Origin of the sequence: Marinobacter sp. CHS3-4 (genome assembly GCF_030053415.1) — a bacterium.
Taxonomy (GTDB): domain Bacteria; phylum Pseudomonadota; class Gammaproteobacteria; order Pseudomonadales; family Oleiphilaceae; genus Marinobacter.
On record NZ_JASGBJ010000005.1, the window covers coordinates 56950 to 165937 of the forward strand.

Annotated in this window: 102 protein-coding genes and 5 tRNA genes (1 of these 107 cut by a window edge); 73 read left to right on the forward strand and 34 right to left on the reverse strand. The window is 54.6% G+C overall.

The window, feature by feature from the left end; genetic code table 11:
- The 3 genes from hda to QLQ17_RS16580 form a co-directional block, all read left to right on the forward strand.
- Positions 1-315, forward strand: partial view of a DnaA regulatory inactivator Hda gene (gene hda, locus QLQ17_RS16570; RefSeq protein ID WP_283210724.1) — the final stretch only. It extends 384 nt beyond the left edge of the window; only the last 315 of its 699 coding nucleotides appear in the window; its start codon lies off the left edge, out of view; the stop codon is at positions 313-315.
- A 62-nt stretch (positions 316-377) separates the two neighbouring features.
- The gene (locus QLQ17_RS16575) at positions 378-1175 is read left to right on the forward strand and encodes a ParA family protein (RefSeq protein ID WP_283210725.1); all 798 of its coding nucleotides are present in this window, start codon (positions 378-380) and stop codon (positions 1173-1175) included.
- A 26-nt stretch (positions 1176-1201) separates the two neighbouring features.
- On the forward strand, positions 1202-1540 hold the full coding sequence (locus QLQ17_RS16580) for a YqcC family protein (protein ID WP_283210726.1): 339 nt from the start codon (positions 1202-1204) through the stop codon (positions 1538-1540).
- A 4-nt stretch (positions 1541-1544) separates the two neighbouring features.
- On the opposite strand, the gene nadC is transcribed toward QLQ17_RS16580, so the two are convergent.
- Complete coding sequence (nadC, locus tag QLQ17_RS16585; protein ID WP_283210727.1) at positions 1545-2387, reverse strand: carboxylating nicotinate-nucleotide diphosphorylase; 843 nt, start codon at positions 2385-2387, stop codon at positions 1545-1547.
- A gap of 216 nt (positions 2388-2603) precedes the next feature.
- Between nadC and QLQ17_RS16590 the strand changes: the two genes are divergently transcribed.
- From QLQ17_RS16590 to QLQ17_RS16605, 4 genes are all read left to right on the forward strand, one after another.
- Positions 2604-5009 (forward strand): DUF1631 domain-containing protein, encoded by a 2406-nt coding sequence (locus QLQ17_RS16590; RefSeq protein ID WP_283210728.1) that lies wholly within the window; start codon positions 2604-2606, stop codon positions 5007-5009.
- Between the two features lie 133 nt (positions 5010-5142).
- On the forward strand, positions 5143-5709 hold the full coding sequence (ampD, locus tag QLQ17_RS16595; protein WP_502867399.1) for a 1,6-anhydro-N-acetylmuramyl-L-alanine amidase AmpD: 567 nt from the start codon (positions 5143-5145) through the stop codon (positions 5707-5709).
- Positions 5709-6596 carry a regulatory signaling modulator protein AmpE gene (gene ampE / locus QLQ17_RS16600; RefSeq protein WP_283210730.1) on the forward strand — a complete coding sequence of 296 codons (888 nt, stop codon included), beginning with the start codon at positions 5709-5711 and terminating at the stop codon, positions 6594-6596. Before ampD ends, ampE begins: the two co-directional genes overlap by 1 nt.
- A gap of 107 nt (positions 6597-6703) precedes the next feature.
- Complete coding sequence (locus QLQ17_RS16605; protein WP_283210731.1) at positions 6704-8734, forward strand: methyl-accepting chemotaxis protein; 2031 nt, start codon at positions 6704-6706, stop codon at positions 8732-8734.
- Between the two features lie 43 nt (positions 8735-8777).
- On the opposite strand, the gene QLQ17_RS16610 is transcribed toward QLQ17_RS16605, so the two are convergent.
- The 3 genes from QLQ17_RS16610 to QLQ17_RS16620 are packed head-to-tail and all read right to left on the reverse strand — an operon-like array spanning position 8778 to position 13126.
- Positions 8778-9335, reverse strand: coding sequence for a cob(I)yrinic acid a,c-diamide adenosyltransferase (locus tag QLQ17_RS16610; RefSeq protein WP_283210732.1), 558 nt, complete (start codon positions 9333-9335; stop codon positions 8778-8780).
- Positions 9336-9349: 14 nt separating this feature from the next.
- Entirely contained in the window at positions 9350-10270 is a 921-nt protein-coding gene (locus QLQ17_RS16615) for a ketopantoate reductase family protein (protein WP_283210733.1), read from the reverse strand.
- A 3-nt stretch (positions 10271-10273) separates the two neighbouring features.
- Positions 10274-13126 (reverse strand): valine--tRNA ligase, encoded by a 2853-nt coding sequence (locus tag QLQ17_RS16620; RefSeq protein ID WP_283210734.1) that lies wholly within the window; start codon positions 13124-13126, stop codon positions 10274-10276.
- 117 nt (positions 13127-13243) lie between these two features.
- Between QLQ17_RS16620 and QLQ17_RS16625 the strand changes: the two genes are divergently transcribed.
- Complete coding sequence (locus QLQ17_RS16625) at positions 13244-13888, forward strand: DNA-3-methyladenine glycosylase family protein (RefSeq protein WP_283210735.1); 645 nt, start codon at positions 13244-13246, stop codon at positions 13886-13888.
- Positions 13889-13894: 6 nt separating this feature from the next.
- Here QLQ17_RS16625 and QLQ17_RS16630 read toward each other — a convergent pair whose 3' ends face one another.
- Together QLQ17_RS16630 and QLQ17_RS16635 are read right to left on the reverse strand one after the other, a co-directional pair.
- Positions 13895-14365 (reverse strand): DNA polymerase III subunit chi, encoded by a 471-nt coding sequence (locus QLQ17_RS16630; RefSeq protein ID WP_283210736.1) that lies wholly within the window; start codon positions 14363-14365, stop codon positions 13895-13897.
- Positions 14352-15845, reverse strand: a complete 1494-nt coding sequence (locus QLQ17_RS16635) for a leucyl aminopeptidase (protein ID WP_283210737.1) — start codon at positions 15843-15845, stop codon at positions 14352-14354. Before QLQ17_RS16635 ends, QLQ17_RS16630 begins: the two co-directional genes overlap by 14 nt.
- 190 nt (positions 15846-16035) lie before the next feature.
- Between QLQ17_RS16635 and lptF the strand changes: the two genes are divergently transcribed.
- The gene (gene lptF, locus QLQ17_RS16640; protein ID WP_283210738.1) at positions 16036-17139 is read left to right on the forward strand and encodes an LPS export ABC transporter permease LptF; all 1104 of its coding nucleotides are present in this window, start codon (positions 16036-16038) and stop codon (positions 17137-17139) included.
- Positions 17132-18193 carry an LPS export ABC transporter permease LptG gene (gene lptG / locus QLQ17_RS16645; RefSeq protein WP_283210739.1) on the forward strand — a complete coding sequence of 354 codons (1062 nt, stop codon included), beginning with the start codon at positions 17132-17134 and terminating at the stop codon, positions 18191-18193. The genes lptF and lptG overlap by 8 nt, the downstream gene beginning before the upstream one ends.
- 10 nt (positions 18194-18203) lie before the next feature.
- Here lptG and QLQ17_RS16650 read toward each other — a convergent pair whose 3' ends face one another.
- Entirely contained in the window at positions 18204-18746 is a 543-nt protein-coding gene (locus QLQ17_RS16650) for an RDD family protein (protein WP_283210740.1), read from the reverse strand.
- A 97-nt stretch (positions 18747-18843) separates the two neighbouring features.
- Between QLQ17_RS16650 and alaS the strand changes: the two genes are divergently transcribed.
- The 6 genes from alaS to QLQ17_RS16680 all read left to right on the forward strand — a co-directional run bounded on the left by alaS (position 18844) and on the right by QLQ17_RS16680 (position 23593).
- Entirely contained in the window at positions 18844-21474 is a 2631-nt protein-coding gene (gene alaS, locus QLQ17_RS16655) for an alanine--tRNA ligase (RefSeq protein WP_283210741.1), read from the forward strand.
- 83 nt (positions 21475-21557) lie between these two features.
- Positions 21558-22793 (forward strand): aspartate kinase, encoded by a 1236-nt coding sequence (locus QLQ17_RS16660; RefSeq protein WP_283210742.1) that lies wholly within the window; start codon positions 21558-21560, stop codon positions 22791-22793.
- 181 nt (positions 22794-22974) lie between these two features.
- Positions 22975-23172 (forward strand): carbon storage regulator CsrA, encoded by a 198-nt coding sequence (gene csrA, locus QLQ17_RS16665; RefSeq protein ID WP_283210743.1) that lies wholly within the window; start codon positions 22975-22977, stop codon positions 23170-23172.
- A gap of 61 nt (positions 23173-23233) precedes the next feature.
- Positions 23234-23324, forward strand: a tRNA-Ser gene (locus tag QLQ17_RS16670).
- Between the two features lie 85 nt (positions 23325-23409).
- Positions 23410-23486, forward strand: a tRNA-Arg gene (locus QLQ17_RS16675).
- Between the two features lie 30 nt (positions 23487-23516).
- Positions 23517-23593 (forward strand) — tRNA-Arg (locus QLQ17_RS16680).
- Positions 23594-23652: 59 nt separating this feature from the next.
- On the opposite strand, the gene QLQ17_RS16685 is transcribed toward QLQ17_RS16680, so the two are convergent.
- Positions 23653-24189: a DUF2058 domain-containing protein gene (locus tag QLQ17_RS16685; RefSeq protein WP_283210744.1), complete on the reverse strand. Its 537-nt coding sequence runs from the start codon at positions 24187-24189 to the stop codon at positions 23653-23655.
- Positions 24190-24290: 101 nt separating this feature from the next.
- On the opposite strand from QLQ17_RS16685, the gene dbpA reads away from it, so the two are divergent.
- From dbpA to QLQ17_RS16705, 4 genes are all read left to right on the forward strand, one after another.
- The gene (gene dbpA, locus QLQ17_RS16690) at positions 24291-25664 is read left to right on the forward strand and encodes an ATP-dependent RNA helicase DbpA (protein ID WP_283210745.1); all 1374 of its coding nucleotides are present in this window, start codon (positions 24291-24293) and stop codon (positions 25662-25664) included.
- A gap of 224 nt (positions 25665-25888) precedes the next feature.
- Positions 25889-26140, forward strand: coding sequence for an OadG family protein (locus QLQ17_RS16695; protein ID WP_283210746.1), 252 nt, complete (start codon positions 25889-25891; stop codon positions 26138-26140).
- Positions 26141-26182: 42 nt separating this feature from the next.
- On the forward strand, positions 26183-27982 hold the full coding sequence (oadA, locus tag QLQ17_RS16700) for a sodium-extruding oxaloacetate decarboxylase subunit alpha (protein ID WP_283210747.1): 1800 nt from the start codon (positions 26183-26185) through the stop codon (positions 27980-27982).
- A 13-nt stretch (positions 27983-27995) separates the two neighbouring features.
- The gene (locus QLQ17_RS16705) at positions 27996-29330 is read left to right on the forward strand and encodes a sodium ion-translocating decarboxylase subunit beta (protein ID WP_283210748.1); all 1335 of its coding nucleotides are present in this window, start codon (positions 27996-27998) and stop codon (positions 29328-29330) included.
- Positions 29331-29384: 54 nt separating this feature from the next.
- On the opposite strand, the gene QLQ17_RS16710 is transcribed toward QLQ17_RS16705, so the two are convergent.
- The 3 genes from QLQ17_RS16710 to imuA are packed head-to-tail and all read right to left on the reverse strand — an operon-like array spanning position 29385 to position 34636.
- On the reverse strand, positions 29385-32504 hold the full coding sequence (locus tag QLQ17_RS16710; protein WP_502867400.1) for an error-prone DNA polymerase: 3120 nt from the start codon (positions 32502-32504) through the stop codon (positions 29385-29387).
- A 15-nt stretch (positions 32505-32519) separates the two neighbouring features.
- The gene (locus tag QLQ17_RS16715) at positions 32520-33941 is read right to left on the reverse strand and encodes a Y-family DNA polymerase (protein ID WP_283210750.1); all 1422 of its coding nucleotides are present in this window, start codon (positions 33939-33941) and stop codon (positions 32520-32522) included.
- 5 nt (positions 33942-33946) lie between these two features.
- Positions 33947-34636 (reverse strand): translesion DNA synthesis-associated protein ImuA, encoded by a 690-nt coding sequence (gene imuA, locus QLQ17_RS16720; protein ID WP_283210751.1) that lies wholly within the window; start codon positions 34634-34636, stop codon positions 33947-33949.
- 121 nt (positions 34637-34757) lie between these two features.
- Between imuA and QLQ17_RS16725 the strand changes: the two genes are divergently transcribed.
- Entirely contained in the window at positions 34758-35108 is a 351-nt protein-coding gene (locus QLQ17_RS16725) for a 4a-hydroxytetrahydrobiopterin dehydratase (RefSeq protein WP_283210752.1), read from the forward strand.
- A 123-nt stretch (positions 35109-35231) separates the two neighbouring features.
- Here the strand turns inward: QLQ17_RS16725 and QLQ17_RS16730 are convergent, their stop codons facing one another.
- Positions 35232-35789, reverse strand: coding sequence for a PEP-CTERM sorting domain-containing protein (locus QLQ17_RS16730; RefSeq protein ID WP_283210753.1), 558 nt, complete (start codon positions 35787-35789; stop codon positions 35232-35234).
- Between the two features lie 525 nt (positions 35790-36314).
- On the opposite strand from QLQ17_RS16730, the gene yghU reads away from it, so the two are divergent.
- Entirely contained in the window at positions 36315-37196 is an 882-nt protein-coding gene (gene yghU / locus QLQ17_RS16735; protein WP_283210754.1) for a glutathione-dependent disulfide-bond oxidoreductase, read from the forward strand.
- A gap of 7 nt (positions 37197-37203) precedes the next feature.
- Positions 37204-38787, forward strand: coding sequence for a PQQ-dependent sugar dehydrogenase (locus tag QLQ17_RS16740; RefSeq protein WP_283210755.1), 1584 nt, complete (start codon positions 37204-37206; stop codon positions 38785-38787).
- Between the two features lie 19 nt (positions 38788-38806).
- Here the strand turns inward: QLQ17_RS16740 and QLQ17_RS16745 are convergent, their stop codons facing one another.
- Positions 38807-39055 carry a hypothetical protein gene (locus QLQ17_RS16745; protein WP_283210756.1) on the reverse strand — a complete coding sequence of 83 codons (249 nt, stop codon included), beginning with the start codon at positions 39053-39055 and terminating at the stop codon, positions 38807-38809.
- 29 nt (positions 39056-39084) lie between these two features.
- Positions 39085-40836, reverse strand: a complete 1752-nt coding sequence (gene ggt / locus QLQ17_RS16750) for a gamma-glutamyltransferase (protein WP_502867401.1) — start codon at positions 40834-40836, stop codon at positions 39085-39087.
- A gap of 141 nt (positions 40837-40977) precedes the next feature.
- Here ggt and purU point away from each other — a divergent pair, with 141 nt between their 5' ends.
- From purU to pyrF, 12 genes are all read left to right on the forward strand, one after another.
- Complete coding sequence (gene purU / locus QLQ17_RS16755; protein ID WP_283210758.1) at positions 40978-41832, forward strand: formyltetrahydrofolate deformylase; 855 nt, start codon at positions 40978-40980, stop codon at positions 41830-41832.
- Between the two features lie 141 nt (positions 41833-41973).
- Positions 41974-44628 carry a DNA gyrase subunit A gene (gene gyrA, locus QLQ17_RS16760; RefSeq protein WP_283210759.1) on the forward strand — a complete coding sequence of 885 codons (2655 nt, stop codon included), beginning with the start codon at positions 41974-41976 and terminating at the stop codon, positions 44626-44628.
- Positions 44612-45694 (forward strand): 3-phosphoserine/phosphohydroxythreonine transaminase, encoded by a 1083-nt coding sequence (serC, locus tag QLQ17_RS16765; RefSeq protein ID WP_283210760.1) that lies wholly within the window; start codon positions 44612-44614, stop codon positions 45692-45694. The genes gyrA and serC overlap by 17 nt, the downstream gene beginning before the upstream one ends.
- A gap of 2 nt (positions 45695-45696) precedes the next feature.
- On the forward strand, positions 45697-46794 hold the full coding sequence (gene pheA / locus QLQ17_RS16770; RefSeq protein ID WP_283210761.1) for a prephenate dehydratase: 1098 nt from the start codon (positions 45697-45699) through the stop codon (positions 46792-46794).
- Positions 46795-46796: 2 nt separating this feature from the next.
- Complete coding sequence (gene hisC / locus QLQ17_RS16775) at positions 46797-47930, forward strand: histidinol-phosphate transaminase (RefSeq protein WP_283210762.1); 1134 nt, start codon at positions 46797-46799, stop codon at positions 47928-47930.
- On the forward strand, positions 47931-50171 hold the full coding sequence (locus QLQ17_RS16780; RefSeq protein ID WP_283210763.1) for a bifunctional prephenate dehydrogenase/3-phosphoshikimate 1-carboxyvinyltransferase: 2241 nt from the start codon (positions 47931-47933) through the stop codon (positions 50169-50171).
- Complete coding sequence (gene cmk / locus QLQ17_RS16785) at positions 50168-50848, forward strand: (d)CMP kinase (protein ID WP_283210764.1); 681 nt, start codon at positions 50168-50170, stop codon at positions 50846-50848. Before QLQ17_RS16780 ends, cmk begins: the two co-directional genes overlap by 4 nt.
- 131 nt (positions 50849-50979) lie before the next feature.
- The gene (gene rpsA / locus QLQ17_RS16790) at positions 50980-52674 is read left to right on the forward strand and encodes a 30S ribosomal protein S1 (RefSeq protein WP_283210765.1); all 1695 of its coding nucleotides are present in this window, start codon (positions 50980-50982) and stop codon (positions 52672-52674) included.
- Between the two features lie 131 nt (positions 52675-52805).
- Positions 52806-53102, forward strand: coding sequence for an integration host factor subunit beta (locus QLQ17_RS16795; protein WP_150913974.1), 297 nt, complete (start codon positions 52806-52808; stop codon positions 53100-53102).
- A gap of 72 nt (positions 53103-53174) precedes the next feature.
- A complete protein-coding gene (locus tag QLQ17_RS16800) occupies positions 53175-53477 on the forward strand; it encodes a LapA family protein (protein WP_283210766.1) in 303 nt (100 codons plus the stop codon).
- Positions 53477-54646 (forward strand): lipopolysaccharide assembly protein LapB, encoded by a 1170-nt coding sequence (gene lapB / locus QLQ17_RS16805; protein ID WP_283210767.1) that lies wholly within the window; start codon positions 53477-53479, stop codon positions 54644-54646. Before QLQ17_RS16800 ends, lapB begins: the two co-directional genes overlap by 1 nt.
- Before the next feature lie 28 nt (positions 54647-54674).
- Positions 54675-55388 carry an orotidine-5'-phosphate decarboxylase gene (gene pyrF, locus QLQ17_RS16810; protein ID WP_283210768.1) on the forward strand — a complete coding sequence of 238 codons (714 nt, stop codon included), beginning with the start codon at positions 54675-54677 and terminating at the stop codon, positions 55386-55388.
- A gap of 146 nt (positions 55389-55534) precedes the next feature.
- On the opposite strand, the gene QLQ17_RS16815 is transcribed toward pyrF, so the two are convergent.
- Together QLQ17_RS16815 and QLQ17_RS16820 are read right to left on the reverse strand one after the other, a co-directional pair.
- A tRNA-Asn gene (locus QLQ17_RS16815) sits at positions 55535-55610 on the reverse strand.
- Positions 55611-55679: 69 nt separating this feature from the next.
- Positions 55680-56861 (reverse strand): pyridoxal phosphate-dependent aminotransferase, encoded by a 1182-nt coding sequence (locus tag QLQ17_RS16820; RefSeq protein ID WP_283210769.1) that lies wholly within the window; start codon positions 56859-56861, stop codon positions 55680-55682.
- A gap of 107 nt (positions 56862-56968) precedes the next feature.
- On the opposite strand from QLQ17_RS16820, the gene uvrB reads away from it, so the two are divergent.
- Positions 56969-59032: an excinuclease ABC subunit UvrB gene (gene uvrB / locus QLQ17_RS16825; RefSeq protein ID WP_283210770.1), complete on the forward strand. Its 2064-nt coding sequence runs from the start codon at positions 56969-56971 to the stop codon at positions 59030-59032.
- Here uvrB and rimI read toward each other — a convergent pair.
- Positions 59029-60147 (reverse strand): ribosomal protein S18-alanine N-acetyltransferase, encoded by a 1119-nt coding sequence (gene rimI, locus QLQ17_RS16830; RefSeq protein ID WP_283210771.1) that lies wholly within the window; start codon positions 60145-60147, stop codon positions 59029-59031. The two genes, uvrB and rimI, sit on opposite strands and share 4 nt — an antisense overlap.
- Positions 60148-60316: 169 nt before the next feature.
- Between rimI and QLQ17_RS16835 the strand changes: the two genes are divergently transcribed.
- Complete coding sequence (locus QLQ17_RS16835; RefSeq protein ID WP_283210772.1) at positions 60317-61816, forward strand: RimK family ATP-grasp domain-containing protein; 1500 nt, start codon at positions 60317-60319, stop codon at positions 61814-61816.
- 6 nt (positions 61817-61822) lie between these two features.
- Here QLQ17_RS16835 and QLQ17_RS16840 read toward each other — a convergent pair whose 3' ends face one another.
- Positions 61823-62980: a cation diffusion facilitator family transporter gene (locus tag QLQ17_RS16840; protein ID WP_283210773.1), complete on the reverse strand. Its 1158-nt coding sequence runs from the start codon at positions 62978-62980 to the stop codon at positions 61823-61825.
- 407 nt (positions 62981-63387) lie between these two features.
- Here QLQ17_RS16840 and QLQ17_RS16845 point away from each other — a divergent pair, with 407 nt between their 5' ends.
- On the forward strand, positions 63388-64413 hold the full coding sequence (locus QLQ17_RS16845) for a quinone-dependent dihydroorotate dehydrogenase (RefSeq protein ID WP_283210774.1): 1026 nt from the start codon (positions 63388-63390) through the stop codon (positions 64411-64413).
- A 172-nt stretch (positions 64414-64585) separates the two neighbouring features.
- Here QLQ17_RS16845 and rmf read toward each other — a convergent pair whose 3' ends face one another.
- Entirely contained in the window at positions 64586-64795 is a 210-nt protein-coding gene (gene rmf / locus QLQ17_RS16850) for a ribosome modulation factor (RefSeq protein ID WP_283210775.1), read from the reverse strand.
- A 314-nt stretch (positions 64796-65109) separates the two neighbouring features.
- Here rmf and rlmKL point away from each other — a divergent pair, with 314 nt between their 5' ends.
- Positions 65110-67293 (forward strand): bifunctional 23S rRNA (guanine(2069)-N(7))-methyltransferase RlmK/23S rRNA (guanine(2445)-N(2))-methyltransferase RlmL, encoded by a 2184-nt coding sequence (rlmKL, locus tag QLQ17_RS16855; protein WP_283210776.1) that lies wholly within the window; start codon positions 65110-65112, stop codon positions 67291-67293.
- Positions 67294-67306: 13 nt separating this feature from the next.
- On the opposite strand, the gene QLQ17_RS16860 is transcribed toward rlmKL, so the two are convergent.
- Positions 67307-67960, reverse strand: coding sequence for an outer membrane beta-barrel protein (locus tag QLQ17_RS16860; RefSeq protein ID WP_283210777.1), 654 nt, complete (start codon positions 67958-67960; stop codon positions 67307-67309).
- A 101-nt stretch (positions 67961-68061) separates the two neighbouring features.
- Positions 68062-68541, reverse strand: coding sequence for a hypothetical protein (locus tag QLQ17_RS16865; RefSeq protein ID WP_283210778.1), 480 nt, complete (start codon positions 68539-68541; stop codon positions 68062-68064).
- A gap of 89 nt (positions 68542-68630) precedes the next feature.
- On the opposite strand from QLQ17_RS16865, the gene QLQ17_RS16870 reads away from it, so the two are divergent.
- Positions 68631-69923 carry a M18 family aminopeptidase gene (locus QLQ17_RS16870; protein WP_283210779.1) on the forward strand — a complete coding sequence of 431 codons (1293 nt, stop codon included), beginning with the start codon at positions 68631-68633 and terminating at the stop codon, positions 69921-69923.
- Between the two features lie 30 nt (positions 69924-69953).
- On the opposite strand, the gene QLQ17_RS16875 is transcribed toward QLQ17_RS16870, so the two are convergent.
- A tRNA-Asn gene (locus QLQ17_RS16875) sits at positions 69954-70029 on the reverse strand.
- A 73-nt stretch (positions 70030-70102) separates the two neighbouring features.
- On the opposite strand from QLQ17_RS16875, the gene QLQ17_RS16880 reads away from it, so the two are divergent.
- The gene (locus QLQ17_RS16880) at positions 70103-71074 is read left to right on the forward strand and encodes a YheT family hydrolase (protein WP_283210780.1); all 972 of its coding nucleotides are present in this window, start codon (positions 70103-70105) and stop codon (positions 71072-71074) included.
- Here the strand turns inward: QLQ17_RS16880 and QLQ17_RS16885 are convergent, their stop codons facing one another.
- On the reverse strand, positions 71075-71707 hold the full coding sequence (locus QLQ17_RS16885) for an arylesterase (RefSeq protein ID WP_502867398.1): 633 nt from the start codon (positions 71705-71707) through the stop codon (positions 71075-71077).
- Between the two features lie 86 nt (positions 71708-71793).
- Between QLQ17_RS16885 and QLQ17_RS16890 the strand changes: the two genes are divergently transcribed.
- Positions 71794-72486: an ABC transporter ATP-binding protein gene (locus QLQ17_RS16890; RefSeq protein ID WP_283210825.1), complete on the forward strand. Its 693-nt coding sequence runs from the start codon at positions 71794-71796 to the stop codon at positions 72484-72486.
- On the forward strand, positions 72486-74972 hold the full coding sequence (locus tag QLQ17_RS16895) for an ABC transporter permease (protein WP_283210782.1): 2487 nt from the start codon (positions 72486-72488) through the stop codon (positions 74970-74972). Before QLQ17_RS16890 ends, QLQ17_RS16895 begins: the two co-directional genes overlap by 1 nt.
- A 20-nt stretch (positions 74973-74992) precedes the next feature.
- On the opposite strand, the gene QLQ17_RS16900 is transcribed toward QLQ17_RS16895, so the two are convergent.
- From QLQ17_RS16900 to QLQ17_RS16915, 4 genes are all read right to left on the reverse strand, one after another.
- On the reverse strand, positions 74993-75784 hold the full coding sequence (locus QLQ17_RS16900; protein WP_283210783.1) for a substrate-binding periplasmic protein: 792 nt from the start codon (positions 75782-75784) through the stop codon (positions 74993-74995).
- Positions 75785-75902: 118 nt separating this feature from the next.
- A complete protein-coding gene (locus QLQ17_RS16905; RefSeq protein ID WP_283210784.1) occupies positions 75903-77090 on the reverse strand; it encodes an iron-containing alcohol dehydrogenase in 1188 nt (395 codons plus the stop codon).
- Positions 77087-77635, reverse strand: coding sequence for a hypothetical protein (locus QLQ17_RS16910; RefSeq protein ID WP_283210785.1), 549 nt, complete (start codon positions 77633-77635; stop codon positions 77087-77089). Before QLQ17_RS16910 ends, QLQ17_RS16905 begins: the two co-directional genes overlap by 4 nt.
- A gap of 74 nt (positions 77636-77709) precedes the next feature.
- On the reverse strand, positions 77710-78990 hold the full coding sequence (locus QLQ17_RS16915; RefSeq protein ID WP_283210786.1) for a M48 family metalloprotease: 1281 nt from the start codon (positions 78988-78990) through the stop codon (positions 77710-77712).
- Positions 78991-79150: 160 nt separating this feature from the next.
- On the opposite strand from QLQ17_RS16915, the gene QLQ17_RS16920 reads away from it, so the two are divergent.
- The 6 genes from QLQ17_RS16920 to QLQ17_RS16945 all read left to right on the forward strand — a co-directional run bounded on the left by QLQ17_RS16920 (position 79151) and on the right by QLQ17_RS16945 (position 84005).
- The gene (locus tag QLQ17_RS16920; protein WP_283210787.1) at positions 79151-79876 is read left to right on the forward strand and encodes a DUF599 domain-containing protein; all 726 of its coding nucleotides are present in this window, start codon (positions 79151-79153) and stop codon (positions 79874-79876) included.
- Positions 79869-80348 (forward strand): PaaI family thioesterase, encoded by a 480-nt coding sequence (locus QLQ17_RS16925; protein ID WP_283210788.1) that lies wholly within the window; start codon positions 79869-79871, stop codon positions 80346-80348. The genes QLQ17_RS16920 and QLQ17_RS16925 overlap by 8 nt, the downstream gene beginning before the upstream one ends.
- Positions 80335-80769 carry a PaaI family thioesterase gene (locus QLQ17_RS16930; RefSeq protein ID WP_283210789.1) on the forward strand — a complete coding sequence of 145 codons (435 nt, stop codon included), beginning with the start codon at positions 80335-80337 and terminating at the stop codon, positions 80767-80769. Before QLQ17_RS16925 ends, QLQ17_RS16930 begins: the two co-directional genes overlap by 14 nt.
- Before the next feature lie 87 nt (positions 80770-80856).
- Positions 80857-82749, forward strand: a complete 1893-nt coding sequence (gene htpG / locus QLQ17_RS16935; RefSeq protein WP_283210790.1) for a molecular chaperone HtpG — start codon at positions 80857-80859, stop codon at positions 82747-82749.
- 11 nt (positions 82750-82760) lie between these two features.
- Positions 82761-82982 carry a DUF2835 domain-containing protein gene (locus QLQ17_RS16940; RefSeq protein WP_283210791.1) on the forward strand — a complete coding sequence of 74 codons (222 nt, stop codon included), beginning with the start codon at positions 82761-82763 and terminating at the stop codon, positions 82980-82982.
- A 60-nt stretch (positions 82983-83042) separates the two neighbouring features.
- On the forward strand, positions 83043-84005 hold the full coding sequence (locus QLQ17_RS16945) for a tRNA dihydrouridine synthase (RefSeq protein ID WP_283210792.1): 963 nt from the start codon (positions 83043-83045) through the stop codon (positions 84003-84005).
- Between the two features lie 15 nt (positions 84006-84020).
- Here the strand turns inward: QLQ17_RS16945 and QLQ17_RS16950 are convergent, their stop codons facing one another.
- Positions 84021-85040, reverse strand: coding sequence for a class I fructose-bisphosphate aldolase (locus tag QLQ17_RS16950; protein ID WP_283210793.1), 1020 nt, complete (start codon positions 85038-85040; stop codon positions 84021-84023).
- Positions 85041-85222: 182 nt separating this feature from the next.
- Between QLQ17_RS16950 and QLQ17_RS16955 the strand changes: the two genes are divergently transcribed.
- The 5 genes from QLQ17_RS16955 (at position 85223) to QLQ17_RS16975 (ending at position 92536) form a co-directional block, all read left to right on the forward strand.
- Positions 85223-85984 (forward strand): SDR family oxidoreductase, encoded by a 762-nt coding sequence (locus QLQ17_RS16955; protein ID WP_283210794.1) that lies wholly within the window; start codon positions 85223-85225, stop codon positions 85982-85984.
- An 84-nt stretch (positions 85985-86068) separates the two neighbouring features.
- On the forward strand, positions 86069-87121 hold the full coding sequence (locus QLQ17_RS16960) for a lipase family protein (RefSeq protein ID WP_283210795.1): 1053 nt from the start codon (positions 86069-86071) through the stop codon (positions 87119-87121).
- 212 nt (positions 87122-87333) lie between these two features.
- Positions 87334-88110, forward strand: a complete 777-nt coding sequence (locus QLQ17_RS16965; RefSeq protein ID WP_283210796.1) for a substrate-binding periplasmic protein — start codon at positions 87334-87336, stop codon at positions 88108-88110.
- A 179-nt stretch (positions 88111-88289) separates the two neighbouring features.
- A complete protein-coding gene (locus QLQ17_RS16970) occupies positions 88290-91988 on the forward strand; it encodes a 7TM diverse intracellular signaling domain-containing protein (RefSeq protein ID WP_283210797.1) in 3699 nt (1232 codons plus the stop codon).
- Positions 91989-91990: 2 nt separating this feature from the next.
- Complete coding sequence (locus QLQ17_RS16975) at positions 91991-92536, forward strand: hypothetical protein (protein ID WP_283210798.1); 546 nt, start codon at positions 91991-91993, stop codon at positions 92534-92536.
- On the opposite strand, the gene QLQ17_RS16980 is transcribed toward QLQ17_RS16975, so the two are convergent.
- From QLQ17_RS16980 to QLQ17_RS16990, 3 genes are read right to left on the reverse strand one after another with little or no spacing between them, the layout of a single operon-like run.
- Positions 92512-92808 carry a DUF1330 domain-containing protein gene (locus tag QLQ17_RS16980; protein WP_283210799.1) on the reverse strand — a complete coding sequence of 99 codons (297 nt, stop codon included), beginning with the start codon at positions 92806-92808 and terminating at the stop codon, positions 92512-92514. The two genes, QLQ17_RS16975 and QLQ17_RS16980, sit on opposite strands and share 25 nt — an antisense overlap.
- Before the next feature lie 56 nt (positions 92809-92864).
- Positions 92865-94058 carry a CaiB/BaiF CoA transferase family protein gene (locus tag QLQ17_RS16985; RefSeq protein ID WP_283210800.1) on the reverse strand — a complete coding sequence of 398 codons (1194 nt, stop codon included), beginning with the start codon at positions 94056-94058 and terminating at the stop codon, positions 92865-92867.
- The gene (locus QLQ17_RS16990) at positions 94055-94516 is read right to left on the reverse strand and encodes a DUF1499 domain-containing protein (protein ID WP_283210801.1); all 462 of its coding nucleotides are present in this window, start codon (positions 94514-94516) and stop codon (positions 94055-94057) included. The genes QLQ17_RS16985 and QLQ17_RS16990 overlap by 4 nt, the downstream gene beginning before the upstream one ends.
- 98 nt (positions 94517-94614) lie before the next feature.
- Here QLQ17_RS16990 and QLQ17_RS16995 point away from each other — a divergent pair, with 98 nt between their 5' ends.
- On the forward strand, positions 94615-94941 hold the full coding sequence (locus tag QLQ17_RS16995; RefSeq protein WP_283210802.1) for a thioredoxin family protein: 327 nt from the start codon (positions 94615-94617) through the stop codon (positions 94939-94941).
- Between the two features lie 118 nt (positions 94942-95059).
- On the forward strand, positions 95060-95821 hold the full coding sequence (locus QLQ17_RS17000) for a hypothetical protein (RefSeq protein WP_283210803.1): 762 nt from the start codon (positions 95060-95062) through the stop codon (positions 95819-95821).
- 199 nt (positions 95822-96020) lie between these two features.
- Here QLQ17_RS17000 and QLQ17_RS17145 read toward each other — a convergent pair whose 3' ends face one another.
- On the reverse strand, positions 96021-96161 hold the full coding sequence (locus tag QLQ17_RS17145) for a tyrosine-type recombinase/integrase (protein WP_349306803.1): 141 nt from the start codon (positions 96159-96161) through the stop codon (positions 96021-96023).
- On the reverse strand, positions 96158-96781 hold the full coding sequence (locus tag QLQ17_RS17005) for a phage integrase N-terminal SAM-like domain-containing protein (RefSeq protein ID WP_283210804.1): 624 nt from the start codon (positions 96779-96781) through the stop codon (positions 96158-96160). Before QLQ17_RS17005 ends, QLQ17_RS17145 begins: the two co-directional genes overlap by 4 nt.
- Positions 96782-97144: 363 nt before the next feature.
- On the opposite strand from QLQ17_RS17005, the gene QLQ17_RS17010 reads away from it, so the two are divergent.
- Positions 97145-97792 carry a hypothetical protein gene (locus QLQ17_RS17010; RefSeq protein WP_283210805.1) on the forward strand — a complete coding sequence of 216 codons (648 nt, stop codon included), beginning with the start codon at positions 97145-97147 and terminating at the stop codon, positions 97790-97792.
- Between the two features lie 3 nt (positions 97793-97795).
- Here QLQ17_RS17010 and QLQ17_RS17015 read toward each other — a convergent pair whose 3' ends face one another.
- Positions 97796-98005, reverse strand: coding sequence for a hypothetical protein (locus QLQ17_RS17015; protein ID WP_283210806.1), 210 nt, complete (start codon positions 98003-98005; stop codon positions 97796-97798).
- Between the two features lie 883 nt (positions 98006-98888).
- Here QLQ17_RS17015 and QLQ17_RS17020 point away from each other — a divergent pair.
- The 16 genes from QLQ17_RS17020 to QLQ17_RS17095 all read left to right on the forward strand — a co-directional run bounded on the left by QLQ17_RS17020 (position 98889) and on the right by QLQ17_RS17095 (position 108779).
- Entirely contained in the window at positions 98889-99440 is a 552-nt protein-coding gene (locus tag QLQ17_RS17020; RefSeq protein WP_283210807.1) for a hypothetical protein, read from the forward strand.
- 439 nt (positions 99441-99879) lie between these two features.
- Positions 99880-100260 carry a phosphopantetheine adenylyltransferase gene (locus tag QLQ17_RS17025; protein WP_283210808.1) on the forward strand — a complete coding sequence of 127 codons (381 nt, stop codon included), beginning with the start codon at positions 99880-99882 and terminating at the stop codon, positions 100258-100260.
- 182 nt (positions 100261-100442) lie between these two features.
- The gene (locus QLQ17_RS17030) at positions 100443-100724 is read left to right on the forward strand and encodes a hypothetical protein (RefSeq protein ID WP_283210809.1); all 282 of its coding nucleotides are present in this window, start codon (positions 100443-100445) and stop codon (positions 100722-100724) included.
- 129 nt (positions 100725-100853) lie between these two features.
- Positions 100854-101111 (forward strand): hypothetical protein, encoded by a 258-nt coding sequence (locus tag QLQ17_RS17035; RefSeq protein ID WP_283210810.1) that lies wholly within the window; start codon positions 100854-100856, stop codon positions 101109-101111.
- 94 nt (positions 101112-101205) lie between these two features.
- On the forward strand, positions 101206-101610 hold the full coding sequence (locus tag QLQ17_RS17040; RefSeq protein ID WP_283210811.1) for a hypothetical protein: 405 nt from the start codon (positions 101206-101208) through the stop codon (positions 101608-101610).
- 103 nt (positions 101611-101713) lie between these two features.
- Positions 101714-102049: a hypothetical protein gene (locus QLQ17_RS17045; RefSeq protein ID WP_283210812.1), complete on the forward strand. Its 336-nt coding sequence runs from the start codon at positions 101714-101716 to the stop codon at positions 102047-102049.
- Between the two features lie 442 nt (positions 102050-102491).
- Positions 102492-102842, forward strand: a complete 351-nt coding sequence (locus QLQ17_RS17050) for a hypothetical protein (protein WP_283210813.1) — start codon at positions 102492-102494, stop codon at positions 102840-102842.
- A gap of 109 nt (positions 102843-102951) precedes the next feature.
- On the forward strand, positions 102952-103485 hold the full coding sequence (locus QLQ17_RS17055) for an ankyrin repeat domain-containing protein (RefSeq protein WP_283210814.1): 534 nt from the start codon (positions 102952-102954) through the stop codon (positions 103483-103485).
- An 84-nt stretch (positions 103486-103569) separates the two neighbouring features.
- On the forward strand, positions 103570-104124 hold the full coding sequence (locus QLQ17_RS17060) for a hypothetical protein (RefSeq protein ID WP_283210815.1): 555 nt from the start codon (positions 103570-103572) through the stop codon (positions 104122-104124).
- 225 nt (positions 104125-104349) lie between these two features.
- On the forward strand, positions 104350-104697 hold the full coding sequence (locus QLQ17_RS17065) for a hypothetical protein (protein ID WP_283210816.1): 348 nt from the start codon (positions 104350-104352) through the stop codon (positions 104695-104697).
- Between the two features lie 91 nt (positions 104698-104788).
- A complete protein-coding gene (locus QLQ17_RS17070) occupies positions 104789-105211 on the forward strand; it encodes a hypothetical protein (protein ID WP_283210817.1) in 423 nt (140 codons plus the stop codon).
- A gap of 552 nt (positions 105212-105763) precedes the next feature.
- Complete coding sequence (locus QLQ17_RS17075; RefSeq protein ID WP_283210818.1) at positions 105764-106060, forward strand: hypothetical protein; 297 nt, start codon at positions 105764-105766, stop codon at positions 106058-106060.
- Between the two features lie 106 nt (positions 106061-106166).
- Complete coding sequence (locus tag QLQ17_RS17080) at positions 106167-106697, forward strand: DUF2314 domain-containing protein (protein ID WP_283210819.1); 531 nt, start codon at positions 106167-106169, stop codon at positions 106695-106697.
- Positions 106698-106822: 125 nt separating this feature from the next.
- Positions 106823-107491, forward strand: a complete 669-nt coding sequence (locus QLQ17_RS17085; RefSeq protein ID WP_283210820.1) for a hypothetical protein — start codon at positions 106823-106825, stop codon at positions 107489-107491.
- Positions 107492-107511: 20 nt separating this feature from the next.
- Positions 107512-108081, forward strand: a complete 570-nt coding sequence (locus QLQ17_RS17090) for a hypothetical protein (RefSeq protein WP_283210821.1) — start codon at positions 107512-107514, stop codon at positions 108079-108081.
- A gap of 404 nt (positions 108082-108485) precedes the next feature.
- Positions 108486-108779 (forward strand): hypothetical protein, encoded by a 294-nt coding sequence (locus QLQ17_RS17095; RefSeq protein ID WP_283210822.1) that lies wholly within the window; start codon positions 108486-108488, stop codon positions 108777-108779.
- Positions 108780-108988 lie beyond the last annotated feature (209 nt).

The following is a 108988-nucleotide window of genomic DNA, read 5'->3' on the forward strand; positions in this document are numbered from 1 at the left end:
GGGCAATTGGTGATCAGCCTGAGTGACCTGCCTTCGGAACTTCCATTTCTGTTACCCGACCTGCGTTCCAGATTGGGTCATGGGTTAGTGATACAGCTGGGAGTGAACCGCGATGATGATCGAGCGCGGATTTTGATAGCCCGGGCAGAACAGCGAGGGCTGGGGATGAGTGATGAGGTGGCGGCCTTTATACTGAAGCGCGCACCCCGGAAACTCGTTGAACTTCTGTCAGTGCTGGATAAGCTGGATGATAATTCGCTGAAGGCTCAGCGACGTTTGACCATTCCGTTTGTGAAGTCAGTGATGGATTGGTAAGCCGCCCGCCGATCGGGGAATTGGAGAGTCGGGAAATAAGAATCAACTGGAGGGAACAGACAATGAGGCGAGTGGTATTCAATCAAAAAGGTGGCGTAGGTAAGTCCAGCATCACCTGTAACCTCGCGGCCATCAGTGCGGCTCGCGGCAAGCGAACTCTGGTTGTCGATCTGGATCCCCAGGGCAACTCCACTCAGTACCTGCTTGGCAAACCCGCTTCGGAGCTAAGAGACACTCTGGCTGATTATCTCGAACAGACCGTCGCTTTTACCGTCTTTAATCGCAGAGCGGACGAATTTGTTCATGCGACGCCTTTTGACAATCTGTTTGTCATGCCTTCCAGCCCGGAACTGGACTTTCTTGAGCGCAAGCTGGAAGCGAAGCACAAGATCTATAAGTTACGGGAGGCCCTTAAAAAACTCAGTGAATCTTTTGATGCGATATACATCGACACTGCTCCGGCGCTGAACTTCTATACGCGGTCGGCGTTGATTGCAGCGCAACGGTGCCTGATTCCGTTTGATTGCGACGATTTTTCCCGTCAGGCCCTTTACAACATCCTGCACGAGATTCAGGAGTTACAGGAAGATCACAATGAGGAGCTGGTGGTTGAGGGTATCGTGGCAAACCAGTTCCAGCCACGTGCTAGCCTGCCGAAGCAGTTGGTTCGCGAATTGACTGACGAAGGTTTGCCAGTGTTGCCGGTTCGGTTGTCCAGTTCCGTCAAGATGAAGGAGTCCCACCAGAGCAAGAAACCGCTGATTCACATGGCTCCCCGACACCCGCTGACACAGCAATACGAGAATCTGTTTGGCATCTTGCACGGCGAGAAAGTTGAACTGGAACCATTGGCGGATTGAATTCAACGGATCAAAAGGGGAGGGTCATGGCCGGTTCATCCGACCACGTGTCCCGGGTAGCTGACCGACTGATTCAGATTGAGATTGAGCTCCGTCAGTTGGGGGCCTGGGAGAGTGAGGCGCCACCAGAGGAAGCGCTACAGAGCACACAGCCGTTTGGTGTTGATAAGCTGGAGTTCACTCAGTGGCTTCAGTTCGTTTTCATTCATCGCATGAAGGTTCTGATTGAACAGGGGCACCCCTTGCCTGAGGTTTCTGGCATGGCGCCCATGGCTGAAGAGCATTTCAGGACGCGTGAAGAGTCCGGGCAGAACCTGATTGACGAGCTTGCTGAAATGGACCGCCTGCTGTCGGGCGGCCCCTGATGCCTCAGGGATCCAGTCTCATGGACAGGTCGATGGCCCGAATGTCTTTGGTCAGGGCGCCCAGTGAGATGTAATCCACGCCGGTTTCAGCAACGGCCACCAGTGTGTTGGCGTTAATGCCGCCGGACGCTTCCAGCTTTGCGGTGCCTGCGGTTCGGTCAACGGCGTTCTTCATGTCCTGAAGAGAAAATTCATCGAGCATAATGATATCGGCACCTGCGGCCAGGGCCTGATCCAGTTCATCGGGATTTTCCGTCTCCACTTCAACCGGCTTCCCTGGCGCTATGCGCCTCGCTTCTGCGACGGCTGCGGCAATCGAACCGCAAGCTGCAATGTGGTTTTCTTTGATCAGAAATGCATCCCAAAGCCCGACCCTGTGGTTGTGACATCCGCCGCAGGTAACGGCGTATTTCTGCGCCAATCTCAAGCCGGGTATGGTTTTTCGGGTGTCGAGCAACTTTACCTGCGTATGGGCCACTCTGGCGGCATAGCTGTCACAAACGGTAGCAGTGCCAGACAGCGCCTGTAACCAGTTCAGTGCCGCACGCTCGCCTGTTAGCAGGCTGCGGGCATTGCCTTTGACGGTGAACAGAGTCTGATTCGCGTCCACACGATCACCATCTTTAACGTGCCAATGAACGGTGATGCCCGGGTCAACCTGTCGAAACACTTCATCCACCCATTCACTGCCGGCAATCACTGCTGGTTCGCGAGTGATGACTCTGCCGCCACTTACCCGCTCTGAGGGTATAAGCATCGCTGTGATGTCACCACTGCCCACGTCTTCTTGAAGGCTCTGTTTTACGGACTGTATGCGGCTTTCTTTGAGTAGTTCTTGATCAATCATCGGGGTTCCAAAGACGCTGACATTGTTGAAAGGGGGCTTTGCTGGCCGGAGATTCTAATCTGCCAATCCGGTTTCACCAAACACGTCACCTTGAGGGTGCTAAACTGTGACGGCGATCACTTAAACACAAAAGGTGACAAACTCTGACACAACCTGACGCGTTAGGGGCATAAGATTGTTGTAACACAATCTCCAGTCCGAAATCGGAGAAGCCGAATGGCTCAAGACCGCAAAGTAGTAAACCTGAAAAATCAGAGCATTCCGCAGCGATTCAGCCTGCCATCTGCTCTGGTGCGTTTGCGTGACGTATCGGGTCAGTCGCTCAAGGCGGTCATGTCTGAATTCTTTGATCAGGCAGACGATGCGCTGTTCGAACTCGCGGATAAGGCAGGGACCAACCAGGATCAGACGGCCTACTTTGATGCCATGCGCGAGTTGCGCCTGCGTCGCAAGAGCATGACGGTTTCCGTGCTTCAATACGTCAGCAGCGCCTTCAACGAGATCGGCCAGTTCAAGCCGAAGGGAGGTTCCGGTTCGCTGGACGAAGTAGATCAGGATTCCTTGAGCCTGGTGGATCACTCACAACTTGAACAGCAGGTTGCTATCGACAACCTCGTGAACAAGCTACGCAATCAGAATCTTGAAGCCATTCGTCTGCTGAATGTTCGGGTTGCCCACCTGGTGCCGTCAATCACTCTGCAGGATAGTCAGATGCCTCTGAGTCCAGAGGTGATCTGTGGTGGCTTGTCCGAAGCGTGTGCGGATCTGGATATTGATATCCGGGCGAAACTGGTTGTATTGAAACTGTTTGACCGTCTGCTGGGCGGTATCCTTGGAGATTTTTACAAGAACGCCAACAAAACGCTTATTGCTGAAGGCGTTATGCCCGATATGAAGCGCCCGCCAGTAGAGGGGCGAAACGCCAAGCCCTCATCAGGCGCAGGCGCCTCAGGGCCGAGCAATCAAGGCCAGAGTGCCGGGCCGACGGCAAGTCAGCAGCCGCACTCAGGAACTCAATCCGGCTCGCATCAGGCAGGTGGCGCGTCAGAAGTGCAGTCGACGTTCTCCGAGCTTAGCGCGCTTCTACACGGCGGACAGGGCGATAGCTATGCTGCGCCTGGTGCGAGTGGCGGCGGCAGTGCTGGCACTCTGGACACCGGTACACTAATGTCGCGTCTAAATGGCATCCAGACCCAGGCGGCCCAGCAGAGCGAGGGCACTATCGCCACGTTGTCCTCCCAGTTGGCGCCGCTGTTTGTGAATGAGCAGGGCCAGCGAGTTACGGCGGGCCAGGTAGACAGCGATGTGATCAATCTGGTGTCGATGCTTTTTGATTTCATTCTTGAAGACCGTCAGCTGCACCCGACGATGAAAGCCATCATCAGCCGATTGCAAATTCCGGTCCTGAAAGTTGCACTTAGTGACAAGAATTTCTTTAACCGGGGTGGGCATCCGGTCCGCAAACTGCTGAACGAACTGGCGATGGCGGCCATGGGCTGGACTGAGAAAAAGCCGGGCCAACGCGACCCTCTGCGTGACAAAATTGAGTCGGTTGTCGAGCGCGTTCTGTATGAATATGACAACAATGTTGAGTTATTCACCGAACTGCTGAATGACTTCGGCCATTTCATGGATCTGGATCGTCGTCGTCGCGAGTTGGTGGAACAACGCCTGAAAGATGCAGAAGAGGGTCGGGCAAAACAGGAGCGAGCCACCGACGCTGCCAAGTCATTGATTGAGCAGGTTCGGAAAGGAAAAGACCTGCCCCAACCGATCGTCAAATTGCTCGACGAAGCTGTGATCAAATACCTGCAGTGGGTTGTGTTGCGTGAAGGCGAAGACAGCGATCGGTGGCACCGTGCAAGACAGCTCACTGAGAGCCTGGTTTGGAGTGTTGATCCGCAGCCTGTCACTGAAGACACGCGCAGTGAGCTTCTCAAGGCGATTCCGGGCATTGTCGATGGGTTACGTTCAGCACTGCATGAAATTTCCTGGGATCCGTTCGCCACGGATGCCGCGATTCGAGACCTGGAACTCGCCCACGTTGACGTATTCCAGCGTCTGGTCACCGCGCGGAAAGCACAGCCGGAAAGCGTCCCGGAGCCTGCGAAAGGTGAAGAATCAGAGCAGGCTGAACCGGCGGAAAAGGCAGAAGTTCAGGGTCCGACACCCTCGGTTCCAGAAAAATCCCAGCCTTCTGACGTCTCGGAAAAGGCGGATGAGAAGGTAAACGCGGAGTTTGAAACAGACAGAGCAGCGGAAGATGTCGCCAAGTCTGAACCAGTCAGTGCGACCGAGACGGGAACCGCCGTTTCGCAATCCGCAGAAGACGAAGCAAGTGCGAAACTCTGGCTCGATAAAGCCGACAGTCTGCGGGTTGGATCCTGGATTGAGCTCAATCGTGAGGACTTAAAGTCCCGATGCAAGCTGGCGGCATTTATCAAGGCAACCGGCAAATACATTTTTGTGAACCGAAGTGGCGCCAAGGTTGCTGAATACCAGCGCGAAGATCTTGCCAGGGCACTTGAGCGGGACGAAATTTCGATGCTGGACGACGGCCTGATTTTTGACCGCGCTCTGGAGTCCATCATCGACAACCTGCGCACCAGTCGAAAAGACTAACTCCGCGTCGTTACTCGCGCCAGGCGGGACTTTATGCTTCAATCAGGTTCAAAACAGCCCTGATGGAATAACTTTGTCTGACCACAACATCCCAGCATCAATACCTGAATCCCAATCAGCTGGCGCCAGCGAATTGAGATCCACTGGCCGCGTGCCATTCGCACGCTGGTGCGCGTCCCCCAACTTCAATCAGCGACCAGAGGGCCAGACACCCAGTTTATTGGTGGTCCACAACATCAGCCTGCCGCCTGGCGATTTCACCGGTGATTCGATAGAGCGCTTTTTTTGCAATGAGCTGGACGTATCCGCCGACCCTTTTTTTGCAGAGATCGCCGACCTGAAGGTGTCCTCCCATTTGCTGATCCGCAGAGACGGGTCTGTTATCCAGTTCGTCAATTTATGGGATCGGGCTTGGCATGCAGGCAGGTCAAGCTTCGAGGGCGAAGTGGAGTGCAATGACTTTTCCATTGGTATCGAACTTGAAGGCACTGACAATATTCCCTATACCGATGAACAGTACGACCAACTATCGGTGCTTACGCTGTTGATCAGGGCTGCGTGGCCAGAAATAACGTCGCGACGAATTACGGGCCACAGCGATATAGCGCCAGGGCGGAAGACCGATCCCGGACCCGCCTTTAAGTGGGCAAGATACCGGGCAACCATGAACAGATTGGATTCCCAGCGGAGCATCACCTGATGGAATTTCTGGTGTTTCTGGCGGCTTACATCCTGCGTCGAAAGTGTGATCAGGCCGGGTTGTTGCAGGGGGATGCGCTCTGGAGAAGCAGTTTCGCAAATGCCCACACGGTTCAGCCAGGCAAAGAGTCCCATCTGTTACGCGGTCTTCTGACAATTGCCATTCCGGCCGTTTTACTGGCTGCTGGCGAGTATCTTCTAAGAGAGGCAGGCTGGTCTCTGCTGGTGCATCCGCTGGGCTTCGTCCTGCTATTGGTACTGATGGGCGCGCCAGGACTTACTCCGATGCTCGAGAGCTACACCGAGGCCTGGCGTCGGGGAGATATGCAGGCTGCCTGGATCAGGGTGAGGGATTTTCTGCCGGTCGATGAACGAGGCGCGGCATCGTCCCCGGAACAGATGCACCGAAGCCTGTCGAAACGACTGATCGCGCAGATATTCGAGCGCTATTTTGTCATAGCGTTCTGGTATGTCATCGGTGGTCTTGCCGGAGCTTTCGTTTCGAGGGCTCTGATTGCGCTTCGGGATCATTGGCCACACGCCGCTGCCAGGCCGGGTTTTGGTCGCCTGGCCAATGCCCTGAATTTTCTTCCCGCCAGGCTGCTGGGGCTGACGTTCGGTATCGCAGGAGATCTTTCCGGGTGGCTAAAACAGGGTCAGTCGTCTTTACTGAATGCCAGCAGGCCCAACAGTGATGCTCTCTTGGCGTCGGCCAGCAGCGCCCTGAGTGGTTATGAGCTGGAACCTGAGCGTTTTTCACAACTGCATCCGGATAATTGGCCGGACTTTGCCCACAGCAGCGTTGCAGCTATTCGAGGGTTGCTCAATCGCAGTATGCTGGTCTGGATATGTTTGCTGGCCTTATTGGTGATTGCGGGGGTAATCTAGCCCACATAACAACAAAATTTACATTTTAAAGCGAAAAAAATCTCAACTTTGTAGTAAGTTAGCCGACAAAGTTATTAACGAGAATAAAAAGATCTTTGGGGGTGTACGTGAAGCTGTTGATCAAGCCTGCCGTCGCGCTGATGAACCGGCTACCGATGTTTTACAAGTTCAGCCTCATCAGCATTCTTTTTCTGCTTCCGATTGTGATGCTGGCCTGGCTCGTGATCAGCGAAGTGAATCGGTCTGTCGACACCATGACCCGTGGTGTTGAAGGTCTTGAGCAGCTTGAAAAGGTTGATCTGCTTCTGCGCGAGTCGATGGCCTATCGTGATTTTCGTGCGCCTGGCAAGATTAAAGACGACGAGAAACTGTTGGCCCAATCCAATGAAATCGGCGACCGAATTGATACCTTGCTTGAAGAGCTCGGCAATGCGGATGTTTTGTTTGACGCCTCTGGAAACTGGTCAGAACAGGTTGCCCAGGTGACTGACGACTGGAACACCCTGGTGTCTGAAGACAGTTATCAGAGCAACATAGATCCTCAGTTCAAGTACTATCAGGAATTCGTTCAAAAAGTCCGAGCCTTGCTGTCGGCCACCATACAGATTTCTGGCCTGGGGCAGGATGAGTCTCGCAAAAATTTGTTGTTACTTGGCCTTGTTCGGGATTCTTTCCCGGATGCCCGAAGCGTCCTGGGTCGCGCCCGATCGTTTGGTGGCTATGCGCTGCTTGAGGGACAGGTTGGTTATGCCATGAGTGACTCGCTCAATGGGATTTACGACCAGCTGACCAATAATTCTTCGTTATTGGCCCCGTCGCTTGCCGTTGCTCTGGAGGCTTCACCGACGCTCGAGCAAATCAGCGGTGGTGCATTTGAGAAGATTGATGGCAGCCTGATTCGGGTTCGCGATCAACTCGATACGAACATCATTACACCCATGCGCCTCGAAATGTCCTGGCAGAATTTTAGTGCGTTGGTAGAAGACGAGATCGGTCATTTGAACGAAGCGACCGCGGCGATCTTTGAGGTGGTTCGCAACGATCTGACTTCTCGATTATCTGCAGAGCAGGGGCAGCGGCAGCTGATCATTGCCGCACTGATTATCATCCTGTTGATCGTTGTGTACCTGTATATCGGATTTTTCATGTCGGTTCGCAATGCCATCACCAAGTTCAGCCAGGCGGCACGTTCGGTGGCAGCAGGTGACATGACCACTCACATTGCGCTCGAAAACCGCGATGAACTGGGTGCATTGACCACCGAGTTCAATAACATGACAGACAAGATGGCGGAACTGATTCGCTCTGTCAGCCGCACGACCTCGGACGTGGATCAGCAGGCAACTCGCGTCAATGACACGGCAGCCGCGAACAGCGAAGCCGTGTCCCGGCAGATGGAAGAGTCTGGCCAGATCAATGAAGCCATGAATCAGATGGTAGAAGCGGTAAACGAAGTGACCGAGAGTGCACACCGGGTCGCAGACAGTGCGGGAAGTGCCGAAGAGGATACGGAGAAAGGCCGCCAGGTGGTGGCCGATACCGTTGGCACGATCAACAAACTGGCGACGGAAATTTCCGGTGCCGTTGAAGTGATCAATCGGGTCAACAAAGATAGTGACAACATCAGTCAGGTGCTGGTTGAAATCAAGGCAATTGCCGAGCAGACCAACCTGCTGGCACTGAACGCGGCTATCGAGGCTGCGCGAGCCGGTGAGCAGGGGCGTGGTTTTGCAGTGGTTGCGGATGAAGTACGGTCGCTGTCGCAGCGCACCCACAAATCCACGGAAGAGATTGAAGGGATGATTTCCCGTCTGCAGAGCGGCGTGAAAGACGCTGTAAGCGCCATGACCAACAGCCACGATGTCACTGAAACAACGGTTCAAAAGTCCACGGAAGTGACGGAAGCGCTCGACCGAATTGCGCAAGGTATTTCGATGATCGTGGACATGAGCCATCAAATCGCTCAGGCAGCGGAAGAGCAGTCTGCAGTGGCGAAGAACGTGAATACCAACGTTGAGCAGATCAGTGTGCTGGGTCAGACCACGGCAGATAATGCCGAAGAGACGCTGGCATCGTCCCGCGAGATGTCTGATCTCACGGCGTCGCTTCAGCGTCTGGTTGAAGCTTTCAAAGTTTAGTAAACCGATGCTCCGGCCGCGGCCGGAGCATCAGCTATCCCCATCAGATTCCTGATTTTTTCTGTTCCCAGAGTATTTCCTCACCGCCGTTGCGGCGCGCCAGATTTCTGGCGATTACGAATAGCAGATCCGAGAGCCGGTTCAGGTAGTGACGGGATTCGTTATTAATCGAATCTTCATGGCTTAAGGCCACCACCACACGTTCTGCACGGCGGCATACGGCCCTCGCCATATGGCACTGAGCTGCGGCAGGGGAACCGCCCGGGAGTACGAAGTTCTTGAGTGGCGGCAGAGCTTCATTCTGTGTGTCGAGCGTATTTTCCAACCATTGGATGTGTTCGTCGCCAATGACATTGCTGTTGGGAATGGCAAATTCACCACCCAGGTCGAACAGGTGGTGCTGAACACGGCGAAGGGTTTCAATCAGTTCGTCGCCATCGTCCAGGGTCTCAATCAGCAGCCCAATGTGGCAGTTGAGCTCGTCGGCTGTGCCCATCGCCTCAACGCGCTGAGCGCTTTTGGCTATGCGGTTGCCGTCCGCCAGGCCTGTGGAACCATCGTCCCCTGTACGTGTATAAATCTTGGAAAGGCGATTGCCCATGGTATGGCTCCCGGTCATTCGGTTTCGGTAAGTTCTTGTACCTTGTGGATCAGCATTTGGTTCACTGGTGTCGCAAGGCCCGCTTTATTTCCGAGTTTGACGATGTACCCGTTGATGAAGTCTATTTCGGTTTTTCGTCCCCTCAGGATATCGCCGCGCATGGAAGACGTATTGTTTGCGGTGCTGCGCGCGACTTCCTCAATTCTTGATTTGATGGCGTTGGCAGACATGGGCTCCGCAGCGTCGATGGCCATGATACTGGCAATCTCATGGCTCAGGGCGTCAATGCGTTCAAGGTAGAAGGGATCTGAAAGTATATCGCCATTTGGGCAGTTCAGCAGGGCCGTAAAAGCGTTGATGCCGGCATTGACCACCAGTTTGTTCCAGAGACGCTGGTGGATGTTCGGCTCTGCCGTCAGAGCCAGGCCGCTGCTGGAAAGCCCTTGGATTACAAAATCGACAGCGGTTTGCCCGGCGGCATTCAGGCCGCCAATCCAGGTTTGACCGCGACCCGCATGCACTAGCAGGTCGGTATCAGGCCGGTTGGCACCTTCGGTGGTACTGGCGGCCAGAATAGGCCGCTCTGGCCAGCGATTCGCGACAATGTCCTGCAAGCCCATGCCATTCTGGAACAGGACCACCGGCACTGCAGTGGGGATGTAGGGAAGCGCGGATTCAAGGGCCTGCAAAGTGTCACCGGCCTTGGTGGTGACGACAAGCAGGCTGGGTTCGCATTGCTGGGCGGAACACACAGTCACATTGCATTCACTGCAACCTCCCTCGGGGGATTGCAGTTGATAGCGCGCCAACGTATCCGAAGCTTTGCGAGGCAGGAAAAAGGCGTGTCGGGGTGGCAGGTAGCCTGCCCACAGGCGCCCGAGTGAGCCGGCGCCAAGAATGGCTACCGGCCTTGTGTCGTGCGCTGAAGAGGGCAAGGCTTACATGGCCTCGATGGCAGACCGTTGGTCCGTCAGGCGGCTGGCGCTGCTTTGGGCTTCCGCCAGTTTCTGTTTTTCTTTCTCGACAACGTCTGCAGGCGCCTTGGCCGTGAATTTCTCATTACCAAGCTTGCCTTCCAATCGCGCCACCTCTTTCTGAAGCCGCTCCAGCTCTTTGTCCAGGCGCTTCAATTCGGCGTCTTTGTCGATCAGACCGGCCATGGGAACCATGACTTCCATGTCGCCAACCAACTGAGTGGCGCACATGGGCGCTTCGCCTTCGTCAAACCAGGTAAGGGTTTCCAGCTTGGCTAGAGAAATCAGGAACTGGCGGTTGTCGTCCATCCGACGCTTGTCCTCGGCGCTTTGACCGCGAAGCAGCACGGGAATCTGTTTTGCCGGGGAAATATTCATTTCGCCGCGTATATTCCGAACCGCGACAATCACGCCTTTCAACCATTCAATGTCGGCGGCAACGGCGTCGTCCTGCTTACGGCTGTCTGGCTGAGGATAAGGCTGCAGCATAATGCTGTCGCCCTGCTTGCCGGCCAGGGGACCAATCTTCTGCCAGATCTCTTCGGTGATGTAAGGCATGATCGGGTGGGCCAGTCGCAGCACCGCCTCCAGCACGCGAACCAGGGTCCGTCGGGTGCCGCGTTTAGCCTCGGCACTGGCACTGTCGTCGCTGAGAACCGGTTTGGACAGCTCCAGATACCAGTCGCAGTACTCGTTCCAGATGAACTCGTACAGTGCATAGGACGCCAGATCAAACCGGTATTGATCCAGATGGCGGATCACGTCCTGCTCGCAACGCTGCAGTTCGCTGATGATCCAGCGGTCCGCCAGGGACAGAGTGACTGGCTCGTCGTTCACGCCGCAGTCTTCGCCTTCGGTGTTCATCAGCACGTAGCGCGCAGCGTTCCACAGCTTGTTGCAGAAGTTCCGATAGCCTTCCAGGCGCTTCATGTCCCAGTTGATGTCGCGTCCCGTGGTGGCCATGGACGCCAGGGTGAAACGCAGGGCATCGGTGCCATGAGCCGTGATGCCTTCCGGGAATTCTTTCTTGGTGCGCTTGGCAATTTTCTCGGCCAGTTTTGGCTGCATCAGGTTGCCAGTGCGCTTTTCCAGCAGATCGTCCAGCTGTATGCCGTCCACCATGTCCAGTGGATCGATCACATTGCCCTTGGACTTGGACATCTTGTCACCGTGCTCGTCACGGATCAGGCCGGTCACATACACTGTGTGGAAAGGAACCTGTGGCGTACCGTCTTCGTTCTTCATGAAGTGCATGGTCATCATGATCATCCGGGCGACCCAGAAGAAAATGATGTCGAAGCCGGTCACCAGAACGTCCGTCGGATGGAACGCTTTCAGACGCTCGGTGATTTCTGGCCAACCGAGGGTTCCGAAGGTCCAAAGCGCCGAGCTAAACCAGGTGTCCAGCACGTCTTCGTCCTGGCTCAGGGTAATGTCGGTGTCGAGGCCGTGCTTTTCACGAACTTCCTGTTCGCTGCGCCCCACGTAAATATTACCGTTGGCGTCGTACCAGGCCGGAATACGGTGACCCCACCACAGCTGTCTTGAAATACACCAGTCCTGAATGTCTCGCATCCAGGAGAAATACATGTTCTCGTATTGCTTTGGCACGAACTGGATGCGCCCATCCTCGACGGCCTCAATGGCTGGCTTGGCGAGAGTTTTAGCGTCTGCAAACCACTGATCGGTCAACATGGGTTCGATGATCAGGCCAGAGCGGTCTCCACGGGGAACGCTGAGTACGTGGTCTTCCACTTCCTCGACCAGACCTTTTGCATCCAGATCTGCAACGATCTGTTTCCGGGCGTCTTCGCGTGTCAGGCCGGCATATTGTTCGGGCAGGCTGCCGTCCACGTCGGTATTTTCAGTACCGTCAGGATTAACAACTTCCGCAACGGACCGAATCGACGCATCCGGAGTCATCACGTTGATCATCACCAGATTGTTACGCTTGCCGACGGCGTAGTCGTTGAAGTCGTGAGCAGGGGTGATCTTGACGCAGCCGCTGCCTTTTTCCGGGTCGGCATGGGTATCGGCAACGATCGGGATACGACGCCCCACAAGCGGTAAGTTAACGTGTTTGCCGATGAGATGCTGGTAACGCTCGTCGTCCGGATGTACCGCTACCGCCGTGTCGCCCAGCATGGTTTCCGGCCGGGTAGTGGCGACGACCAGATGGTCTTTGCCATCCTGGGTTTTCTCGCCGTCGGCCAGCGGGTAGCGCAGATGCCAGAAGAATCCCTTTTCTTCCTTGTTTTCCACTTCCAGATCGGAAATGGCGGTATGGAGTTTCGGGTCCCAGTTCACCAGGCGCTTGCCGCGATACACCAGCCCCTCATCGTAGAGGCGAATGAACACTTCCTGAACGGCTTTGTAGAAACCGTCATCCATGGTGAACCGCTCATGATCCCAGTCGACGGAGTTACCCATGCGGCGAATCTGGCGGGTGATGGTGCCACCCGATTCGGCTTTCCAGTCCCAGATGCGGCGGATGAATTCCTCGCGGCCCAGATCGTGGCGGGACTTGTCTTCCTCTGCCGCCAGTTTCCGTTCGACGACCATCTGGGTTGCGATGCCCGCATGGTCGGTGCCGACTTGCCAGAGTGTGTTCCGCCCCTGCATACGCTTGAAACGGGTGAGCGTATCCATGATGGTGTGCTGGAACGCGTGGCCCATATGCAGGCTGCCGGTCACATTGGGCGGGGGAATGGCGATGCTGTAGGACTGGCCTTCACCCGACGGGCGAAAATAGCCTTTGGATTCCCAGTTTTCATACCACTGGCGCTCAATGTTTTCGGGCTGGTAGGTTTTTTCCATGGGTTTTTCTGGTGACCGTTTGATGGGTTGCTTCGGAACAATTCAAAGACCGGGATTATACATGCTCGCTGTCACTCCGGCGAACCCGAACAATCGGCTTAAACGAGGGAGATTTTCTTGTCCAGTAAACGACATCAGGCGTTGAATACCGAGACTCTGGAAACTGCGATTGATGAGCTTGTCAGTTTGGATCCCGATCTGGAACCGGTGGTTCGGCAATACGGCACGCCGCCGCTTTGGGGGCGGGAGCCCGGTTTCACCACCTTGGTTCAGATCATCCTGGAACAGCAGATATCGCTCAAAGCAGCTCAAACTGTGTTTCAGCGTTTGAGTGATCATCTGGGTGGTATCACGCCTGCCAACGTCCTGGCCGTAGGCGAAGTTGGTTTAAAAGCGCGGGGGCTGACACGTCAGAAATCACGGTACTGTCATGAATTGGCGTTGCATGTCACTGACGGTCGGTTAGCGCTCGACTCATTGGCGGACGAACCCTATGTCGATGGCAAGAAAGCCTTGCTGGCGGTGCCGGGGCTGGGTGAGTGGAGTGTGGATGTGTACTACATGATGGCGCTTAAGCACCCGGATGTGTGGCCCCACGGTGACCTGGCGCTTGCGTCGGCCATGCAGGGCATCAAAGGCCTTGATCAGCCGCCGAAGCGAGATCAACAGACCGTCATTGCTGAAGTCTGGAAGCCCTGGCGGGCGGTGGCCGCAAGGCTCCTATGGGTGCATTACCTGGCCGAGCGTGGGCAATACCCCTGAGTGTTATTAACGCTTGCGTTGGTCGTGCACTTGAGGGGTGATACCCAGCGCTTTCAGTTGACGGAATTGGGAGCGCGCCTGATCAAGAACCTGCTCATCATTATGGGCAATCAGTGCCAATCGTCGGAATCGATCGGCATCAGCTGGCAGGGTTGCCGACAGTAAGATGACGGTATCCCACTCATCCGCCGCCGGAGGGCAAAGCAGGATGGCAACCGGGTCGGTGGTGGTGCTGGCTGAATCCGGCACCACGCTGTGTGGCACAAACGCTTCGGGCCGGAAATTCCAGAGCAACTCATCCAGTTCCTGCGCCTGCTGCATGGTATCGCAGACAATGCAGGCCCGGTCGCCCTGTTGATAGGCCTTGTCAGCCAGTTTCACTGCGTGGTTGTGTCTGGCCGCAGGGGATGCCTGGGCCAGAATGTAAAACCAGTAGCGTTGATCCTGGATGCTACTGGCGTCGTTACTTGCCGACATTGGACATCAGGTAGTCGACCAGCATGGGTACAGGGCGACCGGTAGAGCCTTTGGCTTTACCTGACAGCCAGGCCGTGCCGGCAATGTCGAGGTGCGCCCAGCGATAGTCCTTGGCGAAGCGGGACAGGAAACAGGCCGCGGTTATGGTGCCCGCTGGGCGTCCACCTATGTTCTGCATATCGGCGAAGTTGCTGTCCAGTTGGCTCTGGTATTCGTCCCAGAGCGGAAGGCGCCATGCCCGGTCGCCTGCGCGCTCACCCGCGGCCAAAAGGTCATTGGCAAGGGCATCATTGTTACTGAGCAGGCCTGTGGCGTGGCTGCCCAGCGCTATGATGCATGCGCCTGTCAGGGTGGCCATATCGACCACAACCTCGGGATCGAATTTTTTCACATAGGTGAGCGCATCACACAGTACCAGTCGGCCTTCGGCATCCGTATTGAGGATCTCTATGGTCTGGCCGGACATGGATGTGACAATATCCCCCGGCCTTGTGGCGGTGCCGCTGGGCATGTTTTCTGCTGCGGCGATGACCGCAACCACGTTCATTTTCGGTTTGGTCTCGGCGACGGTACGCATGGCGCCGAACACGGCAGCAGCGCCACCCATGTCGTACTTCATTTCGTCCATGGCTTCGCCGGGTTTCAGGCTGATGCCGCCGGTGTCGAAGGTGATGCCTTTACCCACAAGAACGTAGGGCTTCTCGTCGGCTTTTCCGCCGCGATACTCCATGACAATCAGCTTGGCAGGTTGGGCGCTGCCTGCGGATACCGAAAGCAGGCTGTTCATGCCCAATTTCTTCATCTGCTTTTCATCAAGCACGTCAGTCTTAACGACGTCGTATTCCTTGGAAAGCTTCTCTGCTTGTTCTGCCAGCCAGGAAGGATGGCATACGTTTGGCGGCGTGTTGCCAAGATCTTTGGTCAGGTTCATACCGCGACCGGTGGCCAGCCCAAGGTTGAAAGCGTCTTTCAGGGCCTTGCCGGTGCCTGAGGCGGTGACGGTAATTTTGGCGAGCTTGCGGGTAGAGAGCTTCTCGCTTTTAAAACCACTGAAACGGTAGAACTGATCTTCGAGTATCCGTCCAATCAGGTTCAGCTTTGCGGTTTCCGAACCGGACGCCTCTGGGCCAGTGACCGGCGTATCGGCCAGGGCGATGGCCGCGTGTTTTGAAGGCCCGTCACTGATTTGCCCGGCAGTGGCGATGAGGGCTTTTCGGTAAGCGGTCGGAGTTCTGTCTTTGTCGGCGCCGGTGCCCACAATCAGCAGCCTGCTCCAGGGCTGACCCTCAAGCGGGACCAACAAAGTTGAAGCGGTTTTACCAGTGGCATCTCCGTTTTTCTGCAGTGTTTTGATCTGGCCGCCCAGCAGCTCGTCTGCCCGGGTGGTGGACTCTGGCCAGGTGCCTTTTTCGGGCAAGGCAACCACCAGGCAGTCTGCCTTGATGTCGGTGATCGGTTTACTGCTCAACGTAAAATTCATGGCAACTCCCGTTTCGTTTTTATCGACTGTGTATAGCATTGGGCTTCGTTCGTGAATTATCAAGCACGTTCAGCCTGTTATCCTCATAGTGATAACGCAGGTACGCTGTCATTCGCCGTCGAGGTTACATAGAATACGGCGAACCGTGAATTTCACTGACGCCGGATCAAGCTGGCACTGAGAGTCCGCTTTGAGCATTGTTTTCCGCTACCTTGCCCGACAGGTAATCATCAGTATGCTGGCCGTTTCCGGCATTCTTCTGTTGGTGTTCATGAGCGGCCGGTTCATCAAGTATCTGGCTGATGCGGCGGCCGGCGAGCTGGCGGGCGATGTTTTGTTCCAGATCATGGCCTACCGTTTCCCCGGGTTTCTGGAACTCATTCTTCCGCTCGGTTTTTTTATCGGCATACTCCTGGCGTATGGACGCATGTATCTCGAAAGCGAGATGACGGTGCTCTTCGCCTGCGGTGTCAGCGAAAAACAGCTGTTGGGGAAAACACTTCTGGCCAGCATTCCGGTCATGCTCACCGTTGGTGCCATGAGCCTGTATGTATCTCCCTGGGGCATGAAACAGGTAGAACAGATTTTCAACGAGCAGCGTCAGGCTACCGAGTTCGAGCTACTTGCGCCTGGCCGTTTCCAGACCCTGTCGTCCGGTGGACGGGTGACTTATACCGAAGGTCTTAGTGATGACAAGCGACGGCTTAAAGGGGTGTTTATCGCCCAGTATGGAAAGAACCAGGAAGGGCTGTCGATTATTACGGCCAGGGAAGGGTCGCAACTGGTGGACGAAGAAACCGGCAGTCGATTTCTGGTTCTTGAAGACGGCGCCCGCTTCGAAGGAAAACCGGGACAGCTTGATTACGACGTGACCGGTTTTGACGCCTATGGGCTACGGGTGCAGAGCGGCAAAGCCAGAAACCGCGCTCTGGAAGAAGGCGTGAGCACTCGAACCCTGATGGAATCCGATAAGCTGGAAGACCGGGCCATGCTCCACTGGCGCTTTACGCTTCCGCTGATCGTTCCCATCGTCACCCTGCTTGCGGTCAGGCTCAGCCGCGTGAACCCCCGCCAGGGCCGCTTCTTTCATTTATTGCCCGCCATGCTGGTGTATATCACTTATCTGGGATTGTTGATTGTGGCCAGGGATGCGCTTGAGAACGGCAAGGTGCCGGAGTGGATTGGGCTGTTATGGGTACACCTGCTTTTCCTGTGCCTGGGGTTGTGGCTACAGTTTGGTCCGGCCTGGCTATACCGCCGCAGATTGCTCCGGGAGGGAGAGCAGCATGCGTAAGATCGACCGGTATGTGATGTCGACTGTGGGCGGTGCCATGTTCCTGGTGATGGTGGTGGTGCTGTCGCTGGATGTGATCTTTGCCTTTATCGCCGAACTGGAAGACGCCAGGAACGACTATCAGACTCTGGAGGCGCTGCTTTATGTGCTGCTCACCCTGCCACGGCGAATTTATGACTATCTGCCCCTGGGGGCTTTCATGGGATGTCTGGTCGGGCTTGGTACTCTGGCCAGTTCTTCGGAGCTGACCGTCATCCGGGCCGCAGGCGTGTCACTTAAACGCATTGTTTGGTCTGCGATGAAGCCGGCCCTGGTGGTTGTGGTTCTGGGTGTATTGATTGGCGAGTTTGTGGCGCCCCAGGCCGAGCGTATGGCCCAAAGCCAGAAAGCCGTGGCTCAGGGTGCCGGGCAAAACGTGGCGTCTGCATCCGGTGTCTGGCATCGGGAGGGGGACACCTTTATGCACCTGAACGCTGTGCAGCCCAATGGGGTTTTGCATGGCGTGTCCCTGTTCGAATTTGATTCTGATCGTTGGCTTGTGACGGCAAGTTTTGCGGAACGAGGGATCTATCTGGGCGATCACTGGTTGCTGGAAAACGTGACGACAACGCAGCTCAGTGATACGGAAACCTCACAGGAATCCCATCGCTCCCTGCGCTGGGAATCGGGGCTGTCACCGGACGTTCTGAGCGTGCTGATCGTCAAGCCTGAGGACCTGGCCATCAGTGGGCTCTATACATACGCCAGCTACCTGGGAGAGCAGGGGCTTAACGCTGCCAACTATTGGCTGGCGTTCTGGAAAAAGGTGCTGATGCCGTTGGGTACCGCGGTAATGGTGCTGGTGGCCATCTCGTTTATCTTTGGTCCCCTGCGGTCGGTAACCATGGGGTTTCGCGTGTTTACCGGCCTGATTGTGGGGCTGCTGTTTAAATACATGCAGGACCTGCTTGGGCCAATGAGCGTGGTGTTTGGCTTTAATCCAATCATCGCTATTCTGCTACCCATCGCGATTAACGCCGTTGTTGGCGTCATTCTGATGAGACGCGCCGGTTAGCCTGCGGCTATTATTTCTTTGTTTTTTCCTCTTTCGGCACGATGGCCACCATGCTTCCAGAGGCGCGGTCTGTGAGGGAGAGGCCGTTAATCGGATAAAACAGAGCGACAATGGCAGGGACGGTGACAAACAGCGTCGCCGCATTCAGGAAGTAGGCGCCCATCAGGGCGGCATACAGTATGGCTGCTGCAGCCACGTAGCGGCGCAACGCCTGCGACCAGGAAACCGATACGCCATTGAGGTTCTGAATTCGAATGCGCCAGACCTGCATCCCCAGCGTTTGGCCATTTTTGGTCCAGAAGTATCCAAAGAACAGATACAGCACCAGAAACAGGACGAAGGTCAGAATCGGGTCGGCGCCAATGGTGCCTTCCTCGGCCATCTTTTCGTATTTATCCCAACCGACGATATACCCGGCCACAATGGTGTAAGCCCAGGTCGTTACCAGCAGCACTGCGACGCTAATCAGCCCATCGTATATCACCGCCATCAGCCGTTTAATAAAGGTAGCGGGCGCCAGCAGCTCATCTTCCGAATGAAAGCGATGGGGCATGGGGTCTCCTGTGACGTTTCTCGTTTTTCCTGATTCGGGCGTGTGCTAGAGTAGCCGATTTGCAAGCGCATGTAATACACAAAGGTATCAAAGGGCTATGAAAACCGCAGAGCTGCGTCAGGCGTTCCTGAACTACTTCAAACAACAAGGTCATACCATCGTTTCGAGCAGTTCGCTGGTGCCTGCGGACGACCCGACGTTGCTCTTTACGAACGCGGGAATGAACCAGTTCAAGGATGTGTTTCTTGGTCGCGAAGACCGCGACTACACCCGTGCCACGACATCCCAGAAGTGCGTTCGTGCGGGCGGCAAGCACAACGATCTTGAAAACGTGGGTTACACCGCGAGGCACCATACCTTTTTTGAAATGCTCGGCAACTTTAGTTTTGGCGATTATTTCAAGCGTGACGCCATCAACTACGCCTGGACTTTCCTGACCGGTAAAGAGTGGCTGGGGCTTCCAGAGGAAAAGCTCTGGGTCACTATCTACGCCTCCGATGACGAGGCCTTCGAGATCTGGAACAAGGAAATCGGTGTGCCTGCCGATCGCATCGTCCGTATTGGCGATAACAAAGGCGCGCCCTATGCCTCCGACAACTTCTGGCAGATGGGCGATACCGGCCCTTGTGGCCCCTGCACGGAGATTTTTTACGATCACGGACCGGACGTGGCGGGTGGTCCGCCTGGCAGCCCGGAAGAAGATGGCGACCGATACATCGAGATCTGGAACGTGGTCTTTATGCAGTACAACCGTCAATCGGACGGTGAAATGCTGCCGCTACCCAAGCCGTCGGTGGATACTGGCATGGGGCTTGAGCGAATCACGGCGGTGCTGCAAGGCGTTCACAGCAACTACGAAATCGACCTGATGCAGGACCTTCTGAAGGCCGCTTCCCAGATTCTGGGCGGCGTGGATACGACCGAAGCCTCGCTGCGCGTGGTGGCCGATCACATCCGTTCCTGTGCCTTCCTGATTTCCGACGGCGTGATGCCGTCCAACGAAGGTCGTGGTTTTGTGCTGCGTCGCATCATTCGACGTGCCGCTCGTCATGGCAACAAGCTGGGTGCGACCAAGCCGTTTTTCTATCAGCTGACGGCAGCACTCGTAGAACTGATGGGCGAGGCCTATCCGCAATTGGTCAGTAGCCAGAAGCAGATTGAAAAGGTTTTGCTGCAGGAAGAAGAACAGTTTGCCAAGACCCTCGACAATGGCCTGCGTCTGCTTGAACAGGATATTGCCGAACTGAAAGGGTCTGAGATCCCGGGCGAGACAATTTTCACTCTATACGACACCTACGGCTTCCCGGTTGATTTGACGAATGACATTGCTCGTGAACGTGGCCTTACTCTCGACTATGCCGGGTATGAAAAGGCCATGGAACGTCAGCGTGAGATGGCCCGGGCAGCGAGCAAGTTCGGGATTGATTACAACGCGGAAGGCCTCAAGTTTGACGGCAAAACCGAGTTTACCGGGTACGACCACATTGATGGGCATGAAACGATCCGTGCCGTGGTTGTGGACGGTGACGAGAAAACAGCCGAGGCGGGCGACGAAGCGGTAGTAGTGCTTGAGCGCACGCCGTTCTACGCGGAATCCGGCGGCCAGGTAGGCGATACCGGCCTGTTAACCTGGAGCGGTGGTCGATTCCAGGTCAATGACACCCGGAAAGAAGGCGACAACCACCTACACATCGGTACTCTGATTGAAGGTGAACTGTTCCCGGGGCTGGAAGTGGACGCTCGAATTGATCATGCCCGTCGCGAGCGGACCAAGCGCAACCACTCAGCGACCCACCTTTTGCACGCCGCGCTGAAGAAGGTGCTGGGCGATCATGTAAACCAGAAGGGTTCTCTGGTGGATCCTGACAAACTGCGCTTCGATTTCTCTCACTTCGAGCCGGTGACGCCGGAAGAACTTCGTGAAATTGAGCACCAGGTGAACGAGCAAATACTGGATAATACGCCGGTTCAGACCGAAATCACGGACATGGAAAAGGCTCAGGAAAAAGGAGCGGTTGCCCTGTTCGGCGAAAAATACGGTGACGTGGTTCGTGTGTTGAGCATGGGCACAGAGGATTACTCCGTTGAGCTGTGTGGTGGTACCCACGTGTCCCGTACCGGCGATATTGGGCTGTTCCGGATTACTTCAGAAAGCGGCATTTCATCAGGTGTACGTCGCATCGAGGCGGTGACCGGATTCGGTGCTCTGCAATGGGTAGAGGAAACCGACCGTGCCCTGCGCGAGGCCGCGAAGCTGGTGAAAGGATCCCGCGAATCCCTGATTGATAAGATTCAGCAGACCCTTGACCGTAACCGGCAGCTGGAAAAAGACGTAGACGCGCTCAAGGCGAAGCTCGCCAGTTCGGCCGGTTCGGATCTTGCGGGTTCCGCGGTTGAAGTGGATGGGCTGAAGGTGGTGGCCTCTGAAATGGAAGGTGCCGACCGAAAGTCGCTGATGGAAACCGCCGACCAGCTCAAGAACAAGCTGGGCGAAGGCGTGGTTGTTCTGGCCAGTGTTGAGGATGGCAAGGTGACCCTGGTTGCGGGTGTTACCAAATCGGCAACGAACAGAATCAAGGCAGGCGATCTGATGAAGCATCTTGCCGCTCAGGTAGATGGTAAGGGTGGCGGCCGACCGGATATGGCCCAGGGTGGCGGAAACGATCCATCGAAACTGGCCGATGCCCTGGCGGGCATTCCGGACTGGGTTAAAAATAATCTGGGGTAACCGTCTGTTGTAACGCCTTGCGGACGTTTATACTCGCCCGCTTGTCGAATTCGCTGGTTTTGATCTAGGACATCGCAAAGACAATGGCGCTATTGGTTCAGAAATTTGGTGGTACGTCTGTCGGTACTACCGGGCGTATTGAAGCGGTTGCCGAAAAGGTGGCGCGCTTTCGTAGTGAAGGACACGACGTGGTAGTGGTGGTCTCAGCCATGAGTGGCGAAACCAACCGCTTGATCGGCCTTGCCAATGAAGTGATGGAAGAGCCTACGCCGCGGGAAATGGACGTACTGGTATCCACGGGCGAGCAGGTCACGATTGCCTTGTTGTCCATGGCGCTGCAAAAGCGCGGTTGCGCCGCCCGATCTTACACGGGCTCGCAGGTGCGGATCCTGACTGACAGCAGTCATACCAAGGCTCGCATCAAACAGATTGACGAGCAGCGCATGCGCGAAGACCTGGACGCGGGCAGGGTTGTCGTAGTGGCTGGCTTCCAGGGTATTGATGATAATGGCAGCATTACCACTCTTGGCCGCGGCGGATCAGATACGACGGCCGTTGCTCTGGCGGCTGCCCTGAAAGCGGATGAATGCCAGATCTACACAGACGTAGACGGTGTCTACACCACGGATCCCAGGGTAGTGGACAGCGCCCGACGCCTAAAAAAGATCACCTTCGAAGAGATGATCGAGATGGCAAGCCTGGGGTCAAAGGTGCTTCAGATCCGCGCCGTCGAATTTGCAGGTAAATACAACGTTCCATTGCGAGTGCTCTCCAGCTTTGAGGAAGGCGAGGGTACTCTGATTACACTTGAGGATGAAAACGTCATGGAACAACCGGTCGTTTCTGGCATCGCATTTAACCGAGATGAAGCCAAGGTCACCATAGCAGGCGTGCCTGACACGCCAGGCAGCGCTCTACGGATCCTGAAACCCGTCAGTGACGCCAACATCGAAGTGGATATGATCGTTCAGAACGTCGGTGCGGATAATCGCACGGATTTCACGTTTACTGTTCATCGGAACGACTTTAGATCTGCTCAGTCCATTCTTCAGCAGGTAGCGGATGAGCTGGGTGCTCGCCAGGTCAGCGGCGACAGCAAGATTGCAAAAGTGAGTATCGTTGGGGTGGGCATGCGCTCTCATGCTGGCGTTGCTACCAAAATGTTCGAAGCGCTTTCGAATGAAGGCATCAACATCCTTATGATTTCCACCTCTGAAATCAAGATTTCTGTGGTGATTGACGAAAAATATCTTGAGCTTGCAGTTGGGGCGTTGCACAGTGCGTTTGAGCTGGATAAACCTGCGGTAGAGGACGCCTGATTGTCGGCTTTGCTCGATGATCCTACCCGGGGTGTATAAAAAGGGTATCATTTGCTTGTCTAGGCTCTGCCTTGGCCCATCCGTTTATACACGGATATGGCCAGGTAAGTGATCCCGCTACAAAGGCGTGAAGTATACAATTGTCGGAACAGGCATCTCTTCAAAGAGGGAGTAAAAGGACATGTTAATTTTGACTCGCCGTGTTGGCGAAACTCTGATGGTCGGTGACGACATCACCGTGACCGTTCTAGGGGTTAAGGGGAATCAGGTTCGTATTGGCGTTAATGCGCCGAAAGAGGTAGCGGTTCACCGCGAAGAAATTTATCAGCGTATTCAGAGTGAAAAGGACCCTGAAGAGCCTGAACCAGGCAATAGCTGATAAAACGCGTGTCAACCCTATGAAAACAGAAAAATTATGGTAGTATACGCCCCGTTCTCAAGGAGAGGTGGGTGAGTGGCTGAAACCAGTTCCCTGCTAAGGAACCATACGCATTGCGCGTATCGAGGGTTCGAATCCCTCCCTCTCCGCCATTTCCTTTTTGGCCGTCATTGTTTGGCCGTTTTGGAAAGGTGAGACAGGTTGAAGTGGCGTTCAACCGAAGCAAGTGATTAACGCGCGGCTGTAGCTCAGCTGGATAGAGTACCTGGCTACGAACCAGGCGGTCGGAGGTTCGAATCCTCCCAGCCGCGCCACTTCTTTCAATACTTGCTCCTCAGTTTTAAGCGGCTGTAGCTCAGCTGGATAGAGTACCTGGCTACGAACCAGGCGGTCGAAGGTTCGAATCCTTCCAGCCGCGCCATATTTAAATCAAAGCGCCCCGGTTTGCTCCATGCAGGCCGGGGCGTTTTGTTTGTCGGGTTACCACATCAGATCATCCGGAATCTCATATCCCGCATACGGGTCGTCGTCACCGACGTCGTCTGCCTGACGGTCATGCAAGGCAACGACAGCACTCTCATCTCGTTCCATGATTTTTCGGGCGACGCCTTCCGCAACAACTTCGTAGGAATCATTCAGTTGAACAACGGCCAACCTGCCGCGTGCCAGCTGATCGGCCATGGTATCGGTCACATAGATCTTTTTGATTTTCTTGTCGTGAACGAACTGATAGGGCGTCTCTCCGTTTGACAGATCCAGGCGATTGGTTTCAATCAGTTGACGGATCTGTGCCTGAATGGCTTTTTTGTCAGCCTCTTTCTTGCGTTCGAGGTTCAACTGGCGATCCCGTTCCGCCTGCTCTTCTCGCGCCTTGCGGGCACGTTCTTCGGTTTCATTGACCTCAACGGCACCTTTGGGCTGCTGCTTGCGCTGCTTTCTTTTTTCGTTGCGAACCGCCTTTGCTTTCTTTTCATCGGCAAGTCCGGCTTTCAGGAGTTGATCCTGCAGGGATGGCATAAAGGCTCCGTCAATTGGTTCTTAATCTGGTAAACTCCCCGGATTATACCCGCCAATGGCGCTGCGTCTAAGCCACCTTTTTTATCGTCCGGGAATTTCTTATGTCTGCCTTCAGTCAGTTCGGCTTGTCCGAGCCCATGCGTTCAAATCTCGAAAAGCTGGGCTTCGATACCCCAACTCCGGTTCAGGCGGCGGCTCTGCCTCCGGCGCTGGCGGGCAAAGATGTGATAGCTCAGGCTCAGACCGGTAGCGGCAAAACCGCCGCGTTTGGCATTCCACTGGTGGAAGCTCTTAATGTTGGAGCTTTTTCTGTGCAGGGACTGGTGCTTTGTCCAACCCGGGAACTGGCTGATCAGGTAGCGAAGTCGCTTCGAGAGCTTGCCCGTGCAAAAGACAACGTCAAAGTCCTTTCTCTATGTGGCGGGGTCTCCATCGGACCTCAGATTGGCTCGCTTAGCCATGGCGCCCACCTTGTGGTGGGAACGCCGGGGCGGATCCAGGACCACCTCCGCAAGGGTACGCTTCGCCTGAATCGTTTGAAAACCCTGGTCCTGGATGAAGCAGACCGGATGCTCGATATGGGGTTTGAGGACGCAGTGCAGGACATCATTGGTCAATGCCCTGAGAAGCGGCAGACACTGATGTTCTCTGCCACCTGGCCAAAACCCATCAGACTGCTCAGCGAGCGCTATCAGACCGCTCCGGAAGATATAAAAATCGAACAGGCGCCCGTGGCGGCTGACATCACAGAGTTGTTCTATGAAATTGCGCCTGGCCAGCAGGTGGGCGCACTGCGGGCATTACTTTCCTCGCGTCAGCCTGACTCTTGCATTGCATTCTGCAATACAAAGCAGCAATGCGACGAGTTGGCTGCCGCGCTGAACGAGCGCGGATTTTCGGCGCTGGCATTGCACGGAGATCTGGAACAACGGGAACGGGATAGCGTCCTGGTTCGCTTCGGAAACAAAAGCTGTACCGTATTGGTGGCGACCGACGTTGCGGCCCGCGGGCTGGATATTAAATCTCTGCCTCTGGTGGTCAACGTAGAGCCGGCCCGGGACGCAGAGGTTCACACGCACCGCATCGGTCGCACCGGCCGCGCGGGAGAACAAGGTATGGCGATCACACTTTGTGCACCCGCGCAGGCACACAAGATTAATCGCCTCGAACAACAACGAAAGCAGTCGGTAGAGTGGGGCGACTCGGAGGCCCTATTGGCGGTTCCTGACAAGCCTATTTCGCCGACCATGAAAACTCTGTGTATTGCTGGCGGCCGTAAGGACAAAGTGCGTCCCGGTGATGTGCTGGGAGCGCTTACCGGCGAGGCTGGCATTCCGGGTAAAGCCGTTGGCAAGATCGACCTGTTTGATTTTCAGTGCTTCGTTGCCGTCGAAAAAGAGATTGCTGCCAAGGCACTTGAGCGCCTGGAAAGCGGTCGAATCAAAGGGCGAAAGTTACGGGTTCGATACGCGTGAAACAGTCGTCGAAAAAATGGCATTGGAAGGCCATTTTTTTAGCTGCTGATGCTCGGAAACCCCTTATTGAAAGATGCCATTAGCTTGCTCAGGGAGCCGGAAAACGGTAAATTACGCGGGATTTTGCCTCCCGAATTGTTTGGCGTAGTCTTAGCATAAAGTCGTAGACCGCAGCCTGCCTAGCTTTCGGGGAAATCAACACTCAACACAGGTAGCTATTTGATATGAGTGAGCTGATGTCACAAGCCGTCGATCTGATGATCGCAGGCATGGGGTTTGTGTTCGTATTCCTGATTATTCTGGTGTTCGCAACTCTGCTCATGTCCAAGCTGGTTCTCAGGCTCGGCCCTCCGGAACCTGCCACTCCGGCTAAAACGCCTCGTGCAAAGTCTTCGGCGCCGAAATCAGTTGATCCTGACACTGCCGAAGCCATTAAGAAAGCTATTGCACAATACCGGTCGCGCCACAAGAAGTGACCGGGCGGACAGATTAGAACCTTTAAACAGAAGGCTGACACGATGACTGATACAAAGAAACCGTTAGGGATTACGGACGTTATCCTGCGTGATGCCCACCAATCCCTGCTGGCCACCCGCATGCGCCTGGACGACATGCTGCCGATTGCAGAGAAGCTCGATCAAGTTGGCTTCTGGTCACTGGAATCCTGGGGTGGCGCGACGTTTGATTCTTGCATCCGCTACCTGGGCGAGGATCCATGGGAGCGCATCCGCGAGCTGAAAAAGGCGATGCCGAACACGCAACAGCAAATGCTTCTGCGTGGTCAGAACCTGCTGGGCTATCGTCATTATGCGGATGACGTTGTTGAACGTTTCTGTGATCGTGCCGCTGAAAACGGCGTGGATGTGTTCCGTATTTTCGATGCGATGAACGATCCACGTAACCTGGACACTGCCATCAAAGCCGTGAAGAAAACCGGCAAGCATGCCCAGGGCACCATCGCTTACACCACCAGCCCCGTCCACACCATTGAAATGTGGGTCGACATGGCTAAAGAAGTGGCCAGCATGGGGGCAGATTCCATTGCCATCAAAGACATGGCAGGCATCCTGAAGCCTTACGTGGCGTTTGACCTGGTTACCCGCCTGAAGAAAGAACTGGACGTGCCGATTCACATGCAGTGTCATGCCACCACAGGTATGTCTACCGCTACCGCCATTAAAGCGGCAGAAGCGGGCATCGACAATGTCGATACGGCCATCTCTTCCATGAGCATGACTTATGGTCATTCGCCCACCGAGGCCGTCGTTGCCATTCTTGAGGGTACAGACCGCGATACTGGCCTGGATCTGAATCTACTTGAAGAAATTGCCTCTTACTTCCGTCAGGTTCGCAAGAAGTATGCTCAATTCGAAGGTAGCCTGCGTGGCACCGATTCCCGCATCCTGATTGCTCAGGTTCCGGGCGGCATGTTGACCAACATGGAGAACCAGCTCAAGGAGCAGAACGCCACCGACAAGTTTGATCAGGTACTGGACGAGATTCCACGGGTTCGTGAAGACCTCGGCTTCATTCCTCTGGTAACTCCGACTTCTCAGATTGTTGGTACTCAGGCCGTTCTGAACGTTCTGACAGGTGAGCGTTACAAGTCCATCTCCAAAGAGACCTCTGCCATTCTGAAGGGCGAGTACGGCGCTGCGCCTGCGGAGTTCAACAAGGAACTGCAAGAGCGTGTTCTGGATGGAAAAGAGCCCGTAACCTGCCGTCCGGCGGACCTGCTTGACCCAGAGATGGACAAACTGACCGACGAATTGAAACAGATCGCTGGCGAGAAAGACATCAAGCTGGCCGAGAACGAGATTGACGACGTTCTGACCTACGCGCTGTTCCCACAGATCGGTCTGAAGTTCCTTGAGAATCGTGGCAACCCGGACGCATTCGAGCCGGTTCCGACCGCCGAGAGTGCTGCGGCGGCTTCTGCGCCTGCCAAGCAAGGTGGCCCGGAAACCTACACCGTTGAAGTGAACGGAAAAGAGTATGTGGTTGCTGTCAGCGAAGGTGGCGAAATCACTCAGATACAGGGTAGCGATGGCGCCAGCTCTGGTGGTCAGGCACCTGCAGCTGCACCTGCGCCAGCCGCTGGTGACGGTGAGCCAGTGCCCGCTCCGCTGGGCGGCAATATCTTCAAGGTATTGGTTTCACCAGGTGACGCGGTTGAAGAAGGGGACGTGATGATCATTCTCGAGGCCATGAAAATGGAAACCGAGGTGCGCGCACCCAAAGCCGGAACCATCGGCGAAGTCTTCATCAAGGTCGGTGATGCCGTCTCCGTTGGTGATGAAATGCTGACAATCGGATAAGGGCCAGCATTCCATGGAAAAGTTAATGACACTCTGGACAGGTAGTGGCCTGTTCAACATCGAACCGGGTCAGGTGGTGATGATTGCCATCGGCCTTCTTCTTCTGTTCCTTGCGATTCGCAAAGGATTTGAGCCGCTGTTGCTGGTACCGATTGGTTTTGGCGGCATTCTGGCTAACATTCCCGAGGCAGGGCTTGCTCTGACCGCGGCGGAAAATGCCATTCACTTTGCCTTGAAGACCGAATCGTCCCAGCTTCTTGCCCTGCTGGCCGCCCCTCTGGATGTGGCCTATCAAGCTGGACAGGCGGTAACGCCGGAGCTGAAAGATGCGTTCAGAGCTGCGGTGAAGGAAGCCAGCTACTCTGATATGGCTATGGCCAATGCCATTGCGCAGGACAACGGTTATGGCAACGGCATGCTGTATAACTTCTACTCCGTGGTGATCGGCAGCACCGTTGGCCCGCTGTTGATCTTCATGGGGGTTGGTGCCATGACAGACTTTGGCCCGTTGCTGGCTAACCCGAAGACCCTGCTGTTGGGCGCTGCGGCTCAGTTCGGGATCTTCGGTACCGTTCTGGGTGCGGCTTTGCTGGACTGGCTGGGTATTCTGGAATTCACCATTCTGGAAGCCGCTGCCATTGGTATTATCGGTGGCGCGGATGGTCCGACCTCGATCTATGTTTCAAGCGTACTGGCTCCACATCTGTTGGGTGCGATAGCGGTGTCGGCTTATGCCTACATGGCGTTAGTGCCAATGATTCAGCCGCCGATCATGAAGGCACTGACCAGCCAGAAAGAACGTGCGATTAAAATGAGTCAGCTGCGGCCTGTCAGCAAGAAAGAGAAGATCGTTTTCCCGCTGGTGGTTCTGATTGCCGTGGTCCTGTTCCTGCCTGACGCGGCGCCGCTGCTGGGTATGTTCTGCTTCGGTAACCTGATGCGTGAGTGTGGCGTGGTGGAGCGTTTAAGCGATACGGCACAGAACGCGCTGATCAACATCGTGACCATCTTCCTGGGCCTCTCGGTTGGCTCTAAGCTGATGGCTGACAAGTTCTTGGACGGTCAGACACTGGGTATCCTGGGGCTGGGCATCGTGGCTTTCGGTATCGGCACTATGTGTGGTGTTCTGATGGCGAAGCTGATGAACAAGCTGAGCAAGGAACAGATCAACCCGCTGATCGGTTCTGCCGGTGTGTCTGCGGTGCCAATGGCAGCGCGGGTATCCAACAAGGTTGGCCTGGAAGCCAACCCGCAGAACTTCCTGCTGATGCACGCGATGGGCCCGAACGTGGCTGGTGTTATCGGCTCTGCGGTTGCTGCGGGTGTGATGATCAAGCTCCTCGGCTGATCAATACACCGCGGTCTGAAAAAAGCCCCGCCTTTGTGCGGGGCTTTTTTATGGCTAATGAAAGTTTCTGGAATGAACAGGCAGCGTCTTGATCAGGTGGGTCAGGTCCGACAGTTTGCCCGCCATCACGTGAACAATGTCTCCCTGTCTTTCTATAACGCCTTTTACATGCAGCAGCCTGGCGGTAAGCAGGGGTTTGCGTTGCTTGCGTGCTGTGGCCAGCCAAACGACCACGTTTACGTTACCGGTTTCATCTTCCAGGGTGACGAAGGTGACCCCAGAGGCGGAGCCGGGGCGTTGTCTGCCGGTGACGAGCCCGGCTACCTGAACGGGGATACCGCTTTTGGTGTTTTTTAGTTGTTCAGAGGTTTGGCAGAAGCGCAGGTGACCCTGCTCCCGTAACAGGGCCAAGGGGTGCCGTTGTAGGGTCAGGCCCTGGCTGGCGTAGTCGGCGAGTATGTTCTGGCCTTCTGAAGGTTCTGGAAGTTGCTGGCAAAGCTCGCTGTTGTAGGCCGGAGCGGCCTCTGCCGCAAACAGAGCACTGGGTTGTTCGTGGTCCAGCAGTTGCCAGTAGGCCTGGTGACGATTGGCGGTGAAGTCGGGCATTGCGTTGGCACCGGCAAGCAGCTCCATGTCCCGCTGGTTCAATCCGGCAAGCTGCCGGATCTGCTGAGTGCTTTGATAGCCGCCGGCAGGACGGTGTTGGTAGAGCCGCTCTGCGCCTTCGCCTGATAACCCCTGAATCTGTCGCAATCCAAGCCGCAAATGGCGCTCCGGCCCTTCCAAGCTATGGTCCGGCTCGCTGTAATTTACATCCGGCGCCAGTACGATCACGTTGTGACGGCGGGCATCCTGTACCAGTTGGGAGGGGGAGTAAAACCCCATGGGTTGGCTGTTTAACAACGCACAGTAGAAAGCTGCGGGATAATGGCATTTGATCCACGCAGACACATACACCAACAGGGCAAAGCTGGCTGCGTGGGATTCTGGAAAACCGTAGCCGCCAAATCCACAAATCTGTTGATACAGGCGCTCTGCGAAGTCTTCGCTATGGCCCCTTTGCAGCATGCCGTCCATCAGTTTCTGGCGGAAAGGGGTCAGATCGCCATGGGATTTCCAGGCTGCCATGGCGCGGCGAAGTTGATCGGCTTCGCCCGCAGAAAAACCAGCCGCCACCATGGCCAGTTTGATGACCTGTTCCTGAAAAATCGGCACACCCAGGGTACGTTCCAGGACGCTGCGGATGGCATCGTTGGGGTAGTCGACAGGCTCCAACCCATGCTTGCGGCGCAGGTAAGGATGGACCATATCGCCCTGAATCGGGCCGGGGCGCACGATGGCGACTTCCACCACCAGGTCGTAATAGGTGGCTGGCTTGAGCCGGGGCAGCATGTTGATCTGGGCGCGTGATTCCACCTGGAAAACGCCAATGCTGTCGCCTTGCTGGAGCATCTGATAGGTGGCTTTGTCCTCCTGGGGTACATCCTGAATATGGAAAGGCGCGCCTTTCTGTTCGCTGATCAACTCCAGGGCCCGGCGGATGGCAGACAGCATGCCCAAGGCCAGCACGTCCACTTTCATCAGGCCCAGGCTTTCCAGATCGTCTTTGTCCCATTGAATGACGGTGCGGTCGGCCATGGCGGCATTTTCGACGGGCACCAGATCGGCCAGCGGCCCGGCGCTGATCACAAATCCGCCGACATGCTGGGACAGGTGTCGGGGAAAGCCGAGCAGGGTGTTCACCAGTATAAAAAACTGGTTTGCTACTTTCGGGTTGCGGGTCAGATGCTTGTCCAGAATCTGCTGGCGCCAGTCCGTGGCTTTGTCTCGCCAGTCGATGCCGTCCAGCAGCTGTTCCACCAGTGCCGGGTCAAATCCCAGCGCCTTTCCCACGTCCCGGATGGCACTTTTAGGCCGGTAGCGAATCACGGTAGCAGCCAGCGCGGCCCTTTCGCGTCCATAGCGCCGGTAAATATACTGAATCACTTCCTCTCGCCGTTGGTGCTCGAAATCCACATCGATATCCGGCGGCTCATTACGGTCTTTGGAAATAAAACGCTCGAACAGCAAGTCCACCCTGGCCGGGTTGACCTCGGTAATGCCCAGGCAGTAGCAAACCGCTGAGTTGGCGGCAGAACCACGTCCCTGGCACAGAATGTCCTGGCTACGTGCAAAGGCGACGATGTCGTGAATGGTCAGGAAATAGTGCTCATAGGCCATCTCTGAAATCAGGGCCAACTCTTTGCGAATCAGGCCCTGAACCTTCAACGGCGTGCCATCCGGGTAGCGTCGCTTTTCGCCTTCCTGTGTCAGACGTTTCAGATACGCGGCCGGTGTTTCGTTGCTGGGCACCAGATCCGGTGGGTATTCGTAGCGGAGGCTGCCGGGTTCAAAAGTGCACTGGTTGGCAATGGCTACGGATTCGCGCAGCCAGGCTTCCGGAAACAGTTTTTTTAATACGGGCAGTGGCCGCAGGTAACGCTCTCCGTTCTGGAACAGGCAATGCCCCGCCTGTTCCAGAGTGGTGTGATTTCGCAGGGCTGTCAGCACATCCTGTAACGGCTGCCGGTCACGGGCATGCATGTGGACATCGCCTACGGCGGTGACCGGGCAGCGCAGGTGATCTGCCAGCCAGCGCACCCGTTCCAATTGCTGCTTTTCTCCCGATTCCAGGGAGCGGGACGCCGCCACCCAGAAGACCGGATCAAACAGCCGCTGCAACCACTGGCCACAGGCCAGTGCCTGATCGGCATCTGCGTCGGTCAGGGAAGGGGGAAGCCACAGGCACAGGCATTCGTTCAGGTCATGGGTTTCCACATCCCGGAAAAACAGCCGGTAATCACCCTTTTCTGCTCGGCGGCGGCCGGTGGTGATGAGCTGGCAGAGTTGCGCGTAACCCTTGCGGTTTTTTGCCAGCAACACAAAGCAGGGCGCTGCGGCGCCGGGTGGCGCGTCTTCCAGCTGAAAGCGGCTGCCGGTAATCAGTTTGATGGGGTGCTCTTTAACCGCCGCCCAGGCCCTTGGAATGCCGGCCACAGAGCAGGCATCCGTCACCGCCAGAGCCTTATAGCCCAGCGCCAGGGCCCGCTCCGACAGCTCGTGAGGGTGCGAGGCGCCGGTCAGAAAGGTGAAGTTGCTGAAGCAGACCAGTTCTGCGTAAGCCACTGTTTCCATCATCCCGGCCATTCGCTATCCAAACCAGCCATGAACAAACCACCCGTCGCGGGCGTCATGAAACACCCAAGCCAGTTGGCCGCTGTTCAGCTTGGCAATGTAGTAGTCCCGGTGTACCCGCTGGCCATCCCACCAGCCGCCGCTGATCCGTTCCGGTCCTGACAGCCATTCAGAGGGAGCCTCGGTAATGGGCTGCGGGCCTTTAAGCAGCCAGAGTGGGCGCCGCGGTAGACTGGCAAAATCGTCAGAGGATTTGTGCCCCGAATGCCGGGAAATGTCCGACGCTGACCATGCCCGTTCCGGGCGATGATCGGCCTGTGGTGATAGTTGGGTGAGTGCGTCACTGCCTAGCCTGGCCTGCAGGCGGCTGATCAGAGTGTGCCAGGCTTCGTTCAGATCCTGAGTGGTACCCAGAAGGTCTCGCTCATTGGCAGCTTCCCGATCGATGAAGCGCTGTACCGACAAAACCATCGCCATTACCGGTGCTCGCAAAGGCGACTGATCGAATCGTATCTGGATCAGTTTCAGGAAGGCCTCGGCCCGGTGTTCGGGGCCGGATGTCCGAACTCGCAGGCGCGTAGGCTCTTCGTGACGGTGCTGAAGAATCAGCAGTAGGCTGTCTGTATCCTGTTGTCGCCAGCATAGATCGTCCTCCAGCTCCTGTAACATGCGCTGAAGAGGAAACAGCAGGCCCTGGGATTGCTCAATGTCCTGTACAAAATCCGCTTGCTGACGAAACCGGTGTGGAGGCTGCCAGGGTGTTTGTGGGTCTGGCCGGCTGCCCTGAATTTTCTGGATGTGCACCACCACTTCCGGGGACAGCCGTTTTGCCAGCTCTTTTGGCGGTAATTTCAGCACGTCTCCCAATGTGTCCAGGCCTAACCGTTGAAGGCGTTGGCAGGCTTTTTCATCAAAACCGGCTTTTAAAAGGGGGAGCTGGCCCAAGGTTCGCTGGATATGGCCACTGTCGGCGGTGCATTCACCCTGGCCACTACGGGCAATCAGCGTGGCGGCCAGGGGAGTATGGCCAATGGCAATCCAGGCGTTGAGTTGTCGTTCATTCAGCCCCTGCTCAACGGTCTGCCAGACGGCGGACAACCCGCCATACAGCTTTTGCAGGCTGCCAATTTCCGCCAGGATGCCATCGGGTGACACCAGTACGATGTAGGCGGCATAGCGATAAAGCCAGCGGGCCTGATCTTCCAGAATGCGGGTTTCCTGCTGCTGGTCTGCCCTGGCTATCTGAAGTTGTGGGCACAGGCTGATGGCGGTTTTCAGACGCATGCCCGAGCGAATCCCCTGTGACTGCGCCACCGGGCAAGCCTGCAGAACTTTGTGGCCAGAGCCTTCCACCACAACCAGGGCCTGCTGTTTTTCATGGCTGCGACGAATATGATCCAGCAACAGGTGAGGAAAGTGCAGATACAACCAGAGCATGGCAGTCAGCGCCTGGATGTCGGCCAGGGGCCCTCAACCACCCTAGGCGCTTCGTTGAAAGACAGATCTGCCCGGTGTGCCATGGCCAGAGAACAATTCTGGCCGGGCCAGCTGCCGCGCCGTTTAATGATGTTCACCGTCAGATTGTGTTGATGATCCGGCTCCAGCTCCAAACGCAGAGCGGCGGGTGAGTTCTGGTCTGCACACTGGCGATCACGGAACAGCACGCAGACATTGCTTCCGGCTTCCGCCGCCAGCTGCAAACGCCTGATATCCCGGGTTGCCAGATTACCCGGCCAGGCCATCACCAGGCCGGTGGCGGGAGAGCGCAGGCAGTTTTCCAGTGTCCAGAGAACATCGCCCTGATCGTCAGTGCGCACCATCACCACCTGATCAAGATTTACCCCTTCCCGTGCCATGGCGGGAGCGTAGGGCGTATGTGGCGGGTTCAGCCAGAAGACCGTTTTACCCCGGTCAGCCACTGTTTTCATCAGAGGCAGCAACAGGTGCAGTTCGCCAATACCGTAGGCATCCAGCAGACATTCGCTCAGGGCTCCCCGGGGCCAGCCAATACCGCCCAGCTGATTGTCCAGAACCTGATAGCCGGTGGGCTCTGATGGATGACTTGTGTGACCTTGCCGGTGCCCTTGCCAGACACGGGAATCCCGCATCAGCGTGTTCAGAATATCGCTCATGAAAACCTCAAATACTGTTTAAATATACAGTATTCTGAACAGTGTTGAATTTCAAGCGACGGTTGATAAAAGGGAGGTTCGAGCCCACCTTGATTGTATATCCACAGAACAGGAGGTTGAGATGAGCGAACTGGCGAGAAACCAATGTGAGGCATGCAGCCCGGACGCACCCAAAGCAACCGAAGAGGAAAAACGCACCCTGGGTGCAGAAGTGCCAGACTGGGATATTGTGGAAATCGATGGCGAAGAGCAGTTAAAGCGTACTTTCAAGCTGAAAAACTTCGTTCAGGCCCAGGCGTTCACCAACAAAGTCGGGGATCTGGCTGAAGAGGTCGACCATCACCCTGTGATTGTCCTGGAATACGGCAAAGTCACCGTGCACTGGTGGAGCCACGAAATTCATGGCCTGCACAAGAATGACTTTGTTCTGGCAGCTCGCACAGATGAAGCATTCAGTAACTTACAGGTTTAGGTCGCACTATCTTTTCCTGCTGATCGGAAAAGAATGTGGTAGTGAAGGTATTTTGAGCAGGACAAAAAAACCGGCCTTACGGCCGGTTTTCATTATTCAGGCTAATAACGTTGTCTATAACCGTTAAGCGGATGCTTTGCGGCGACGGGCAACGAATAAACCAGACAGTCCAACCATCATGAGCGCGATGGTACCTGGCTCTGGAACAGTGGTACCTGGTCCGGTGGCACCAAAGTGGCTGATTACTTCAACGTTGCTTGTTGAGCTCACGCCAAGCAGTTCCGGGTTGATAAAGGCGTATTGAAGGCTGTCATTGTTTTTGAAGAGAAACGTATCAGACGTTCCGCTCGAGCCGCCGGTCGCACCACTGCCGGTTTTGATCAGGAAGTACGCGGGACCTTCCGTCAGACCAGCGCCTATTTCCTGCTCTGCAAAAAAGTCGAGTGCCCAGTACGTGTTCAAACCATCGACCACAGTTGTCCAAGTACCAGGATAATCGTATTTGGTGTAATCAATCTCGCCAATAATGCCTTCAATCCAGGTCTCCTCGTCGGAAGGAGAAGGGCTGCCTTCAGCTTCTAAAGTGTCAAGGCTACCGTATGGCGTTAATGGAAGTGCTGAAACGTTTGCCGCAAGTGCAAACATTGATGTTGCCAGTACAATTTTGAGCAAGCTGTCCATGTTTCATTCCTCGTGCATTTTAATCGGGTCGTTCCCTGTTCGACGTGTGTCGATCTAACCTTTACATAAGCAAAAACATGACCACTTTTATATTTTATTTTAAGTGCATGAAAAAAGAGAAAAATATAGAACGAGTGTCGGCGCGAAATAATGGAGTGTAAAAAAAGCGGACACTTAAGAGCTCTGGCCTCCCTTCGCAACACCGTGCTTCACGATGAGTCGTGCTTCAGTGGCCTCGCCAGCAAGAGTCATCGGCGCTAATAGTCCAGAATGTTAGGCATTCAGGCATTCAGGCATTCAGGCATTCAGGCATTCAGGCATTATTCATCTATGCTTTACGGTTGAAAGACAATATGTAAAGAAAGTGGACGCAATACGGCTTGCGGAGGCCGCTTATTCACGGTTTTCCGCAAGTTTTTTATTTGCGGACACCCAGTTAGGAAAAATCATCGTAGACTGTTTGTGACTTGCACAATCATGAGTCGATGCATTGCAATCGAATTCGAACGTCGGAGATAAACCATTATGAGTGACAGTACTTACACGCCACCCAGGGTCTGGAAATGGGAATCCGAGAGCGGTGGCCGCTTTGCAAGTATTAACCGCCCAGTTGCTGGCCCAACTCACGACAAAGAGCTGCCGGTGGGCGAGCATCCTTTCCAGCTGTACTCGCTGGCAACGCCAAACGGTGTGAAGGTCACTGTCTTGTTGGAAGAGCTGCTGGAAAAAGGAATCACTAAGGCGGAGTACGATGCCTGGCTGATCAAGATTCCTGAAGGCGAGCAATTCGGCAGTGGCTTTGTGGAGATCAACCCGAACTCAAAAATTCCGGCGATGGTGGATCAGAGTGTTGAGCCGTCCCTGCGAATTTTCGAATCAGGTTCCATGATGCTCTACCTGGCGGAGAAGTTTGGCGAATTCCTTCCCAAAGACATTGCCGGAAGAACTGAGACACTGAACTGGTTGTTCTGGCAGATGGGCAGTGCACCCTTCCTGGGTGGTGGTTTCGGGCATTTCTATGCTTACGCGCCGGAGAAATACGAATACCCGATTAACCGCTACACCATGGAAGTGAAGCGTCAACTGGACGTTCTTGACCGACAGTTGGCCGACAACCGCTACATTGCAGGCGATGAATACACCATTGCCGATATGGCGATCTGGCCCTGGTACGGCGCGCTGGTAAAAAACCGGGTCTATGATGCCGCAGAATTCCTGGAAGCGCACACCTACAAGAACGTCATGCGTTGGGCTGATGAACTTGAACAGCGGCCTGCGGTGAAACGCGGCGTGATGGTGAACCGTATCTGGGGCGATCCGGAAAAGCAGCTTCCTGAGCGGCACAATGCCAGCGATTTTGAAAACCGCACCCAGGATAAGCTGGCGGCCGAACTTGGTCACTCGTGAGGACACCATGGCCACCACGATTAACTGGACAAGGTCGGTGCTGGCGTTTCTGGTGTCGCTGGTAGCCGGGGCGGTGCTTGGCAGTCTGGTACAGACCCTATTCAATCTTCAGGCGCTGAAAGCGCTGGGGGTAGAGATTGGGTTTCAGACCGCGCTGAGCACCAGTCTTCAGGATTTGATTCATTTCGCCCCGTTGTACGCCATTTTGTTCGGGCTCAGTTTTCTATGCTCACAAGGCCTGGCGTCTTTTATTGCCAGGCGGGCAGGGCGTGGTAGCCGGGTATGGTTATACCCTCTCGCTGCCGCCATTGGGTTATGGGTTACTCTGATGCTTGTGAATGCACTGGCACCCATGCCCACGCTGATTGCTGCAACCCGAGGAGTGAGAGGGCTGATGGCCATGTTGGCTGTCGCTGCATTGGCTGGCTGGTTATTCGCCGTATTGGTCACTGGTGGAAACCGTGCAGGTAACCGTTCCGCGACACTATCGGCAGTGGCGTTGTTCCTCGTTGGTGGATGGATTGCGCCGACGAACGATGCCCTGGCTAACGAGCCGGCCGACTACACAATAAACACCTTGGCAGAAGGGCTGGAGCACCCCTGGTCGCTTGCGTTTTTGCCGGACGGTCGAATGTTGGTCACCGAACGGCTAGGGCGGTTGCGAATGTTGACGGCCGAGGGGAAGTTGGTTCTGGAGCCAATCACCGGTGTGCCGGAGGTTTACGCATCTGCTCAGGCGGGGCTGTTTGAGGTGTTGCCGGCCCGGGATTTTGAGCAAAGCCGGATGATTTATCTGAGCTATGCCTGTGGCAATGAGTCGGCAAATCACGCTTGCCTGGCGAAGGCAGAGCTGGATGGCAACCGCCTGAGAAACCTTGCCGAGATCTTTCGGGTTCAGCCCGCCAAAGAGGGTAACGCCCATTACGGAGGTCGACTTGCCCAGCTTCCAGACAACACGCTGGTGATGACGTTAGGCGATGGGTTTGATTACCGAGAACAGGCCCAGCGGCGGGAGAACCATCTGGGCAGCATTGTTCGGCTCAATCCGGATGGCAGTGTTCCGGCTGACAATCCCTATGCAGGAAGCAATGAGTTTCAGGGGGAAATCTATAGCTACGGCCATCGCAATGTTCAGGGCCTGGTGTATGACAAACAGCAGGATCGTCTTATCGCCCACGAGCATGGGCCCCGCGGAGGTGACGAAATCAATGTTATCCGGCCCGGGGTGAATTATGGCTGGCCCATTACCACTCATGGCCTGGATTACACCGGCGCCCGGATATCCCCCTTTACCGAAAGGGAAGGTATTCAGCCACCACTGCTACACTGGACGCCGTCAATTGCACCATCAGGTATGGCTTTGTACACCGGAGACTTGTTTCCCCAGTGGCATGGCGATTTGCTGGTGGGAGGCCTTGTGACGCGGCAAGTGCATCGCGTCCGCCTGGAGAACGGGAAGGCCAGGGAGGTTGGTGTTCTGTTCAGCGAACCGGGCGAGCGCATCCGGGACGTACGAGCTGGCCCGGATGGCGCCATCTATTTACTGACAGACAGTGATAATGGCCGGGTTCTGAAAGTCACGCCCAGATGACAGGGCAGGTCGCCGGCTATTACTTCGGCCGGCGGTCGCCTTCCATCATCTTGGCCACAAATACCGCTTTGCCGTAAGTCTCGAACGACCACTTCATGGTGTCGGACAGCACCTGCATTACTTCGTCGTACTCACCGAAGATTTCTGTGCTCATTCGGCCCGGATACACTTCCAGTTGAGTTTGCTGCAAGCGGTCGATCAGCGCCCAGATGGGCGGCTTGTAGTCGTCTGCCAATGGGTAACAACTCAGTTGCACGGACAGGTACATAGTGACTCCTTGGTCTGGCGTTGCCCGGGTCAGAATCCCATGGCCGATGATGTGCTGCGCCTGGGATCAGCCCCGCCGGTCAGCTTGCCGTTGTCCTCTATCAGGATGCTCTGGATTGCCCCCATGGAGGATTTCTGAACAACGTCATGCCCCATGGTTTCCAGAAGCGATATGGTATCGGCGCTGATGCCTTGTTCGATGCGGATTTCATCGGGCAACCACTGATGATGGATGCGCGGCACGCTGACCGCCGATTGTATGTTCATCCCATGATCAATCACATTTAGCAGCACCTGCAAGGTGGTTGTGATAATCCGCGAACCGCCGGGGCTGCCAGTTACCAGATAATTCCTGCCATCACGGCGCACAATGGTCGGAGACATGGAGCTGAGCATGCGCTTTTCAGGCTCGATTTTATTGGCTTCCCCGCCAATCAGCCCATAGGCATTGGGCACGCCTGGCTTTGCCGAGAAATCGTCCATCTCATTGTTCAGCAGGAAGCCCGCGCCAGCCACGGTAATGCCGGAACCGTAGCTGAAATTGATGGTGTAGGTGTTGGAAACGGCGTTGCCCCAACGATCAACGATTGAAAAGTGCGTAGTTTCGGGGCTTTCAAAGCCCGCTGGATCGCCAGCCTGGATGTCAGAAGAGGGGCGGGCCGTCTCAAGGTCAATTTTTTCGCGAAGGGAAGCCGCGTACTCTTTACTGGTCAGGCCGTTCAGTGGAACCTCCACAAAATCCGTATCGCCCAGATAGGTCGCCCGGTCGGCATAGGCCAGTTTCATGGTCTCTGCCATTCGGTGGATGCTGGCGGCGGAATTATGGCCCAGCTCGGCCATCGGATATCCCTCGAGGATGTTGAGAATCTGCACGATATGCGTGCCGCCGGAAGAGGGTGGTGACATGGAATAGACCTCGTACCCACGATAAGTGCCATGAATCGGCTGGCGGATTGCGGGCTGATAACTTGCCAGGTCTTCGAGGGTGATCAGCCCATCGTTGCGCTGCATTTCATCGACGATCAGTTTCGCGGTTTCTCCCTGATAAAAGTCCTTAATGCCATGATCAGCGATGCGTTTCAGGGTTCTTGCCAGATCCGGCTGTTTGAATCGTTCACCGGGTTGCCAGGCGGAACCGTCCTCCTTATAAAAGGTGTCCAGTGTGGCAGGCCACCGGGTCAGCCGGTCTCTGGCCTGTTCCAGTCCTTCAGTAAAGCGTTCCGGGACAATAAATCCTTCGCTGGCCAGGCGGATGGCGGGCGCCAGAGCCTGTTTGAGTGACAGGGTTCCATGACGTTCGAGCGCCAGAGCAAAGCCGGCCACCGTCCCGGGCACCCCGGCCGCCTTATGGGTAAACCGGCTGCGGTTCTGTACCACGTTGCCCTGTTCGTCCTGGAACATGGTTTCCGTCGCCCTTCTCGGGGCTTTTTCGCGGTAATCAATGGCTTCTACCGGTTCACCGTTGCCTGGCGAGAACAGCATGAAACCGCCGCCCCCGATGTTGCCGGATCGGGGTTGGGTGACGGCCAGTGCAAAACCTGCGGTAACGGCAGCATCCATGGCGTTACCGCCGTCTTTCAGGACATCCAGTGCGACTTGGGTTGCCAGGGTATGGCTGGTCACGACCATGCCCTGGCTGGCGGTCACCGGGTTGAACCTTTCGCCCTCAAGAATCGCTTGAGCACTGGCTTGAATATGCAATAAGGCGATGCAACAGAAGAGTGCAGCTGTGCCTATAAGCTTCCTTGCCGCTAAGCCGCCCGTAGCGGCTTTTTCCGGCATGACCCTTGGGTGGCGTGTGTCCATGGATTGTCCCTCTTTCTGCCTCGTTTCTGATGCTCAGATAGGCTATGATAGCCGGTCGATTTTATAGGTGCCTGTTCAGGTGCCCGCTCGTCCAGATACAGAGTAAGGAAAGCTTTCATGGAGCACACCTATCGTCTTGTGATTTCCTGCCCGGACCGGACCGGAATCGTGGCCAAGGTCAGTAATTTTCTGTCGACCTACAACGGCTGGATTACGGAGGCGAGCCACCATTCGGACACCCATACCGGCTGGTTTTTTATGCGCCATGAGATCAAGGCCAGCTCCATTCCGTTCGGTCTGGACCAGTTTCGCATTGCATTTGAGCCGATTGCCCGCGAATTCAACATGAATTGGCACATTGCCGATTCCGCCCAGCCTAAAAAAGTGGTGCTGATGTGCAGCAAGGAGTCCCACTGTGTGGCGGATCTGCTGCATCGGTGGCACAGCGGCGAAATCAATGCCGAAATCGTGGCGGTGATTTCCAACCATGAGGACCTGCGCCGTATGGTGGAATGGCACGACATTCCCTACCACTGCATTTCGGTGAACCAGAGCAATCGCGATGAGGCATTTGCGGAGATTGATGGATTGATCGAGCAGTACGGCACTGAAGTGGTTGTGCTGGCCCGATATATGCAAATTCTGCCCAGCAGTCTTTGTGAGAAGTACGCAGGCCGGGTGATCAACATCCATCACAGTTTCCTTCCGTCCTTTGCAGGGGCGCGGCCCTACCATCAGGCCTATAGCCGGGGTGTGAAGCTGATTGGCGCCACGTGCCACTATGTGACGCAGGATCTGGATGAGGGCCCTATCATCGAACAGGACGTGATTCGGATCAGCCACAGCGACTCCATTGAAGACATGGTGCGCAAGGGCAAGGATGTGGAAAAAAGCGTGCTTTCCCGTGGTCTGCGGGCCCATATAGAGGACCGAGTAATCACCTACGAGAACAAGACGGTGGTTTTCAGCTGACCAGGCCACCACGTGCCTCTCTACCACATGCCCCGCTAAGGGATTGAATGTGGTAGCATTGGCGGCTTGTTAAAGAATAACTATGGGGCCCGATAAGCGGCCCTGAAACGACTTCCAGCAAATTCAAAGGAACCTTTCTCGATGGGTGAATTAGCCAAAGAGATCCTGCCGGTCAATATTGAAGACGAGCTAAAACAGTCCTATCTGGATTACGCCATGAGCGTCATCGTCGGCCGCGCACTACCGGACGTACGGGATGGCCTGAAGCCGGTGCATCGCCGCGTGTTGTTCGCGATGTCCGAGCTTAACAACGACTGGAACAAGGCTTACAAGAAGTCTGCCCGTGTTGTGGGTGATGTCATTGGTAAATATCACCCTCACGGTGATTCTGCGGTTTACGACACCATCGTTCGAATGGCTCAGCCGTTCTCGCTGAGGTATCCGCTGGTGGATGGCCAGGGTAACTTTGGTTCCATCGACGGCGACAACGCTGCTGCGATGCGTTACACCGAAATCCGCATGGAAAAGATCGCCCATTCCCTGCTGGCGGACCTGGACAAGGAAACCGTTGATTACGTTGCCAACTACGACGGCACCGAACAGATTCCAGATGTGCTGCCCACGCGGATTCCCAACCTGCTGGTGAATGGTTCTTCCGGTATTGCGGTGGGTATGGCAACCAATATTCCGCCTCATAACCTGACAGAAATCGTGAATGGCTGCCTGGCGCTGATCGACAATCCGGATATGACCATCGATGACTTGATGGAGCACATTCCGGGCCCGGATTTTCCAACTCAGGGCATCATCAATGGTCGTGCCGGTATCGTTGAAGCCTATCGCACAGGCCGTGGCCGCATTTATATCCGCGCTCGCCACGAAATCGAACACGACAAGAAAACCAATCGCGATGCCATCATCATCACTGAGCTGCCGTATCAGCTCAACAAAGCTCGATTGATCGAGAAAATCGCTGAGCTGGTCAAGGAAAAGCGCCTTGAGGGCATCTCCGAACTGCGGGACGAGTCCAACAAGGAAGGCATTCGTGTGGTGATTGAACTGCGCCGGGGAGAAAACCCGGAGGTTGTGATCAACAACCTGTTCGCCCAGACCCAACTGCAGACGGTTTTTGGCATTAACATGGTGGCGCTGATCAATGGCGAGCCAAAAATTCTAAACCTCAAGCAGATGCTGGATGCGTTTGTCCGTCATCGCCGGGAAGTGGTGACTCGTCGCACCATCTATGAGTTGCGTAAAGCGCGCGAGCGCGGTCACATTCTGGAAGGCCTGACCGTTGCACTGGCGAACATCGATGAAATCATTGCTCTGATCAAATCCTCACCTGCAGCCGCTGAAGCCAAAGAAAAGCTGATGGCTCAGGGGTGGGCACCTGGCGATGTGCTCGCCATGCTGGAGCGTGCCGGTGAAGATGCCTGCCGTCCGGATGATCTGCCAGAGATCTATGGCCTGCGTAATGGGCTTTATCACCTGTCCCCAGAGCAGGCTCAGGCCATTCTGGATCTCCGTCTGCATCGCTTGACCGGTCTTGAAACCGAGAAGCTGCAGAATGAGTACAAAGAAATTCTGGAAAAAATCGCTGACCTGCTGGATATCCTGGGTAACCCGGAGCGCCTGATGCAGGTTATCCGTGAAGAACTGGAAGCCGTCGTCAGTGAATTCGGAGACGAGCGCCTTACCGAAATTACCAGCTCTAAGCGTGATCTGACGGTTGCCGATTTGATTGACGAAGAAGACCTGGTGGTCACCATTTCTCACGGTGGCTACGCCAAAACCCAGGCGGTCGAGGATTATCAGGCCCAGCGCCGTGGCGGTCGCGGTAAAGCCGCAACGTCCATGAAAGACGAGGATTTTGTCGAGAAGCTGTTGGTGGCCAATTCCCATGACACCATTCTGTGTTTCTCCAATCGTGGCAAGGTTTACTGGTTGCGAGTGTTTGAGATTCCGCGCGCCAGTCGGGCATCCCGTGGTCGTCCGATGGTGAACATCCTGCCTCTGGAAGAGGGCGAGCGTATCACCACCTTCCTGCCGGTGCGGGATTATCCGGAAGATCAGTTTGTATTGATGGCCACCTCGGCCGGTGTTGTGAAGAAAACACCGTTGCCGAACTTCTCACGGCCACGCAGCAGCGGCCTGATCGCACTGAATCTGGACGAGGGCGATACCCTGATCGGTACGGCCATCACCAAAGGCGATGCCGAAGTCATGCTGTTCTCCTCTGCGGGTAAGGCCGTCCGGTTTAACGAAGAAGCGGTTCGACCAATGAGCCGTACAGCGCGCGGTGTTCGTGGTATCCGTATGCCGGAAGGCCACAGTGTGGTGTCGTTGATTATCCCGCAGGAAGGTTCTGTGCTGCTGACGGCCAGTGAGAACGGCTACGGCAAACGCACCTCGTTTGAAGAGTTCCCGACTTACAGCCGTGGCAGTCAGGGCGTTATTGCCATGCAATGCTCTGAGCGAAACGGCAACCTTGTAGCAGCGCTTCAGCTGTTTGAAGGCGACGAAATGATGTTGATTTCGGACAAGGGCACACTGGTAAGAACCGGAACCAATGAAGTGTCGATCCTGAGCCGGAACACGCAGGGTGTACGTTTGATCAAACTGAGCCAGGAAGACGAGCGGCTGGTGGGTGTTGAGCGTATTGCTGAAACAGACGCTGAAGACGTCGATGCGGAAGACGTGGAGACCGATAGCGTTGAATCTGGTGAGGCCGGCGAAAGCGCAGGCTCGGATGGTGCCGACGAAGCAGGTGGTGAGGATAATGACCAGGGCGTATAACTTTTGTGCGGGCCCGGCCACGCTGCCTGAAGAGGTGCTGAAGCAGGCCCGTGACGAAATGCTGGATTGGCAGGGCACAGGCATGTCTGTGATGGAGATGAGCCATCGCAGCGATGAGTTTGTGAGCATCGCTAAAACGGCCGAGCAGGACCTTCGCGACCTGGCGGGTGTGCCGGACGACTATGCTGTGCTGTTCATGCAGGGTGGTGCGTCCAGTCAGTTCGCCACCGTGCCGCTGAACCTGATGGCGGCTGACGCCACGGCGGACTATGTCAACACAGGTATCTGGTCCAAGAAAGCCATTGCCGAAGCTCGCCGCTTTGGCAATGTGAACGTCGTGGCCAGTAGCGAGGACGCTAATTTTATAAACGTACCCGACCAGTCTGAATGGCAGTGCTCGCCTGATGCGGCTTATCTTCACTACACGCCAAATGAAACCATTGGCGGGCTTGAGTTCGATTTCGTTCCTGAGACCGGCTCAGTGCCACTGGTGGCCGATTATTCATCCACCATGTTGTCGCGTCCGATCGACGTGTCGAAATTCGGTCTGATCTACGCCGGTGCCCAGAAGAACATCGGGCCGTCCGGACTGGTTGTGGTCATCGTCCGCAAAGATTTGCTTGGCAATGCCCGCAAGGAAACGCCCACCATGATGAATTATCAGGTCATGGCGGATAACGATTCCATGTACAACACGCCTTCCACTTATTCCTGGTATCTGGCAGGACTGGTGTTCAAGTGGCTGAAAGCCCAGGGCGGCGTTGAAGCCATGGGCAAAATCAACCAGCGTAAAGCCGGTAAGCTCTACGATTTCGTGGATGCCAACGATTTTTACGCCAACCCGATCGAACCGCGCTTCCGTTCCTGGATGAACGTCCCGTTCACGCTGGCGGACGATGCGCTTAACGGTGACTTCCTGAAAGGCGCGGATGCCCGTGGCCTATTGAACCTGAAAGGCCATCGCTCTGTGGGTGGTATGCGCGCAAGCATTTACAACGCGATGCCCGAGGCGGGTGTTGATGCGCTGATTGATTACATGGCGGAATTTGCCAGGGAGCGCGGCTGAGCATGAGCGATGAGCAGGCCCGTCTGGGGCAATTGAGAGACGAAATCGACCGCCTGGATCAGGAAATAATGCAGCGCATCAGCCAGCGGGCTGAATGTGCGCAGGAAGTGGCTCGGGTCAAAATGGAAGCCAACCCCGGTGAGGACGTGTTCTTCTACCGGCCAGAGCGAGAGGCTCAGGTGCTGCGCCGTATCAAGGACAACAATCCTGGCCCGCTGTCTGGTGAGGAAATGGCGCGTCTGTTCCGTGAGATTATGTCTGCGTGCCTGGCCCTTGAAAAACCCATGCACATTGCTTTCCTGGGGCCCATGGGCACCTTTACCCAGGCTGCAGCGCTCAAACACTTTGGTCATTCGGTGGTCAGTGTGCCGTTGCCGGCGATTGATGCCGTGTTCCGGGAAGTGGAATCCGGTGCCGCTCATTACGGTGTAGTGCCGGTGGAGAACTCCACCGAAGGCATGATTAACCATACGCTGGACATGTTCATGTCTTCGCCGCTGAAGATTTGTGGCGAGGTGCAATTGCGTATTCATCATCACCTGCTCGTGTCGCCAAAGCACGATGATCAGGAAATCGTCCGGATCTATTCGCACCAGCAGTCTTTTGCGCAATGTCGTCAGTGGCTGGACACCCACCGGCATGGCATTGAGCGGGTTACCGTAAGCAGTAATGCGGAGGCCGCCCGCCGTGCTGCGGAAGAACCCGGATCAGCCGCTATTGCCGGTGACATGGCGGCTGAACTCTATGGCCTGGACATGCTGGCCTCCAGCATTGAGGACCGCCCGGATAACACCACACGTTTCCTGATTATCGGACGTGAGGAAGTTCCGGCCAGTGGCAGCGATAAGTCGTCCATCCTTGTATCCATGAGGAACAAGCCGGGTGCGCTTTATCAGCTTCTTGAGCCGTTCCATAAGCACGGCCTCAGCCTGACCCGAATTGAAACCCGGCCATCACCCAGTGGCACCTGGGCGTACGTGTTCTACATCGACTTTGAAGGGCACTACGAGGATTCGCAGGTGGCAAAGGTGCTGGAGGAAATCGATGAAGAGGCCGTCGAGCTGAAGCGTCTGGGGTCCTATCCCATCGGAGTGCTTTAGCCATGACGTCCGGGAACGATATGCAAAGCCTGGCGGTAACCGGTGTACAGGCACTTTCGCCGTATCAGCCGGGTAAACCGGTGGACGAGCTCGCCCGCGAGCTGGGGCTGGACCCGAAATCCATCGTCAAGCTCGCCAGCAATGAGAACCCGCTGGGCCCTGCAGACTCGGCCCTTGCCGCTGCCCGAGACGCGCTTACAGAGCTGACGCGTTATCCCGATGGCAATGGCTATTATCTCAAGCAGTCGTTGTGCAAACGCTATGGTGTCAAGCCGGACCAGATTACATTGGGCAACGGTTCGAATGACGTTCTTGAAGTGATAACCCGTTGTTTCGTCGCGCCCGGAGACGATGTTGTCTACTCACAGTATGCGTTTGCGGTTTACCCTCTGGTTACCCAGGCCATTGGCGCACGTGGTGTTTCGGTACCGGCTGTCGACTATGGGCATGATCTGGATGCCATGGCCAGCGCTGTCACTGATCGCACGAAGCTGGTCTTCGTGGCGAACCCCAATAACCCGACGGGCACCTTTCATGGCAAAGCCGCCATCGAAGCCTTTCTGGATCGAATACCTTCCAATGTGCTGGTTGTTCTGGACGAAGCCTACTGTGAATATATGGAAGGCGACGTAACCAGTGACTTGCCAGATGGTCTGGATCTGCTCCCGCGTTATCCAAATCTGATTGTCACCAGAACCTTCTCTAAAGCCTGGGGACTGGCGGCGCTGCGGGTGGGGTACAGTATTTGTTCGCCAGAAATAACGAATATTCTCAATCGGGTACGCCAACCTTTTAATGTTGATTCAGTAGCCATGGCGGCGGCCACAGCGGTACTGGGTGACGAGGAGTATCTTCGCAAATCCTGTGAAATCAATGCGCGCGGAATGAAACAACTGGAGTCTGCATTTGCGGAGTTGGGCCTTGATTACATTCCTTCGGCTGGCAATTTTATCAGTGTCGATGTGGGGCCAAATGCATCAGGGATCAATCAATCGCTGTTGGAGCAGGGTGTTATTGTGCGCCCGGTTGGCGGTTATGGGATGCCAAACCACCTGCGGGTTTCCATTGGGTTGCCAGACGAGAATGCCCGGTTTATTGATGCGTTGAAGGTGGCGCTGGGCAGGGCAGAGGCGTAAATGTCGGATTCTCAACCACTCTTTAAGCGTGTTGCTGTGATTGGCCTTGGGCTGATTGGTGGTTCTCTGGCCGCTGCTATCAGGCGCAATGGCCTGGCAGGGACAGTGATCGGTGTCGACAAGAGGCACGAAGAGCCCGCATTGGGTAAACAGCTGGGTGTGATTGACGAGGTGGCTGGTTCGGTTGAAGAAGCGGTCACCGGTGCAGACCTTGTTGTACTGGCAGTGCCTGTCAAAGCAACCAGGGATGTTCTCCAGAAGATTCGCCCGGTGCTCTCCCCGGATGCCATTCTGACGGACGTTGGCAGTACCAAAACCAGCTTTGTGAATGATGTAAAAGCCGTTTTTGGTGAGCTTCCAGCAAACGTCATTCCCGGCCACCCGATTGCCGGTTCCGAAAAGAGTGGTATCAGGGCAGCGAATCCGGAGCTGTTTGCCAATCACAAAGTGATCCTTACTCCGGGCGACGTGGTTCCAGAGGCGCAGGTCAGAAAGCTCTCCGCGCTCTGGGAAGGGTGTGGGGCAACCGTACTCACCATGTCGGTCGCGTATCACGACGAAGTGCTGGCGGCCACCAGCCATCTACCACACCTGATCGCGTTTTCCCTGGTGGACACGCTTGCAGGGGAAGACGAGAACCTGGATATATTTCGCTATGCGGCCGGAGGTTTTCGTGACTTCACCCGCATTGCGGCCAGTGATCCGGTGATGTGGCACGACATTTTTTTATCAAACAAGGACGCGGTTCTTCGGGTGATCGACCATTTCAGTCGTGACCTTGACCGACTGCGATCCGCCATTGCGGATCAGGATAGCGCGACCTTGTTGCAGGTATTCAGCCGCGCCAAGGCGGCGCGAGAACACTTTTCGAAAATGCTTTCGGGGCAGGCTTACGTGACAAAGAACCCTCAGAAACAGGTAACGTTCCGGGTTCAGCCCGGTGGTCCGATTACCGGTGATATACGAGTGCCGGGTGACAAATCCATCTCCCATCGCTCCATCATGCTGGGTGCACTGGCAGATGGAATAACCGAAGTAAAAGGCTTTCTGGAAGGCGAGGACAGCCTGGCGACCTTGCAGGCGTTCCGTGACATGGGCGTCACCATTGAGGGTCCCAACCATGGCTATGTGCGCATCCATGGTGTTGGTATCCGGGGGCTGCAGGCGCCACGTGGCCCGCTGTATCTCGGCAACTCCGGCACCGCCATGCGCTTGTTTTCTGGCCTGTTGGCAGCGCAGAGCTTTGATTCTGAGCTGACGGGTGACGAGAGTCTGTCCAAACGACCGATGGGTCGGGTCGCGGACCCATTGCGTGCCATGGGCGCCATTATTGAAACCGCAGAGGGCGGCAAGCCGCCACTGAAGATTCGGGGCGGCCAGGCGCTGACGGGGATCCATTACGACATGCCGGTCGCCAGCGCTCAGGTCAAGTCCTGCCTGCTTCTTGCCGGACTCTATGCCGATGGGCTGACGTCTGTTACAGAGCCTGCGCCGACTCGGGATCACACGGAAAGGATGCTGGAAGGTTTCGGATACCATGTGCATCGTGACAGCGCCACGGCCAGCGTCGCTGGTGGTGGTCAACTCACCGCGACGGAAATCGACGTACCGGCAGATATTTCGTCAGCAGCGTTCTTTCTGGTGGCAGCCAGCATCTCTCCAGAATCAGATCTGATATTGCGCCACGTCGGCATGAACCCAACGCGAATGGGCGTGGTTACGATTCTGCGCAAGATGGGAGCTGACATCGAAGTGCTAGACGAGCGCATCATCGGTGGCGAACCCGTGGCCGATTTGCGGGTTCGCTCTGCTGAGCTGTCGGGCATTGATATACCGGAGGATCAGGTGCCCCTGGCGATTGACGAATTTCCGGTATTGTTTATTGCAGCTGCCTGTGCGAAAGGGCGGACGGTGTTGCGTGGGGCGGAAGAGCTCCGTGTGAAGGAAAGTGATCGCATTCAGGTGATGGCCGATGGTCTCGAAGCACTGGGCGTTGAAACCACCGTGACCCAGGATGGCATCGTCATTGATGGTGGTCAGCCCATTGGGCAGGGCCGAGTAAACAGCCATGGCGACCATCGCATTGCAATGGCGTTTTCCGTGGCCTCGTTGCGGGCAGGCGGTGAAATCGAAATCACCGACTGTGCCAATGTCGCGACCTCTTTTCCCGGGTTTGTCGAGCTGGCGTGTAAAACCGGCCTGAAAGTGGAATCTGACGGGCCAGAGGGAGCAGATGAGTGAGCGACACTGATATTCCAGTCATTACCGTAGATGGCCCTGGCGGCTCTGGAAAAGGCACCATTACTCAGATGTTGGCAAAGAAGCTGGGCTGGCATCTGTTGGACAGCGGCGCGCTTTACCGGTTAACCGCATTGGCCGCAAGCCGTGCGAACGTTGCGTTGGATGACGAGCCAGCGCTGGTGAAGGTTGCCGCCGGTCTGGATGTGGCCTTTGAGCCAACACCTCCAGGGGAGCCCGTAAAAGTCTTTCTGGCGGGCGACGATGTGACCGCAGAAGTTCGTACCGAATCCTGCGGTGACGATGCATCCAAAGTGGCGGTGATACAGCCCGTAAGGGACGCGCTTTTGCAGCGCCAGAGAGATTTTCGGATCATGCCGGGTCTGGTGGCCGATGGTCGTGACATGGGTACCGTGATATTTCCTGATGCACCGGTGAAAATCTTTCTGACGGCGAGTGCCGAAGAGCGTGCTCAGAGACGCTATAGCCAGTTGAAGGATGCTGGGGTCAGTGTTAGTATTGACGCCCTTTTAGAGGAGATACGGGCGAGAGATGAGCGAGATATGAACCGCTCTGCCGCCCCGCTGAAGCCTGCTGACGATGCGCAAGTCATTGATTCCACAGGTTTGAGCATAGAAGAGGTGTTGGACAGGTGTATGGCCGCAGCAGGCCAGGCCTGACCGCACCTTTTTGTTGTTGAAATTCCGGATTCAGCGTTATCAGCCAGTCACTGGCTGAACCCGGATTAAAACTCATTGACCGTGTTGCTGGCAGCACGGAGCACACTTGCGTTGATCACATAGGACACATAATGAGCGAGAGCTTTGCGGATCTTTTTGAAGAAAGCCTAAAAGAAATTGACATGCAGCCGGGTTCCATCGTCCAGGGAACCGTTGTAGATGTTGATAACGACTGGGTCACCGTTAACGCCGGACTGAAGTCCGAGGGCGTTATCCCCGCCTCCCAGTTCCTTAACGAAAAAGGCGAGTTGGAAGTTGCCATCGGCGATACCGTCGATGTTGCTCTTGACGCTGTTGAAGACGGCTTCGGTGAGACTCGTCTGTCTCGCGAGAAAGCCAAGCGCGCCGAGGCCTGGAAGGTACTTGAGAAGTCCTTCGAAGCAGAGGAAGTGGTTAAAGGTATCATCAACGGCAAGGTTAAAGGTGGTTTCACCGTTGATCTGGCTGGTATTCGTGCCTTCCTGCCGGGTTCTCTGGTAGATGTTCGTCCTGTTCGCGACACCGCGCACCTGGAGAACAAAGAGCTGGAATTCAAGGTTATCAAGCTGGACCAGAAGCGTAACAACGTCGTGGTTTCACGCCGTGCCGTTCTGGAAGCTGAAAACAGCGCTGAGCGCGAAGCTCTGCTCGAAACCCTGACCGAGGGTATGGAAATCAAGGGTATCGTCAAGAACCTGACCGACTACGGTGCGTTCGTAGATCTGGGCGGTGTTGACGGCCTGCTGCACATCACTGACATGGCCTGGAAGCGTATCAAGCATCCGAGCGAAATCGTGAATGTGGGCGATGAAATCAGCGTAAAAGTTCTCAAATTCGACCGTGAGCGCAACCGCGTTTCTCTTGGCCTGAAGCAGCTGGGTGAAGATCCATGGGTTGATATCAAGGGCCGCTATCCAGAAGGCACCAAGGTGACCGCCAAGGTTACCAATCTGACAGACTACGGCTGCTTTGCCGAGCTGGAAGAAGGTGTTGAGGGTCTGGTACACGTGTCTGAAATGGACTGGACCAACAAGAATATCCACCCATCCAAGGTTGTGCAGGTTGGCGACGAAGTGGGTGTGATGATTCTGGATATCGACGAAGAGCGTCGTCGTATCTCCCTTGGCATCAAGCAGTGTGTGCCTAATCCCTGGGAAGAGTTCTCCAGCAATTTCAACAAGGGCGACCGTATCTCCGGCAAGATCAAGTCAATTACTGACTTCGGTATCTTCATCGGTCTTGATGGCGGCATCGACGGCCTTGTGCACCTGTCCGACATCAGCTGGAACGAAACGGGTGAAGAAGCGGTTCGTGAATACAAGAAGGGCGACGAAGTCGAAACCGTCATCCTGTCTGTTGATCCGGAGCGCGAGCGCATTTCACTGGGCATCAAGCAGCTGGAAAGCGATCCGTTCGCCGAGTTCGTTCAGCTGAACGACAAAGGCTCCATCGTGAAGGGCACTGTGTCTGCAATCGACGCGAAAGCAGCCACCATTACCCTGAACGACGAAGTTGAGGCCGTGCTGAAGGCGTCCGAAATTAGCCGTGACAAGGTTGAAGACGCTCGCAACGCCCTGAACGAAGGCGACGAAGTTGAAGCCAAGATTATCAGCATTGATCGCAAGAACCGCGTGATCAACCTGTCTGTTAAGTCCAAGGACGTTGAGGACGACAAGCAGGCGCTGGAAGGCGTACGTGCGAAAGCGGCTGAGTCTGGTTCAGGAGCCACCACGATTGGTGACCTGATCAAGGAACAGATGAGCCAGCAGAACTCTAACAAGGAATAAAATTCCTGGTTAGGCCGAAAAAACGGGCTCTAAGAGCCCGTTTTTTTTGTGTTTTTTTTGGGTTTGGCTAAACTAGGTTCATGGAGCTGAAAACCGGCTTTCCAACAATAATGTGAAGAGGGAATAGCCCCATGACAAAATCTGAACTGGTGGAGCTCATTGCGTCGAAGCAGACGCAGCTTTCAGTGAAAGATGTTGAACTGGCCGTGAAAACTGTCATCGAACATATGTCTCAATCTCTTGCTGATGGACAGAGGATTGAAATCCGTGGTTTTGGAAGTTTTTCGCTGCATCATCGGGCTGCCAGAACAGGGCGTAATCCCAAAACCGGCGAAGCCGTTCAGCTACCTGCCAAGTTTGTTCCGCATTTCAAACCCGGTAAGGAGCTGCGTGAGCAGGTAAACGATAGCCTTAAAAAAGGCTTCTGATTCAGATTTTCTTCAGGGAATGTGTTAAACCGGGCCTGAATCATTTTCAGATCCTATTGGAGCTCTACGTCTATGGCCGGATTACAGAAGGTCCTCCTTATTCTGCTGGTACTGTTTTTGGTCCTGGTCGCTCTGGTCTTTTCCCTGAACAATCAGATGGAAGTGCCCCTGAACTTCCTTCTTTTCCAGACTCAACCTCATGGTGTGGCTGTCTGGATCATAATGTCATTTGTGATTGGCGCTCTGATCGGCATGCTGATTACAATGCTGGCGACGGTTCGTACCTCAGTTTCCAGGCGGCATCTTGAGAAACGTCTGGCTCGCACCGAGCAGGCACTGGAAAAATCGAGAGCTCAGAACGACCGGACGCTTTAATGGATATAGTTCTGCAATGGCTGCTGCTGACCATAGCAGTCGCCGCGGGTTGGTTTGTGGGCCGCATGGGGGGCAGCAAAGACCGCTCGAAAGTGCCCATCTCTGACGAAGAATCCGTCAGAGACCGTTTAAAGTTTCTGTTTACCAACTATTCCGACCAGGCCGTTGAAAACTTTGTTCAGTCGTTGGCTGTTAACCGCGACACCGTAGGCCTTCATCTCTCCATAGGCGCCCATTTTCGCCACAAAGGCGAAACCGAGCGCGCCATTCTCATTCATCAGAACTTGCTGGCTCGGCCAGAGCTGCCGCCCCGTTTCTCCCAACAGGTGACCTACGAGCTCGCCGTCGACTACCGAAACGCCGGTTTGTTGGACCGGGCCGAAGCATTGCTGCATCAACTGATGGGTGACCGTGAATACGGTCGTAAATCCTCCATTCAGCTCATCGAGCTGTATCAGCAGGAAAAGGAATGGAGCAAAGCGGCACAGGTTGCTCGCACCCTGACCACGGGTGAGCACGACCCCGCGATGTTCAAGATGCTTGCTTATATCATCTGCGAGCAATCCGAAGAGGCGCTGAAACAGGATGATCGTTGGCAGGCTCAGAAGCTTGTCAAAGAAGCGCTGGAATTCGATCGGTCCTGTGTACGGGCGACGTTTATTCAGATGAAGTTGTTGGTGCGACAGGGTAGCTTCAAAGAGGCGTCGGGCCAGAGTCTGAAAATTTTCGATCAGAATCCCGATTTTGGCCCTGAAGCCATCGACCGCCTTATGAAGCTGGAGCGTGAGCATGGCGACGTTGGCAAATTGGGGAAAAAGCTTGGGAAGCTGTATGATTCATTCCCTAGCACCAGCCTTTTGCTGGCGCTGGTCGAAGCGGTAGAACGCAGTTCCGGCCGTATGGCAGCTATCGAGCTTTTGCGCCGTGAACTGGAACTTCGCCCTAGCGTTCGTGGCCTGTTGCGTCTGGTGGCGCTGGCAGGCTACGAGAAGGGAATGACGACCGATGAAGAACGTCTGGTAAGCCGAATTGGCCACCTGATGTTGGCGAATCGCCCGGTTTATCGTTGCGTCAATTGCGGTTTCTCGGGTCAGCAGCTGCATTGGCTGTGCCCAAGCTGTAAGCAATGGGAAACCGTTCGCCCGATTCAGGGCGTAGAAGCCGAATAAACCAAACCGAATATTGCAGGACCTCTCTGTGCCGAATACAAATGATCCGCGCATCGTCGTGGCGCTGGACTTTCCCTCTGACAAGCCCGCATTGGCTCTGGTTGATCAATTAGACCCTGCGAAATGCCGTTTAAAAGTTGGCAAAGAGCTGTTCACCCGCTCTGGCCCAGAGTTGGTCAGGGCCCTGGGTCGTCGCGGCTTTGAAGTCTTTCTTGATTTGAAATTCCACGACATTCCCAACACCACCGCTGCGGCTGTGGAAGCAGCGGCCGATCTTGGCGTATGGATGGTCAATGTTCACGCTTCTGGCGGCGAAAAAATGATGATTGCGTGCCGAGAGCGCCTCGACGGTTTCGGCAAAGAAAGACCCTTGCTGATTGCTGTTACGGTTCTTACCAGCATGGGCGCGGATGACCTCGCAGGCATTGGCATCAATGATGAGCCAGAAACCCAAGTGTCCCGCCTGGCAACCTTAACCAGAAACTGCGGTCTTGACGGCGTCGTCTGTTCGGCCCAGGAAGCCCCGGCGCTCAAAGCAGAGCAGGGCGCCGATTTCAAACTGGTCACACCCGGTATTCGGCCACCGTCCGCCGATAAAGGTGATCAACAGCGCATCATGACGCCAACGGACGCAATAAAGGCCGGTTCAGATTACCTGGTTGTAGGTCGCCCAATTACGCAGGCGCCTGATCCTCTCAAGGCATTGGAAGCAATTCATACGGAAGTATCTGCACTGACCTAGCGGTATCACTGAAGCCCATTCAGGCGGGGAAGGAGATCCTACCCCGCCGATGCACCATGAAAAGCAGGCTAGGGCCAGAATCCAAAGGCAACGAGTCAGAACGAAAAAAGCCGCTAATCCAGAGGACTAGCGGCTTTTCGGAATAGTGGCTCCCCGAGCTGGGCTCGAACCAGCGACAAACGGATTAACAGTCCGTTGCTCTACCAACTGAGCTATCGGGGAACGTCGTCATCAGACGAGGCGCGTATATTAAGATTACCCCGCGGCCCCGTCAACCCTCTGAATCAAATTTTAGCCAAGCGCTTTCTGGAGGCGTGAAACAGCCTGCTTCAGCGTGTCCAGGCCGGTCGCGAAGCTCAGGCGCATGTGCCCAGGAGCACCGAATGCAGAGCCTGGCACAAGAGCAACGCCTGCTTCTTTAAGCAGCTTTTCAGCGAACTCAACGTCGTCGCTCACATCCGATGCGTCAATGGCACCCTGGAAGCTCGGGAACACATAGAAGGTGCCATCCCCGTGAAGGCATTCCACGCCCGGCAACTGATTCAAGGCTTCGACCAGATAGTCGTGACGTTCCTTGAAGGCAGTGACCATTTCCTGAACGCAGTCCTGCGGACCATCGAGGGCCGCTGCGGCCGCAGCCTGGGAAATCGATGAGGGGTTAGAGGTACTCTGGGACTGAATCTTCTTCATCGCACCGATGATCTTGGCCGGGCCGGCGGCATAGCCGATACGCCAGCCTGTCATCGAGTAGGCCTTGGACACGCCATTCAGAACGAATGTGCGGTCATACAACTCCGGCGTCGCGTTCAGGATGTTGCAGAAGGGCTTGCCAGTCCACAGGATTGGCTCGTACATGTCGTCTGTGGCGATCATGATCTGTGGGTGTTTCTTCAGAACCTCACCAATCGCCTGAAGCTCTTCCAGGGTATAGGCCATGCCGCTGGGATTGGAGGGGCTGTTGATCACAAACAGGCGGGTACGCTCGGAGATGGCGTTCTCCAGCTGTTCAGGTGTGATCTTGAAACGGGTGTCTGCACCGGTTTCGATGATGACAGGTTTGCCTTCGGCAACCAGAACCATGTCCGGATATGAGACCCAATAAGGGGCCGGAATGATGGCTTCGTCACCTTTATTCAGCGTGGCCAGTGCCAGATTGAAAAAGCTCTGCTTGCCGCCGCTGGAGACAAGAATCTGATTGGCTTCGTAATCCAGGCCGTTATCCCGCTTGTATTTGGCAATGATCGCCTTTTTCAGTGCGGGCGTACCATCGACGGCAGTGTACTTGGTTTGCCCAGCCTTAATGGCTTCGATGGCCGCCTGTTTGATGTGATCAGGCGTGTCGAAATCGGGCTCGCCGGCGCCAAGGCCGATGATGTCCTGTCCGGCCGCGCGCAATTCTGCGGCTTTGTTGGTCACTGCGAGAGTGGGCGAGGGCTTGATTGCTTGTACTCGACTGGATAATTGAAGGTCCAAACTTGCGCTCCTTAAAGCTGCGGCGTTGAATGGCCTAGATGTTACCATGATGCCCCCAGAACGATAAGTGACCCCTACACAGACTGATCAGAGGATGCCGTAAAACTATGGCGACATCGGAAAAAGGCGCACTCCGCAAGGACGGCAAGTTCACGGTTGCTTCACCTTTCGAACCCGCAGGCGATCAGCCGAAGGCAATTGCCGGCCTTGTGGACGGTATCGAAAGTGGGTTGGCCCATCAGACGTTGCTGGGTGTCACGGGCTCGGGGAAAACCTTCACGATCGCCAATGTGATTCAGCAGGTGCAGCGGCCGACTATTATCATGGCCCACAACAAGACCCTGGCGGCCCAGCTTTATGGCGAGTTTCGCGAGTTTTTCCCTGACAATGCGGTTGAGTATTTCGTGTCCTATTACGATTACTATCAGCCTGAAGCCTACGTCCCATCGTCGGACACCTTTATCGAGAAAGACGCCTCTATTAATGAACACATCGAGCAGATGCGTCTTTCAGCCACCAAAGCGTTGCTGGAAAGGCCGGATGCCATCATCGTGGCTACCGTGTCTTCTATTTACGGTCTGGGGGATCCTCAGTCCTACCTGAAAATGATGCTGCATCTGGATCGCGGCGACGAGATCGACCAGCGGGACATCCTTCGTCGACTGGCTGAGCTTCAGTACACACGCAACGATGTGGAATTCCATCGGGCCAACTATCGAGTACGCGGCGATGTGATCGATGTGTTTCCGGCGGAATCGGAAAAAGAAGCCATTCGCATCGAGCTGTTCGACGACGAGGTCGAAAACCTGAGTTATTTCGACCCGCTTACCGGTGAAATCCTGCGCCGGGTACCGAGGGTGACGATTTATCCCAAGTCCCACTATGTGACGCCGCGTCAGAAGGTGTTGGACGCCGTCGAGAACATCAAGGTCGAACTCGACGAGCGACTGACGCAGCTGCGTGATAATAACCGCCTGGTTGAAGCTCAGCGGCTGGAAGAGCGCACGCGGTATGACATAGAAATGATGCTGGAGTTGGGTTACTGCAATGGCATCGAGAACTATTCCAGGTACCTGTCCGGGCGCCAGCCGGGCGAGGCCCCTCCGACGCTGTTTGATTATCTGCCACCCGACGCCCTGCTAGTGGTGGACGAATCCCACGTGACCATCCCCCAGATCGGGGCGATGTATAAAGGTGACCGGTCTCGCAAGGAGACTCTGGTGGAATATGGCTTCCGGCTACCGTCGGCACTGGATAACCGCCCCATGCGATTTGACGAATGGGAGCGGATTGCGCCGCAAATGCTGTTTGTGTCTGCCACTCCAGGCAAATACGAAGCGGAGTACGCAGGCCAGGTGGTAGAGCAGGTAGTGCGGCCCACGGGTCTGCTGGATCCGGAAATTGAGGTACGGCCGGCCTCTACCCAGGTGGATGATCTGTTATCTGAAATTCGCCTCAGAACCAACGTGAAAGAACGGGTGTTGGTAACCACGCTGACCAAGCGAATGGCCGAAGACCTCACCGACTTCCTGATGGAGCACGACATTCGCGTTCGCTACCTGCACTCGGACATCGATACGGTAGAGCGGGTCGAGATCATTCGGGACCTGCGTCGCGGTGAATTTGATGTACTGGTCGGGATCAACCTGCTGCGGGAAGGTCTCGATATGCCGGAAGTGTCGCTGGTGGCCATTCTGGATGCCGATAAAGAGGGCTTCCTGCGCTCTGACCGCTCCCTGATCCAGACCATTGGTCGCGCGGCTCGTAACGTCCATGGCAAAGCGATTCTGTACGGTGATAACGTCACCGGATCGATGCAAAGAGCCATCGACGAAACCGAGCGGCGCCGGGCCAAGCAAGCCGAGCACAACGAAGCCCACGGCATCACACCGACCGGTTTGAACAAGAAAATTGCCGACATCATGGAAGGCGCCAGCAGTGGCGGTGGCCGCGGCAGACGCAAAGCCGAACGGCCGGGCGAGAAGGCGGCCGAGGAAGCAGAACGCTACCGCGCCAAGACTGGCGATAAGTCGCCGGAAGAAATTCTCAAGGAACTGACCCGGCTTGAGGATGACATGTATAAGGCGGCTTCGGACCTGGACTTTGAAACCGCAGCAAGGCTGCGAGACGAGATTTCCGAGCTGAAGGAAGCTGCGCTGCGCACGGGTTAATCCGTGCGCTTTGGCCCAACAATCACGGCAGCTTGCAGCGGCTGATTTCGTCCGTACCGGGACATCTGATCGAAGACTCGCCGGTCGATCGGCAAATACTGCTTGTCAGCTACGGTTTCCCCTGCGTCTGTGTCAATTTCCGGGTCGTGAAGGTAGACAAACTGGTCGTCGATAGCGCACACGGTGACCCAATGCGGGACTCGGCTGCGGTTAAGCTGCCAGGTGCTGATGAGTATGATTGGAACGCAGCCCCGTTCTAACGCCGTTCTCAAGCCGTCCAGAGAAATCGGATCGTGGTGAAGCTCGATGCCAGTCTGTGCGATGTCGTAAATAAAGCCCTCGTGGACCAGTTCCAGAACCTGTTTCTTGTCTGGATTGCGCACCGTATCTTTGAACAATGCACCCTCTTTGCTCACGTAGGCGCTGGCATGAAACCCGCGATTCCAGGCTGCCAGCGCAAGGCCGTGAGGACCGCAACCGCCATGGCCGGCAAGCATGAATATGGTGGTGGCTTCTCGCCAGATGCGGAGCTCTTCCAGCGTGGTCATGGTGGCTTGCTCGTCCAGCGCGGATATGGCCATGATGAGCGCGGCCGGGCCGCAGGAAAATTCCGTGGTCTGCGGGTAGTAGGGGACGGCAGGAAACTCGCGCGTTGGTTCGTAGAACAGAATACGACGTTCAAAACGCAGCGCATTGCTGTGGTCTTCGTAATAATCTCGGAAGGTGCCGAACTGGCGGTATCCCAATCGCTTGTAGAGTTTGATGGCCGCCGCGTTGTCTTCGCGCACCTCCAGTCTCATGACGATCCGGTCTGCTTCCACGGCTTCCGCTTCGGCCCGTTCAATCAACTGTTGTCCAACACCTTTACCCCGTAATGTGGGTAACACGGCTATGGAATAGATTCTGGCCAGCCGTGTTGCTGCACTCATCAGTACCAGGCAATAACCCACGAGGCCTTCTGCGCTTTCTGCAACGATCAGTCGGTCCCTTGGCATATCCAGGAAACGACGAAAGCTTCGGCGGGAAAGCCGGTCTTCGGTAAAGCAGCGGTTTTCAAGTTCTACCAATGCGTTCAGGTCATGAATACTGGCCTGGCGCAAGTTAATCTGATCCATGTTGAAATGACTCAGCGGGCCACGGGGAAAGCGGTTGGGTGCCCGCCAGTATGGGGCAATCCCGGGAATGCGCAAGATGCACTGCCGTGAGTAGAAACACGCATCATTGAAGCGTTGTTCGGCCGTGCTTTCCGTCGTATCTTGGCGAGAATTACAAGGAGTGTCATTGATGTCCCGATTGTTGATTGTGGTTGATCGTGAAAAAGACTGGGCGCCTTATTATCCGAGTGAAGATGTACTGACCTTTGACCAGTATCTGAAGCTTTCTGTTCCTCCAAACAGCCGCACGCGCGTCATCAATCTCTGTCAGAGCTCTCGTTATCTGAGCCGGGGCTATTACTGTTCCTTGTTGGCCGAGGCTCGTGGTCACAATGTGGTGCCTTCGGTGATGACGCTCAACGACCTGAGCCGGAAAGGGCTGTTTTCGCTCCAACTTGAAGAACTCGACGAGAGCGTTATCCAGTGGCTGGATGCTTCTGGTTCCGAGATAAATCCTGAACAGGACGAGAAACAGGCGACCCACGAAGTCAGAATCAGGACCTATTTTGGTCAGGCTGAGCATCCAGAACTCAAACCGGTTGCCCGGGCCTTGTTTGACCGGTTTCCGTGCCCGGTTTTGGAAGTGGTGTTTCGTCGCCGCAAAACCTGGCAGATCGCATCCATGAAGCCTGGGTGCCCTGCAGATCTGAAAGGGAAAGAGCAGGATCATTTTGCAGCGGCGTTTGACCGCTTCAGCAGCATGGTCTGGCGCAAGCCCCGAACGCGGCGGCGCTACCGCTTTGATCTGGCCATGTTGGTCAATCCGGAAGAGGAAATGCCGCCCAGTGACAAAATGGCACTGGACCGTTTCGAGAAAGCAGGCCGCAAGCTGGGTATCAACGTGGAACAGATTACCCGTCGCGACTACATGCGGCTGCCCGAATACGACGGTCTGTTTATTCGCGAAACAACGGCCATTGATCACCACACCTATCGTTTCGCCCGCAAAGCGGAGGCCGAGGGCATGGTGGTGATTGACGATCCGGTTTCGATATTGCGCTGTACCAATAAAGTGTTTCTGGCGGATCTGCTTAAAAACAACAAGGTACCAACACCCAAGACGCTGATTCTCTCAAAAGATCAAAAAGACAGTGCGGAACAGGTGATGCGCGAGATTGGATTTCCTGCCGTCATCAAGATTCCCGATGGCGCATTTTCTCGGGGTGTGACAAAGGCGGAAGATGAGAAGTCGTTGCGGGAGGGGCTGAAAGCTCTGTTCAAGCAGTCGGCCCTGGTTCTGGCCCAGGAATACCTGTACACCGATTACGATTGGCGCATCGGGGTACTGGGTGGTCGTGCCATTTACGCCTGCAAGTACTACATGGTGGAAGGTCACTGGCAGATTTACCAACATGGCGGAGCCGAAGTAGACAGTGGTGGATTCGAGACCATGCCCACCTATGAAGTGCCGAAGAATGTGATTCAGGCAGCGTTGAATGCGACGCGGCTCATCGGTAACGGGCTTTATGGGGTTGATATCAAACAGTCTGGCAATCGGGTGGCGGTTATCGAGGTGAATGACAACCCCAGCATCGACGCAGGGATTGAAGATGGTTTCCTGGGTGGCGAGCTTTACACTTTGATCATGCAGGAGTTTCTGTCTCGCATGGAAATGCACCGGCAGCGTTAAACCGGCTCATGAAAACCAGATATGCAGGCTCCCGAACCAGGGGTAGCTCTCCATCTGTTGACTGATTGCCTGGCTATCGGGCCGCTGCTGTTGACCGTCCAGCTCCAGAAACAGTTCGATATGAACACGGTTTTTCAGGTAATGAAGCCGAAACCGACTGTTTGGTGGAAGGTCGACTGGAAAATGCTCTTCCAGCGCCTCCCGAATCTGGCTACGGTTCGGAAGCGTTTCAGAAGTAGGCGACTGTTCATCGTCGTTCTCGGCGTCCACATGGAAGTTGATATCGAGAATATTGTCGAATGATGCCCGCATAGCCGCGACGACGCGCATCCCGATTTGATGACCTTCAGAAACGCTGATTTCCGGGCGAACCACAAGATGAACGTCCAGCAGAATGTCCTGTCCCATCTTACGGCTTCGAAGTTCATGGACGTTTCGAACGCCTTCGACGGATTTTGCCGCTTCGCGAAGCGTTTCAGTATCTTCCGGTGAGAGACCGGTATCCACCAGTTCCTTCACACTGTCCCAGGCGAACCGCCAGCCGATATGGACAATCAGGATTGAAATGACAATGGCTGCAAGCACATCAAGCCAGACATGACCCATCATCGCACCCGCCGTGGACACCAGCACCACAACAGAAGACAACGCATCGGTTCGGCTGTGCCAGGCATTGGCAACGATCAGGTCTGATCGAATAGCCAGGCCAACCCGGCGCGTGTAGCGGTATATCCATTCTTTGCTGAGTACGGAGATGGCGGCTGCCACAAGAACAGGCCATTGCGGCAGTCTCGCGCCTTCGGTATCCAGTAATCTGAGAAAGTTGTCCCAGGCCAGTGCAGCGCCAACTGCGATCAGAAAGCTGCCCAGTACCATGGTGCCGAGAGTCTCGATGCGCTGATGTCCGTATGGATGTTCCTGATCCGGAGCCTGCCTGGAGAGCCTCATAACTGCCAGTACGACTACATCAGAAGCGACGTCGCTGAACGAATGAATGCCGTCGACAATCAATGCCTGGGAATGGAAGAGCAAGCCACCGACCACCTTGATGGCACCGAGAACGGCATCAAGTATCATTCCAATGACGGTGATTCGAGTGGCCTCGTGGCGCTCTGTATCGAGCGCTTTTCGTTGACTGGGGGCTTGGGTCCGGGGGTCGCTCATGAAAGTCCCTGAAACGGATATGAGATTCATTATAGCGGCAATTACAATAGGTGTTACCAAACGAATCAGCGCACAAAAAATGTGCGATTTATGCACATGCTAGAAGAATGTTTACAAAGTAAAGATTTGTGTAATGTTTAGTGCCGAGATTCAAAAAAGTCTTATAACCTACTGAAAATAAAACGAAAAATAATTGATTAAAAAATAACCAATCTGTAGATGGGCACGGATCACAAGGGATCGACGCGGTTGCACGCGAATTTTCAACAGGGTTATCCACAGATTCCGTGGAAAAGATCACAACGCCTTCATAGAGCGGACATTTCAGTGTCACATTGGTTCGTTAGGCAGATGCTGTGGAAAAGATCCGGTATACTCCGCTCCGTTCCGAATCAGTGAGATTGTTTATGTATCCGCTATTACGAAGCCTGCTGTTCAGATTGCCGCCCGAAGCCGCTCACGACGTCTCCCTGGCCACCCTGGACGTGGCCCAAAAGCTTGGTTTGATAAGGGCCATGGTAAAGCCACCCGCTGATCTTCCTGTGGAGGTCATGGGTCTGAACTTTCCTAACCCGGTGGGCCTTGCTGCGGGGCTCGACAAGAATGCGGATCATCTGGATGCCCTGGGTAGCCTCGGTTTCGGGTTTATTGAAGTCGGCACGGTAACGCCCGTCGCGCAACCCGGGAACCCCAAACCCAGGATGTTTCGTCTGCAAGAGCATCAGGCCATTATTAACCGGATGGGGTTTAATAACTTCGGACTGGAGCATTTGCTGGATAGAGTCAGTCACCGCAAATATTCTGGGGTGCTTGGTATCAATGTTGGGAAAAACAAAGTGACTCCCAACGAGGAGTCAGAGTCGGACTATCGGAAGGGTATAGCTGCCGTCTACAACTGCGCAGATTACATCACGGTGAATGTGTCTTCCCCGAACACGCCGGGTCTTCGGGATCTGCAGTTTGGTGACTCCCTGAAAGGCTTGATGTTTGCGATCAAGGACGAGCAAGCCCGGTGCCAGGCAAAGAGCGGTCGCTACGTGCCACTGGCCATCAAGATCGCACCGGACATGGACGATGCCGGTATTCGGTTTGTCGCTCAGGCGGTTAAAGACAGTGGATTGGATGGTGTGATTGCGACGAACACCACCATAAGCCGTGAGGCTGTTCGCGGGCATAAACACGCTGACGAGGCGGGTGGGTTGAGCGGTTTACCCGTCAGGGACGCCTCGACTCGGGTGATCAAATCCCTTTACGCAGAGCTTGGCGACGATGTTCCCATCATCGGTGTGGGCGGTGTAACCGACGGTAACAGTGCCGCTGAAAAGATTCAGGCAGGCGCTAAATTGGTTCAGCTGTATACAGGGTTTATCTATCGGGGCCCGGCACTGATACGTGAGTCGGTCGAGGCGATTCGACGGCTGAATGTGGAATAGGCTTCAGAAGCGGGAAAAAAGTGGGCCCGCTGAGCGGGCCCGTGCGGGGAACAAACCCCGTGGCGTTTTATTGCATGGTACGGATCGGGAGGACCCGTTTGGGTTGCTCTATTTGTTGTTGCGCCAAATTGTGTTTTTAGTTGAAAGATCAGATTTAAGATTCGGGGCCTGATCAGGCCGTGACGTTGGCCATCCTGTGTATACCGGATACGCCGGTCATGCCCTCCCATTGATCTGTGCGGCCTTCTCGCCACCCGTTGAGCCATTCCTGGCGATGTTCGACTTGATCCAACGGGCAGCTGTCTTTTGACTTTCCGGACACTCCGGCCAAATAGCCCCGTTTGAATGCACGAGCGTACATATCTCTTTTCTGTCTTTTCATGCCGTTCCTCACTGATGGATTAACAGAACATGCGTGTACACATCCGCTATGGTCAGTGCTGGGCATCACCCTTCCGGGGTAAACCGCTATTGTCACTGTCGACCAGAGCAGTCAGGATCCTGTTAACGGTGAAGAATTGCTCCACCGGAACGACGCGTCACTTACAAGGTAATTCCAACTTGGCGGGGTTGTACACTAATTATTTCATCTATGTTTTATCTGTTTATAGCAGCAGGTTCTAAAAATGCCGTGCGATCAGTAGAAAAGGCGCCATTCCATGACCTTAGCGTTGTTTACCTTCTCAGGAGTTGCCTGTGTCTGAACTGAGTTTTTTCGTTACCTGTCCCAAGGGTCTTGAATACCTGCTTGAAGAGGAATTGAAAGCCCTGGGAATGGAGCCGTTACGCAACGCACCCGCCGGGGTCTGGGCCAATGGTTCACTGGCAGCGGGATACCGGACCTGTTTGTGGTCGCGCCTGGCCAATCGAGTCATCCTTCACCTGGCAGACGTGGATGCGACTTCAGCAGACCGAATGCTGGGAGGTGTAACGGACTTGCCATGGGAGGATCACATCCCGGTCACGGGCAGCTTTCGCGTGAATTTTGTTGGCCAGAACGATGAGATTCGCAATACCCAGTTTGGTGCGCAGCGAGTAAAAGACGGGGTTGTGGACCGCCTTCGCACGGCCAGCGGTCAGCGCCCGTCAGTCGATGCCAAAGATCCCGATGTCACTGTGTCGGCTCGCCTGCATCGCGGTGTCTTGTCCGTTGGTATTGATTTGAGTGGCGACAGTCTTCACAAGCGTGGATACCGGACCGAAAAAGGCGCTGCGCCACTGAAGGAGAACCTGGCTGCGGCCTTGTTGATACGGGCAGGGTGGCCGGCAATTGCTGAATCTGGCGGGCCGTTGCTGGACCCGATGTGTGGTTCGGGAACGCTGCTGATTGAGGCCGCCATGATGGCCATGGATCTGGCACCGGGGCGGAAAAGAGAGCGTTGGGGGTTCACTCGCTGGCCGGGACACGATCCGGAATTATGGCTCAGTCTGCGTCAGGAGGCAGAGTCAAGGGCCTACGAAGGTCGTCAGGCCTTTGAGCATAAAGGAATCGTCATTGAGGGCTCCGACGCGGATCAGAAGGTCCTGTCGATAGCGCGAAACAACCTTCAGCGTGCCGGGCTAACCGACGCCGTCTGTCTCGAGCAAAGGGATATTACCGAGTTACGGGAAGCAAGCCATGAGTCCACTATCGGATTGGTGATTGTGAACCCGCCGTATGGAGAGCGACTGAGCGAACGCAAGGCCCTTGGGCCTCTTTACCGATCTCTCGGAGAGGCCGTCAAGCAGAGCTGCCCCGGTTGGCGTCTGGCCTTGTTCACTGGCGCACCGGAATACGGAAAGTCACTGGGCCTTCGAAGCTACAAACAATACAAGTTGTTCAATGGCAAGCTTCCCGCACAGCTATTGCTGTTTACCATCGACGAAGCCAGTTCACGTGCTCCCCGTGAGCTTGATGTTCCGGGAGAGGTCACTCCGCGGGTGACCAACGAAGAGCGGGCAGCGATGCTGCGCAACCGCTTAAAGAAAAACCTGAAAACCATTGGTCAGTGGGCTCGGAAACAGGACATCGGCTGCTACCGGATTTACGACGCTGACATGCCAGAATTCGCTCTGGCCATCGATTTTTATGAGGGGCGTGTTCATGTGCAGGAATACGTGGCGCCAAAGTCCGTCGATGAAAGGGCTGCCCGGGAAAGGCTGGCCGAGGCCCTTGCTGTGATTCCCGAGGCTCTTGGAATTGAACCGGAAGACATGGTCTGCAAGCAGCGACAACGGCAAGCCGGGCTGAACCAGTACGAAAAGCGCGCAGCAAGCGGAGAGTTTTTCAATATTCAGGAACACGGTTGTGTGCTGAAAGTGAACCTGAAAGATTATCTGGACACCGGTCTATTCCTGGATCACCGTCCCGTCAGACATTGGATTCAGCAACATGCCAGGGGAAAACGGTTTTTGAATCTGTTCTGCTATACCGGTGCCGCAACGGTGCATGCAGCAGTTGGTGGCGCAAGCCGATCACTGAGCCTGGATATGTCGAACACCTACGTGAAGTGGGCCCAGGAGAATCTCGGGCTAAACCTCAAAGATGTGTCCCGGCACCGGGTCGAGCAGGCAGACTGTCTGGAATGGCTTGCAGAAAAGCCGACACCGGACCAGCGCTATGATCTCATCTTTATGGATCCGCCCACCTTCTCGAATTCTGCAAGAATGGCCGGTGTACTGGATATCCAGCGCGATCACGCCAAACTGATCCGCCAGGCGATGCAGCGTCTGACCTCAGAAGGCACGCTGATTTTTTCCAACAACTTCAGGCGATTCAAACTGGATGATGACCTGGAGCAGGCGTACGCCATAGAGGAGGTGACAGCGTCTACACTGGACAAGGACTTTCAGCGCAATGCCAGAATTCATCGCTGCTGGCATATTCAGCATAAAAACTGAGGCGCATTGCGCCTCAGAATTCGTACTTCAGTCCGCCGTTATACTGGAAGACGTTTGCTTTGGTTTCGGTGTCTTCGAAAAACTTACCGATTTCAAAGAACAGGAAACTGTCGTCGACCACCTCAATGTCCACGCCGACCAGCCAGCTGGTAGAAAAGGAACTTTCCGGATATCTCATGTCGGCGAGGTCTTTGTAGGTAGGCCCTTTGAGTTCTTCCGGTAATTCAGTTTGAGGTGTCTCCGCCCGAAAGCGACCAAACGGCGTCAACTTCGATTCGCCTTTTATATGAGAGAAGCCGAACTGGGCGTAAATATTGGAGTAGTCGGTGATGGGGTAATTGCCACCGATGTACCAGCTGACGTAGTAGTCGATATCAACTTCAAGCTCGTTGTCCACTTTGCCGGACGCGACACCGGTGCCTGTGCGCAACTCGACATGCCAATTCTCTGAAATGTGGGTGCCCAGCTGCAGACTGGTCATTGACGACCAGGCCTGCCCCCCGATGTCACCGTCGTCGACAGTTCGATGGTTCAGACGCGTGCCAATGAGTCCTATATAGGTGCGGCCCTCACGCATTTCTTCCTGTGCGTTCACAGCCTGGGGTGACATCAACAGGGCTGCGGGCACGAGCGCAACCGCGAGGGATAGTCGCAGCAGAGAATTCATGATGATGGAGTTCCTGACGTTTAAGATTCTGAACGATTCTGCCTTCTGTAACTGTTTGTTACGTCGACACAAGTCACAGTTCGTCCGGCCCGTAAAGACACTCAGCCAAAGAAGCCTTCTTCACGGGCAATCAAAAGCAGTGCATAGACACCGTTTTCAGGCAGTTGAGGCTCCAGACCTTCATCGGTTAATAGCTGGCGCCGGCGGTCGTCCAGATCTTCGCGAGTCAGAGAGGTCACCAGCGATTCGATGCCAGCTATTTCGAAGGGTGGCTCAGAACCGACGGCGTTGAATATTTTGTCGATCAGAATTTCATCCGGGTCCATGCCGTCGACGTACACCGTCAGGTCCGGTAAGTCCTGGTGCAGCTCATGAACGATCTCGATCAGTGGCACCCCCTGTTCCTCCAGATACAACAGGTCCACATCGCCGAGGTCGCCGTCTTCCGGGATCCAGTCATCGTCCGGAGCAATCACCACGGTTTTCATCTGGCCATTTTCAACGGACCAGGCCATGGCCGTAGGGAAGAGGCTGTCTTCGGTCTGGCAGTATTCGATGTCTAGAAAACGCGGTTCAGGCAAAATTCGGACTCCGGAAAAACCTAATGGATAGGACGAAAGGCGCCATCATGCCATACTGGCGCCGCTAAAATCAGTTTATCAGGGGCAACATGGAACACGTGGATTTTAATCAGCAGTTGATCGAGTTTCTAAACAGCTCAACCACACCCTGGCACGCCGTTGCCAGCATGAAGCAGCGGTTGGATGCCGCGGGTTTCAAGGCACTGGATGAAAAAGAAAACTGGACGCTGGAATCTGGCAAGGGCTATTACATCATTCGTAATGGCTCCTCCATCGTGGCGTTCAGGACCGGCCAGAAGCCGACGGATAGCGCAGGCATCAGAATGGTCGGGGCGCACACAGACAGCCCGTGTCTGAAGGTAAAGCCCAACCCGGAAATCCGACGCAAGGGCTATTTTCAGCTGGGCGTGGAAGTCTATGGTGGCGTTCTTCTCAACCCCTGGTTCGATAGAGACCTGTCACTGGCGGGGCGCGTCAGTTATCTGAATCAGGACGGAAAAGTCCGCGACGCGCTGATCGACTTTCGCAAGGCGATCGCCTTCATTCCAAGCCTGGCAATTCACCTGGACCGGGAAGCGAACAGTAGCCGCACGGTGAATCCGCAAACGGATCTTCCGCCTGTGCTGATGCAGGTGCCCGAAGACGATAAAACGGCGTTTGCAGACCTGTTGAGAGAGCAGCTTGAAAGCGAGCATCAGAGTGTCAAAGTAAAAAAGGTTCTGGGATACGAGCTGGGCTTTTATGACACTCAGCCCGCAGCGACCGTAGGTCTAAAAGACGAATTCATCACGTCTGCCAGGCTGGATAATCTGCTGAGTTGTTACATCGGCCTGCGGGCACTGATTGATTCGAATGACGAAGAGCCCGCACTGCTGGTTTGCAACGACCATGAAGAAGTCGGCAGCATGTCGGCGGAAGGCGCCCAGGGGCCCTTCCTGTCTACGGTGCTTGACCGTTGGTGTGGCGAAGGTCGCGGTCGCACACTGGCGAGATCGCTGATGATTTCAGCTGATAACGCACACGGAGTGCACCCAAACTACATCGACAAGCACGATGAGAATCATGGGCCGCTTCTGAACCAGGGGCCGGTCATCAAGATCAATCACAACCAGCGCTATGCCACCAACAGCCGGTCCGCGGCTTTGTATCGGCACATCAGTGATGAATTGGGATTGCCACATCAAAGCTTTGTGGTTCGTAGCGATATGGGGTGCGGCAGCACCATTGGCCCGCTTACGGCGGCTAACCTGGGTGTGACAACGCTGGATATTGGCGTGCCTCAGTTTGCAATGCATTCCATTCGGGAAACCGCTGGATCCAAAGACGGACTGACGCTGTACAAGGTTCTGCGGGAGTTTATGCAGCGGGAGAGCTTGGAGTGAGGCAAACGTGCGTGGCACGTGAGAAGGAAGTGGCTCCCCGAGCTGGGCTCGAACCAGCGACAAACGGATTAACAGTCCGTTGCTCTACCAACTGAGCTATCGGGGAACAAAGCTGGAATGGCGCGCATGGTATTGTCTTTCCGCTATGGCGTCAACCCCATGAAATGAAAGGCTAAAATTTGTACGATTCCGCACTTGCTTACAAACCGCCGCTCTGGCTCAGGAGCGGCCACGTCCAATCCATCTGGCCGTCGCTGTTTCGTAAAGTGGAACTGACGGAGCCGGAAGCCGAAGTTCTGCCGACCGATGATAACGATGAACTTCATCTGGACTGGTACCGCCAAGGCAGTGACCGACTCGCCATTTTGTCTCACGGTCTGGAGGGCCACAGCCGTCGTCCCTATATCCAGGGACTGGCGCGGGCGCTACTCAGAGAGGGATGGGACGTTCTGGCATGGAATTTTCGGTCCTGCGGTGGTGTGATGAATCACCAGCCACGGTTTTACCATAGTGGAGCGACCGGCGATCTGGATCGCGTGGTTCAGCATGGCCTGAAGCAGGGATACCAGGCATTGGGGTTGTGTGGTTTCAGTATGGGCGGCAACCTGACTCTGTTGTACCTGGCAGAGCAGGGCGAACGAATCGACAACCGTATTTGCGGTGGCATTGCGTTTTCAGTTCCCTGTGACCTTGCCGGCAGTGCAGACACACTGGCGAGGCCAAGCCGCAGAATTTACATGCAACGGTTTTTGAAAGACCTGCAGCTAAAAATGGAAGAAAAATCCAGACGGTTTCCAGAGCTGATCGACGTCTCGGGGTTCGAGAACATTCGTACCTTCCATGAATTCGATGACCGGTTTACAGCACCTTTACATGGATTCAAGGATGCCCAGGATTACTGGAGGAACTGCTCAGCGCTCGGACGCCTGAAGGACATCCGGGTTCCCGCGCTCATGGTCAACGCCAAAGATGACCCGTTTCTCTCCAGTCGCTGTTTCCCAGAGGCATCGGACGTGATGGGCGGTCATGCCCGTGCAGAGTACCCGGAGTGGGGTGGCCACGTAGGATTCGTTGAGCGTTCAGAAGACGGTATTTACTGGTCGGAACGCAGGGCGGTCGCGTATTTCGCGTCGATTCTGGGCCAGGCCTGATCAGTCGGCCAGCATGGGCTCCAGAACGGGCCAGACGTTATCGAGCAGCTGGCCCTGGGCTTCCGCTGTCGGGTGGATGTCGTCGTCCTGCATCAGACCTTCCTGGTCGTAAATGTTTGCCAGGAAGAAGGGTACCAGCTCTGTGTCGTACTCTTTCGCCAGCTCAGGAAAAATGCCTGAGAACGCCTCGGTATAGCGCTGACCGTAGTTGGGCGGAATCTGCATGCCAACCACCAGCACCGAAGACCCCGCCTGCTGGGATTGTTCGATCATTTTCGAAATATTGCTGCGAATGACGTTGGGCGGAAAGCCCCGCAAACCGTCATTGCCACCGAGCTCAATCATCACGATATCAGGACTGTGCTTTTCCAGCAGGCCCGGCAGACGCCGCAGGCCGCCGTCGGTTGTTTCTCCGCTGATGCTGGCATTCACCACTTCCCAGCCATCGAACCCCTGATTATCCAGTCGGTTTTTCAGCAAGGCTACCCAGGCCTGCTCGGTTTGGACGCCATAGGCTGCACTCAGGCTGTCTCCCATGATCAGCAACGTGTTCTGGTTCGCCTGCGTGGGAGCAACGATGAAGATTAAAGCTAGGAAAACTATTGATCTCAGACGTCGGAATGCCGTATCCATAGGTATTCTGTTTACCTTTTACCCTGTCATTAGTTGGAGAACCCGTGAGCGATCTCAGCGAATCCTATTCACAAAACGACCGTCCCATGTTGAAAGTGACGAACCTGACGCACCGGGTCAGTTTGGAGACAGATACGCTGACGATCTTGCAGGGGGTCAATCTTGAAATCAACCGTGGTGAGTCTGTTGCCATCGTCGGCCGCTCCGGTTCGGGCAAGACAACGCTTCTGGGCTTGCTGGCAGGGCTGGATACGCCGTCAGACGGCCAGGTGGAATTGGATGGCTCCGTTATCAGTCAGTTGAGCGAAGATGAACGCGCAAAACTCCGGTCACGTCGGGTTGGGTTTGTGTTTCAGTCTTTTCAGCTGCTTCCTGCGCTGACCGCCCTTGAAAACGTCATGCTGCCGCTGGAGCTCAGTGGCTCCGAAAAGCCCGACGCCAAAGCCCGTGAACTACTCGAGCGGGTCGGTCTGGGCGAGCGGTTAAGCCACACGCCCCGCCAATTGTCCGGTGGTGAACAACAGCGGGTTGCCATAGCCAGGGCGTTTGCTTCGGAACCGGTTGTTCTGTTTGCTGACGAGCCCACCGGCAATCTGGACAACCGAACCGGCAGTGAGGTTTCCGACCTGCTGATGACTCTGAACCGCGAGCAGGGCACCACATTGGTGATGGTGACCCACGATGAGAGACTGGCGGCTCGTTGTGGTCGACAATTTTCCATTGAAGCCGGCGTGCTGTCCGAACCTTCCTCAGCGACGGCACAGGAGGCGGTCAACTGATGGCGGCCTCCAAAAAACTCATGTCGGTGCGCCGGGACTGGCGGGAACGGGATGTCCGGGTGGTTCTGTCGGCGCTGATCATAGCCGTAGCCACCGTGGCCACCATTGCACTGTTCGCTAGCCAATTGCAGCGCACGCTGGTCACATCGGCAAGTTCGTTTTTGGCGGCAGACAGGCAACTGGAAGCGGAAAACGGCCGTGAAGTACCGGAATCCTGGATGCAGGAAGCCGAAAGCCGGGGTCTTGAGACTGCGCGCATGGTGGAATTCTCCACCATGGTGTACGGCGCCGACAACTTCCAGCTGGTCTCTGTCAAAGCCGTGAACGACACCTACCCGCTGAGAGGTGAGGTAGAAGTGCAACAGGGAGCGACAGCGCCACGGGAACTGGTGTCGTCCGGCCCTGCGCCCGGTGAAGTGTGGATCAATCCTCGCTTGTTGCGACTGCTCAATCTGGATGTGGGTGATTCGCTGGATGTTGGCAGTCTATCTTTGACTATATCGGGCTTGTTGGTGCGCGAGCCGGACGGTGGATTCCGTATGTCTTCACTGGCGCCCCGGGTCATGATGCATGCCAGCGATGTACCAGCTACCGGGGTAATTCAGGAGGGCAGTCGGGTTGAATATGTTTACCTTTTCGCCGGCGATGAAGATGTCCTGAACAGTTACCACGCCTGGTTGGAACCCCGCTTCGGGCCGAGCCATGAGTGGGAGGGGGTTCGTGATGGCGAGACCTTCTCAGAGTCTTTGCAGCGCGCGGAACGGTTTCTGCTGCTCGGCGGGAGCCTGGCGGTCATGCTGGCGGCCGTGGCTGTTGCCGTGGCCAGCAGGCAGTATGCTTTGTCCCAGCGTGACACGGTCGCTTTGTTGAAAACCCTGGGCGTGAACAGCCGCGGTATCGGCACGTTGTATCTCCGCAGGCTTGGCCTTTGGGGCATAGTAGGCGCGATTGGCGGTTTGCTGGTGGCATTGCCCCTGTTCTGGTTGCTTTCGAGCGTGCTGAGCGATGTGCTGGAACGTCCCGTGGATTATCAACTGGATCCTAATGCTTTGGTTCCCGCGTTGCTGACGGCACTGGTTTCGTTGTTCGCCTTTGCCTATCCGCCGATCCGCCGGCTGAAACATGTTCCGGCCATGCGCGTTCTGCGTAGCCAGCCGGGAGAGAGCGGTCGCGAAGCGATTCCAGACATGGCGATTGCCATCGTGGCTATCTTCGGATTGGTGTGGATGTATGCCCGGGAGGTCTCCCTTGTTTTGGCGCTGCTGGGCGGCTTGGCACTCCTGTTGGGCACGCTGGCTCTGCTGGGTTGGGCGTTGGTCACCACACTTCGCAAGATCAGCGGCGGCGGTAATGCCTGGCGGTTGGCCCTGGTGGGCCTGTATAGGCATCGCCGTGCGAGCCTCTCCCAGATTGCCGTCTTCGCAATGACCCTGATGCTGGCAGCAACGCTGATATTGGTTCGTACCTCATTGCTGGACGACTGGCAGGCCCAATTGCCTGACGATGCCCCCAACCATTTCCTGATTAACATCGCGCCGGATTCGGTGGACCAGGTTGAGGACTTCTGGGCGGAACGCGGACAGCCGCTTCGCCAGCTATACCCGATGGTTCGTGGGCGACTCACCGAGCTGAACGGCAACCCCGTGCGCGAGGCGGTCAGTAAAGACGAACGGGTCAATGCATTGAATCGCGAGCTGAATCTGACATGGATGGACACCTTGCCCTCGGACAACGACATTATCGAGGGCCAGTGGTTTGAACCAGGCCAGCGGCGAGGCGTCTCCATTGAGGCAGAACTGGCAGGCAAACTGGGCGTGGAAGTCGGAGACAGTCTTGGTTTCACCATCGGCTCCGACAAGGTGACCGAGACGGTGACCAGCATTCGCACCGTCCAGTGGGACAGCATGAAACCAAACTTTTACATGGCCTTCCCGCCCCAGGGCGGACTGGAAGACATGCCAGCGACCTGGATCACGGCGTTTTACTTGCCGGAGGACCAGAAATCGGCGCTGAATGAATTCTCGCGCCAGTTCCCGACGGTCTCGGTGCTGGAAATCGACCACATCATTGAACGAATTCAGGAAATTGTTCAGCAGGTGACCCAGGCGATCGAAGCGATACTCGCTCTGATTCTGGCAGCGGCACTGGTTGTGATGGCAGCAGTAGTCAGTGCTACCATGCAGGAGCGTCAGCGGGAAGGGGCGCTGCTTCGCACGCTCGGCGGCCGTCAGACTCTGTTAGTGCGCAGCACCATGCTCGAATTTGCCTTGCTGGGCTTCTTTGCAGGCATTCTTGGTGTTATCGCAGCGGAGGCAGCGGTCTGGGCGCTGCAGTTCAGGATGTTTGAGGGCGAATTTCGCGTTCACTGGCAGGCTATTCTGCCAATTCCGGTGCTGAGCGCGTTGGTGCTTGCGATCTTCGGCCGCTGGCAGCTCAAGCCCGTGCTCAGCGTGTCACCAATGTTGTTGTTACGGCGCCTGGAATAATCAGTTGCTGAGACGCGTTACTAGCGATACCGCGACAGGATATCGTCGAGCTCGCCATTACTGCGCATGTTGGCGAGCTCGCGATTAAACGCCTCGGCAAAAGTTTCCATGCCCGGCCGAAGCATGATTCTGTAGCCAACTTCGCTGATTGAGGCAGAGCTGGCGCGGAATTTGTTTTGAATTCCTTCCTGCCTCAGGATCCATTGGCCAACCAGGCGATCTGACACGGCGGCGTCCAATTCCTGGCCTTTCATCGTGTAATTGAGGACGTTACGGTCACTCGTCACGTCAAAGCGTTTGATTTCGCCGGACGCGAAATGGGGCTCAAGGTTTGGGTAGCGATACCCGAGATGGGTAACGATCGTAAGAGAGAAAAGATCCTCAATCACTTCAAACTTATGAGGGGAGTCGGAAGGGAAAAAGATCACCTCTTCGGACTTGACGATCGGATCAGTAAACACAAAGTCCTGGGGTCTTTCTGTCCATTCCTTGGCGCGGGCGGTGCCATCAAGCTTGCCTTCAACCAACATTTGTTCCACCCGCTTGTGTGGAAACTGATGAGCTTCCACAAGGTATCCGAGCCGTCTGCCAATCTCGTCAACGACCGACCACATGATGCCGCCTGGCTCGTCGTTTCCAGTAATAAGGTAGGGTGGGTAGCCATTCGGTCCTACGTTGAATCGAAAGACCTTTTGTTCGGCGTCTGAGACCGAGGTCAGCCCGGTATTGGCAAGAACGATCGCAGGCGTGGCGAATAGGAGGCAGGCTGCGATGAACGCTTGCAACGGCGCTTTGCTGCTGGGACTACCCATAAATGATCGACTCTTATCAGTGTGAGTAAGATGGTCATCCGGCGTGTCCCTGCCAGCCAAAGCCGATTGTCTCTGTTCGGTGCGCGAGTTGCAATGAACTTCCGTATGCCCGGGCCTTTCAGGCCCAGGCGCGTTTCAGCACCGCTTTTGCGTCTTCCAGCAGCACCTCCTTCGGGTTGAACATAATGGAGCCGTCGTCCAACGCCATTTCAGCAATGGTGTCCAACTGATCCTCTGTCACGCTACCCGTCTCCTTCAGGGTACGTGGCAGCTTGCAACGCTTGTGAAGTTCGTCCCGCAGCTTGCGCAGTGCCGAGATGCTGGCTTCAGCGCGACGGTTGGCGGGTGTTGCCGCGTACACTTCCGGGCCGTCGAGGTAGAGCAGCAGCTCGCCAAGGGGGCCACGAATGTGCTCGAGGTTGTATTCCAGTACATAGGGAAGGTATAGGCTCATGCACAGGCCGTGGGGCAAGTGGCAAATCGCACCGGTGGCGTGGCCCAATGCATGAACCAGCCCGACCATGGAGTTGGAGAACGCAATGCCCGCCATGGTAGAGGCCTGTGCCAGTTCCAGTCGTCCATCGGCGTCTTTGGGGTTGTCCATGACCTTGAGCAGAGAGTGGCTTATCTTCTTGATTGCCGACGTGGCGTAGGCATCGCTCAGTGGGTTCTTGGCCATGCAGGTAAAGGCTTCGGTAGCATGCGTCATCGCGTCCATGGCGGTTGCGGCCGTAATATGTGGCGGCAAGGTCAGGGTCATACGCGGATCGATCACTGCGGCATTAGGCAGCAGGAACGACGATGTAAACGGCAATTTTACCGACTTTTTGGTGTCAGTGATGACGGCAACTGATGTGACCTCGGAGCCCGTTCCAGCGGTGGTTGGTACCACAAGGAAAGGCTTGAGGGGGTGTTTGATCACGCCAGCACCGCTGTATTTGGCGATGTCGTCTCCGCCTTCGCTGACCAGGATGTTGACGGCTTTTGCGGTATCAATGGCAGAGCCGCCGCCCACAGCAATGATGGAGTCGCACTTCTCGCTACGGTAGATACCGGCAATGTCGCGTACAACGCTGGTGGAAGAATCCGGGGGCACATCGTCGTAAATGGTCACAATCTCCAGCCCGCTTTCTTCGCAGGCCGCCACCACTGGCTCAAGGAGCCCGGCGGCGCGAACGCCCTTGTCGGTGACGATCATAGGGCGCTTGGCGGCAAGCCCCGTCAGTTCATAGGGAATATGTTCCAGCGCAGCTTTACCCGCGATGACTTTTACCGGGCAGAAAAACTCGTAGTACTGATTGGTCATGATGCTCTCGCTGTCTCTACAAAATTAGTGGCGACTTTCAGATAGATACGGGCTGCACTGATCAGCTTTTCCGGCAAGTGCAGCGACGCCGGGTATTCCTTAACCGCACGCTTGGCCACAAGTTTGGGCAGGATGAAGGCTTCCAGTCGGTTCAGTACCCGCGTCATGCGAACGGCATAACTGATGTCTCCGTCCACTAGCATGCGGTCGTTAGCGAACGCCACCGATGTTTTTTCCTGGAAAGAAAGCACCAGAAATGCGTGGGCGATGTGTTTGAACTGGATGGACAGATCGATCGGTCGTGGCGCCTTGTCTCCGTGATAGTGAAAACGGCCGTTGCCGATATGTTCAACGATCAGCTTTGAACCGGCAGGCATCACCATCATTTCGAACAGAAAGCCTTTCGGCAGGGCAACGGCTTCAGACTGAACAGCGGAATCGACTTCGCTGACCGCCTGAAGTGCGCGGCCCATGACCTGGAACATTAACTCGACATAAAGACGCCGAGCCTGGAAGACCATTGGTTGGATACGTTTTGCGAGCATGGCAAACATCCGATTGTTGGAATGATATGTCGATTTTTAGAGTTATTGCTCTAAAAGTCAATGTAGCAACGACGCTATTTGGATGTCAGTTGGGCCAGCTTCCGCTGTGCGTCGGCTCCAATGTCGCCGCCGGCCTCGGCAGCCGTGGCGTAATACTGAATCGCGGCGTCCCTGCGCCCCTGTTTTATAGCAATGTCACCCAGTCGCAGGAATGCAATGGATGTCGGCACTGTTTCGTTGGCTTTCTGCAGGCTGGCTCGCGCTTCCGAAAGATTGTTTCGTGCAAGGGCGTTCAGACCGTTGTTCAACTGATAGGAGAACATTTCGGGATAGAGAGACGTCGCTTTGTCAAAATCCGCTGCTGCTTTCTCCAACTGGTTCTGCGCCTTGTAGATACGGCCCCGGAAAGAATAAAACGCGGCTTCTTCAGGCTCGATGCGAATGGCTTCATTGATTTCGGTCAACGCCTTGTCCAGCTGATCATTGCCTGCAAGCTGGCGGGCGCGATCTAGAGCCTCGTAGGCGGGCTGGCGGCTGCGCAGGAATGACAGCTTTTTCTGATAGGTGTCGCGTCCACGGTAACCGCCGGCGCCAATTTTGTTCACCAGTTTCTGGTTTTCCCGTACCCGTTTCTGAGAGGGCGGGTGAGTGGCGAACATGCCCTGGATAAAGCCGGGGTTGTTGCCGTCAGACAGGCGCACAAACACTTCCTGCAGCTCCACGGCGGCCTGCGGGTCGTAGCCTGCTGCCTTCATGTAGCGAATGCCGTACTCGTCAGACTCCAGTTCATCACTCTGGCCGTATTGGGCCAACGCCAGTTGGGCGCCCATCGCGGCACCACCCATAATCAGGCTGGCCCACTCGTTATCTGAAATGGCGTAGCCGAGGCCCGCCACGCCGAGACTGATCAGGGTGCTTTGCTGCATGCGCTGAACGCTGTGTCTGGCGGCGGCGTGAACAATTTCATGTCCCAACACCGAGGCCAGCTGAGCTTCGTCTTCGAGTTCGATCAACAGCCCACGGTTGATGGCGATCTTGCCACCCGGCAGGGCCCAAGCGTTTGGAACGCCGCTGTTCAGCACCACGAATTCGTACGGCAGGTCAGGACGGTCACTGACCTTTGCCAGTTTCATACCTACCTGCTGCACGTAAAGATTCAGCTCCGGGTCCAGGTAAAAGCGGCCGCCCTGGGTCTGTTGCGTGGGTTCGTACTGTTCCGCGCCGATGGCCAATTCCTGACTTTCGGGAATCAGCGATAACTGCTTCTTGCCCGTCACCGGGTTCACCGAGCAGCCCATCAGTACGAGTGAGGTAAATAGCACAGCGAAAAAAGCATGAACGTGCCTGAATGTCATCAGAATCGGCTCCTTGTAGATCCTTGTTGCTCTTAAGGCAGGGTAACACCGCACAGAGGGTCGTTTGGTGACGTTATACCACAGGATGGGTTATCCTTTGTCGCCTGCCGACATCCCTCGACTCGAATAAACCGTTAACCCTCAACCCCGGAAACAGTGAATGGGTATCTATCTGGAATTGGTGGCGCTGGTCTGGTTTTTCATCTGCTGGCTTGGCTACAGCGAATATTCGAAACGAAAAGCCGACAAACGGCCTTGCCTGTCAAATACGCTGGATCTTTACCGTACGGATTGGATGCGCGTGATGCTCTCGCGGGAGAATCGTATTTCGGACGCTTCGGTGGTAGGCAATCTGGAGCGTAACGGCGCCTTTTTTGCCTCAAGCTGCCTGTTGATCCTTGCCGGTATCATCACGGCATTGGGTTATACCCAACAGGTCATGGAAGTGTTCAGCACCATGCCTTTCGGCACACTGCCATCGCGAGAGGTCTGGGAAATGCGCATGGTGGTTCTGATGGTTATTTTCATTTACGCCTTTTTTAAATTCACCTGGTCAATGCGGCTTTACAACTTTCTATCGGTACTGGTGGGTGGTGCACCCCTGGCGGGCGATACCAAGGTCAGCCCGGCAGCGCGGGACGCTTTCGCCAGCAGCGCGGCTACCGTTTGCAACCAGGCAGGTGATGCCTTCAACCTTGGGCTGCGCTCCTACTATTATGCGCTGGCAGTGGTGTCCTGGTTTATCCACCCCTTTGCGTTCATCGGCGCCTCGACGCTCATCGTGGTGATTCTGTATCGACGGGAGTTCAAGTCAGACGCACTGCTTGCCCTTCGATCCGGCAAAGTATTTGAAGACCCTGCGGAAAAGGCCAAATCCAATGAATGATTCATTGCGAGCTGACCGGGTTCGCCGGTTCATCAGCACCTTGAACCAGGCCTGTGAACTGGGGCTGAACGTCGAATCGGCCGCCGAGGGCGAGCTGATTCTGCGGTTGCCCTACAGTGATCAGATTGTGGGTAATCCAGACACCGGTGTGATTCACGGTGGCGCGATCACTACGTTGATGGATACGGCATCCGGATCGGTCATCATGTGCGCGCTGGACGACTTTGAGCTGTGTCCGACACTGGATCTGCGGGTGGATTACATGCGACCGGCTGAACCGCACCGACCGGTCTTTGCCAGAGCTCAGACCTATAAAATAACCCGGAATATTATTTTCACTCGCTGTGAGGCCTACCAGGATACGGGTGAAACCATCGCGAATTGCGTTGGTACGTTTATGCGGATTGGTAAAGAGGCCACACCAAAGGCCTATCGCGACCTGATTACCGGAGGCGAAGATGACCAGTCCTGAGATTCTCAAATACACCCAGCAGACCGGTGATTTCTCCCGCATGCTGGAAAGTATTCCCTACGCCCGGTTTATTGGCCTGGAATGCGATCAATTTGGCGACGACCTGATTTTCAGGCTGCCGCGCAAAGAGCAGAACCTGGGCAACCCGATCCTTCCCGCAATTCACGGTGGCGTGATTGGTGGATTTATGGAGCTGTCTGCCGTGATTTACCTGATGATGGCCCAGGAAGCCCTGCGGATGCCGCGCATTGTGGACTTCTCCCTGGACTACCTGCGCGCCGGGCTGGACCGGGAAACCTTTGCGGAATGCCAACTCACGCGCCAGGGTAACCGGGTGGCCAACGTGATGATCACTGCATGGCAGAAATCACGGTCGCAGCCGATTGCCACCGCCCGGGCGCATTTTCTGCTGGAAGATTGATTGGCTTGCGTTCAGGGACTTGAAATGGGGCTGCGCGGCCCCATTTTTGACTGCATCAATAGCCAATCAGCAGGAGACCAATAAGCCATGACGGTTGAATCGCAAAAAGAGACCCTGGGTTTTCAGACCGAAGTTAAGCAACTGCTTAACCTGATGATCCATTCCCTGTATTCCAATAAGGAAATCTTCCTTCGTGAGCTGATATCCAACGCTTCGGACGCCGAAGACAAACTGCGTTTCGCCGCTTTGAAAGACGACGCGCTGTTCGAAGGCGATCCTGACCTCAAAATTCGGCTGGATTACGACGCCGAGAAGAACACGGTGACGCTGTCAGATAACGGCATCGGTATGACCCGTGATGACGTTATCCAGAATCTGGGCACTATCGCCAAATCTGGTACCGCCGAGTTCCTGAAGCAGCTGTCTGGCGACGAGAAGAAAGACAGCAAACTGATCGGTCAGTTCGGTGTTGGTTTCTATTCGTCGTTCATCGTGGCGGATTCTGTTGAGGTTTATACCCGTCGCGCCGGCGCACCGGTTGAAGAGGGTGTGCATTGGGAATCTAAAGGCGATGGCGAGTTCTCCATCGAGCCGGTTTCCCTGGATCAGCGCGGCACGAAAATTGTCCTGCACCTCAAAGAAGACGCCAAGGAGTTCGCCGACGGATTCCGCCTGCGCAACCTGGTGAAGAAGTACTCTGATCACATTTCCTTCCCGGTAGAGATGAAGTCCGAATCCGAGGAAGAGGACAAGAAGGGCGAATACGAAACCGTTAACGATGCTACCGCTCTGTGGACACTGTCTCGCAGCGAAATCAAAGACGAAGAGTACAAAGAGTTCTACAAGCACATTTCCCACGACTTCGAGGACCCGTTGACCTGGTCCCACAATCGTGTGGAAGGCAAGCTGGACTACACCAGCCTATTGTATGTGCCGGGCCGTGCGCCGTTTGACCTCTACAACCGTGAAGCGCCACGTGGCCTCAAACTGTACGTTCAGCGTGTGTTCATCATGGACGACGCCGAGCAGTTCCTGCCGTTGTACCTGCGTTTCACCAAGGGCGTGATTGATTCCAACGACCTGTCACTGAACGTGTCTCGCGAGATCCTTCAGAACGACAGCACGGTGGATAGCATTCGCACGGCGGTCACCAAGCGGGTACTGGACATGTTGTCCAAGCTGGCCAAGAAAGAGCCCGAGAAGTACCAGCAGTTCTGGAACGAATTCGGCACCGTGATCAAAGAGGGCCCGGCCGAAGATTTCAGCAACCGTGAAAAGATCGCTGGCCTGCTTCGCTTCGCCTCCACCCATACTGGCGAGCAAGCACAGAACGTTTCACTGGACGACTACATCGCCCGGATGAAAGAAGGCCAGAGCAAGATCTACTACATCACGGCTGACAACTTCATGGCGGCCAAGAGCAGCCCGCACCTCGAAGTGTTCCGCAAGAAAGGCGTCGAAGTGCTGATCCTGACGGACCGCATCGACGAGTGGATGATGGGCTACCTGAACGAGTACGACGGCAAACAGTTCCAGGATGTTGCTCGCGGTGATCTGGACCTTGGCGACGTAGAGACCGAGGAAGACAAGAAGCACAAGGAAGAAGCCGCCGAAGAGCACAAAGATCTGCTGGAGCGCATCAAAAAGGCACTGGACGATCGTATTCAGGAAGTACGGGTAACCAACCGCCTGACCGACTCCCCGGCGTGCCTGGTGGTGGGCGACTTCGATATGGGCGCCCAGATGAAGAAAATCATGGAAGCGGCTGGCCAGAAAGTGCCGGATAGCAAGCCGATCTTTGAAATCAACGTCGACCATCCGTTGGTTCAGCGTCTTGAAAAAGAGCAGAGCGAAGAGCGCTTCGGTGAGTTGTCGGCGGTGTTGCTGGATCAGGCGACCCTGGCCAGTGGCGAGCAATTGCCGGACCCGGGCGCTTATGTCACTCGCTTGAACCGCCTGCTGCTTGAAATGGCGAACTGATCTGACCGCCCATGCAGCAGATCATCGTGGACATCATTATTAGCCCTGATGAGTGGATAAAGCTCTATCAGGGCTCCGCGACGGATGTCCACACCACGGCCCGGGACGGGCGCTCCGTCCGCTTCCCGGCTCGTATTCTCTCCCGCTTTTACCTGAAAGACGGCATCAGGGGCAGTTTCAGAATACTGTTCGACGACGCTGGCAAATTCGTTAGCGTTGAACGCCTTGCCTGATTACAATGGCGCCCTGTCTGATACTTGATCAGCCCTGACTTTCTATCCTGGTACGCCGAAATGCGAATAATCCTTGCCCCCATGGAAGGCCTTGTTGATGCGCCTATCCGCGAAACGCTGACCAGCGTTGGCGGGATCGACCGGTGCGTAACGGAATTCATTCGCGTGACCCACGGCATGCTGCCACCCCGTGTGTTCTACAAGTATGCTCCGGAACTGGACCACCACTGTGAAACCCGAGTGGGCGTGCCGGTTGCTGTTCAGCTGCTGGGGTCCGACCCCGTGCAGATGGGCCGTCATGGCGCCAAAGCGGTAGAACTGGGTGCCAGACAGGTCGATATCAATTTTGGCTGCCCGGCTAAAACCGTGAATAAACACAAGGGTGGCTGCGTGTTGATGCGCGAGCCGGAATTGATGCACGGCATAACCGCAGAGGTTCGAAAGGCCGTACCTGATCACATCCCCGTGACGGCAAAAATGCGCCTGGGTTACGACGACCGTTCCATGGGCGTGGCCTGTGCTGAAGCTCTGGAAGCGGCCGGAGCCGAAGAAATCGTCGTGCATGCTCGTAGCAAGGTGGATGGCTACAAGCCGCCGGCCTACTGGGAAGAAGTTGCCAAAGTGCGTGAAGCCGTCGATACCCACGTGATCGCAAACGGCGAAATCTGGACGGTGGCCGACTACTGGCGTTGCCGCGAGGTGACCGGCTGTGACGACGTGATGATCGGCCGTGGGCTGATTGCCCGCCCAGACCTGGCCCGACAGATTCGCGCCAGCCAGCGCGGTGAAACCGTGCCCGAGCTCAGCTGGCCCGCCGTTGTCACCCTGATTGAGGACTACGCGGCGGCACTTCAGACTCGCCTGGAAGACCGCTATGTCACTGGCCGCATCAAACAGTGGCTGAACTACCTTCGAGGCGGCTATTCTGAAGCCGAAGTTCTCTGGCCAAGCGCCAGAAAAATCCGCGATGTTCAGCCTATGCTGGCCTGCCTGAAACAGCCTGTAAGTGCCAAGGCCGCCTGACCATCATTCGATGGCTCAGGCCTCGTTCTCCATTTCCGGGGTGTAGCTTCCCAACGCTGCCTTGCCGTTCAGGCTTGACCGTTTGGACATGGCGGCATGAGCAGCCTCTTTATTGGCAATATCACCTTTCCATGCATGCTGTGCAGGCTCCTGCAGCGCACGACCATAGGAGAAAGTCAGCGTCCAGGGCAGGTTGGCGTGCTGATTCATGGCATTGAGGTTCCGCGTGGCCTCTTCCGGTGTCTGCCCCCCAGACAGGAAGAAAATGCCCGGCACTGCCGCAGGGACGCAACGACGGAAGGTGCGAATAGTGGCCTCCGCGACCTGTTCCGGTGACGCGTTCGGGGATTCTTTTCCGGGTGTCACCATGCTGGGTTTCAGAATCATGTGCTCCAGCGCCACCCTGTGCAGTACCAGCTTCTCGAAGACGCCCCGAATTACCTGTTCGTTCACCTCTGCTGAACGTTCAATCGTGTGGGCGCCATCGATCAGAACTTCCGGTTCAACAATGGGAACAATGCCGAGGGATTGGCAGATTGCGGCGTAGCGCGCGAGGGTTTCAGCGTTGGCGTCCACTGCAAGCTCGGAGGGCAGGGTGTCGGAGATGTGGAAGACGCAGCGCCATTTTGCGAAACGTGCACCCAGCTTTTTGGCGTCAGCCAGTCTCTGCTCAAGACCGTCCAGACCAAAGGTTACTTCTTCATCCGGAGCGTGGGCTAACGGCCCTTTCCCCTGGTCCACCTTGATTCCGGGTACGATGCCCTGGCGGGAAAGCAGTTCCGGCATGGGAATGCCTTCCAGGCTGTCCTGTTCCAGGGTTTCAGAAAACAGAATGACGCCGCTGATGTGCTCTGACAGCCCAGGCGCGGAGAAAATAATACTGCGATACTCCTGACGAAGGGCTTCAGTGGATTCAACACCCACAGCTTTGAATCGCTTGGCGATGGTCGGGTGGCTTTCGTCTGCTGCGAGAACCCCTTTGCCTGGTTGCACCATTTTTTGAATCGTTGCCTGCAATTCCGCCTGAATGGACATGCTGTGCTCCTTTCGACATTGTTTCCAGATTGGACTTTCAAGAGTTTACCAATAAATGTGCGCGTCAGTGAGGGGCAAGTATCAATCGGCTTTATAAGCGCACATAAGCCGGAACGATTTCCGATCGCTGTTGGAAGACGCTAATCTGTTCAGTCCCGTTAATCACCTTTGAGGAGTCATCTGTGGGGCAGAAATTTGAAAACCGGGTAGCACTTGTGACTGGGGCAGCGGCAGGTATCGGCCGTTCGACGGCTCTGGCGTTCGCAGAGCAGGGTGCCGCAGTGGTCGTTGCCGATATCGATACCAGCGGTACGGAGGCAGTGGCTGAAGAGATAAGGGCTGCAGGCGGCCGGGCGATTGCGGTTCGCTGTGACGTTACCCGTGACGATGAGGTAAAAGCCATGGTTGCGCTGGCTCTCAGCGAATACGGGCGGCTGGACTTTGCGTTTAACAACGCGGGTATCGAAATTGAGCACAGTAAGCTGGCAGATGGCGACGAATCCGAGTTCGACAAAATCATGGACGTGAATGTGAAAGGCGTCTGGCGCTGCATGAAGCACGAAATTCCCGCCATGCTGGATCAGGGCGAGGGCGCGATTGTAAACACCGCCTCTATAGCCGGCCTGGGCGCGGCACCCAAAATGAGCATCTACAGCGCCAGCAAGCACGCAGTGATCGGCCTGACCAAATCGGCTGCTGTGGAATACGCCAAGAAAGGCATCCGCGTAAATGCCGTGTGCCCAGCGGTGATAGACACCGCCATGTTTCGGCGTGCCGCAGAGACAGATCCCCGCAAGGCGGAATATGCAGCGGCCATGCACCCGGTTGGGCGCCTTGGGAAGCCAGAAGAGATCGCCGGCGCCGTGCTTTACCTGTGTTCGCCTGAGGCAGGCTTTACGACCGGGGTTGCGTTGCCGCTGGATGGGGGCGCAACGTCCGTATAGGGCAACATCCTTTGGACTGGGCTATAACTAGAGGGAGCGCCAGAGGGTTTTCGGTGCGTAGAACGCGACGACAGAGGAAGTCTGATGGAAGCCTATTTCAACAGCCCGGTTATTCTGAGGCGCCCGCCCATCAAACGGGCCGCCTATTCGGACCGCACCGCCTGGATTATGGCGGAAATATGCCGCCTGGTGTACGAGCCACTTCCACCGGAAATGACTGTGGAACAGCTTGCCAACGACCTCCGCGCCTCGGTTGCCGAGGGTGATTCTGACAGCGATCTTTTGGCCCTGGTCAGGCGGGCCATCGACGCTCAGACCGGCTATTCCGAAAAATTTACCGAATTACTGAAAGAAGCCGGTCTGACCCTGATTGATGCTTTCGCGGTCAACGGTACTGAAGGCGTGCTTATCAAACTGAACGAGACCGGTGCCTTTGAGGGCATGCTGGTGCTGGCATTCCGGGGAACGCAGCCCTCCATCATTGATGTGGCAACCGATCTGAAAGCGAATCTGGTTCAGGCGCCTGACGGTGGCCAGATTCACGCGGGGTTCCTGGGCGCCTTTGAGCAGGTCAAAACCAGAATCCAGGTCACATTGGACAAGCATGCCGGGGTACCACTCTATCTCACCGGTCATTCTCTGGGCGGTGCACTGGCGATGGTTGCCACGCGCTACCTTGGCAGCGACAGTACCGGCGCCACCTACACCTTTGGCTGCCCAAGAGTCGCAGATGACGCCTTCTACCGGGACATAAAAACCCCCGTATACCGTGTGGTCAACGGTGCGGATGCAGTGGCAAGAGTGCCGTTTGGTTATGGTTTTTCCATCTTTTTGTGCGCAATACGCCTGATACCGATCAATTTTACCTTTGAGATCAGTGAATGGTTGCGTCGTCAGTTCTTTGGTTATACGCATTATGGCAACCTGGTGTTTCTTGCACCGCCAAAAGTGGATCGCACAACCGGTAACGCCATTGAGGATCCCAGCGCTATCGTAAAGATTGGTCCGAATATTTTCTGGCGGGCGAAAACGGTCTTCAGGCGATGGGTGGCGACCAGGGGCAAGGCCGCAGCCTCGGATCATTCGATGAGCCAATATGCTTTAAAACTGCAGAAATACGCGGAACACAGAAATTGATGACACTTTGATGACAAGAAACAATCGGATATGACTGAAAAAGATACGCTTGGCAGCTATAATCTGTGTCATGATCAATTTTTCGGTCACAATTGAAATCAGTCCGGGACTCAGCGATCGTGGTTTTTAAATGGAGTTTCATCAAGTGCCTCAGGGCCAGCCCGGTAGCTGTGTCGACGGCAATATTATCTCTTCTTTTTTCCTGTTACCCCTTGAGCGCCGAACCCGTCAGTGACGAACAGCTGCACCCCATTGAAGGTGTCCCTCTGAAATTACGCACCCTGGAGAACCCGCCTTTGGCGTACACCGACAAAGATGGCCAGATAGTCGGTGTGTTGGTGGAGGGCATACGCGAGGCCGTGCGTCGAACCGGCCACGAGGTGGAGTTTCGTATCTATCCGTGGAAAAGGGTATTGCGGGAAGTCTCCACAGGTAACGCAGATGCCGCATTTAACGCAGGAAAAAATGCTGAGCGTCAGGCCTGGGGCCGATACCACGAGTCGGTACTGATAGACGAAACCTACGTATTCTTTGCCGCCGAGCCCATGGCGCTTTCTCCCGAGCTTGAAGAAGCGCCAGATCTGCGGGTCGGTATCCAGCTCGGTTACTATTATGGTGAGCGCTTCGACAAAATGCTGGAAAACCCGCCATTCCTGTCTATGGAAGTTTCACAGACGATTCCGCGAAATCTCAAGCTGCTGCGGGCCGGGCGTATTCATGTATTCATCGGGGATCTGTTGCCAACCATGCATTATATAAAAGACATGGGACTTGAAGACGAGATCAAAATCGTTCGCAACAAAAACACCGGACAACCCCTGGTCGTCTCGACATCGCCTACCTACGTTGCGTTCTCTCGCAAGCGAGTGGATCCAGCCTATGTAAAGACGTTCAACGATGCGTTGGTATCGATAAAGAGCGACGAAACCTTTGACCGCATTCTCCAAAAATACCAGTTAGACATTCCCGATCTGCCCAGTGGCCAATAACCGCCCAGTTTAGCCAGACGCAGCAAGCTCTACCGACTTACAAATAGACGCAATTTGAATCTTTTTGGTGCTCGTTCCGTTCATTCCTTTGTCTATACTCGGTCTTAATTGCTCAGGATAAACCGAACCCTGTAGCCCGTTGCCCCGAAGCGACATAAGCGACCATAGACAGGTTGGACGTGACCCCGCTACTGCATCGAATCCATCATCCCCGTCGTTTCCGCCGCCTAATGATCATGCTCGCGGCGATGCTGATGATGCTGGTGGCAACCTCCGGCCATGCCGATCCCACAATCCGGCTTACCAGCCACACCGACAAAGTACTGCTAAGCGCAGACGCCCGTTTTCTGGAAGACCCCGGCGGCCAATATCAAATCGAAGACATCATCAACGGACGTTGGGACGATCGGTTCTTTACCAGCAATAAAGAGCGCGCGAGCTTTGGGTTCAAGGGGGATATCTATTGGCAGCACGCGCGGCTGGTCTACAGCGCCCGGGGTGGTGAAAAGGTACGCGAATGGATGGTGCAGGCAGACTATCCGCCCCTTGACCAGATAGACGTTTACATTCGACGGGCCGCTGGAGACCTCAAAAAGCTTGAGCTTGGTGATCACCGCCCGTTTGAAAACAACGTCGCTGCAAGCCCATTTGCCACCTTTTCCATCAAGACCGTTTCTGACCAGCCAGTTGACCTCTACATTCGGGTAAAGACCGACAGCTCCCGGCAGTTGGGTTTTGTGCTGTATTCCAGCATCGGTTTCAGCGAAGCGATGCAGTTCCAGGGGCTCCTGTCGGGTGTGTTCTACGGGATCATGTTAATCATGGTCTTCTATAACCTGTTCATATTTATTTCGATCCGGGACAGGGCTTATCTTTACTACGTCCTCGGTATCCTGTCCTTCCTCGCGGCCCAGGCGGCTCTGGACGGGTTACCCTGGCGCTATCAGCTGTACGAAGACCCGGTATGGTATGACCGCGACCTGCCAATCATGATGAACGTGACCTGGATATGGCTCATGCAGTTCTCCCGCCACTTCCTGCAAACACGAATCACTGCGCCGTTTCTGGACAAGGTCATGCGATTCATGGCCATTGCCGCCTTCTGGGCCGCAGGGCTCAGCTTCCTCGTGGATTACACCATCTCTATCGGCGTGGCTATTCGGGCCACCATCCTTTACGCCTTTGCGCTGGGATTGATCGGTATTTTCATGTGGCGTGCCGGCAATCGTCTTGCCCGTTACTACACCATGGCCTGGCTGCTCTATATGTCTGGCGTGCTGCTTTACATCAGCTATGCATTCGGTGCGACCAGCCACAACTTTATAGTGGAAAACGGCATCCGCCTCGGCGCTTTCAGCAACGTATTGCTGCTGAGCCTGGCCTTGGCCGACCGTATTAACATGCAGAAGCGTGAGACAGAAAAGGCCAGACGACGGGCGTTACTTGCCAAGCAGGAAGCCCAGAATGCCAGTGAACAGGCCCAGGAACACTTGCGCCGGTTCCGGCAACTGTACGACAACGCCGCCGAAGGCATCTTCCAGTGTTCCTTGGATGGGCGGTTCCTCAGCGCGAACCCCTCGCTGGCTCAAACCTTTGGCTACGACTCGCCTTCGGAGCTGGTCGAAAGCGTCGAAAATATAGCCACCGACTGCTACGCCAACCCTGAAGATCGCTTCCTGTTCGAAAGAGAACTCATGGAGAGGCGCCGCGTGGTGGAATGGGAAGCGCTTTTCCTGCGTAAGGATGGCTCCAAGTTCTGGGGCACCAGTTCCGCCTATCTGGCCTATGATGCAGAAGGTCGGCCAGCGTACCTGGAAGGTTCACTGATCGACATCACCGAGCGCAAAGAAAAGGAGAAGGCACAGCGCGAGCGAGAGGCGGCACAGGCTTCGGCCCAGGCAAAGAGCGATTTCCTGGCCAATATGTCCCATGAAATCCGGACCCCTATGAATGCCATCATCGGGTTTGCCGAATTGGTGCAGCGCACGGATCTTGGCAGCAAACAACGGGGCTATGTGGAAAAAATCGAACATGCCTCGCGAACCCTGCTCGGGATCATCAACGACATACTCGACTTCTCTAAAATCGAGGCCGGCAAGCTGGACCTGGAACGCACCGAGTTCAACCTTCACGACGTTGTGAATGACCTGATGGACATGCTGGCCCACAAGACCGCCGAGAAGAACCTGGAGCTGTCTGTGCGTCTGGCTAAGGGCACCCCGACGGCGCTGGTAGGTGACCCGCTGCGCCTGGGGCAGATTCTGGTCAACCTGACCAACAACGCCATCAAGTTCACCGAAGAAGGTGAGATTCAGCTGCGGATTTCCCAACAGCAGACTCTGGATGGCCGGGGCTGCCTGCATTTCAGCGTGATTGATACGGGCATCGGCATCAGCGCGGAACAGCTGGACAACCTCTTTACCCCGTTTACCCAGGCCGACGGCTCCACCACGCGCAAATTCGGTGGCACAGGACTGGGGCTCTCGATCAGCAAACAACTGGTAGAACTGATGGACGGTGAAATCTGGGGAGAAAGCAGGGAAGGACACGGCAGTATTTTCCAGTTTACCGCCTGGTTCGATCTTCAGGCGGATTTTGAAGACAAGAACATCTACGCCAGCAAAGAACTCAAAGACCTTAGGGTATTGCTGCTGGACGATCGCGATGCGGGTCAGGAAGCACTGATGGAGATTCTGACCAGCTTCGAGTGCCAGCCGACGTTGATGCAGCCGGACTACCGTCTGTTAGAGCGCCTGCGCAGCGACGCCGATGCGGCAAAATATGATCTGGTCATGATCGACCGGCACCTGGCCGCGATGCGCACCATCGATGCGGCGCTGATCGTTCGTCAGGTAGAGGCACTGGCCGAGGTGCCACTGGTGGTGATGACGTTGCCCAACGAAGATCACCTGATGGATGAGGCCACCTCCTGCGGTTTCTATCCGCTGGTTAAGCCAGTGACCCCGTCGGTGATCCTGGACAGCATTCAGGAGATCTTTGGCTATACCGGCCCCCGATCGTCGCGCCGGTTCAGCGTAGACGAACAGCCTGATATCCATCAAATCCTGAACGGCCGCGAGGTCCTGCTGGTCGAAGACACGGCATTCAACCAGGAGATTGCGCGGGAGTTCCTGCGGCAAGTGGATGTCAACGTAACCGTGGCAGAGAACGGCGCAGAGGCCGTGAATTTCCTCGAAAAGCAATCTTTCGATGCGGTGTTGATGGATTGCCAGATGCCCGTCATGGACGGATTCGAAGCCACGCGCCGTATTCGCCAGCAACTGAGGTTGTCTGATTTGCCGATCATCGCCATGACCGCCAACGCTATGAAAGGCGATCGTGAAAAATGCATCAATGCCGGTATGAATGATTATCTCAGTAAACCGGTAGGGCAGGATTCGTTGTACAGAATGCTGGCGGACTGGATAGCCGGCAGAGCCAACACCTTAATTCACGTTGGCGAACCAGAGCCGGAGGCAGAGAAATCGCATCCGGAAGAAGGTACCTTACTGGCAGAACGGCCCACCAAAGAAACCGGTTTCGACCGGGAGAAAGCACTGGCTCAGGTCAGCGGCAATGAAAAACTTCTGGATGATCTGATCGAACACTATCGCAAGGACCAGGCCAGCGTCATTGACGATATTCTGGATGCCCTGGATGACGACAATCGGGAAGAGGCGCACCGACTGGCTCATACCTTGAAAGGCGTTTCTGCAACGCTGGGCGCTGAGGTGCTGAGTGAACGAGCAGAGGCTGTCGAAGAGGCGCTGGCCAGCGGCGCCATCATGACCCAGGTAGAGCGACTGATGTGCCATCTCGACGTCGCCCACCAGCAGCTAATGTCCACCTTTGAATCGATACATGAGGAGAGCTTATGACCATGTCCACCAGACAGTCGGACCAGGTAGGGCCCGCAGGTAGCGGTCAGAACAGCATGGGCGCTGATGCCGAAACCCAGAGCCTGAAGTTGCTCTACGGCAGCTACGCTGACGTGCTGTTTGTGTTGCTTCCGTTTGCGGTGGTGGCGCTGTTTAAAGTCTGGGATCAGGGGTTCGAGTCAGTGCTGCTGGGTTATGATCTGTCCATGGCTGCCGGCGTTCTGGGTGGTCTGGCCGTGGTGAAATTCATCATGGGCATGATGATCGACACCAACATGTTAAAGCACAAAGAACGGATTCTTTTCCTGATCGCCGGTACCGTGTTTCTGATCATGGTGCCGGGCATTCTGTTCAGTGTATTGATCATGTTGGCAGACCCGGTGCCAAAATGGGTCATGTTCGTGCAACCATTGTTATTAGTTCTTGGGATCAGTGCGTATTCTGGTGCTGTTGGCTCTACCAACGCCGTGCATAGGCAATTTCAGGGCGACACCAATGAAGACAGGGATTCAATGGCTGGGGTTCACGAGCCGACGTCTGATTCGTAGCTGATCAGGTCCACATCCGCCGCTTCCTGCCGTAATGGCACCAGCGCCTGATAGGCGGCGGACTCGTGCCAGCCATGAACCGACTGCAAGTCCGGGAAGCGCAGCACCACGATGTCCGTATGATTGTGGTGACCACTCAGAACCCTGGCATTCTGGCCTCTCATGAGCACCTCTGCATTCCAGGGTACCAGCGTTGCTGGTAGCAAACCTCGGTATTCGGCCCACTTGGTGGGATCTTTGATGGTGATCTGGCCAACGGCGTAAGCGGTCATTTCAGGTCTCCCCGGTTCTTGTTTTCAGAGTGACACTCGCACAGGTGGCGCTAGCTTTATTTGGGCGCGCCGGCAACGCCTGACGCAAGCATCTTCTGAATGTCTTCCTCAGAGTAGTCGCATTCCGCCAACAAGGCGCAGGTGTCGACGCCAAGTACGGGAGCACCACGCCACTTTTGCTCCTGCACCGATGAAAACCGGGCCGGGGACCGGGTCTGGCGAAGCAGGCCCGCTTGCGGGTGCTCCTGGGTTTGCAGAAGATCGTTTGCCTCGACCTGCGGATGGTTCAGCATCTGGGTGCGGGTAAGCACCGGGGCGCAGGGAACCTGTTCTTCCTCCAGCCGGGCGAGCCAGTGCTCAGCGGATTCGGTCCTGATGACGGATTGAATCAGCTCCAGCCGGGCATCAATGTTTTGCTGTCGCAGCTCGGCCGTTTTAAAGCGCGGGTCGTCGGCCCAGTCAGGGCGGTTAACTGCCCGTATCAGGGCGTGCCACTCGCGATCATTCTGCACGGCAATGGTGATGTAACCGGTGGTGGTCTCGTAAATCAGGTCCTGAAAGCTGGCGGCTTCCTGTTGCGGCAGTTCGGCGTTCACGAACGTCTGGCTGCCCATGTCGGAACTCCACAGGAACGCGATGATGGCGTCCAGCATGGACAAACGAACGTGCTGGGCTTCACCGGTGCGTTCCCGAGCAAACAGGGCAGCGGTAATGGCCTGAGCGGCCGTCACGCCGGTGAGCTTGTCCGGCAGGATGGTTCTGACCAGTTGGGGGCGGCGTTGATCGGACCCTGCCTGCACCGTGGCAAGGCCAGACAGGCCCTGAATCAATGGATCGTACACCGGGCGTTGGGAGTAGGGGCCGGTGTCACCAAAACCGCTGATCGACACCATGATCAGCTTCGGCGCGACCTTGCGAAGCTCGTCTTCGCCGAGCCCCATTCGTTCAATCACCCCGGGCCGAAAGTTCTGAACGAACACGTCTGCGGTCGCCACCAGCTTGAACAGTGCGTCACGCCCCTCCGGCTCTTTCAGGTTCAGGGCAATCGATTTTTTGTTGCGGTTGTTATTGAGATACAGCGCAGACATATCCCCCTGCCGGTTGGCGGCAGAGCGGGTGAAATCCCCGCTGGCCGGGTTCTCCACCTTGATGACTTCTGCGCCCTGATCGGCCAGCATCATGGTTGCCAGCGGGCCGGATATCATGGCGGTCAGGTCGATTATGCGAATACCGTCGAGCGGCCCAGTCATTCAGCGTCTCCTGATACAGCGATGCCTTTGTCGATCAGATGTTGGCGGAAAATTTCTATACGGCGCCTGTTTACCCCCAGATCGTACAACCCGATCAGAGACTGGGACCGCACATCCAGGCTCTGCTGGTCTTCCCGCACCAGCACCTCGAAAAAGTCGGGAAAGTGAAATACGACGGTATAGAAAGTCACGTCCAGATAGCCAAAGCGGGCTTCGTTGAGGGACGCGCCGGGCATATCGGTGACCGTGGTTTTGATGGTTTCCCAGTTGGATTCATCCAGCGGTTCTGCCAGTTGGACCGGGTCGACCTGATAGAGAAACACCGACGACGTGCTGGACGCACAGTTCAGCAGGGGCGTGCAGCCATCCAGAGTGAAATCGGTGCCAGAATCGGGAACGTTAAAGGTGGACGCACAGCCCGTGAAAAGCAGGCTGAGGAGAAGTAGTGTAAATCTCATATTGGGTTTCCGGCCGATGTCTGGAAGACTGATTTCAGTAAAAGGTATCATTCGAGAGCGGGTGCACAAAGGCTGTCGCTCAATAAAGGGGAATCACCATGTCGTACATCAGCCACTATACGCCGGAAACCCTCAGCCGCGAGGAAGTCGACCAGACCCAGGGCCCGATGGTGCTTGAATTTGGCGCCAACTGGTGTGCCTTCTGCCAGGGCGCTCAGCCAGACATCAAAGCCGCAATTGATAACCACCCTGACGTCCAGCACATGAAAGTTGAAGACGGCAAAGGCCGTAGGCTAGGCCGAACCTTCGGTGTGAAGCTGTGGCCGGCGCTGATTCTACTGAAGGATGGCCACGAAGTAGGGCGGGTGGTCCGCCCCGGCAGCCGCAGCGAGATTGAAGAGGTTTTAAGCCAGATTGAGCTATAATCAACATTAGTCCTTGCTAGCCGTAAGCGGATGCCTCATCCCCAACAAGGCACAGGGGCGGAGCAGGCAGTCCCGACCTCAAACACCCTACGCAAACCAGGTGTGAAGGAGGGACATCATGCCGACCAACGAGCAACTTCAAATGTGGGCCGAAGAGGTCGCCACGACCGCAGCACCTTTCGGGGAAGCCGCCAGTGTGGCGATCGGAATGCCGGACATCACCTGCGCCTACCTCATCAATCTGATCAACCGTCTTTTACTGAAAATCGCACAGGATACCGCGTTGACCGGCATGACCGCCCAGGAAGCGCAGGCCTACAAAGATCTGCAGGTGCTTCGGGCGCGGATTATCAGAGCGTGCGACGAAACACAGACGCCGGAACCGCCAGACGAAGAAGAGCCTCCAACGGATGGCCCGGGTGATTCGGTCAAACCGCCTGAGCCGCCCAAGCCCATTGGCACATCACCTCAACCCCCCCTGGTTGAGCCGGAACCTGTAGAGCAGGAGCCGACCTGCTGTGACATCCATGGCCATCAACTTCCAAGCCTGGATTTTACAGGCCTGAATCTCAGGGCGAGATCCGGCGGCGTGGTCATCGGTGGCGCGGTGGTGAGCAATCACCCATGTGGTTTCAGGTACTGGGATCTCAAAGTGGTTCTGGTGGGGCCCAATGGAACCCGAACTGAGGTCTACCGGAACACAAGCCGGGTAGGGTCACCTTCCGAGCAGCTTTCGCTGGCTTTGCCGTCGTCCCTGGTGCGCGGGTTCCGTTCAGGTTTCGTGGAGGTCACCGTGGAATCAAACTGCCGAACTTCCAACCGGGCCATCCGCAGCAACTATGGCTGGGTGATCAAACCGGGTAGCCCAACGACCCCATAGAGGCGGGGAGCACACTACGGTTACCTGGTAGTGCATCCATAAACTGGTCGCGTCTTGTAACCGTAAATGGACCCGGTCTGGCAGGGATATGATGTCGTTGATGCAAAATTGCGATATCAAGCTTTTAAACAAAAGCGGACATTCGCGGCACGCCAAATTCCTGACCTCTATTCCCATGATGCGGGCAAAAATATGGCCTTCAAGAACCTGGTAGACGATCAAACGGGCTGACAGTTCCAGCCCGTCGATTGCCAATGATGTGCGTGTAAATTTCCGTCGTACGGATGTCGCTGTGCCCAAGGATTTCCTGAACCGTCCGAATGTCACTTCCCGATCTCAATAGTTCGGTGGCAAAGGCATGGGAGTAAGTCTGAATCCCTCGGCCGGATCAGATTCATGTACTGACCTCGCATGCGCGACCTGCTGCTCGAGGTTTTCTCTGAGGTTACCTGGAATCAGTGTGTAGCGATCTTTTCGGCCCTTGCCGTTGAACACGAGCAAGTTGCGGCTTTTAAGATCGATGTCCTTTACGCGAAGCGAGAGGGCCTCATTGATTCTCAAACCGCAGCCATAGAGCAGTGCAGTAATGAGCCAGTATTCGGCTGTCATGTTGCTGAGAATAGAGGCGACTTCGTCGGGGTTCAGAACGGTCGGCATGCGCCGCGGCGTTTTCGTCATCGTGTACTGGAGGTTTTCAATCTCCCGTTTCAGCACATGCTTGTAGACGAAAATAATTGCGCACAGCGCCTGATTCTGAGTACCTGGGCTGACTCCCCGATTGACGGCAAGGTGATTCAGGAAGCGTTCAATTTCCTGATTGCCCATCACCTCCGGGTGTTTCTTATCATTGAAGAGAATGAACTGACGGACCCAGTAGAGGTACGATTTTTCGGTGCGGTAGCTGTACTGCCTTGTCCGGATTTCTGCGCGAACAGACTGCATAAATGGTGATTTCGGCACAGTAGCCCTCCGTGGCTGAATAACTGTATATACATACAGTTATAATGAAAAGCCATCAAAAACGCCAAATTTTTTGCGGTTTAATTTGCATGGCTCTGCACGCTTTTCACAGAGCACCTTTGTAGGTAACTGTTTCAGAACGGGAAAATTTTGGCCTTCTGTATTTAACTTGCAGAAACGTGCACGGATAAGCCGCGTGCACACTTTTCACGGACGCAAAAACCCGAAAGCGGCCAGCTACTGGCAGGTAAGGCTATGAAAAATCTACGCTATCAGGGGTGTGAAGCAGTTTTGGACACGGTGGTACGGATGCGGTTTACTACGAATGCAAACTAATAAGCTGTTATCTGTACAGGAGTTGTCATGGAAGATCGAAGTAATCCTTTTAAGAAAGCGGGAATCGTACTTCTGATAGTAGGCATTATCGATATTGCGTTTATGATTTATGCAATAGCGAATAAAGTCAGCTACTCATCTAGCTTCAATATTTTTGCTGTCATCGTGGGCATCCTTCTATTGAGGGGAAGTGCTAGAACTGCCCGGGTTGTCCGCTGGTTCAGTATTTTTCTCACGGTAGCCTTCGTTGGTGTTTTGATCATAGTGCCTCTGGCGACACCGATCGATCTGTTGTTAGCTCAATGGAAATCACATACTGCTCAGTCTCTTGGCTCAGTTGCGCTGGGTTTGGCAGCCATTGGGCTGATCATTTGGGTTTACCGCCAACTATCGACCTCAGAATCTCTGGAAGTGCTCTCAGTGGCCGGATTTAGAACAGGCAGGCCCACGTCCGCATATATTGCTGGTAGCGTTTTATTGGCTCTCGCCACTGGGTTGTCAATTGGTTTCCTGAATGGAGAAACTGCTCAAAAGGCTGAAGCGCTTGCTGAAGAGCAATTGGGGTCAGAATACTCTTATCATGTTTCAAGCATGTCCATGTCGGGCAGTTCAGGTTCAGCTTGGGTAGTCGCGTACAACGACGATGAAATCAAAAATATCCAAGTGCAGTGGTAGCCGTCAGCTAACAATCGGCTGCACAGCGACCGATTTTCCGCCGCTTCGCGGCTTCAAACCGGCGCGTGAGCCGGGCGTTAAGAGGTAAGTTGAGATCGACGAGAAATGGGATCTAGACAGGAAGCCTTCAACCAAAGAGAGGGCAATTGCCGTTGTGGGTGCAGCGGTGATCATTATTGTTGCTGCGATCTTTCTTTTCTCGATGTCAGCCATGCTCTTGTCCGGGAAAGATGTCCTCGGCACGTTCGTGGTTGCTCTCCTTTTGTTCCTGGGAGCGCTGTTACTTTTGGTACGAGTGCTGTCGGGTCAGGCTAGAAAGCCGTCTAAGATTGCGATCAAATGTGCTGGCTATGCGGTGCTTACCTCTAGTGTTTTTATGTTGGTTATCCCTTTTTTCGGTGCAGGGAACTTGGCAGGTTCGGTCTATGCGGTCGGCATTGGTCTGACGGGGATTGGAGGCGGGGCCGTTATCCTGCGCCGAGCTGCAGACTCTCGGAACTCTTAACAAGTTGTTGTAGTTCGTTCCGGGCCTTTGGCCCTACACCGGACGCCCCTGTCGGGGCGCCGCTAAACAAAAGCGTTATGTGTCAATCTGGCATTGAATGATGTTGTACATACTGGTTCCAATTATCGCGGTTTTAGCCATCTACCTTGCCTTTAGAAATCTATGGAGGTTGCATAAAGACGCGTCAGAAATCGTCGAGGAATTTAAGACAGAGAAACGCTCGGACTTAAAGGCAAAGTTGGCTGGGTGTGGGTTTGTTCATACCATTAATACGCCGTGGCGTTCTCTTTGGGATGGTTTTTGTCACATTGCGACAGATGACGCGGGAATTTACGTTGCATCTTGGGCAATGCCTAAAATGTATATCCCTTGGTCAAGAATCAAGAAAGTGGGCACTAAACGCTTGTCTCTGAGGAGCTATCATCAATTGTCAATCGAGGGACATCCGTTGATCACATGGCACGTGCCCTCGAAGATTGGCCTTCCTGATTCTGTAGAATCAGCTTCAGACGAATGTGACACATAACCAGGCCATTAAGTCTGTTCCGGGCCCTTGGCCCTCCACCGGACGCCCCTGTCAGGGCGCCGCTTATGGCAGGCGTTAGAATTCTTATGAAAAAATTTCTACCTCTACTCTTTTGGGTTTCGCTTGGTTGTTGGGGGCAGCAACAGCCATACGAAGTAAACGCCTTCATGGTCAAAGTTGAAGACGTTATACCAATTTTTAAAGAATTTGAGACCCAGCGGGTCGAAACAAGTTTTGCTGCGTTTATCGCGACGGTAGGCGGCCAAGACTTGAATCTTCAATTTTCAATTGAAGAAGGTAAGCCCGGCTTTGATTGGGTTTTGTTGGCACCGAGAAATGTTCAAGACCAAGAGAAATTTCTTGAATACGCTAGGCGGGCCGGTTTTCATGTAATTAGAAAATCTGGCAACGGAGTGGATTATTACAGAGCTTCGGTTTCCAGGGAGATGCCTCCAATTAGAGTAAAAAATAGCGATGGTTCGTTTACAGAGTTAGATAAAAGCCTTTATCTAGCCTTGCTATGTCATGGCATTCTCACTGACATGTATGGTTTAAAATCAGAGAGTGAAATAGGGCTTTATGCCAAGCGGGTTAAGATTGGTGGGCAAAAATTCTAACAAATCGCTTAAGTCTGTTCCGGCCTTCGGCCTCCACCGGACGCCCTTGTCAGGGCGCCGCTTAGCTTCGCGTTAATTTACAGAATATGATCGAAAAGTATGCTAGAGCCGAAGCGGTTGTGCTCCTTTGGTTTCTGTCGCCCTTGTTACCAATAATGTTTTCATACGGAAACGCTTGGGCTGCATCTTTGGCTGGAGTTGTGACGGCTCTATTAGGGTTTAGCATCTCACAGTACAGGCGATTGAAAATCGAAGAGGGCAGTTGGAAAGTCTCCGATTTCGTTGTTTACATTTTGGTACCTGTTGGTCTTTTCTGCTTTATCTCGGTAGCAATAGTCACCGCGGCAGATATTAACAAGTGAATCAAGCCGACCGATTTGCGCTGGCGCTCCAATCGGCGGCTTATTCAAGGCGTTAAATTCAGGGAGGAAACGCAAACATGGAGAAAGTTGTCACAGGCCTTCTGGTGCTCGTCGGCATCATTCATCTCTTGCCCGTTTCCGGCGTTCTGGGCGTGGAGCGCCTTGCTGCCTTATACGGCCTTTCGCTGGGTGAGCCCAACATTGAAATCCTGATGCGTCACCGGGCCATCCTATTCGGGCTTCTTGGTGTGTTCTTGGTGTATGCAGCGTTCCAGCCATCTCTACAAATAATGGCAATCGTTGCGGGCCTTGTCAGCGTTGTGTCCTTCATCGCGATTGCGTGGTCGGTTGGCGGGTACAATGAGGCCGTTAGCAGGGTGGTCATCGCAGACATAATTGCCACCATCGCGCTCATTGCTGCAGGGGCAATCCATGTCGTCACCCGCAACCAAATTTAACAAGGCGCAGCAGTACGTGGCCTACGGCCACCGGACGGCTTTCAGCCGCCGCTGTGCTCAGCGTTAAACGTCTCATCCGAATGTTCGCTTTGCTACAAAGATGCCCCAGAAATTTCTAGAGCACTATTTGCTATTTCAAGCGTTTTTAGACTCTGAAGACATCGATGCCTAAGGATGTAGCTGTGAGTAAAAAAAATATAATTCGGATCTTTTCGGTCTTTTTCACTATTTTCTCGTCTTCAAGTTATTTCTGGTTGGGTTCTGACAGTGAAAGTCGATTGATGAATTTTATGTTATATGTTGTCGTTCCTTTAATGGGGCTCTATGAGGCTATTCGATACTCACAAGGGAAGAGTGTCGGTATAGGGCTGGCCGTTGCCTTAGAGAACGAACAGGATAAGCGAGTGGTAATTTTAGTGGTGGCTCATTTAATGATGGCTACTCCCCTCATGGTTTCAGTCTAATCTGGTCGTCGAAAGGTGATACCAAACCACCACCATCCAAGCGCAGTCACTCGGACAAAATTTCCACTGCGCTCCAATTTCGCGCGGTGCTGCGGGCGTTAAAAAGCTTTATCTGAATTGGGGAATTAGATGCTCTATCTTCTGTTTTTAGCTGTATCAGCGGTTTATTTTTTCTACTTGGTCACAAGTGTGTTGCCCAAAGAAAATTGGGCTTTTATTACGTTGCCAGCGGCTCTTGTGTACGGAACTTGTGTTTTTCTCTCCTACAAAGTGCCTGGCAATCATGAGATCGCGCTATGGGTCATGCTCGCAATGGCAGCCATCTTTGGTGTGTGGGCTTTAGCTGGTGAGTTACTGTCCGAACCAGACAGTGAGAAGCAATTTTAACAAGGCCATCAAATTCGTTACGGCCACAAAAGACGTGGCCTCCACCGGACGCCCTTGTCAGGGCGCCGTTTATGGCTGGCGTTATGAGGCGTGAATGAGTAGCAAAACTTGGCTCCTTTCAGGCTTGATCATTGTCGCTCTCAGCCTGTTTACTCCGGGGCCATATGAAAAAATGGAAAATGCGTATCACAGTGGTCTCTGGACTTATGATTACTTCAATGTGCCGGCAAGCAAAAAGCACTGGTACTCGAGCCGCTACTTTACGATACAAAACGTTGATCATGGCAACGTAGGGACGGAACCTTGGAACAGATTCAGGTTCGGATTCCCTTTTCGTGGCGTTACTGTTGACTCCAACGTTGAAAGGCTCCTCGTTCAGGGCAAGATCGAAGTCGATTATCTGCTTCTCAATATCATCCTGAACGGCTTAATTTTTTTGCTTGGCTATGGGCTTTTCAAGCTGTACAAAAAGTTCAGGCTTAGGTGTGGCGGCTCATAACAAGGCGCTGTAGTACGCGGCCAATGGCCGCCGGACGCCCTTTTCATTGCGGCTTCGCCTCCATTACACGGGCGCCGCTAAGCTCAGCGTTATGCAGGAGTCCATGATCATTCCTTCGTTTAAATCTGTAGATGAAAAGCTTGGATTCCTGCTTCAAAGTATACTCAGAGCAGTTTTTGGTACCATTTTCTATGGTTTAATACTCTACGCCGTAGCGCATTGGGTTATCACTTCCTATTGGGAGGGTGGCGCCTGGTATATTGAAATGACGTTTTATGATCGATCTGCGGCAGAGCTGTTGTTACAAATGACTGGCTTTATATGTTTGGGGTTAGGAGCCTTGATGTACCTACTCATACCAGTACGTCATTTTGCCGTCTTTCTAATCCCATGGCTCATTTTGTTGCTGGGCCTCGGTCTACTCATTTTGTTCGCATAACAAGTCGGTCAACCGGACGCCAAAAGCGTACCGCTTTTGGTTCCCTCCGCTGCGCTCCGGCGCCGGTTACCTTAGCGTTATGTGTACTTGAGGTCGAGGTTGGGAGAAATGCCATTTCCACGTTGATGGTACTTGGGTTTTTGGGGGCGGCAGAGCTCCTCTTGAGGGCAAATTCGGCTCTGCATCCACCTGGTCATAAATATTGGGCATTTTTTGGTTCTATCTTGGCAGGTTCGGTGCCGATTGCGCTCTTAGGGGCAGAGGTGATCGAGCGTGAAGGTCTAGCCACGATCTTTGGTTTAGTGGGATTCGGCTATTTTTGTTTCATGCGAAAGCAGAGCGCACAGCCACATAACCAGTAGTTGTAGTACGTTCCGGCCTGACGGCCTCCACCGGACGCCCTTTTCAGGGCGCCGCTAAACAATGGCGTTAGCGTTTTAATATGAAAGAGATCGAGTGGTACCACACAAAAGATGGCTTTACGGTTAAAGGCCAATTCTTTTCACCAATATCTATGGTCGCTCATATCGAAAGGCTAAATGGTGTAAAAGTGCTAGCAAAAAAATCGTGGGGTTTAACAGATGATTTCGAAGCATTTTTCGAATACAAAGGTTATCGGTTTATCGTCGAAACACCCTTCGTTGAAGTTGAGGTGGCAGCATTCGACAAACGAATACCTAAAGATATAACCAAGGAAGTATTAGATCATGCAGCAAGTTATAAATGGGTTAATCCGGTTACCTTTATCTGGGCAATGTTGCGTTACTTCATACTTCCGTTCAACCCACGCTAACAAGTGCCTCAAACGGACTCCGCAAAATATGTCGCGCTTTTTGCAGTGGCAAAAAAGCGCGCCAATTTTGCTCCTCCGTTTAGGCAGGCGTTACATTTCTTGAGAACACATGAACAAGTCAGAAATTAAGAAACTATTCGTGGCTATCGAAAAGCACGATCACGAAACGGTTCTCGGAATTATTAACAGCGAGACGAAAGCTCTCGAGGTCACTGGGCAACACAACGCCAATTGCAGGGACAAAACTCCATTGATGTTTGCCATGCAATGTGAGGATTTTGATCTTTCAGAGAGACTCATTGAGTTCGGCGCAAACGTAAGCGCCAGAATGGCAGCGGGGCCCGAATCTAGCGTAATTCAGTTGGCCGTAAAATTTGGTCATGGCCTAAACCCGAATTTTGACAAATGGCTGAGCTTGATAAAACTCCTTTTGACGCAGGGAGCTAATCCGTCAGACGCCTTGTGGCCAGCGTGTCATGCATACAATAAAGTCGCGGATAAACCGGAAATTATCTCACTGCTTTTGCAAAGTGGCGCTTCGCCAGAAGTCGAAGTTGGTAATACCGGCAGCACTGTGAAAGAGCTGGTTAAAGTTAATTCGCAGCTCTATTCGAATCGTGTTCTTTCGCTATTTGGGCTTTAGGAATGGAAAAATGTAACAAGGCGCTGTTGTCGGACTGGTTTTCCGCTGCGCTCCAAACCAACCGCAAAGCGCGGCGTTAAGCCTATGAATAAAGATGCTTTCAAGTTCGCGTCTGCAAATAACTTAGATTGGCTGGTTAAATTCCACAATCACGTCAAAGCTCTCTTTGGAGAAGCACAGCAGGAGATTGATGATTTAGAAGATCAGCATCTGAGGAAATTTTGGTCGGACGTGTATTCGAATCAATTTCCAAAAAGTTTGCGGACTGCTGTCTTCCTGATGATGTTTGGTCACATTGAAGAAATGTTGATTCTTTTATCAAAAGGGAAGGATGTAGCACCGGACTCAAGATTAGGCGGCCTGGAGAAGTACAAGCCTATAGTCAAAGAAGCCTTGGGGGATGAGATTGCACAATTTGAGCCTTGGCAATTTCTGATGGAGGCGGCTCAAATTCGAAATACAATTTTGCACTCAGCCGGACGGCCATCGCTCATGCGGAAACCAGAAAAGGTGGAGCAGATCATTCAGAAGCGGTCCAATTGTTACCACCTAAAGATGGATCGAATCGAGATCCGTCCTGAAGGACTTCGGCTACTGGCAAACTACACCCGGGACTTCATCGACAGGCTTAACCAGTAGTTCCAGTACGTTCCGGCCCTACGGGCCTCCACCGGACCGGTTTTCCGTCGCGTTGCGCCTCCAAACCGGCCGCTGAACATTGGCGTTAAAAGTCACACAACTATGAGCGGGAAACCCGAAGAGCCGCGCAAGACTACGAGGACTGTTGAGAGCACTATGCGGTACCCAAGCGAATCGAGAATAGGGTTATTTCGGAACCTGTCATACAGTGGCGCCGGCTCTTCCTTGATTATTGTCCTTGCGCTGCTTCAAGTTGGGGTGGAGAGCACTTCCTTAACGGTCGCTTTGTATGGTGCTTGTGCGGCGATGCCTGGCTTTTTCATTCTTGGCGGAGTTTATGAGGCCTACATTCTGAGAGGTCAAAAGAGCTATAAGCACTTCCGGGGCGACTTTTCACAAGAGCTCACCTCTATTCTGGGCTCTTTGTGCGGTTTGGCTCTGATTCTCTCTCTCGTCTCAGTCATCTTTTATCTGAGTGAGATCGCTGCGTTCGTATTTGGCGGATCAGTTGCATTATCGCTAATTGCTTATTTTGTATTCGAGCATCATCTGGCCAAGTCGTTGGGTGAGTGATCTTTTAACAAGTGCAGGCACGGCGACGCCCATTACATTGCGCCTTCGGCTTCATTACATGGGCGCGCATGCTGCAAGCGTTAGGTGAAGAATGGACTTGCTCAAACTTACCATATTAATTCTTGCTCTGATCCTCACAGGATGTCAGAAAACGGTCGAATTGGAGCAAAAAGAATGGACCGATCCCCTGAATGGTTCCACTCAAATTATGGAACAACTGAAGATAGATCCTTGGCAGGTCATTACCTACCCAAAAAACAGGGATAGCGTGCTCATAGTTAAAAAAGAAAATGGTCCAATGCTTTCTTACGACACATCGGGTAAAAGCCAAACCATTATGGTTCACCCAAAACAAAATTCTGGGCATTCATCGGTCGATATCACTGATTCAAACGATGATGGTATCTTCGATAAGATACGTTTCTTTTCTGGTCCGGAGTCAGACCAGATTACAATGTACGAAGCAAACTTAGTAAACGGAATTTGGTTAATCGATGAGCATACAAAGAAATAGCAAGAATCACCTAACCAGCAGCTCCAGCGGACATGCATGCTGAGCTGGGCGTTAGGAGTAAAGGGAAGTTGAACGTAATCCTTTTCATCGTATTAGTAGTCATTGGTATTAGATCGGCGTTCTCAGTGCGTCGAGAGTCATCGATTTTTGATGAGCTGGGCGCCCCCAAGGGCGTCTTCTGGCTTACGTTAATATTGCCGCTGGCTCCGATTGTACTGTTGGTGTTGCCCAGCCTAATAGGGTGGTTACCGGCAGCATTAATAGCCTCTATATGCTGTGTGCCGCTGTTGGTTCAGGCTCGCCGAAGCATTTTGGTTTTTGAAACTTCTGGGACCTCTAGATCAGACAACGCCCTCAAATCGGCTCAATCGGCTTTTGGGGCTTCGCTCGTGGGTCTAATCTACATTTGTCTCTTTGTTGTCTGGTCTTTTTTGGCCAGCGGGCTGGGTAGTGCAAGCTTCTAACAAGGCGCTTGAGTTTTTTCCGGCCTTCGGCCTCCATCGGACGGCCTTGTCACGCCGCTTAGCTTGGCGTTATGCCTATGGATGAAGAATGCAAGTCACTAGTTTCCTGTCAGCTTTTGCGGTAGTGGTTTTCGTGATTTGTCACGTAGCAATCCAATTGCTGTCTATCGCTTATGTTGATTGGAAAAAAGCTAAAGAGAAGGGCGTTGCGATTGGGTTGGCAGTGTGGGGAGGCTACCGTCACGAATGGGCCCAGGAATTTGTGAGCGGATCAAAGCTCAATGTCATGGTTAAGCTCGACAAAGTTCGGCTTTGCGCGATTTGGATTTTCGTTGGGTTCTTTGCACTTTCGCTACTGGGCACACCGTTCGGGCATAACCAGTAGTTGCAGTGCATTCCGGCCCTAACGGGCCCCCACCGGACCGGTTTTCCAGCGCGGTAGCGCCTCCAAACCAGCCGCTGAACATTGGAGTTAGGTGAAAAAAGATTCGATGAAGCATCTGATTCTAATCATGGTCGCTCTTCTTTTGGGAGTGCCTTCGGCCAACGCAGAAGATAGAGAGCCTAAATTCAACCAAATCAAACGCTCCGATCCCGAGATGCAGCGAGCATATGATTTGGCTTCTGAAACTATCAGCGCCTTTATTAAAAAAGTTCAGGTTGGTGGTGACGCGACGTTTCTGGCTAAGCTGAAATTCCGTGTTCCAGAATTGTCAGAACATATGGGTTCCGATCAATTCTTGTATATCTGGCTGAATGGCGTCGCCTATCATCCTGAGGAAAATCTGTTATCAGGTGTTTTTTTTGAGCTGCCCAAATCCTTAAGCAAATGGCATCGAGTTGGTGAAAGGCTTGGTTTCTATCCAGAGGATGTTTTTGATTGGATGATAATCGAAAACGGCATCGCTCAGGGCGGGTACACAATCAAAGCAATGAGAAGTAGGTTAAAAACCGAAGAAGAAAAAGCCAGATATGATGAATACATTGGTATTAAAAGCTATCAACCGGTACTAGGACGATGAATCACCTAACAAGGCACATCACCGGACGCCATTGGCATGGCGCCGGTGTGTTTTGGCGTTATGCCCAAATGATCAACGTAGCGCTATGGCGGCACTTTTAATGGAAGTTAAAGGAAGAAAGGCATATGAGCAGTAGCTTTTTGTTAGAGATGTTCGGTCTGTTTGGTGGTGGTGTAGTAATCGTGACAGCTCTATCTAGGTGGTGGGGTGGGGTCTTGTCAAAGCGAATCATCCAAAATGAAAAAGCCGAGATAGACAAAAAGCTGGAGGCGGAAAAAGCCAAGCTTCTCGAGGGCGTGGAAGTCACAAAAGCCAGGTTACAAGAGCAAACCAAGCTGGCGGAGATTAGGCTATCGTCAATTAACGAAGAGCGCTTTAAGGCTTTAACTTTAAATTATCAGCTATTAGCGGATACCTGGATTGATTGTCGTTGGGCAATACAGCCCGACGAGCTCGGCCGCTCCAAGCCACCAGAAAAAGAGCGGTTGGAAAAGGCTGCGGAATCACTCGATCATTATTTTCGTGATTTTGAGCGAAAACGGCTATTTATGTCTGAAGAGTCTCAGTCATCAGTCTACGAATTTCTGACAAGTGTTTGGCAAAGCCTGGATAAGCTAAGAATTTTTGGACAGTCCGATCGGCCTTTGAACGAGAGGTTGAATGAGTTATATGACGAATGGATACATGACCTCAAGCCCAAGATGGACTCTGCTCGAAAAGCAATCGAGTCCGAGTATAAAGAGATAATTGGAGTCAATCAGCATAACAAAGCATTGCAGCGGACAAGCCGCTGAATGCGGCGTTAAGGAAAAGCATGCATAGCTTCGTCACAATTTTGATGGTTGGCCTACTGTTCAGTCCTTTCTCACTGGCGGATTTGTGGGTTTCGAAAGGCAACTTTGGAGAACTTCCTTTCTATACCGAACGTGATGAGAGAAAAAAGATAGACGGCTGCAGTGGAGAGGTTTGTGAAACTGGACTGATACTGAAGAAAACATACTTCAAGGCTAATCTGGTCTCAAATGAATCAGACCTCAAAAAACTGTTTGGCGTGTGGACAGGTGGTGATTGCCAATCTGATACATGGAAGCTTAAAAAGGATGGTGGGTTCGCGTCCAAGTATCCTCTTGAGGGCGAGATCTATAGTTGGTCCGGCAGCTATTTTTTAGAGCAAGGTGTTTACGTTGAAGAAGGGAAGAACAATAAGGGAGAACGTGAGTATAACGAAGCTTATTTGTACTACGTTCCTGCCAAGGACCTATTAATTTACAAGGGATTACGGGGCTTCGATGGTTACGATCAGCATGGGAATGAGAAATTCGTAGAATTTTCTGGTCCTGATTTCTATTACTTTCGGCGGTGTGATTCCTTAACAAGTGGGTGAAGCTGACCGGTACTACGCTGCGCTCCGGACCGGCAGCTTACCCAAGGCGTTATAGCACTTCGAGATCTCAGAATGGGCGATTACAGAATCACTTTGGGTTCGCATCTCTTAATACTGATGGTCAATTTGATATGCGTACGAATGATCTATGACGTAAGCGATGGTGAGGTTGCATGGCGGGGAATCTTCCAGCTGCACCAGGCAGAATTCGCAACTGTTGCTGTTGTCCTGTTCACGATGGCTTGCTCTAATCTATGCCAAAGAACTGTACAGGAAGTTCTCTGGGCGACTATAACAAGGCGCATCAGTACACGGCCGATTGCCGCCGGACGCCACTGGCGTGTCGCCGCTGTGCTTGGCGTTATACACCAGGAAAATGAATACTCACAGAATGGAGTCTGACTATGAAAAAACAGATTAAACGTCTCTCACCGCACCAAAATGGAAAGGTTTTTGGGGTGCTCATGGCAGTTGCTACATTGCCAATTTTCTTACCCATGATTTTAATGATGAACCTCGCTGGTCCGCCGATGGGGCCAGACGGAAACACCGTTGGATTTCCAACTTTCGTCTTCTTTATTTTCCCATTGCTCTACCTGATTTTCGGCTATATATCTGTCGTGATTGGCTGCTTTTTCTACAATATCCTCAATCGGTTTATCGGCGGGTTTGAATTTCATGTCGAAGAGGTTCATTGAGGTCGAGATGTATAACAATGCCATTAAGGTTGTTCCGGGCCATTGGCCCTCCACCGGACGCCCTTGTCAGGGCGCCGCTTATGGCTGGCGTTAAGTGAAACCAATGATTAAAACCCCCGTTCTGCAAGTCCATAAAGATTACCTTTTGCCTGTGGGCGAAAAAGAGTTCGGGGTTTGCGGGCTGGCCAACTTTGAGAGCGGTTGCTTCA

Excerpts from the sequence above, each read along its gene's own strand:
- QLQ17_RS16575 (WP_283210725.1), top strand. The coding sequence starts at position 378 with ATGAGGCGAGTGGTATTCAATCAAAAAGGTGGCGTAGGTAAGTCCAGC.
- QLQ17_RS16580 (WP_283210726.1), top strand. The coding sequence starts at position 1,202 with ATGGCCGGTTCATCCGACCACGTGTCCCGGGTAGCTGACCGACTGATT.
- nadC (WP_283210727.1), bottom strand. The coding sequence starts at position 2,387 with ATGATTGATCAAGAACTACTCAAAGAAAGCCGCATACAGTCCGTAAAA.
- QLQ17_RS16590 (WP_283210728.1), top strand. The coding sequence starts at position 2,604 with ATGGCTCAAGACCGCAAAGTAGTAAACCTGAAAAATCAGAGCATTCCG.
- ampE (WP_283210730.1), top strand. The coding sequence starts at position 5,709 with ATGGAATTTCTGGTGTTTCTGGCGGCTTACATCCTGCGTCGAAAGTGT.
- QLQ17_RS16610 (WP_283210732.1), bottom strand. The coding sequence starts at position 9,335 with ATGGGCAATCGCCTTTCCAAGATTTATACACGTACAGGGGACGATGGT.
- QLQ17_RS16620 (WP_283210734.1), bottom strand. The coding sequence starts at position 13,126 with ATGGAAAAAACCTACCAGCCCGAAAACATTGAGCGCCAGTGGTATGAA.
- QLQ17_RS16630 (WP_283210736.1), bottom strand. The coding sequence starts at position 14,365 with ATGTCGGCAAGTAACGACGCCAGTAGCATCCAGGATCAACGCTACTGG.
- QLQ17_RS16635 (WP_283210737.1), bottom strand. The coding sequence starts at position 15,845 with ATGAATTTTACGTTGAGCAGTAAACCGATCACCGACATCAAGGCAGAC.
- lptG (WP_283210739.1), top strand. The coding sequence starts at position 17,132 with ATGCGTAAGATCGACCGGTATGTGATGTCGACTGTGGGCGGTGCCATG.
- QLQ17_RS16650 (WP_283210740.1), bottom strand. The coding sequence starts at position 18,746 with ATGCCCCATCGCTTTCATTCGGAAGATGAGCTGCTGGCGCCCGCTACC.
- alaS (WP_283210741.1), top strand. The coding sequence starts at position 18,844 with ATGAAAACCGCAGAGCTGCGTCAGGCGTTCCTGAACTACTTCAAACAA.
- QLQ17_RS16660 (WP_283210742.1), top strand. The coding sequence starts at position 21,558 with ATGGCGCTATTGGTTCAGAAATTTGGTGGTACGTCTGTCGGTACTACC.
- csrA (WP_283210743.1), top strand. The coding sequence starts at position 22,975 with ATGTTAATTTTGACTCGCCGTGTTGGCGAAACTCTGATGGTCGGTGAC.
- QLQ17_RS16685 (WP_283210744.1), bottom strand. The coding sequence starts at position 24,189 with ATGCCATCCCTGCAGGATCAACTCCTGAAAGCCGGACTTGCCGATGAA.
- dbpA (WP_283210745.1), top strand. The coding sequence starts at position 24,291 with ATGTCTGCCTTCAGTCAGTTCGGCTTGTCCGAGCCCATGCGTTCAAAT.
- QLQ17_RS16695 (WP_283210746.1), top strand. The coding sequence starts at position 25,889 with ATGAGTGAGCTGATGTCACAAGCCGTCGATCTGATGATCGCAGGCATG.
- oadA (WP_283210747.1), top strand. The coding sequence starts at position 26,183 with ATGACTGATACAAAGAAACCGTTAGGGATTACGGACGTTATCCTGCGT.
- QLQ17_RS16705 (WP_283210748.1), top strand. The coding sequence starts at position 27,996 with ATGGAAAAGTTAATGACACTCTGGACAGGTAGTGGCCTGTTCAACATC.
- QLQ17_RS16710 (WP_502867400.1), bottom strand. The coding sequence starts at position 32,504 with ATGGAAACAGTGGCTTACGCAGAACTGGTCTGCTTCAGCAACTTCACC.
- QLQ17_RS16715 (WP_283210750.1), bottom strand. The coding sequence starts at position 33,941 with ATGCTCTGGTTGTATCTGCACTTTCCTCACCTGTTGCTGGATCATATT.
- imuA (WP_283210751.1), bottom strand. The coding sequence starts at position 34,636 with ATGAGCGATATTCTGAACACGCTGATGCGGGATTCCCGTGTCTGGCAA.
- QLQ17_RS16725 (WP_283210752.1), top strand. The coding sequence starts at position 34,758 with ATGAGCGAACTGGCGAGAAACCAATGTGAGGCATGCAGCCCGGACGCA.
- QLQ17_RS16730 (WP_283210753.1), bottom strand. The coding sequence starts at position 35,789 with ATGGACAGCTTGCTCAAAATTGTACTGGCAACATCAATGTTTGCACTT.
- yghU (WP_283210754.1), top strand. The coding sequence starts at position 36,315 with ATGAGTGACAGTACTTACACGCCACCCAGGGTCTGGAAATGGGAATCC.
- QLQ17_RS16740 (WP_283210755.1), top strand. The coding sequence starts at position 37,204 with ATGGCCACCACGATTAACTGGACAAGGTCGGTGCTGGCGTTTCTGGTG.
- QLQ17_RS16745 (WP_283210756.1), bottom strand. The coding sequence starts at position 39,055 with ATGTACCTGTCCGTGCAACTGAGTTGTTACCCATTGGCAGACGACTAC.
- ggt (WP_502867401.1), bottom strand. The coding sequence starts at position 40,836 with ATGCCGGAAAAAGCCGCTACGGGCGGCTTAGCGGCAAGGAAGCTTATA.
- purU (WP_283210758.1), top strand. The coding sequence starts at position 40,978 with ATGGAGCACACCTATCGTCTTGTGATTTCCTGCCCGGACCGGACCGGA.
- gyrA (WP_283210759.1), top strand. The coding sequence starts at position 41,974 with ATGGGTGAATTAGCCAAAGAGATCCTGCCGGTCAATATTGAAGACGAG.
- serC (WP_283210760.1), top strand. The coding sequence starts at position 44,612 with ATGACCAGGGCGTATAACTTTTGTGCGGGCCCGGCCACGCTGCCTGAA.
- pheA (WP_283210761.1), top strand. The coding sequence starts at position 45,697 with ATGAGCGATGAGCAGGCCCGTCTGGGGCAATTGAGAGACGAAATCGAC.
- hisC (WP_283210762.1), top strand. The coding sequence starts at position 46,797 with ATGACGTCCGGGAACGATATGCAAAGCCTGGCGGTAACCGGTGTACAG.
- QLQ17_RS16780 (WP_283210763.1), top strand. The coding sequence starts at position 47,931 with ATGTCGGATTCTCAACCACTCTTTAAGCGTGTTGCTGTGATTGGCCTT.
- rpsA (WP_283210765.1), top strand. The coding sequence starts at position 50,980 with ATGAGCGAGAGCTTTGCGGATCTTTTTGAAGAAAGCCTAAAAGAAATT.
- QLQ17_RS16795 (WP_150913974.1), top strand. The coding sequence starts at position 52,806 with ATGACAAAATCTGAACTGGTGGAGCTCATTGCGTCGAAGCAGACGCAG.
- QLQ17_RS16800 (WP_283210766.1), top strand. The coding sequence starts at position 53,175 with ATGGCCGGATTACAGAAGGTCCTCCTTATTCTGCTGGTACTGTTTTTG.
- lapB (WP_283210767.1), top strand. The coding sequence starts at position 53,477 with ATGGATATAGTTCTGCAATGGCTGCTGCTGACCATAGCAGTCGCCGCG.
- uvrB (WP_283210770.1), top strand. The coding sequence starts at position 56,969 with ATGGCGACATCGGAAAAAGGCGCACTCCGCAAGGACGGCAAGTTCACG.
- rimI (WP_283210771.1), bottom strand. The coding sequence starts at position 60,147 with ATGGATCAGATTAACTTGCGCCAGGCCAGTATTCATGACCTGAACGCA.
- QLQ17_RS16835 (WP_283210772.1), top strand. The coding sequence starts at position 60,317 with ATGTCCCGATTGTTGATTGTGGTTGATCGTGAAAAAGACTGGGCGCCT.
- QLQ17_RS16840 (WP_283210773.1), bottom strand. The coding sequence starts at position 62,980 with ATGAGCGACCCCCGGACCCAAGCCCCCAGTCAACGAAAAGCGCTCGAT.
- QLQ17_RS16845 (WP_283210774.1), top strand. The coding sequence starts at position 63,388 with ATGTATCCGCTATTACGAAGCCTGCTGTTCAGATTGCCGCCCGAAGCC.
- rmf (WP_283210775.1), bottom strand. The coding sequence starts at position 64,795 with ATGAAAAGACAGAAAAGAGATATGTACGCTCGTGCATTCAAACGGGGC.
- QLQ17_RS16860 (WP_283210777.1), bottom strand. The coding sequence starts at position 67,960 with ATGAATTCTCTGCTGCGACTATCCCTCGCGGTTGCGCTCGTGCCCGCA.
- QLQ17_RS16870 (WP_283210779.1), top strand. The coding sequence starts at position 68,631 with ATGGAACACGTGGATTTTAATCAGCAGTTGATCGAGTTTCTAAACAGC.
- QLQ17_RS16885 (WP_502867398.1), bottom strand. The coding sequence starts at position 71,707 with ATGGATACGGCATTCCGACGTCTGAGATCAATAGTTTTCCTAGCTTTA.
- QLQ17_RS16890 (WP_283210825.1), top strand. The coding sequence starts at position 71,794 with ATGTTGAAAGTGACGAACCTGACGCACCGGGTCAGTTTGGAGACAGAT.
- QLQ17_RS16895 (WP_283210782.1), top strand. The coding sequence starts at position 72,486 with ATGGCGGCCTCCAAAAAACTCATGTCGGTGCGCCGGGACTGGCGGGAA.
- QLQ17_RS16900 (WP_283210783.1), bottom strand. The coding sequence starts at position 75,784 with ATGGGTAGTCCCAGCAGCAAAGCGCCGTTGCAAGCGTTCATCGCAGCC.
- QLQ17_RS16905 (WP_283210784.1), bottom strand. The coding sequence starts at position 77,090 with ATGACCAATCAGTACTACGAGTTTTTCTGCCCGGTAAAAGTCATCGCG.
- QLQ17_RS16910 (WP_283210785.1), bottom strand. The coding sequence starts at position 77,635 with ATGCTCGCAAAACGTATCCAACCAATGGTCTTCCAGGCTCGGCGTCTT.
- QLQ17_RS16915 (WP_283210786.1), bottom strand. The coding sequence starts at position 78,990 with ATGACATTCAGGCACGTTCATGCTTTTTTCGCTGTGCTATTTACCTCA.
- QLQ17_RS16920 (WP_283210787.1), top strand. The coding sequence starts at position 79,151 with ATGGGTATCTATCTGGAATTGGTGGCGCTGGTCTGGTTTTTCATCTGC.
- QLQ17_RS16925 (WP_283210788.1), top strand. The coding sequence starts at position 79,869 with ATGAATGATTCATTGCGAGCTGACCGGGTTCGCCGGTTCATCAGCACC.
- QLQ17_RS16930 (WP_283210789.1), top strand. The coding sequence starts at position 80,335 with ATGACCAGTCCTGAGATTCTCAAATACACCCAGCAGACCGGTGATTTC.
- htpG (WP_283210790.1), top strand. The coding sequence starts at position 80,857 with ATGACGGTTGAATCGCAAAAAGAGACCCTGGGTTTTCAGACCGAAGTT.
- QLQ17_RS16940 (WP_283210791.1), top strand. The coding sequence starts at position 82,761 with ATGCAGCAGATCATCGTGGACATCATTATTAGCCCTGATGAGTGGATA.
- QLQ17_RS16945 (WP_283210792.1), top strand. The coding sequence starts at position 83,043 with ATGCGAATAATCCTTGCCCCCATGGAAGGCCTTGTTGATGCGCCTATC.
- QLQ17_RS16950 (WP_283210793.1), bottom strand. The coding sequence starts at position 85,040 with ATGTCCATTCAGGCGGAATTGCAGGCAACGATTCAAAAAATGGTGCAA.
- QLQ17_RS16960 (WP_283210795.1), top strand. The coding sequence starts at position 86,069 with ATGGAAGCCTATTTCAACAGCCCGGTTATTCTGAGGCGCCCGCCCATC.
- QLQ17_RS16975 (WP_283210798.1), top strand. The coding sequence starts at position 91,991 with ATGTCCACCAGACAGTCGGACCAGGTAGGGCCCGCAGGTAGCGGTCAG.
- QLQ17_RS16980 (WP_283210799.1), bottom strand. The coding sequence starts at position 92,808 with ATGACCGCTTACGCCGTTGGCCAGATCACCATCAAAGATCCCACCAAG.
- QLQ17_RS16985 (WP_283210800.1), bottom strand. The coding sequence starts at position 94,058 with ATGACTGGGCCGCTCGACGGTATTCGCATAATCGACCTGACCGCCATG.
- QLQ17_RS16990 (WP_283210801.1), bottom strand. The coding sequence starts at position 94,516 with ATGAGATTTACACTACTTCTCCTCAGCCTGCTTTTCACGGGCTGTGCG.
- QLQ17_RS16995 (WP_283210802.1), top strand. The coding sequence starts at position 94,615 with ATGTCGTACATCAGCCACTATACGCCGGAAACCCTCAGCCGCGAGGAA.
- QLQ17_RS17000 (WP_283210803.1), top strand. The coding sequence starts at position 95,060 with ATGCCGACCAACGAGCAACTTCAAATGTGGGCCGAAGAGGTCGCCACG.
- QLQ17_RS17010 (WP_283210805.1), top strand. The coding sequence starts at position 97,145 with ATGGAAGATCGAAGTAATCCTTTTAAGAAAGCGGGAATCGTACTTCTG.
- QLQ17_RS17015 (WP_283210806.1), bottom strand. The coding sequence starts at position 98,005 with ATGGCTGACATCGAGAAAAGAAAGATCGCAGCAACAATAATGATCACC.
- QLQ17_RS17020 (WP_283210807.1), top strand. The coding sequence starts at position 98,889 with ATGGCAGGCGTTAGAATTCTTATGAAAAAATTTCTACCTCTACTCTTT.
- QLQ17_RS17025 (WP_283210808.1), top strand. The coding sequence starts at position 99,880 with ATGGAGAAAGTTGTCACAGGCCTTCTGGTGCTCGTCGGCATCATTCAT.
- QLQ17_RS17035 (WP_283210810.1), top strand. The coding sequence starts at position 100,854 with ATGCTCTATCTTCTGTTTTTAGCTGTATCAGCGGTTTATTTTTTCTAC.
- QLQ17_RS17040 (WP_283210811.1), top strand. The coding sequence starts at position 101,206 with ATGAGTAGCAAAACTTGGCTCCTTTCAGGCTTGATCATTGTCGCTCTC.
- QLQ17_RS17045 (WP_283210812.1), top strand. The coding sequence starts at position 101,714 with ATGATCATTCCTTCGTTTAAATCTGTAGATGAAAAGCTTGGATTCCTG.
- QLQ17_RS17050 (WP_283210813.1), top strand. The coding sequence starts at position 102,492 with ATGAAAGAGATCGAGTGGTACCACACAAAAGATGGCTTTACGGTTAAA.
- QLQ17_RS17055 (WP_283210814.1), top strand. The coding sequence starts at position 102,952 with ATGAACAAGTCAGAAATTAAGAAACTATTCGTGGCTATCGAAAAGCAC.
- QLQ17_RS17060 (WP_283210815.1), top strand. The coding sequence starts at position 103,570 with ATGAATAAAGATGCTTTCAAGTTCGCGTCTGCAAATAACTTAGATTGG.
- QLQ17_RS17070 (WP_283210817.1), top strand. The coding sequence starts at position 104,789 with ATGGACTTGCTCAAACTTACCATATTAATTCTTGCTCTGATCCTCACA.
- QLQ17_RS17075 (WP_283210818.1), top strand. The coding sequence starts at position 105,764 with ATGCAAGTCACTAGTTTCCTGTCAGCTTTTGCGGTAGTGGTTTTCGTG.
- QLQ17_RS17080 (WP_283210819.1), top strand. The coding sequence starts at position 106,167 with ATGAAGCATCTGATTCTAATCATGGTCGCTCTTCTTTTGGGAGTGCCT.
- QLQ17_RS17085 (WP_283210820.1), top strand. The coding sequence starts at position 106,823 with ATGAGCAGTAGCTTTTTGTTAGAGATGTTCGGTCTGTTTGGTGGTGGT.
- QLQ17_RS17090 (WP_283210821.1), top strand. The coding sequence starts at position 107,512 with ATGCATAGCTTCGTCACAATTTTGATGGTTGGCCTACTGTTCAGTCCT.
- QLQ17_RS17095 (WP_283210822.1), top strand. The coding sequence starts at position 108,486 with ATGAAAAAACAGATTAAACGTCTCTCACCGCACCAAAATGGAAAGGTT.